This is a genomic window from Streptomyces sp. MGP-P1 (genome assembly GCF_057766565.1).
In genome coordinates this window covers 1,031,712-1,147,054 of the sequence record NZ_JBYMEM010000001.1, presented here as the reverse complement: position 1 = coordinate 1,147,054, position 115,343 = coordinate 1,031,712, and the positions used below count along the sequence as shown (strand labels likewise).

Sequence of the window (115,343 nt, the reverse complement as noted above, 5' to 3'; positions counted from 1 at the left end):
TCGTCAGGTCCCGTCGTACCGAGTGAACGGCGAGCTTCCAGCAGGCGTGCGCCGCTTCCTGCGCCCCACGGACAGCGGGGTGGATTCTTTCGGCGGTCGGCGGCTCTTCCGCGGAAGAGAGCGACACCAGGTCACGTGCCTGACTGCACGGCGAGGCCACGGGAGTCCGTGGCCTCCTCGGCGGTGACGAGGGAGCCTCGGTCGTGAGGGTGGATAACGCGGAAGCCCATCCCGGCTGCCGCGCCGCCCACAAGGTTCGCGAGTAGGTAGACCCAGATAGCGGACCAGTCGAGCAGGCCCGCGAAGGCTCCACCGAGTGCCACAGCCGGGTTGAACACGGCGCCGGATATCCCCCCGACCGTCACCGCGCCCGCCAGTACGGTGAAACCGATGGCGAGCCCGTAGAACGAGTTGTCGGGGTGGCTGGAACTGGTGGCGACGTTCAGCACCACATAGGCGAGTGCGAAAGCGAAGAGCGCTTCGACCACGAGGGCGGCGACGAGCTGGTGGCCGGATAACGAGAGCCGATGCGTGGTCTCGGGAGAAACGATCCACCGAGCGAGAGGCCCGGCAGTGAGGGCAGCCAGCGACTGGGCGCCGATGTACCCGGCCGCGGCCTCCATGCTGATCCGGCCGCGGATGAGCACGGCGAGGGTGACCGCCGGGTTGTAGTGCGCGCCGGAGACGTGACCTCCGGCGTAGACCATGACCATCAGGACCGCTCCGATGGCCAGCGGGGCTAACGGCGCCTCGGAGAGCACTGCTGTGCCCACAGTGAGGACGAGGAAGAAGGTACCGATGAATTCAACTGCGTAGGTGCGCAAGAAGGCTCCTCGGGACGGAGTTCACATGCTGACTCGGCGATCGCATTCCGTCACGGCGCACGCGTGCAACGAAAGCACAGTGCGACGTGAGCGCAAAAACTCGATCGCCCTATGAAAGTAGTCACTTCCGGCCCGGGAGACCCAGGGGTGTGCGTCTTACAGAAGCATGACGTCGATGCGAGGCGAGGGTCGTCGTTCGTCCAGGGCTGATGTATGGCTGGGCGGGGACGCGTGGGATCTCGGTGACGCCGGAGGCGGCCCAGAGCTGTTGCAGCCAGTCCATCATGGCCAGGGCGGTCTCCTCGTCGGCGGCGGTGATGCCGAGGACGACGAGCAGGCGCGCGCAGGAGTCAAGTCAACGGCGCGACCCGACAGGCGGTCGCAGGTCGGGACGGCACGACCGCGGAAATCGCTTCAGTTCTTTTTGGCGACTGCCCCGTACATGGCGATGTCGCGGCCGTCGATGCCGTTCTGTTCCGGGCCGGGGCGCCAGGTGTGCACCTGGGTGACCCCGGGCTCCTGAAGCTCCAGGCCGTCGAAGAGCGAGGTGGAGGTGGCGAGTTCGCGCAGGGCGAAGGGCATGCCTTGCTGGCGGTACTCCTGGGCGACCCGGTTGACCTCTTCGGGCGCGAAGTCCGCGGTGCCGATGGTCATCGCCAGGTAGCTGCCGGGCGGCAGTGGATCCAGCAGCCTGGCGATCAGACGCCGGTCGTCGGGCGGCAGAATGAAGTGCATGATGCCGATCACCATGAGGCCGACGGGCCGGCTCAGGTCGATCAGCTCCCGGAACTCGGGGCTGTCCAGGATGGCGTCGGGGTCGTGCATGTTCGCGTCCACGTAGGCGGTGGCGCCCTCGGGCGAACTGTGCAGCAGGGCGCGGGCGTGGGCGAGGACGATGGGGTCGTTGTCGACGTAGACCACGTGCGATTCCGGAGCCACCTCCTGCGCGATCTCGTGCAGGTTCGGCGACGTCGGCAGGCCGGTTCCGATGTCGAGGAACTGGCGGATGCCCCGTTCCTCTGCCAGGAAGCGCGCGGCGCGGTGCATGAACCGGCGGTTCTCCAGCATGTGCACGGGCAGGGCGGGCCAGTGCCGGGCCATGGCCTCGCCCGCTTCCGCATCCACGGGGTAGTGGTCCTTGCCACCCAGGATGTAGTCGTACACCCGGGCGGAGTGGGCCCGTGAGGTCGCCAGTCCGCCCTGACGGTCGTTCGGCGTGTTCATACAGAGCCTCTTTCGTCCGGGGACGGGCCTTCTCGACGGTATAGAGGCCCTGTTCCGGGCGCAAACGATGAGGTGCTCGGTACGAGCGGTCACGAGTCCGGCCGGGCTTGCAGGGCGATGATGGCGATGTCGTCCCGCCGGTGGTGAAGAGGTGGGAGAAGGCCGCGGACCAGGGAGCGCAGCGGCGGGCTCCGGCGGGCCAGCGCATCGGTGCGAGTCCGCAGCCGCCGGAGGTTGTCACCGATGTCCGTGTCCGGCGTCTCCACCAGCCCGTCGGTGTAGAAGACCAGGGTGTCGCCCGCGTGCAGGTCTGCGTGGAGGGTGGTTCGGGTGAGGTCGTCGGTGACGCACAGGGGCGGGTCCGGGGCCGTGAGGTCGTGCAGATACCGCGACGGCGCGTCCGCCGGGATCAGCAGGGGCGGCGGGTGCCCGGCGTTGGAGAGGGCGACGTGCCAGCCGCCCTGTGTCTGCCGACGCAGGACCGCGTGCACCGCCGTGACCATGGCCGGGCCGTCGAGGGCCTGCACGATGCGGTCGAGGCGGCTCAGGGTGACCGCAGGACTGGCGGCCGGGCCGCTGTCGTACGCGAGCCCTCTCAGGATGCTGTTGACCCGTGCCATCGCCATGGCCGCGTCGAGGTCGTGCCCCGCGATATCGCCGATCGACAGGGCGAGGGCGTCGGCGGAGAGTCGCACGGCGTCGTACCAGTCCCCACCGACCTCCGCCGCCGAGTCCGCCGGATGGTAGAGCGCGGTGATTGTGAGACCGTCGATGGACGGCGGGACCGCCAGGAAGCTCTGCTGCAGTGCGAGCGCCTTGCCACGGATGCTCTGGAGCTCCATCGTCCGGCGCAGTGGCCCGCTCATCTGCTGGAAGACGTCCCGCAGCAGCGAGAGGTCGGCCTCGTCCGGGGGCGGGTTGCCCCGGCAGGTCGCGATGGTCGCCAGCGCGACGGTCCGGCCGTCCACCACCACGGGCACCAACGCCACACCCGTTGCCCCGGCTTCCCGCAGCCACCGCGCGGAAGCGTCCGAGAGCCCCTCGCCGGAAGGCCCGTCGGGCGGGAAGACCAGCAGCCGGGCCTCCTGGCTTTCGACGGCCTGCCGGGCGACCGGGCCGAGCGCGAAATCCGGGTCCAGCGGGGGCAGGGGAGGCAGCCCGGGGGCGAGCCCCACACGCTCCGGCGACGTTGCGGCCGGTGCGTCGGCGGGCCGCACACCGGCCTCGACGCCGTCCACGAGACGGAAGATGGCCACCGCGTCAGCGAGCTCGGGCACAACGGCCGCGGCCGTCGTCAGAAAAGCCTCCGAGAGATCGCGGGCCGCGGGCACCGCCGCCATACGTGCCAGCAACTTCTCCCGCATCCGGCCGCGCCAGTGTTCCTCCGCGTCGGTGGCCGTTCCAACGAACTCCACCTCACCGTCCTCGTCGACAACGGGCGCAGCGATGATCTTGACGTGGCGGAAGCGGTCGAGGGCACCGTCGAGCCGCACCCTGACGATCGTGTCGAGAGGGGACCGCTGCTGCGTGGCCCTGCGCCAGGCCCGCTGGAACCAGTCCCGGTCCTTGGGATGCACGGCGTCCATCCACGAGGTGTCAGTGCCGGGAGTCCACAGCTTCTCGGCGATCCCGCCCTCGGACAACACGGTGACGACACCGCCGGGCGACATCACCCACACCGACTGCGGCACGGCCCCCATGAGCGCCTGGTACCGCCTGAGGAGACGGTCCTCGTTCACGGCCGTCCCCTCCGACGCCGGGCCGACGACCCCGAGGACCAGGCCGGCGGCATGGCGCCGCCTGCGGCCGTCTCCGATCGCCCACGCCCGCCCCGCTCTCCGGACGGCGCCAGTGGATCACCACCACTCATCCTCCGATAATCCCTCGCATCCCGGACATCAGCACACCCAGACGCTCCACGCGACCACCGAGCCTCCAGCGGCCGACGGCGCCGCTGTACGTGCCGTCGGCCCCGGAGTGCGCTCGCGGGGGCAGGCCCTGGCAGCAGGCAGCGAGGACAGGCCCCTGAGTGCGACCGAGGCTCCTCCAGAACACCACTGCGTGCGGGTTCCGTGGGCACAGCCTGACTACGGGACGCCCTTTTGGCCGTGCCGGACCGACTGCCACCGTCAGGACGCGCGGTTGCCGGACGGGTGCGTGGTCCAGGGAGACGGCGAGCCGGCCGATGGACACCTTCTCGTCGTCGTAGCCGAAACTCATGGCCACGGCGAGCGCCCCCTACCGCGCCTGCGTTCGTTGTCGGGCAGCCCGGCAGCCCGGCAGCCCGGCAGCCCGACAAGTCCTCCGGGGCGCCGATCCCGGCCTTGCCGCGGCGGGTCGCGAGGAGCTCGCGGACCAGGCCGGTCAGCGCCGCTCGGGCGCTCGGCTCACCCGACATGCGTCTGACAGATCATCCCCGTGACGGACTGCTGACTTTCCACGCCGTGACCAGCCCGGCGAGGGCGTCCGCGGCCTCCTCGGCGTCGCGGCCTTCTTCCGCGCGGGCGTGCCGGGCCAGTTCGACGTGGACGAAGCCGGCGTGTTCGCGCTGCGCCGAGAGGCCCTGGACGTTGGTCGTACCCTCCAGCGGGCAGCGTGCCGCCCAGGCCCGGCAGACCCGCATCCCGTCGTCGTCCATACGGTCCGCCATGGCAACCACCTCGGCGGGCGCGGACTCGACGGCGCCGGTGGAGACCACGGCGTCGTAGGGGCGGTCGGACGAGTCGGCGAAACCGTGCAGCTGAACGCCGGGCACCCCGCGCTTCTGCAGCTCCACGACGACCGCCTGGAAGGCGCTGTCCTCGCGGTGGGCGACATCGGCCGCGTCGCCGTCGCCGGCCCGACGGTGCGCGCCGGCAAGGACGAGGGCGCCGCCGGGATTCCGCTCCAGGAGCCGGATGCCGAGGGCCTCCGTGTCGCGGTCGGCGACGGGGTGCGGAACCTGGACGTTCCAGCGGACGGTGGAGTCGACGTTCAGGTACAGGCGGCCCCAGCCGGTGCTCTCGCCGGTGCCGGTCGCGGCGATCTCGTCGTAGCGGCGGCCGGTGTCGGTGTCGGTGAGGCGGGTGACGCCGAGGCCGAGCGGGCCGAGCTGCCGTTCCGCCTTCTGGGTATCGCCCGACAGCAGGCTCCCGACGGCCTTCGCGAGCCGCGCGCGCTGTGCCCCGCCGGGAGGGGTGTAGGGGGAGTCGGCCTGGAACTTCGCTGTGTACCCGAGGATGCGGCTGCGCACGTCGACCAGCTCCCGGGCGCGCGGAACGGAGTCCTCCGGGGCCGGGGACGTATCGGCCTGGCAAGCGACCAGGGTCAGGATCAAACCTGCTGGAACACAACCGCGCAGAAAGCGTGACCATCCCGTGATGACGATTTCATGGTCGCCCTTAACGTTCATGCAAGTATGGATCGGTGACATTCCGTAAGTCTTTCGGTATAGGTCGTTCGCTGGCGGTGCTGGCGATAACCGGTGGCCTGACCGTCTCGTGTGGTTCCGAGGCCGCGCCGCCGCAGGCCAAGGGCGACGGCCGCAGTTTCACCGTTGCCGCGGCCGGTGACGTCCTGATCCACCCGGAACTCGTGGATCAGGCCGCCAAGGATGCCAAGAAGAGCGGGCAAGGACAGGCCGGACTGGACTTCGGGCCGCTGCTCGCCGGGGTGAAGCCCGTGATCAGCAAGGCCGACCTTGCGATCTGTCACATGGAGACGCCCGTCGGGAAGCCCAAGGGCCCGTTCCAGGGATACCCGGAGTTCCTGGTTCCGCCGCAGATCCTGACCGCCCTGAAGGACGTGGGGTACGACACCTGCTCGACGGCCTCCAATCACACTTTCGATCACGGACTCAAAGCGGTGCGGCGCACGCTGAACGCCATGGACGAGGTCGGCCTCGGGCACACCGGGTCGGCGCGGACCCCGGAGGAAGCAGAGCAGATCGACATCCGTGACGTCAACGGCGTCAAGGTCGCCCACCTCTCGTACTCCTGGGAGTCCTTCCTCAACCCCACACCCGAGAAGCAGCGTTGGGCCTTCAACCGGTCCAGTACGGACGAGGTGAAGAAGGCCGAGAAGCGGGCCCGCGACAAGGGTGCCGAGGTGGTGCTCCTCTCCCTGCACTGGGGGCTGGAACATTACAACGAGCCGAGCGTCCCGCAGTTGGACATGGGCCGGCGGATCACCGAGGAGACCGGGATCGACCTGGTGATCGGGCACCACGCCCACGTCGTGCAGCCGATCCAGAAGGTCAACGGCACCTGGATCGCGTACGGCCTCGGCAATCAGGTGGCACGGCACTCCTCGCCGACCGGTCTCACCGAGGAGGGGGCCATCGGCTGGTTCGAGTTCCGTGAGACCGACGACGGCTGGGACGTCTCCGCCCGCTACCGCACCACGCAGATGGACATCCCGCCCGAGATCGAGGCCGGGGAGAAGGCGGCCGAGGGTGCGGTCGAGGACCTCAGACTGGTGGACGTCCAGCAGGCGCTGGAGGACCCCGAGGGGCTTTCCGACGACCGGATCGCACGATACCGGCTGGCCGAGGACCGCACGCGCGGCTTCCTCTACAACCGTGGCGCGCCAGGCGGTGACGGCCTGAAGCGGCTGTCACTGGAGAAGTGACCAGGCCCACACATCTCTGCGTGCCGACGGACACAACCATGTCGCCGTTTATCAGTCTTTGCTGTGACGGCGTCTCGAAGCCGCGCGACAGCGGTGCATCCTCCGGGCACTGAGCACCCGCAGCGACCAAGGAAGAAGACCGGTGACATCGACTCCTGCCGCGCCCCTCGTGCCGAGAGGCAGGCGGCGCAGCCGCAGACGCGCGGATATGCCGCTGCTGGGCGGCATCCGGCCCCCGATCGCGCTGCTGTGCGTACTGATCCTCGCCCTGGCCGGCCTCACGGCCAAGGTGCTGGGCCCGGACACCGAGCCGGTCGCGTCGAAGGCGGTGCTCTCCTCCCAGGAGTACTTCGCCCAGGACGGCGCCATCGCCCTGCGCGCCTCGATCGACGAGAGGGTCACCGACCTCGAACGCACCGCCGCCGCGCTGACCATGGGCAGCCCGGCAGATCCCGAGCGCGTGCTGTCGGACCTGAGCAAGGCGTACCAGAAGTGGACCGGCACGATGGTGCTGGACCTGGGCAGCGGCAAGGTGCTCGCGGCTCGTGGAGAGCGCATCCCGCTCGCCTGGCTGGACAAGGACGTCCTCACCGGTGACGAGGCGCTCACCCCGCGCATGGTGCGGCTGGAGACCGGCGACGTGCGCCTGATGACGATGGCCGTGCTGGACGGGAAAGAAGGGGCGCAGCAACTGCTGATCGCCTCGAACAGCCTCTCGGTGCCCTCCATCAACCTGGGCCCGTTCCGCAGCATGGCCGTCGTCGCGCAGGGGGGCGAAATCCTCGCCACCGCCGGCTTCGAGCAGTCCGAGGCGCTCAACTCGGACGCGGAGCGCGAGGAACTCACCTTCCTTCAGAAGCAGATGAGCCGGCTGTCCGACCGGGCCGCCCAGGAGACCGAACAGAACCCCATCAGCGCCCGGGAGCCCGGATCCCGAGGCTACCCCGGCGTCAGCGGGACCCTGCTGGGCGAGGACTACAACGGCCGCACAGCCACCGCGGGATACGCCTCCCTCGCCGCCTCGGACCCGGAGGACGGGGAGAGCGTCGCCGCCGGCCTCGGCCTCACGGTCGTCGCCATGCTCCCCGTGGTCCAGCAGCAGACCGTCGCCGAGGACGGACGGCAGCTCTTCGGCCTGCTCGCGGCGGGCGCCCTGGTCCTGCTGGGGCTCCTCGCGGTCGCCGTGCTGTGGATGACCGTGCAGCGTCCGCTGCTCGGGCTGTTCCTGGAATCCCGCCGGCTCGCCCGCGGCGACCTGATCCGCCCTGTCACGGTGCCCCGCTGGGGGGAGGCCGCCCGCATCGGCGCCGCCCTCGAGCGCACCCGCTGCCAGCTCGGCGTGAGCGCCCCGGACGGCGGTGCCGACGCCCGCCCGGCCGGCAGGTTCCGGGGCGGTGCTCGCGGGCCGCTGGTGTTGACGGCGGTGCTCCTGCTGCTGTGGTGCATCCCCGTCGGATTCCTGCTCAACCGCACGGACGGGACCGTCAGCATCCCCGCCGTCATGGTCAACGACCAGCGCGACCGCACCGACCTGGTCGCCGACCGGGCCCGCCGGGCGCTGAACGAGGCTCAGGCGGACCTCGTCTCCACCTCACGTCTGATCGACCCCGACGACCCCGCCGCCACCCAGGCCGTACTGAAGGACGCCCTGCGCGAGCACACCCGCTACCAGGCGCTGTACGTCGTGGGTGAGGGCGGCGGCATCATCGCCCGGGCCGGCGGCGACCCCCACGACTGGAGCGCGGAGAAGGACCTGTCACTGGTCCGTGTCTCCGGCAGGGGCGAGAAGAAGCCCGTCGTCCAGGCCGGGGCGCCCGTGCCGGAGCACAAGGGCATGACCCTCGTCGGCGAGGTGCGGGTGGAGTTCCTCAACTCGCTGCTGAAGCGGCCCGGCCTCGGCGAGGTCCGGATCGTGAACGCCGACGCGCGGACGCTCGCCGCCAGCGACGGTTTCCTCGCCTTCGAGGGGCTGCCGAACGATGCGCTGCCGGACCTGGTGCGCGCCGCCAATGTGCAGGTGGGCGCCGGGCCCGTGGAGAACGGCCTGCTCATCCGGGACGGTGGTGCCGTCACCGTGGCCGCAGCGGCGCCGTTCACCGGTGGCGGCGTCGCGTCCGACCTCGGCTGGACCATCGTGAGCTGGCAGGACGCCGGCCACTTCGAGATCACCGCCTACGAGCGCGAGGACCGCAGTGTGCTCGCCAGTCTGCTCGGCATCGCCCTGATCGTCGTCTGCCTGGGCTGGATCCACCTCGTCGTCGTACGGCCCCTGCGGGCCTTGGCGACCGGTGCCGAAAAGCTCGCCGATGGCGATCTGAAGACCGTCCACTATCCCCGCTACCAGGACGAGGTCGGCGCTGTCGTGCGGAGCCTCGAACTGATCCGCCAGCAGTTGCAGGCCCGCCGGCAGGACCAGGTGCGCCGGCCCGCGGAGTCCCGGCCCGCCGCCGGAGGAAGGTGACCAAGCGTGCTCTACCTCTACTTCGTCCTGTCCATCGGCAGTCTGTTCCTGCTCGTCGCGGGCATCGTGGAACAGCGTCGGCACTACGCCGCGCTGCACACCATCCCCTCGCGGGTGCTCGTCAACGGCATCCGCGGCAAGTCCTCCATCACCCGGCTCTGTGCGGGTGCGCTGCGGGGCGGTGACCTGATCACCGTCGCCAAGACGACCGGGACGGCGGCCCGCTTCATCCACCCCGACGCCACCGAGGAGCCGGTCTACCGCAAGTTCGGCATCGCCAACGTGGTGGAGCAGATCGGCATCGTCCGCCGGGCCGCCACCTACCGGCCCGACGCGCTCGTCATCGAGTGCATGGCCGTGATGCCGGCGCTCCAGGAGGTCAACCAGAGCAAGCTGATCCGCTCCACCATCGGCGTGCTGTGCAATGTCCGCGAAGACCACCTTGCCGAGATGGGCCCCACCCTCGACGACGTGGCCCGCTCGCTGTGCCGCTCGATGCCTCACGACGGCATCTGCGTCACCGCCGAGAAGGAGCGCTTCGCCATCCTCCAGGAGGAGGCGGACGCCCGGAACTGCCAGTTGGTGTACGCCGACCCGGAGATGGTCAGCGACGACGAGCTGCGCGGCTTCAGCTGGTTCACCTTCAAGGAGAACGTGGCGATCGCCCTGGTCGTCGCCGATCTGCTCGGCGTGGAGCGCGACGTCGCCCTCCAGGGCATGTACGACGCCCCGCCGGACCCGGGCGTGCTCTCCGTGGAGCGCTATGTGGCCCCCGACGGCAACCGGCTCGCCTTCGCCAACGTCTTCGCGGCCAACGACCCCGAGTCGACGCTGATGAACATCAACCAGCTCCTCGACCTCGGTGCCATCCGCCGCCCTCTGAACGTGGTGATCAACTGCCGCCCCGACCGCGTGGAGCGCAACGGGCAGATGGGCGAGATCGTCCCCGACCTCCAGCCCGACCACGTCTTCGTCATCGGCAACCCCTCCAAGAGCGCCATCGACGCCATCCCCGCCGAGTGGCGGGACCGGGCGGTCGACCTGGGCGGCGAGAAGCGGTCCGCCGAGGAGTTCATGCCGACTCTGCTCGGCCGCATGTCCGACGGCGCCTCCCTGGTGGCCATCGGCAACATCCACGGCCAGGGCGAGGAGCTGTTGGAGTACCTCGCCGAACTTCCCGCCGACGAGAGTGACACGAACGAGGAGACACCGGACCCCGCCACCGCGGCGACCCCGGCACAGGCTCCCCGCCTGGACCCGTTCGCCTCGTACCCCCCGGCGTACGAGGAGCGCTACCAGGCCTCGCAGACGCAGGAGATACCTGTGGTCCGCATCCCGCCCCAGGGGTCCGGGCCGTCCTGGCAGCAGCACGAGCCGCAGGAGTGGCACGCGCAACAGGAGCAGTACGCACAGCAGGAGCGGTACGAGCCCTTCGGGCGGAACGCCGACGCGCCGTGGCAGCAGCCGTACGAATCAGCCCAGCAGACCTGGCCGCCCTACGAAGAGCCGCACGACGACGCCCGGAGATCCCGTTGACCACCGCCGCACTGACCCCCGAGATGGCCGCCCTGGGTATCGCCATAGGGCTGTTCTTCTCGCTGGTGTGCTACCTCACCACCAACCTCTCCCCCGGCGGCATGATCACTCCCGGGTGGCTCGCGCTGACACTGATCGAGGACGTCCAGCGCGCGGCCATGGTGGTGGGTGTCACCGCCCTCACCTACGGCGGCACCAAGATCATGCAGCGGCTGATGATCCTCTACGGCAAGCGGCTGTTCGCCTCGGTGGTGCTGCTCGGCGTGCTGCTCCAGAGCACGGTGATGATCCTGCTGTCGCTGGAGTTCCCACTGCTCTATGGCAACCAGACCCTCGGCTTCATCGTGCCCGGCCTGATCGCCTACCAGTTGGTGCGACAGCCCAAGGGTCCCACCCTGCTGGCCACCGGCACGGTCTCGCTCATGGCCTACATCGTCGTCGCCGCCGGGCTGCTGCTCGGCATCATGCCCACTGTCTGACAAGCCGCCCAGAACGACCGAGGAGTAATCGATGGCAGGGAAGAAAAAGTCGCGGCCCGTCGTCTCGGGTCTGGTGGTGCTGGCGCTGGTCGCAACCTCCGGCTACCTCACCTTGGAACTGCGGAAGCACGAGGCGCCCGGGGTGACGGAGGTCCGTAACGTCGGCGTCCTGGACGGCGGCGAGAGCTCCGCCTCCGCCGACAAGAGCGAGGCCAAGTGGTCCCGCCTGGAGAACCCGGCGCGGTCGGTGCTGCGCGGCGCCGACGGTCAGATCAAGGCGGTGTTCACCGACGGGGCTCGCCTGGCCACACTCACCGGCCCGGCCCGCACCTTCGCCGAACCGGCCTCGACCTCGTCCAAGGTCTCCACCACGGACTGGGTGCGGCTGATGCCCGAGTCCTGGGAGAAGGGCGCCGAGAAGGAGAAGTGGTTCACCGAGTGGTACACCGAGTACGGGGACAGCAAGGAGGACGACCTCTTCGCCACCTCCTTCCAGTACGTGACCGGCGCCCCGCAGAAAAAGGACGAGCAGGGCCTCGCCTACGCCGGTGACGCCGACTTCGGACCGCTGAACACCACCGGCGCGGAGGGCGGCGACCTGCGCCTGGAGCAGTCCGACTTCTACGACTACCTCGGCACGCCCTACCCCTTCCGGGACGGCCGGACGGGTACCCCCGAAACCATGCGCGCAAAGTCTCTGGACTGCTCGGGCTTCATACGGATGGTGCTCGGCTACCGCACCCGCTACCCGCTGATGTCCTCGGACACCTCGGGCGACGGACTGCCGCGCACCGCCAACGGCATGGCCCGCTCCGACGAGGGCGTCGACGTGCTCCCGCTGACCGGGGTGACGGCCGACGACCGGCCGTCCGCCATCGACCAGCTCCAGCCCGGCGACCTCGTCTTCTTCAAGCTGGACGCCCGCACCAAGGAACGGCTCGACCACGTCGGCATAGTCCTCGGCTACGACACCGAGGGCCACCTGATCTTCGTCTCCAGCCGCGAGGAGGTCAACGGCCCGACCATCGGCAACGTCGGCGGAGTCTCCCGGCTCGACGGCAACGGCTACTACGCCAAGACGCTGCGCAGCGCCAAGCGGCTGTGACCGTGCCGTGGGCCCGGCGTCACGCCGGGTCCGCGGCACGGGCGGTCGGCAGAGAAGAACCGGGGCCCTCCTTCATGGCTTGATGGGAGGGCCCCGGTCGCATGCTCGAGGAGTGCGCGCGTAGCGCTGCCCCAACGGCTGAAGCCTTCTACGGGTGGAGCACCTCACCGATGCGCGCGGCCGCTGGAGTGCCCAGCTCGGTGAGGCCGTAGAAGACGCCCGAGGTGGTGACGATGCCCGATGTGCTGCTGTTGTCGAACTGGAGGACGGTGCCGTTGCCGGTGTCCTCGCCCTCGGCGCCGATCGCCACGTCCGCCCGGCTGTACCCGGACAGGTCGGTCAGCGAGACCGCCGAACCGAAGCGGTCGTCCGTCTCGGCCGAGCCCGGCACACCCGCGGAGTCCTGCGAGTAGATGGCGCCGCCCGTGCCTGTAGGACCGGTGGCGGTGGAGCGCAGCAGCAGCGTGGAGCCGGCGTTGACGTACGAGATGTCGCTGCGGGTCACGTTCTCGCCGGGCAAGCCGGCCAGGATGTCGGCGTACCCGTCGAGGTCGACGTCACCGATGGAGACGGACGCACCCATGTCGTCGCCGCTCTCGCCGAGGCCGGGGACGCTGGTTGTGTCCTGGTGCACGGTCTTGGTCCCCGTGGAGGTCAGACCCGTCGACGAACCGAAGACCGCGGTGACGGCGCCGCCCACAGCGGTGTGATCCGACTCGGTGGCGGACGGCTGTCCGACGGCGAGGTCGGTGTAGCCGTCGCCGTTGAGGTCGCCCGAGGCCAGCGAACGGCCGCCGGGCGCAGTCAGCATGCCTACCCGCTGCAGACCGGCCGGCGAGCCCTTCAGCCACACCAGGCGGCCCTTGCCCGCCGTGTCACGGAACGAGACCGCCACGTCGGCGTAACCGTCACCGTTGAAGTCGCCGCTCGACGCCGAGGAGTACGAGACACGGCCCGTGTACGACGTGGCCGTGTCCAGATAGTCCCTCGTGCCGACGCCGGTCGCGGAGTCCCAGGCGTACCAGCGGCCCGGCGCGCCCGGTGCGACGGAGAAGACGTCCGCCTTGCCGTCGGCGTTGAAGTCGCCGGCCGCGACGGTCGTGCCGAGCTCCTCGTCCGCGGTCCGGGTGTCCGAGTTGGTCCAGTACAGCTCGCCCGTGGTGAGCGCGGGGCCGTACAGCGCGGTGACGGAACCGGTGTCGGCCTGTCCGGTCACCCCGTTCTCGCCGGGGGCGCCGACGATCAGGTCGGCGAAACCGTCACCGTTCAGGTCGCCGTACGCCGTGGAGGAACCGAACCGGTCGTCGCTCTCGGAGGTGCCGGGCACCCCCGTGCTGCTCTGGTTCAGCGTGCGGCGCGCCGCGGCGACGGGGCCGTCCGTGCCCCCGGGCAGGATGTGGACGCTGCCGTCACTGCTCGCGACCTTCGGCGTACCGACGACCAGGTCGGTGATGCCGTCACGGTTGAGGTCGGCCGTCGGGATCGCGGAGTTGCGGCCCGCGCCGGACGCGAACTCACGGATCGCCGGCAGCTTGCTGTAGAGGTTCGCTCCGGGGCAGAGAGTGGCGAAGCCGTCGCGGTGACCCGAGATGGTGTTCAGCGTGGCCTTCTCGCCGGCCTTGTACTTGCCGGTGTCGGCGGCCGCGGTCAGCGTGACCGTGCCGCTGGGGCTGACACCGTACTGGCCGAGTTTCCAGGCGGCGACGCGCGCGGCCGAGTCCAGGGCGGCCCGGCTGGGCTTGCCCGTCTCGAAGTCGCCGAGCAGCGCGACGCTCGTGGAGTAGGAGTTGAAGCCGTACGTGTGCGCACCGAGGACGGGCAGGTCGGCGCCGCCCTCACGGCCCTCGAAGATCTGGCCGCACTTGTCGACGAGGAAGTTGTAGCCGATGTCCTTCCAGCCCTCATAACCCGGGCGCGGCGTCACGTGGTACGCGTAGAGCGCGCGGACCATCGCGGGGGACTCGGAGCAGCTGTAGTTGTTCGAGTCGACCGTATGGTGGACGAAGACGGCCTGGATTCTGTCGATGTACTCCGGGTCACTGTAGTTCGTGGCCAGTGACTTGTCCGGGCCCCAGCTGGTTCGCAGCGTCATGGGCGGCCGGGTCACCGTGGAAGGCGGCCCGGTCGGTGGGGGCGGCGTCGGGCTGGTCGTGGGCGTGCCCGTCGGCGTGCCGCTCGTGCTCGCCGTCGGCGTGGCCGGATCCGTAGGCGTCGGGGACGCGGTTTCCGTCTCCGTGGCGGCTGCGACCGCCGCAGGCGTCGCGGTCTCGTCGAGGGCGTACGCCGCCGACGGCGCTTCGGCGCCCGGCGCCTTGGCCTCCTCGGCCGTGACACCCGGGTCCACCAGGGTGAGTTCCAGCCCTCTGGGCAGACCGGCGCTCGACGTACCGTCCGCGCGCAGCACGCGTCCCTCAACGGCGTCCGACGGCCCGACCCACAGGGGCTCGGACATGCCGGGCAGATCGGCCTTGGCGTCCCGCTTCTCGGCGAGATGCTGGTCGAGATGCACTTCCAGCCAGTTGCCCCACTCGCCGGTCCCGCGGTTGCGTGTTCGCACCTCCGCCTTGCCGTCGATCTCGGCGTCCGGGTTCGCCCAGGTGACACCGACGAGTGAGAACGGCTCGGTGCCGGTGCGCGGCACGTCGCGCTTCTCACTGCCCGTTCCCTTGAAGTCGAGCGTGTGCACCTCGGCGCTGCGTGGCTTCAGTCCGTCCTGCACCGGATTGGTGCCGGGACTGGCCACAGCGGTTGTGCCGACCCCCGCGCCCCCGCCGAGCACGACTGCCCCGACGGTCAGCCAGGCGCGGTGTTTCAAACTCAGCGGTCTGTAGGCATGCGACTTACGCGGACTCAAATCCCCAACCCCCTGTATGAGTTCAGTTGCGGCCACCCCCGAAAGAGGCGCTCCTGTACACCCAGCGTCCGGCCCTTCCAGAACGTTACGCAGGTGGTCGGGCTGACGGTCGGCCGATGGCTATGCGCGGGTGATCGTCCTGTGTTACCCAGCCTGTGATCCGGTCCATGGTCGAGCGCGGCACGGACGCGCATCCAGCGGTGGGTCACGTGCATCCTGCGGTGGGTCACGTGCTGCTGATGTGGAGAAGGGCGGAATGGGCTGAAGGCGCCTTCACCACTCGTGGAGAATGAGGGCATGGAGCTGCGTGGGGACAAGGTCGTGCTGCGGCCGGTGGCCGATGACGATACCGAGATCCTCGAACGGGTCGTACGAGAACCGGAAGTCGCGGCGTGGTGGTCGCCTCCGGACAGCTATGAGGACATGCTGGCGGTGATTTTCGAGGGTGAGGTCATCGGCGCCGTCCAGTTCGACGAAGAGACCGATCCCGATTTCCGCCATGCCGGCATCGATATCTTCCTGACGGCGGGGTGCCACGGGAAGGGGCTCGGCGCCGACACGGTGCGTACGCTGGCACGGTGGCTGGTCCAGGACCGCGGCCATCACCGGCTGACCATCGATCCCGCCTCGGCCAACACCGCGGCGATCCGCTGTTACCGCAAGATCGGGTTCAAACCCGTGGGGGTCATGCGAGCGTACGAGCGCGACCACTGCACAGGTGCCTGGCGGGACGGCCTGCTGATGGATCTGCTCGCCGACGAACTGACCTGACGCGGCCGCCCCTCGAATCCTTCGGGGCGTCACGTGGCCAGGGCCGCAAGGATTCTTCGGGTGTGAAGACGAAGTGGGCCCGCGCGGCCTCGTCCCATTCTGCCTTCTGTGGCCCCTTCCCCGCCCATCTCGACCGAGACCCAGATTCGCCGCCCGAAAGCCCACCGCCCGGGCCGCTGTCATTTCTGATTTCGCCCTGCCACACGGAGACGGACAAGAACGGGAAACGACGCCAGTGACGCGATGGGTACCGCAACGGGGTTTCCACGGGGAGGCAGCACCAAGGCAGGGTACCGACACAGCCCAGCCGATCGCGCCGACGGCGTCCTCGGCTGTCTGTATGCGAGACAGCGGCATCCATGCGAAATTCCGCACTGAATTCCACCACGTTGACAACGTGGTGGATGCGGAGCTCCCAGACGCGTAAACGTGATTCCTGGGGCGCCCATCCCGCGCGGGAGTCGTGGCCCAGCACCGTGCAGCTCAGTCGACTCGCCGGCCGCCTCGACCCGTTGCCTGAGTGCTGACGCCGGATCCCGTCGTGCCGGGCTCACGTCCTCGTATTGGGCGTACTCGGGCGTGGGCCCGGTGCGGCGAGAGTGCGTGCATGGCGCCGCGGGGCAGACGGGAGTTCGACGACAGGGCCTAGCTCCGGACGGCGCCTCAGACGGGTTTGATGCTGCGGCCCAGCAGGGCCGTGACATCCACCGTCTCGTCAGCCGAGGGAGTGGCCGTGGGCACGGGCCGGTCGAATCCGGAGAAGTCCACGGTCCCCTGCTCGTCGGCGTTGCGCACGGTGATCCGCACCGGGTACGGCGTGCCCTCGGCGGCCACGTAGGCGGTCAGGCGCTCGTTGCCCTCGGCGCGGGTCACCGGAACGACGGGCGCACCGTTCACCTCGGTCCTCTCGCCCTTCGTCAGGGTGCCCCGGGCGGCGGTGTCGGCGTTGTCCGTGACCAGCTCGCGGAAGGTGTCGAGATCGCAGACCTCGGTCACGCTCAGCAGGCGTGGGTTGTCTGCCTCCGCCTTCATGTAGCGGCCGTCGAGGATCGCGTCGAAGGTGGAGCCGCCGATCGGTACGTGCTTCTTCCAGAACGCGGCATCCGGTTTCAGCCAGACGTCGTCGCCGCGCTTCACGATCTCCACCGAGCCGTCGGCGCCCATGTCGACGCCGCCCGTGCAGTTTCCCTCGCGGTCCAGGGTGAGGTCGAGGCTCATGCCCGGGCCGCTCCCGTCGAGACTGCCGCGCGCGCTCAGATGCAGGGAGTCCACGTCGAGCAGGGCGTCGCGCGAGCGGTCGGCGATCTCTGCGGCGGGGAGCGAGTCGATGTCGTCGTCAGCCTGCGCGACCACACCACTCGTCAGGGTGAGGGCAACGGTCGCGGCCCCTGCCGCCGCACGTGCGGCCCAACGGTGTGCGTTCACATCGCCTCCTCGAAAACGCCCCGGTCAGGGGTGCGCTTCATGAGAACCGGCCCCTCGAGCGTACGCCGCGCGCGGGGGAGCCGCCCGGCGCACTCACGGAGCGTGAGACGTGAACGCGTTTCTCATTACGGAGGGTGGGCAGAGCTGCGGTGATCCCGTCCGGGATCGATCACCGTAAGAGCGCATCACGTCACGTACCACGTAGGGAGAACCATGAAGCTGTTCACGGGGAAGAGGCCGTTCACGGGGAGCGACCGGTTCCGGTCGGCCCGGCGCGCCGTCGCCGCTGCCGCCATGGCGGCAGCGCTGGCGGTCCCGGTCACCGCGTCGACCGCGACGGCCGCCCCGGCCGCGATCCCGCCCGGCCTCTCCTGCGACACCGGCAAGCACGCCATCGACGACTACACGGGCTTCGCGCTCTGTCGCAACAACGGCAGCCAGACGCAGGTCTTCTGGGTCCACCTCGTCTGCGGCTGGTCCCCCGACGTCGACGGCGAGCACGTCACCCTCAGGCCCGGTGAGTCCGGCCAGTCCACCGCACACTGCGGGAGCCTGGGCACCGGCATCGGCGAGATCCACGTCCGTCCGTGACCCCGTGGCGATAGACCCGGGCCCCCGGTCCGGCCGGAACGGTTGAGCGTGCCGCCTCCTCTCGTTACCCTCCAGTAAGTACGTGTGCGCGCAGCCGGGACGACCGGTCGGCCCGCACCACGAGGGAGGCGACACGCCCATGTCCTCAGCGGAGCCCACCGAAGCGGAACCCACCGGGCAGACCGGTCCGGCCGTACGGGAACCCGGACGCGGCCCCCGCCCCACCGCCCCCGCTCTGCCGCCGGGGCCCGGACTCGTGGAGAGCGCCCGCCGGCTCGCCGACGCCACCACCACCTCCACCGCACTCGTGGCCGACGCCCTGGCCCGCATCGAGGCCACGCGGTCCACCCTCAACGCCTTCCGCCACCTGCGCACCGAAGCGGCTCTCGCCGAGGCCGCGGAGGCCGACCGGCGGCTCGCGGCGGGGGAGCGGCTGCCGCTCCTCGGCGTGCCGGTCGCCGTCAAGGACGACACCGACGTGGCGGGTCTGCCCACCCACTTCGGCTGCGACGGAGAGCGGCCCCCGGCCGCCTCCGACAGCGAGGCCGTCCGTCGGCTGCGCGCCGCCGGAGCCGTCGTCGTCGGCAAGACCAACTCCTGCGAACTGGGCCAGTGGCCCTTCACCGAAGGCCCCGCCTTCGGCGCCACCCGCAACCCCTGGAACACCGCGCACACCCCGGGCGGCTCCTCCGGCGGATCGGCGGCGGCCGTCGCCGCCGGACTCGTCCCCGCAGCCCTGGGCTCGGACGGCGCCGGATCCGTGCGCATCCCCGCCGCGTGGACGCACCTCGTCGGCATCAAACCGCAGCGCGGGCGCATCTCGGTCCACCCGCACAGCGACGCCTTCCAGGGGCTCACGGTGAACGGCACCCTCGCCCGCACGGTCGCCGACGCGGCGCTGCTCCTGGACGCCGTCGCCGGAGCCCACCCCGAGGACTTCCACCGCCCGCCCGCCGTGCGCGCCGCCGACGCCGCCCGCCGCGACCCGGGCCGCCTCCGCATCGCCCTCGCCTGGCGCCCCCCGCTCACGCTCACCGGCGCCGGACCGGACCCGGAGGTGCGCCGGGCCGTCACCGCGCTCGCCGAGACCCTCGCCCGGCTCGGCCACCACGTCGAGGAGGCCCGCCCCCGGTACGGGCTGATCGGCCTCGCCTTCGTGCCCCGCGCCACCGCGGGCATCGCCGAATTCGCCGCCCGCCACCCCGAACCGGCCCTGCTCGACCCGCGCACCCGCGCCGCCCTGCGGACCGGGACACGGCTGGGCGGGCGGGTAGTGCGGGCCGCCCGCGCCCGTGAAGTGCGCCAGCACCGCAGGATCGGCGCCCTCTTCGACGCCTCCGGATTCGACGTGCTGCTCACCCCGACCACGGCCGCGCCGCCGCCCCGGATCGGTGCCTTCGACCGCCTCAGCGCCTGGCGTACCGACCTCACGATGGCGGCCGCCTGCCCCTACGCCTGGCCGTGGAACGTCCTCGGCTGGCCCGGGGTGAACGTCCCGGCCGGCTTCACCCGGTCCGGGCTCCCCGTCGGCGCCCAGCTCCTGGGCCCCTCCCGCAGCGAGGAGCGGCTGATCGCGCTCGCCGCCCAACTGGAGGACGACCTGCGCTGGTACGAGCACCGCCCCCCGGCCTGACGGTCACCTCTCACCCCTGGGCGGCCAGCCCCGCCTCCACCCGTTCCACCGCCGGCATCGCGCCGAACGCGACCAGGTGGACCAGACAGTGATCGGTGAACGGCGGCACCCGCCAGGCCTTCACGTCCTCGGCCGCGATCCGGTACGGGACCCGCGCCGCATGGTGGCCAGCCCCTTCACCGCCGAGACCCATGTGAGCCGCGCGATGATCAAGCTCGGCGCCCGCGACCGGGCCCGGTTCGTGGTCTTCGCCCAGGAATCCGGGCTGGTGGAGCCCCGGTCGCGGACCGACGGAGGCCCGACCCCGGGACACGGACGCGCCCACGGTGGGTGAAGCCGTGCGGGGGCCTTGTGGAGCCCGGCACGGTGAGGAGATATCTTGATGTCAAGCAATGTTGCAGACGTGGAGCGGAGCACCCGGTGACTGACTCGACCATCATCTATACGCACACCGACGAGGCCCCTGCCCTGGCGACCTACTCGTTCCTGCCCGTCGTCGAGGCCTACGCCTCGACCGCAGGCGTCACGGTCGAGCGCCGTGACATCTCCCTCGCGGGCCGGATCATCGCCAGTTTCCCGGAGCACCTCAAGGCCGAGCAGCGTATCGATGACGCTCTCGCCGAGCTCGGCGAGCTGGCCAGGACGCCCGGCGCGAACATCATCAAGCTGCCGAACATCTCGGCGTCGATCCCGCAGCTCAAGGCGGCCATCGCCGAGCTCCAGGGGCAGGGCTACGCCCTTCCCGACTACCCGGACGACCCCCGGACCGACGAGGCCAAGGACGTTCGCGCCCGGTACGACAAGGTCAAGGGCAGCGCCGTGAACCCGGTGCTGCGCGAGGGCAACTCCGACCGCCGCGCCCCCGCGTCCGTCAAGAACTACGCCAAGGCCCACCCGCACCGCATGGGCGCCTGGAGTGCCGACTCGAAGACGAACGTCGCCACGATGGGCGTCGACGACTTCCGCTCCACCGAGAAGTCCGCGGTCATCGCCGAGGACGGCTCGCTCCGCATCGAACTGCACGGTGACGACGGCGCCACCACCGTGCTCCGCGATTCCGTACCCGTCCTCAAGGGCGAGGTCGTCGACGCGGCCGTCATGCGCGTCGCCGCGCTGCGCGAGTTCTTCACCGCGCAGGTCGCCCGCGCCAAGGCCGAGGGCGTGCTGTTCTCCGTGCACCTCAAGGCCACCATGATGAAGGTCTCCGACCCGATCATCTTCGGCCACGCGGTCCGCGCCTTCTTCCCGAACACCTTCGCCAAGTACGGCGACCAGCTCGCCGCGGCGGGCCTCACCCCGAACGACGGCCTCGGCGGCATCCTCAAGGGCCTGGACTCCCTGCCGGACGTCGGCGCCGAGATCCAGGCGTCCTTCGAGGCCGAGCTCGCCGATGGCCCCGCCCTCGCGATGGTCGACTCCGACAAGGGCATCACCAACCTGCACGTCCCCAGCGACGTCATCGTCGACGCCTCGATGCCCGCCATGATCCGCACCTCGGGTCACATGTGGGGTCCGGACGGCGACGAGGCCGACACCATCGCCGTCCTCCCGGACAGCAGCTACGCCGGTGTCTACCAGGTCGTCATCGACGACTGCCGTGCCAACGGCGCCTTCGACCCGTCGACCATGGGCTCCGTGCCCAACGTCGGTCTGATGGCGCAGAAGGCCGAGGAGTACGGCAGCCACGACAAGACCTTCGAGATCCCCGCCACCGGCACCGTGCGCGTCGTCGACGCGAGCGGCGCGGTCGTGCTGGAGCAGGCCGTCGGCGCCGGCGACATCTTCCGGATGTGCCAGACGAAAGACCTGCCGATCCAGGACTGGGTCAAGCTCGCCGTCACCCGCGCCCGCGCCACCGGCAACCCGGCCGTGTTCTGGCTGGACGAGACCCGCGCGCACGACGCCAACCTGATCGCCAAGGTCACCACGTACCTCGCCGACCACGACACCGACGGCCTGGACATCTCCATCAAGTCCCCGGTCGAGGCCACGGCCTACTCGTTGGAGCGCATCCGCCGCGGCGAGGACACCATCTCCGTCACCGGCAACGTGCTTCGTGACTACCTCACCGACCTCTTCCCGATCCTGGAGCTCGGCACCAGCGCGAAGATGCTCTCCGTCGTCCCGCTGATGAACGGCGGCGGCCTCTTCGAGACCGGCGCGGGCGGCTCGGCCCCCAAGCACGTCCAGCAGCTCGTCAAGGAGAACTACCTGCGCTGGGACAGCCTGGGCGAGTTCCTGGCCCTCGCGGTCAGCTTCGAGCACCTGGCGACCACCACGGACAACGCGCGGGCGCAGGTCCTCGCCGACACCCTGGACCGGGCGACGGGCACCTTCCTCAACGAGGACAAGTCCCCGAGCCGTCGCCTCGGCGGCATCGACAACCGCGGCAGCCACTTCTACCTGGCCCTGTACTGGGCCCAGGAGCTGGCGCGGCAGACCGACGACGCGAAGCTGGCCGAGGCGTTCGCGCCGCTCGCCAAGACGCTGGCCGAGCAGGAGGAGACCATCGTCGCCGAGCTGATCGCGGTGCAGGGCTCCCCGGCCGAGATCGGCGGCTACTTCCAGCCCGACCCGGCCAAGGCCGAGGCCATCATGCGCCCGTCCGCCACGTTCAACCAGGCCATCGCGACCCTCGCCTGACCTGAAGTGAGGCGGAGCCGTCCGCCTCACCGCCCCGCCCCGGCAGGCCCCGCGCCCGCCGGGGCGGTGCGCGTTCGGAGCCCGTACGGGTGAAGGACCAATCCGCCGGGGCCAGGGCTCCGAATGACGACCGTGAGTATCACCCGGAACGCCCTGACCCGCGGCACCCTCGCCGCCCTGAGCGGACTGCTCGCCGGATTCGCCTCGCTGGCCTTCGCCGAGCTCGTCTCGGCGGCCGTCAGGCCCGAGGCGAGCCCCGTGACGGCGGTCGGCGGAGCGGCCATCGACCGGACGCCCGCCGGGGTGAAGGACTGGGCGATCCGGAACTTCGGCGAGGACGACAAGCTCGTCCTGCAACTCGGCATCGTCGTCACGCTCGCCCTCTTCGCCCTGGCCGTCGGCCTGTTGGCGCTGCGGCACCGGCGGGCCGGATCCGCCGCCGTCCTGCTCTTCGGTGTGGTCGGCACGGCGGCCGCCGTCAGCAGGCCGGACTCCACGGGGCTCGTGGACGGCCTGCCGTCCCTGCTGGGGGCGGTCGTCGGGGCCGTACTGCTGTACGTCCTCATCGGCCGGCTCACCCGCCCGCACCGGACCACCGGTGGGGAGCGGGAGCAGGAGATCGAACAGGCCGACGAGCCGGAGCAGGAGACCGGCTGGGACCGGCGGGGCTTCGTGATCGCCGCCACCGCCGCGGCAGCCGCGTCCACGGCCGCCGGCGCCGTCGGCCGCGCGCTGAACAGCCGCAGCAGCCAGAACGCCGTAGCGTCCCGCGAGTCCGTGACACTGCCGAAGCCGGCCTCGCCCGCGAAGCCGATCCCCGCGGGCGCACAGCTGAGGGTCCGCGGCATCAGCCCCTTCACCACCCCGAACGACTCCTTCTACCGCGTGGACACCGCGCTGGTGATTCCCAAGGTCGACGCGGAATCCTGGCGGCTGCGCATCCACGGCAAGGGCGTACGGCGGGACCTGGAGTTCACCTACCAGGACCTGCTGGAACGCCCCTTGATCGAACGCGAGATCACGCTGTGCTGCGTCTCCAACGAGGTCGGCGGACCCTACATCGGTCACGCCAGGTGGATCGGCGTGCGCCTGGCCGACCTGCTGAAGGAGGCCGGTGTCAAGCCGCCGTCCCGAGGCGGCGAGGCCGACCAGATCATCGCCCGATCGGTGGACGGCATGACGCTCGGCACCCCCGTCGAGGACGTCATGGACGGCCGGGACGCGATCCTCGCCGTCGGCATGAACGGCGAACCGCTGCCCTTCGTCAACGGGTTCCCGGTCCGGATGCTCGTCCCCGGCCTGTACGGGTACGTCTCCGCCTGCAAGTGGATCGAGGACATCGAGCTCACCACGTTCGACGACTACGACGCCTACTGGGTGAAGCGCGACTGGGCACGCGAGGCCCCGATCAAGACCCAGTCCCGGATCGACACCCCCAAGCCCTTCGGGCGCCCGGGGGCCGGCACCGTGATGGTGGCCGGAGTGGCCTGGGCCCAGCACCGCGGCATCGAGAAGGTCGAGATCCGGGTCGACGACGGTCCCTGGCGGCCGGCGCAACTCGCCGAACAGGGCACCGTCGACACCTGGCGCCAGTGGTCCTACCCCTGGAAGGCGACCCCCGGCGGCCACACCCTGACCGTCCGCGCCACCGACGGCACCGGCGAGCTGCAGACCGAGGAGCGCACCAAGACCGTCCCCGACGGTGCGAGCGGCTGGCACTCCGTCGTGGTGACCGTCGACTGACCGCTCGGGCCGCACCCGGGCCGGACCCTTCCACGGCACCCCGCGGCACCCTCCTACGGCACCCGGGCGGTCCACTCCGGCGTACCGAACTTGGTGCGTACGAGCTCCTCGGCGCGCGCCAGCTCGGCGTCCGTCACGCTGCCCGCGGTGAGCCCGTGGCGCTTGCGGAACGACTCGATCATGCGCTCGATGACGGTCTGGCGGGGGAGCCCGGTCTGCCGCCGCAGCGGGTCGACGCGCTTCTTCGCGGACCGGGTGCCCTTGTCGGACATCTTCTCCTTGCCGATCCGCAGCACCTCCAGCATCTTGTCGGCGTCGATGTCGTACGCCATGGTCACGTGGTGCAGCACGGCTCCCGGCCCGCCGTCCGGCCCGACCATCCGCTTCTGCGCGGCCCCGGCGATCTTGCCGACCTCCGTGGCGATGTCGTTGAGCGGCTGGTACCAGGCCTTGATGCCCATGTCCGCGAGGGCTTCCAGGACCCAGTCGTCCAGATAGGCGTAGCTGTCGGCGAACGACAGCCCGGAGACCAGGGACTGGGGGACGGCCAGCGAGTAGGTGATGGTGGAGCTGGGCTCGGCGAACATCGCGCCGCCGCCGGAGATCCGGCGTACGACGTTCACGCCGTGCCGCTCGACGCCCGCCGGGTCCACCTCGTTGCGCAGCGACTGGAAGCTGCCGATGATCACGGCGGGGGAGTCCCACTCCCAGACCCGCAGCGTCGGCGGCCGCAGCCCCGCCGCGACCTCGGCGGTGATGACCTCGTCCAGCGCCATGTGCAGCGCGGGCGACTGCGGGGCCTCGTGGATCAGCTGCCAGTCGTAGTCGCTCCACTCCGTGGCCTGCGCGAGCGCCCGGCGCACGGCGACGGCGACGCCCTCCGCGCTCAGCCCGAGCATCACCGTGGAGTCGGGCAGCGCCGCCTCGATCCGCGCCGCGAGCCCGGCCGTGTCGGTGTTGGCCGGGGCGCCCTCCAGGGCCGCGTCGATCGCGAGGATCGCCTCGTCGGGTTCGAGGAAGAAGTCCCCGGCGACGCGGACGTTCCGCAGCGCCCCGCCCGCCACCTCCAGGTCCACCACGACCAGCTTGCCGCCGGGAACCTTGTACTCACCGTGCACAGCCATGCCTCCGCCCTAGGGTCCCGGCCACCGTTGTGAGCCGGGCACGAACGTCTACAACGCATGCGCGGGACCGCTTCATCCCGCCGACCCCTGGCATGATCGGCCGACATGAGCGACGCACCCCGTCACATCCTCGTCATCGGCATGGGCGCCGGCGACCCCGACCATCTGACGCTCGCCGCGGTGAAGGCCATGCGCCGGGCCGACGTCTTCCTCGTGCTGGGAAAGGGCAAGGAGAAGGACGCGCTGACCCGGCTGCGGCGGGACGTCCTCGACGAACACCTGACCGGCCCCTACCGCGTCGTCGAGGCCGAGGACCCGTGGCGGGACCGCACCCAGCAGGACGCCGGGCGCTACACCGCGGCGGTGCACGACTGGCGCCACCGCCGCGCCGACATCTGTGAACGCCTGATCATCCAGGAGCTAGCACCGGGGCAGTGCGGAGCCTTCCTCGTGTGGGGCGACCCGTCCCTGTACGACAGCACCCTCGCGATCCTCGACGACATCCGAGACCGCGGAACGGTGGAATTCAGCCACGAGGTGATCCCCGGCATCAGTAGTGTCTCCGCCCTCGCCGCCCGGCACCGCGTCACCCTGAACCGGGTCGGCCGCCCCGTCCACATCACCCCCGGGCGACGTCTCGCCCAAGGATTCCCCGAGGACTGCGACCTCGTCGTGATGCTCGACGGCCACGAGAGCTTCACGCAGCTGACGGGCAGGGGATGGTGGATCCACTGGGGCGCCTACATCGGGACCCCGGAGGAGATCCTGGTCTCCGGACCGCTCGACGAGGTGGCCGGCCGGATCAGCGGGCTGCGTGCGGAGGCCCGCGAACGGCACGGCTGGATCATGGACACCTACCTGCTGAGCCGACCGTCCGGCGCGGGCGGCGACTGACGGCCGATGACTGCCGGGTCCACGTCGAGGCGCGGGCGGGGGAGGGCCTCCGCACCTCGTCGTCGGACCGACAGCGGTGTCAGGGGTGTTCAGCGCCGGGTCTCGTGCGCCCTGATCACGCCGAGCCCGTGCCCCAGGCTCGGGCATTCGGCGGTGAGGTCGTCGCCCCGCACCAGGTAGTCGTGCACCCGGCCGTCCGCCGGTCGTTCGATCGCGCGATACAGCGTGCCGTTCACGGTGATCGTCCAGTCGTCGCCGTCCTGGGCCCACCCGACTGTCTTCTTCATCTGGCGTTTTCCGTTTCCTCGGTCGGCCTCGCCGCGGGTCGGCGGCCGTGTAGTGGGAAGAAGAACGGCTTGTGACGCTCGGTGGTTCCGCAGTCCCTACGCCATTCGGTTATATCTGTGTCACTGTCACGTCCAGTGGACGCGTCCGAACTGACCAGCGGTCAGCACGCGGCTGACGAACGGCCGAACGAGCGGAGAACGGGCGTGGCCCGGCGTGGTGTCCCGCCGCGACGGAGTCCGGGCTGGAGTCGGGGGAGTTCGCCGACCCGTGTCTCACGTCACCATCCGAAGTGTGAACAACGGTGTGCGCGGGCCGGGAGTCCGCCTAGGCTGATCCGCGCAACTGGTTCGCCCTGTCCGCCAGGCAGGGTGTCGTAAGAGGGAACCCGGTGGGAATCCGGGACTGCCCCGCAGCGGTGAGTGGGAACGACCGCCGTCATACGCACTGGGCCCGGCCGGGTCTGGGAAGCGACGGCCACTAGGTGTCTGCCCCGGCAGACGTGCCCGCGAGTCCGAAGACCTGCCCGTTGCCCGCACGCGACCGTTCGCGTGCGGAGATCTCGGTGACCTCGTGGGCGGGTCGGCGTAACCATCGGCGGACGGACACGGTTCCACGTGTCCCGGTCTCCGCCCGGTGCGTCATCCCTCCGCGTCCGCGTCCCGTCCCGGGGTCTGTCCCGCAGACACGCTCGCGAAGGAGAGTCACGTGACAGCGAAGCCCGCAGCCGCGGCAGCGCAGGCCACCGTGTACGGCTACCCCCGTCAGGGCCGGAACCGTGAACTGAAGAAGGCCATCGAGGGTTACTGGAAGGGCCGCGTCGACGCCGACGCCCTCCGGGAGACCGCCGCCGAGCTGCGCCGGGGAACCTGGCAGCGGCTCGCCGAGGCCGGAGTCCACGAGGTGCCGACCGGTGACTTCTCGTACTACGACCATGTCCTGGACACCAGCGTCATGGTCGGCGCCGTCCCCGAGCGGCACCGCGAGGCCGTCGACGTCGACGCTCTCGACGGCTACTTCGCCATGGCCCGGGGCACGCAGGACGTCGCCCCGCTGGAGATGACGAAGTGGTTCGACACCAACTACCACTACCTGGTCCCTGAGTTGGGGCCGGACACGGCGTTCACCGCCGACTCCGCCAAGCAGGTGGCCGAGTTCCAGGAGGCGTTGGCCCTCGATCTGACGCCCCGGCCGGTGCTGGTCGGACCCGTCACCTATCTCCTGCTCGCCAAGGCGGCCCCCGGGGTGGCGGCGGACTTCGAGCCGCTGACCCTCCTGGACCGGCTGCTTCCCGTGTACGCCGAGGTCCTCGCCGACCTGCGCGCGGCGGGCGCCACCTGGGTGCAGCTCGACGAACCCGCACTCGTCCAGGACCGCACCCCGGCCGAGCTGAACGCCGCCGCCCGCGCCTACCGCGAGCTCGGCGGGCACGCCGACCGGCCCCGACTGCTGGTCGCCTCCTACTTCGGGCGGCTCGGCGAGGCGCTGGCGGTCCTGGCCAAGGCCCCCGTCGACGGGCTGGCCCTGGACTTCACCGAGTCCGGCGCGGGGAACCTCGACGACCTCGCGGCGGCCGGCGGACTGCCCGACAAGCGCCTGGTCGCCGGTGTCGTGAACGGCCGCAACATCTGGATCAACGACTACGAGAAGTCGCTCGCCACCCTCGGCACCCTCCTCGGCCTCGCCGACCGGGTCGACGTCTCCGCCTCCTGTTCCCTCCTCCACGTCCCGCTGGACGCCGACGCCGAGCAGGGCATCGATCCGGAGATCGCCCGCTGGCTGGCCTTCGCCCAGCAGAAGACCGAGGAGATCGTCGTCCTGGCCCGCGGTCTGGCCGGCGGCACGGACACCATCGCGGCCGAACTCGCGGCCAACCGCGCCGACCTGGCCTCCCGCACCGACGCGGCGCTCACCCGCGACCCGGCCGTCCGCGCCCGTACGGCGGCCGTCACCGACGCGGACGGCCGACGCTCCCAGCCGTACCCGGAACGCGCCGCCGCCCAACGCGCCCACCTCGGGCTGCCGCTGCTGCCGACGACCACCATCGGCTCGTTCCCGCAGACCACCGAAGTGCGCACCGCGCGCGCCGACCTGCGGGCGGGGCGGATCGACGAGGCCGGGTACGAGGAGCGCATCAAGGACGAGATCCGCGAGGTCCTCTCCTTCCAGGAGAAGGCCGGACTGGACGTCCTGGTGCACGGCGAGCCCGAACGCAACGACATGGTCCAGTACTTCGCCGAGCAGCTCACCGGCTACCTCGCCACCCAGCACGGCTGGGTGCAGTCCTACGGCACCCGATACGTCCGGCCGCCGGTCCTCGCGGGCGACATCTCGCGCCCCGGGCCGATGACGGTGCGCTGGACGACGTACGCGCAGTCGCTGACCGCACGCCCCGTCAAGGGGATGCTCACCGGCCCGGTCACCATGCTCGCCTGGTCCTTCGTCCGTGACGACCAGCCGCTCGGCGACACCGCCCGCCAGGTGGCCCTCGCCCTGCACGACGAGGTCAACGACCTGGAGGCCAGCGGCACTTCGGTCATCCAGGTCGACGAGCCCGCGCTGCGCGAGACGCTGCCGCTGCGGGCGGCCGAGCACGCCGCGTACCTGGAGTGGGCGACGGAGTCCTTCCGGCTCGCCACCTCCGGGGTGCGGCCGGACACCCAGATCCACACCCACATGTGCTACGCGGAGTTCGGCGACATCGTCCAGGCCATCGACGACCTCGACGCCGACGTCATCAGCCTGGAGGCGGCCCGCTCCCATATGCAGGTCGCCCGCGAACTGGCCGCCCACGGCTACCCCCGTGAGGCGGGCCCGGGCGTCTACGACATCCACTCCCCGCGCATCCCCAGCACCGAGGAGGCGGCGTCCCTGCTGCGCAAGGGGCTTGAGGCCATCCCGGCGACCCGTCTGTGGGTGAACCCGGACTGCGGCCTGAAGACCCGCGGCTGGCCCGAGACCCGTGCCTCCCTGAAGAACCTGGTCGCCGCCGCGCGGAAGATCCGCGCGGAGCTGCCCACCGAAGCGGCGTGATCCGGGCCCGGTGCGGGAGCGGTCACCACCGCCCCCGCACCGGGCCCTGCCCGTACGGCTCCGGAGCGGGCACCCTCGGCCGGGGCCGGGCCCCACACGTCTGCGCAGGCGGGCGGGGTCGCCGCACGGGTGCCCGCATGGGCCGTCGGCTCCGTCCCGACTACGCTCGGGGGAACGGTAGTTCGGACGCCGGTGGGTCACCCCGTACGACGGCAACGCGTTCTTTCGCACGGTCGGAGTTAGGTTAGCCTAACCAGCGAATGCCCGGTTGTGGATCTTTCCGCGACCGGCGCCGCCCCGCGCGCGGGGCGGCACACCCGCACGACCCGCCGCGTACTCCGACCGAAGGACTTCGCCATGTTGCGTGCTCAGGGCCTGCCGTCCTGCGAACTCCCCGTGGAGCGTGGGGTGTGAGCGACGGTACGCAGCCGGCTCCCGGCCCGGAAGGACCGCGGGAAGGTCTCGTCGCGGGCGGTGCGCACGGGCCGGACCGGCTACGGGCCCTCACCGCGATCGTCCTGGACGCGCTGGAGAAGGCCGCCCCGGCCCGGGGCGGCCCGCTGCCCGCCGGAGGGCCCGAGGCCGTGGCCCTGAACACCCTCGCCCTCTGCACCCCGGTCCTGCCGGAGGAGGGCATCGGACCCGAGGCCGCTCTCGGCGACCTGGTCCGCGCGATCGCGGAAGGGGCTGCCGATCCGGCCGACCCCGCCTGCGTCGCCCATCTGCACTGCCCGCCGCTCGCCGTCGCCGTCGCGGCGGACCTGGCCGGGGCGGCCCTCAACCCCTCCATGGACTCCTGGGACCAGGCGCCCGCCGCCGGGGTGATCGAAGAGCTGACCACGGCCGCCCTGGCCCGCCTGGTCCACCCGGCGGCCCCCGCCCCCGACGCACTCATCACCAGCGGCGGCACCGAGTCCAACCTGGTGGCCCTGCTCCTCGCCCGGGAGCGGGCAGCCCCGGGCGCCCTCCGGGTGGTGACCGGAGCCAACGCCCACCACAGCGTCCACCGCGCCGCATGGATGCTCGGTCTGCCCGCCCCCGTGGTCGTCGCCTGCCGCGACGGCCGGATCGACCCGGCCGCCCTCGACGACGAGATGGCCTCCCTCGCCGGGGCACCCCTGCTGGTCGTCGCCACCGCAGGTACCACCGACGAGGGACGCATCGACCCGCTGCCGGAGATCGCCCGTGTCGCCGAGCGGCATGCGGCCCAGCTCCACGTCGATGCCGCCTACGGCGGTCCGCTGCTGTTCAGCGAGCGGCTGGCCCCGCTGCTCGCGGGCCTGCAGCACGCCGCCTCCGTAACGTTCGACCTGCACAAACTCGGCTGGCAGCCGGTCGCCGCCGGAGTGCTGGCCGTCGCGGACGCCGGGATGCTCGCGCCGCTGTCCCTGCGCGCCGACTACCTCAACGCCGACGACGACACCGAGGCCGGACTTCCGGACCTGCTGGGCCGTTCGATCCGCACCACCCGGCGCCCCGACGCCCTGAAGATGGCGGTCACCTTCCGGGCGCTCGGCCGCCGGGGGCTCGGCGAGCTGGTGGAGCACTGCGTGCGTACGGCACAGGAGTTCGGCCGGGCCGTCGACGCCCGTCCCGCGTTGCGCCGCCGCCCCGGCGACATCGGGATCAGCACCGTGCTGTTCCGCCCCGCGGTGGCCGACGCGCTGCCGGACGAGGCGGGCGACGCCGTGGTCGCCGCTGTCCGCCGCGCTCTGCTCGCCGAGGGGCGTGCCGTCCTCGGCCGCGCGGTCGCGGAAGACGGCGACGGCCGGCGCCGCCTGTGGCTGAAGGCCACCCTGCTGCACCCGGACGCGGCCACCGCCGACCTGCTGCCCCTGCTCGACCTCGCCACGGCGGCGGCCGACCGTGCGGTGGCCGAAGCCGAGGCGGCCGAGGACGCCGACGCCCCCGTGGCGGAAGGGCTGTCGACATGACGCGCAGGACGCGCCCGGGACGACCCCCCCGCCGATCCAGCGACCCCCGCCGGAGGAACCCGATGACGCCCGGACAACGCACGCCGCCCCTCGACCTGCTGGGAGTGGGGGCAGGGCCCTTCAACCTCTCTCTCGCCGCGCTCGCCGACGGCGTCCCCGGGCTGCGCACCGTCTTCCACGAACAGCGCGCCGCCTTCCACTGGCACCCGGGGCTGCTGATCGAGGGAGCAACACTCCAAGTACCCTTCCTGGCCGACCTGGTGAGCCTTGTCGAGCCCACCAGCCCCTGGTCCTACCTCAATTACCTCAAGATCCGCCGCAGGCTCTTCCCCTTCTACTTCGCCGAGCAACTCCACATACAACGCTCCGAGTTCGACAGCTATCTGCGCTGGGTGAGTACCGAGCTTCCCGCCACCCGCTTCGGTCACCGGGTCGACACGGTGGCCTGGGACCCCGGACAGGACGCGTTCGCCGTGGAGTTCACCCGGCTGGGACCCGACGGGGAGACGCTCACCACCGGGCTCGCCCATGCCCGCAACCTCGCTCTCGGCGTCGGCACGGCCCCTCACGTCCCCGAACCGCTGCGGGAGCTGGTCCAGGACCCGGCCGCCGTCGTGCTGCACTCCGCCGACTACCTCTCCCAGCGGAACCGGCTGCTGGCCGCCCGCCACATCACCGTCGTCGGCTCGGGCCAGTCGGGCGCCGAGGTCCTGCTGGACCTGCTGCGCTCCCGACCCGAGGGGGCGGAGGGGCTGACCTGGCTGGCCCGTACGCCCGCGTTCGCGCCCATGGAGTACAGCAAGATCGGCCTGGAGCAGTTCACCCCCGACTACACCCGCTACTTCCACGGACTTCCGCAGGCCACCCGGGACCGGCTCCTGCCCCGCCAGTGGCAGCTGTACAAGGGCGTCAGCGGGGAGACGCTCGGGGACATCCACGACGAGCTGTACCGGCGCAGCCTCGGCGGAAACTGGCCCGAGGTGACCCTCACGCCCGGCATCGAGGTCACCGATGCCACCGTCACCGAGGCAGGGCGCATCGAACTCGGTGTCGAACACGGCCAGCAGGAGGCGCGGGGCCGGCTCGTCACGGACGCCGTCGTCCTCGCCACCGGATACCGGGAGCGCCCCGTCGACACGCTGCTCGCCGCTCTGGACCCGTACATCGTCCGCGACGAGGCCGGGCGTCCGCAGGTCGACGCGGCCCAACGGCTCGTCCTGGCACCGGAGACAGCCGGGTCCGTCTTCGTGCAGAACGCCGAACGGCACACGCACGGCGTCGGCGCACCGGACCTGGGCCTGGCCGCCTGGCGTTCCGCCGTCATCGTCAACGCGCTGACGGGCAAGGAGTTCTACCCACTGCCCGAACGCACCGCCTTCACCACGTTCGGCCTCGGCGCACAGGACCGCGACGACCGGGAACCCGCGTCACGTCAGGCCGGGGAACGGCGGTGACGACGGTGCCGGAACGGCCGCGGGCCGCGCGGTGGGGTTCACCGTGCGGCCCGGGGCGGGGTGTTCGTCAGGGGGGTCAGCCCTTGCGGGTGTTGATCTCCTCGGTGAGCTGGGGCACGACGGTGAAGAGGTCGCCGACGACGCCGTAGTCGACGAGCTCGAAGATCGGGGCCTCGGCGTCCTTGTTGATCGCGACGATGGTCTTCGAGGTCTGCATCCCCGCCCGGTGCTGGATCGCGCCGGAGATACCCGAAGCGATGTACAGCTGCGGCGAGACCGACTTGCCCGTCTGCCCGACCTGGGAGGTGTGCGGGTACCAGCCCGCGTCGACCGCGGCACGCGACGCACCCACAGCGGCGCCCAGACTGTCGGCGAGCGCCTCGATGAGGGGGAAGTTCTCCGCGCCGTTGACGCCACGGCCGCCGGAGACCACGATCGCCGCCTCCGTCAGCTCCGGGCGGCCCGTCGACTCACGCGGCGTCCGCGACGTCACCTTCGTACCCGTCGCCGTCCCACCGAACGACACCGACAGGGCCTCCACCGTGCCGGCCGCGGCGGCCGGCTCCACGGGGGCCGAGTTCGGCTTGACCGTGATCACCGGCACACCCCGGGAGACCCGGGACCTGGTCGTGAACGACGCGGCGAACGCGGCCTGCGTCGCCACCACACCCTGGTCACCGGCCTCCACATCGGTGGCGTCGGTGATGATGCCGGAACCGACCCGCAGGGCCAGGCGGGCGGCGATCTCCTTGCCCTCCGCCGAGGACACCACCAGCACCGCCACCGGGCCGACCGCGTCGAACGCCGCCTGCAGCGCATCGACCTTCGGCACCACCAGGTAGTCACCGAACTCCGGGGCATCCGCGGTCAGGACCTTCACCGCACCGTGCTCACCCAGCACGGAGGCGGTCGCCCCGGCACCGGAACCCAGCGCCACCGCGACCGGGTCACCGATACGGCGGGCCAGCGTCAGCAGCTCCAGGGTGGGCTTGCGGACCGCACCGTCCACATGATCGACCAGAACAAGAACTTCAGCCATGACAACGCACTCCAGACGAGAAATGACGAGAGAGAGAAACAGCGGGGAAGGACATACGGCCTAGATGAACTTCTGGCCCACGAGGAACTCGGCGAGCTGACGGCCGCCCTCACCCTCGTCCTTCACGATCGTGCCCGCCGTCCGCGCCGGACGCTCCGTCGCCGAATCGACCGCCGTCCACGCACCCGCCAGACCGACCTCGTCCGCCTCCAGCCCCAGATCATCCAGACCCCAGGACTCCACCGGCTTCTTCTTCGCCGCCATGATCCCCTTGAACGACGGGTAACGGGCCTCACCGGACTGGTCGGTCACCGACACCACCGCCGGGAGCGAGGCCTGAAGCCGCTCGGACGCGGTGTCACCGTCACGCCGCCCCGTCACCACACCCCCGTCCACCGCGACCTCCGACAACAGCGTCACCTGCGGCACACCCAGCCGCTCCGCCAGCAACGCCGGCAGCACACCCATCACACCGTCCGTGGAAGCCATCCCACAGACCACCAGGTCATACCCGGCCTTCTCCACAGCCTTCGCCAGCACCAGCGACGTGCCCATCACATCACTGCCGTGCAGATCGTCGTCCTCGACGTGAACCGCCTTGTCCGCACCCATCGACAACGCCTTGCGCAACGCGTCCCGGGCATCCTCCGGACCCACCGTCACCACGGTGATCTCCGCATCGTCCACCCCGTCAGCGATCTGCAACGCCTGCTCGACCGCGTACTCGTCCAGCTCCGACAACAGACCGTCGACATCCTCACGATCCAACGTCAGGTCATCGGCGAAACGCCGGTCACCGGTCGCGTCGGGCACGTACTTCACACAGACAACGATCCTCAAGCTCACGCCGGCTCTCCTGCCTACCTGGGTGTGGTCCCACCTGGGTGTCATTCGTACTGACGACAGATTATGGCACTCAGTACCCTCTGTAAAGGTACGCAGTGCCAAAACGCTCCTTCCGGTGCTACGTTTCGCCGCATGAGCGAGGCGCGAGGACCCGAGAAGAAGGCACCCATGCGGGAGGCGCTCGCGCAGGCGGCGTTCCAGCTCTTCCTGGAGCGGGGCTTCGAGCGGACGACCGTGGACGACATCGTGGCCCGGGCCGGGGTGGGCCGGCGTTCGTTCTTCCGTTACTTCCCGTCCAAGGAGGACGCGGTCTTCCCGGACCATGAGCGCTGCCTCGTCGAGATGACGGAGTTCCTGGCCGCCGTCGACGACAGCGACCCGGTCGGCGCGGTGTGCGACGCCGCCCGCATCGTGCTGCGGATGTACGCGGCCAACCCGGAGTTCTCCGTGCAGCGTTACCGCCTCACCCGGGAGGTGCCGGGGCTGCGGACGTACGAACTGTCGGTGGTGCGCCGTTACGAGCAGACCCTCGCCGGATATCTGCGCGGCCGGTTCGGTGCGGGCGGGGACGGGGAGTTGAGGGCCGAGGTGATCGCCGCTTCGGTGGTCGCCGCGCACAACAACGGGCTTCGGCTGTGGCTGCGTTCGGGCGGCGAGGGAGACCCCGAGGCGGCCGTCGACCATGCGCTCGCCCTGGTGCGCGAGGTGTGGGGGCGGACCGCGGCGGAGGCGGGCGCGCCGTCGCCGGCGGTTGGGAGCGGGGGAGCGGAAGGGCTTCCGGGTGGTTCCGTGACCGGCTCGAAGGCGACCCTTCCCTCGGCCCCCTCGTCCGCCGGCTCCCTTCCCGCTTTCCCCTTTCCCGTCTCCGGCGACGGCGAGGTGATCGTGATGGTCGCGCGGAAGGGCACCCCGATGTGGCGTGTCGTGCAGCAGATCGAGGCGGCCGTCGGCGAGAACTGAGTACCAATGGGCACTCAGTGCCTTTACGGCCCGGCACTGAGTGCCATATGGTGCGGACGCGCCCGCAGTGCAGGTGCGGCGCGTCCGAGTCGAGCGCAGGGGGTCGAGCCGTGTCCCAGACAACCATGGGCACCGTGACGAGCACCGTCCAGAAGGCGCACGAGGAGTGCGGCCTCTCCTACAACCGCTGCCGCTGGTGCGGCACCGCCTCGTTCCGGCGGCTGCTGTGCCCGGTGTGCGCGTCGAGCGAACTGGAGCCCGAACGCACCACCGGCCACGGAGTGGTCGTCCGGACTGCCGTGGTCCACCGCTACACCGAGGCGGCGCGCAACGAGTCCCTCGTGCGGTTCTCCGAAGGGTTCGTCTTCCGCTGCCGGATCGTGGGGGCTGCTCCGCACCTGGTGACGGTCGGTGCGCGCGTCCGGCCCGTCTCCGGGGACGAGTCGGAGACGGGCGAGGTGGTCCTGGAACTCTGTGACCCGCCCGCACGGCGCGACTGGGTGTGAACGTCCCGGCCGGTCGGCCGGTCGGCGAACCGCCGGTCGGCCGGTCAGCCCAGCCGGTTGAGCATTTCGGCGGCCAACGGCACGGAGGAGGCCGGATTCTGACCGGTGATCAAATTGCGGTCGGTGATGACGAACGGCGCCCAGGGCTCGCCCTCCTGGAAGTCCGCGCCCAGCGCCACCAGCCGGTCCTGGAGCAGCCACTTGGCCTTGTCCGCGAAGCCCGCCTGGGTCTCCTCGGTGTTGGTGAAGCCGGTCAGCCGGTACCCGGCGAACGCGGATCCGCCATCGGGGCCGGTCGCGGCCAGCAGCGCCGCCGGGCCGTGGCAGACCACACCGAGCGGCTTGCCCGAAGCCAGCACCCGGACGAGCAGCCGCCCGGAGACGGGATCGACCGCGAGGTCCTCCATCGGGCCGTGGCCGCCGGGGTAGAAGACGGCGTCGTAGGCGTCCGGGTCCACGTCCTCCAGCGCGACCGGCCGCCGCAGCTCCTCGAACGCCTCAAGACCGGCCGCCACCGCGTCGGCGCCCTCCTGGCCGCCGTTGACCTCGGGCGCCAGGCTGCCGCGGTCCACGGTCGGGACGACGCCGCCCGGGGTGGCGACGACCACCTCGTGCCCGGCGTCGGTGAACGCCCGGTACGGAGCCACGGCCTCCTCGGCCCAGAAGCCCGTGGGGTGGGCCGTGCCGTCCGCCAGGGTCCAGTGGTCCGCGCCGGACACCACGAAAAGGATCTTTGCCATGCTGTACATCTCCGTTGGTCGGGGTGGCTGACCAGGCCGACGGTAGGTCCGGTCGGGCCAGGATCCGCCTCCCGCCCCCGTGTGCCGGAAAGAGGCTTCCGACGGGGCGGCGGCGATCGGCCGTCCGGCGGATCGCCTGCCCGCGGCGGACGGTCCGAATCATCCGGTGCGGCGGAATCGGGTGGACGGCTCATCCGGTGCGGGGGACTCGGGGGACCGAGCGCAACGCCGCCGGGATCCCCGATCACGGCGTCTCGGCGAGCTTGCGCAGGTGGGCCCGGTGACGTCCGGATCGCCCCGTCACCCCGTCGGAGATGTCCGCATTCACCCGGGGAACGCGTGCTCGTACGGCCGTGCTTAGCTGGAGCCATGATCGATGACTTCCTGTACGGGACCGCCGGGCACACCGGACCGCCGGCCGAGGTCGAGGCCGCCGTGCGCGCCGCCGCCGCGGCCGAGATCATGCCGCGGCACCGGAAGCTCGCCGCTCACGAGATCATCGAGAAGAGCGGCCCCCACGACCTGGTCACCGCCGCCGACCGGCTGGCCGAGGAACACCTCACCGCCGCCCTCACCAAGCTGCTGCCCGGCTCGGTCGTCGTCGGCGAGGAGTCCGTGCACGCCGACCCGGCGGTCTACGACGCCCTCGGCGGCGACGCCCCGGTCTGGATCGTCGACCCGGTCGACGGCACCCGCCAGTTCGTCCGGGGCGAGGCCGGCTTCTGCACCCTGGTCGCCCTCGCCCTCCACGGCGAGGTGCACGCCTCCTGGACGTACGCACCGGTCCGGGACGAGATGGCCATCGCCGTACGCGGCCGGGGCGCCACGCTCAACGGGGTGCCGATACGCTCCGGGGCGCCCGCGCCCGGCGCCGTGCTGGACGTGGCGATGTCGCACCCCGACCACACCAACGAGGCCCAGAAGCGGGCCCTGCTCGGCCTGCGCACCGAAGGCATCGCGGCCCGCCCCTGCGGCTCGGCCGGACTCGAATACCTCGCCGTCGCCCGCGGGGCCCTGGACGCCACCGCCTTCAACTGGGAGTACGCCTGGGACCACGCCGCGGGCCTGCTCCTGGTCACCGAGGCGGGCGGCGTCCAGTCGACCCTGTCCGGCGCCCCTTTCCGTATCGCGGGCGGCAACGACCTGCCGTTCACGGCGGCCCGCGACGAGGCCACCGCCCAGCGCGTCCTGGCAGCCCTGCGCACGGACGGCTGACCCCGCCCGGCCGGGCACCCGGGGTACCCGCGTCCGCACGGTCCGTGGCGGCGAATATCCTGGGGGTCCGCCTGCCGGCCGACGAAGGAGTCCCAAGGTGCCGTCGATGCTCGATGCGGTCGTGGTGGGCGCGGGTCCCAACGGGCTGACCGCCGCGGCCGAACTGGCCCGCCGGGGCCTCGCGGTGGAGGTCCACGAGGCGCACGACACCGTCGGTGGGGGAGCCCGCACCGAGGAGCTGACCCTTCCGGGGTTCCGGCACGACACCTGTTCCGCCGTGCACCCCCTGGCGATCGGCTCACCCGCGTTCCGGGCGATGCCCCTGGCCCGGCACGGCCTGGAGTGGCTGCACTCCGAGATCGACCTCGCCCACCCCTTCCCGGACGGCACCGCCGCCGTGCTCACCCGCTCGGTGGGCGAGAGCGCGATGTCGCTGGGGGCCGCCGACGCCGGTGCCTACCGCCGCCTCATGGCCCCCTTCCTCGGCCGCTGGGACACCCTGGCCCCCGACTTCCTGCGCACCCCCTGGGACGGCCTGCCCCGGGACCCCTATTGGCTGGCCCGCTTCGGCCTGCTCGGCCTCCAGCCCGCCACCTGGGTCTCCCGCCGCTTCGCCGGTGAGAAGGCCCGCGGTCTCTTCGCCGGGCTCGCCGCCCACGCCATAGCTCCCACCAGCGGATTCGCCACCTCGGCCATCGCCCTCGTCTTCGCGCTCGCCGCCCACGAGAACGGCTGGCCGGTGCCGCGCGGCGGCTCCCAGGCCATCTCCGACGCCCTCGCCTCCTACCTCCGGGAACAGGGCGGCACGATCCGTACCGGCAGCGAGGTCAGGCGCCTGGACGAACTCCCGCCCGCCCGCGCCTACGTCTTCGACACCTCGCCCTCCGCGCTCGCCCGGATCGCGGGCCTCGGCTCCGCCTACCACCGCTACCGCTACGGCGCCTCGGCCTTCAAGATCGACTACGCGCTGTCGGGCCCCGTCCCCTGGACCGCCTCCGAGGCCCGCCGCGCGGGCACCGTCCACATCGGCCCCGACGCCGGGACCATCGACACCGCGCTGAAGGCGGCCGTCGAGGGCCGCGACCCGAGCGTCCCCTTCCTCATCACCGCCCAGCCCAGCCTGACCGACCCCTCCCGGGCCCCCGAAGGACGCCACGTCTTCTGGGTGTACGGGCACGTCCCGGCGGGCTGGGAGGGCGACGCCACCGACGTCATCGAACGCCAACTGGAGCGCTTCGCCCCGGGATTCCGCGACCTGGTGCTCGCCCGTGCCCTCGCGGGCCCGCCCCAACTCGCCGCGCGCAACGCCAACTATGTCGGCGGCGACATCGCGTGCGGAGCCTTCGCCGGCCTCCAGACGCTGATCCGCCCCAAGCTCGCCCGCGTCCCCTACGCCACCGCGCACCCCGCGGTCTTCCTCTGCTCCTCGGCCACCCCGCCCGGCCCCGGGGTCCACGGCATGTCCGGCCACCACGCCGCCAAGGCCGTATGGCGCAGGCTGCGGGCCTCCTGAACGGACCGGGCGGCGAAGGCTCCCGGCGCGCGGCATGATGTCCGCATGAGCACCTCTGTCTCCCCCGCCGTACGTCTGGTCCGCGGCGACATCACCGACCAGTCCGTCGACGTCATCGTCAACGCGGCGAACTCCTCGCTGCTCGGCGGCGGCGGAGTCGACGGCGCCATTCACCGGCGCGGCGGGCCCGACATCCTCGCCGCCTGCCGTGAACTGCGCGCCTCGCACTACGGAAAGGGACTGCCCACCGGGCAGGCCGTCGCCACCACCGCCGGACGCCTCGACGCCCGATGGATCGTGCACACCGTCGGCCCCGTCTTCTCCGGCGCCCAGGACCGCTCCGCCCTGCTCGCCTCCTGCTACCGCGAATCCCTGCGCCTGGCAGCCGAGTTGGGGGCCAGGTCCATCGCGTTCCCGGCGATCTCCACCGGCATCTACGGCTGGCCGATGGATGACGGGGCCAAGATCGCCGTGCGTACGGTCCTGGCGGAGACCGTGGAGCCGGTGGAAGAGGTGCGCTTCGTCCTCTTCGACGCCCACGCGTACGTGGAGTTCGAGGAAGTCCTCGCGATGCGCTGAGGCCGCGCCCCCGACCATCGAAAGGGCTCGGACACCTGTCGGATTTCCGCGCGAGGACCCTGTCGGATTTCCGCCAGCCAAGCCGCTGACCGGTACACCATCCTGGAACCATGCACACCGACACCGAGCGCTGCGTGCGGGCCGTCCAGTCCAAGGACGCCCGCTTCGACGGCTGGTTCTTCACCGCGGTCCTGACCACCCGGATCTACTGCCGCCCCAGCTGCCCCGTCGTGCCGCCCAAGGTCCGTAACATGACCTTCTACCCCAGCGCCGCCGCCTGCCAGCAGGCCGGATTCCGGGCCTGCAAGCGGTGCCGCCCCGACACCAGCCCCGGCTCCCCCGAGTGGAACGCCCGCGCCGACTCGGTCGCCCGCGCCATGCGCCTGATCCGGGACGGGGTCGTCGACCGCGAGGGCGTATCCGGGCTCGCCTCCCGGCTCGGCTACTCCGCACGACAGATCGAACGCCAACTGCTGGCCGAGCTGGGGGCCGGCCCGCTGGCTCTGGCCCGCGCCCAGCGGGCGCAGACCGCCCGCCTCCTCATCGAGACGACCGCGCTGCCCATGGCCGAGGTCGCCTTCGCCGCCGGCTTCTCCTCGATCCGCACCTTCAACGAGACGGTCCGCGAGGTCTTCGGCCTGGCCCCCGGCGAACTGCGCACCCGAGCCGCCCGGGGCCCCCGGCCGGCCGCCGTACCGGGCGTCATCGCGCTCCGCCTCCCGTACCGGGCCCCGCTCAACCCCAGCAACCTCTTCGGCCACCTCGCCGCGACCGCAGTCCCCGGCGTCGAGGAGTGGCGGGACGGCGCGTACCGGCGCACCCTCACCCTCCCGTACGGGCACGGCGTCGTCGCCCTGGCCCCGAAGCCCGACCACATCGCCTGCCGCCTCTCCCTCACCGACCCCCGCGACCTCACCCGGGCCATCAGCCGCTGCCGCTGGCTCCTCGACCTGGACGCGGACCCAGTCGCCGTCGACGCGCAACTGCGCACCGATCCGCTGCTCGCCCCGCTGGTCGACGCGGGCCCCGGCCGCCGGGTGCCCCGCACCGTGGACGGGGCGGAGTTCGCCGTACGCGCGGTGCTCGGCCAGCAGGTCTCCACCGCCGCCGCCCGCACCCACGCCGCCCGGCTGGTCACCGCCCACGGCGTCCCGGTCGAGGACCCCGAGGGCGGGCTGACGCACCTCTTCCCGACCCCGGAGGCGCTGGCGGGACTCGATCCGGAGGCCCTGGCCCTGCCGCGCACCCGCCGCACCACCCTCACCACGCTCGTCGCCGCCCTCGCCAAGGACCGGCTGCGGCTCGACAGCGACACCGACTGGGAGCGGGCCCGCGCCGAACTGGCCGCCCTGCCCGGCTTCGGCCCCTGGACGGTCGAGTCCATCGCCATGCGGGCCCTCGGCGACCCCGATGCCTTCCTCCCCACCGACCTCGGCATCCGCCGGGCGGCCGGGCGACTGGGCCTGCCGACCACCCCCGCCGCCCTCACCGCACGGGCCGTCGACTGGCGCCCCTGGCGGGCGTACGCCGTGCAGTACCTCTGGACGGTGGACGACCACCCCATCAACCACCTGCCCGTCTGACGCCCGACGTTGACAAGGACACGGTTCCCATGACCACGACCAGCACCACCTCCACCTCACCGGTGACCAAGCAGCACACGGTCCTCGACAGCCCCTACGGCCTGCTCACGCTCGTCGCCACCGACGGAGTCCTCTCCGCCCTCTACATGACCGACCAGCGCCACCGCCCGCCCCAGGAGACCTTCGGCGACCCGGATCCGGAGCCCTTCACCGAGACGATCCGGCAGCTCGCGGAGTACTTCGCCGGTGAGCGCACTGCCTTCGACCTCCCGTTGAACCTTGCGGGCACGCCGTTCCAGCGGAGCGTGTGGAAGGAGCTGCTGAAGATCCCGTACGGCGAGACCCGTACGTACGGCGCACTGGCCGAGGAGCTCGGAAAGCCGGGCGCCTCGCGGGCGGTGGGACTGGCCAACGGCAAGAATCCCGTCGGGATCATCGTGCCGTGCCACCGGGTGATCGGAGCCTCCGGCAGCCTCACCGGCTACGGCGGCGGCCTGGACCGCAAGCAGCGGCTGCTCGCCTTCGAGAGCGGCGGGACGGACGACGGGGTGCAGGCACTGTTCTGAGAGCGGGCGGGGGCGTGCCGAAGCCGGCACGCCCCCGCCCGGGACGACAGGACCTGCCTGGCGCTCCTCAGCCGGTGAAGATCTCCACGGTCGTCCAGACGGCGAGGCCCAGCATGCAGATCCCGCCGACGCGCTGCACGGTCTTCAGCGGTACGCGCTTCGCGATGAACTTCCCCGCGAGCAGCGCCAGCGCCGAGACCGACATCAGGGCGGCGGCCGCACCGATCGCCGTGGACCAGGTGCCGTTGCTCGCCGCCAGGTTGGCGGTGGTGATCTGCGTCAGATCGCCCCACTCGCTGATGAAGACCGCCATGAACGCGGTCGTGTAGACCGGCCAGAACCCGGTCACGGTCTTCACCTCGGCGTCCTCGTCGTCGTCCCCGCCGCTGCCGCGCAGCAGCATGAACGCGCCGAACGCGAAGAGCGACGCCGAGACGAGCTTGACGGTCCAGTCGGGCAGCAGCCCGATGAGACTGCCCGCGCCGACGGCGATGGCGACGTGCACGACGAACGCGGACGAGGTGCCGAACCACACGTAGAGCGGCCGCATCCGCGTGCCCATGGCCAGCGAGGCGAACATCGTCTTGTCGGGGAGCTCCGCGAGGAAGATCAGCCCGAAGGCGGTGAGGATCGCCAGAGGGTCGAGGTGCATTCGGGGTGGCTTTCTGTTCGAGCCGGGCCCCGGATCTTCGCGAAGCGCCGCTCGGGCTTTTCGGAGGACCACTCGGCCCGGCATGACGGCTCCGCCCACAGGACGTGGACGTGTCATACAGGACCGAAGGTCTCGCCCGCCCGTGGCCGTCCCTCGCAGGACACACGAGCCCGGCCACCGGGAACCCGAAGGCTCCAGTATGTCGACGACCGGTTTGCGGGGCTACTCCCCTTCGCAGCCGTCAACATTACCCCACCCTGATTACCCCACCCTGCCGGAGACGGGGCCTGCTGTTCGAATCGTGAGGGCCTCGGTAGCATCGTGACGATCACCTGACCGGTGGTGGTCCGCCGCCATCCGACTCCACCCCACCGCGACGGGAAGTGCCCCCATGAGCCGCCGCACCCGCAAGGACGTGCCCGCCCAGGGCGCCACCCGGCCCACCGTCAGCGTCTGCCGGGGATGCTGCTGCGGCACGGAGAAGATCCCGGGCGTCGACCACGCGGCCCAGCTGACCCGGCTGCGCACCGGCCTGGAGGGCGCCGCCACCGTACGGGCGGTCGCCTGCCTGGACGCCTGCGAGCAGGGCAACGTGATCGTCGTGCAGCCCTCCGCCGAGGGCCGCCGCGCCGGGGGCCGGCCGGTCTGGCTGGGCCTGGTCAACGACGAGCACGCCGAGCAGGACATCGTGGCCTGGGCGGCGGCGGGCGGCCCGGGGCTCGCGGACGCCCCGGACATCCTCGACCTCTACGCCTTCCAGCCCTCGCGCCGGGTCCGGGCGGGTCTGGACGACTGAGGCCGTCCAGCGGGGCACGGCTCTTCCCGTCACAGGCCCTGCGTCAGGCGATGCAGCCGTAGGGCCAGCTGGATCTCCAGGGTGCGGGCAGGCGTGTTCCAGTCCTCGCCGAGGAGCCGGCCGATGCGCTCCAGCCGCTGCACCACCGTGTTCACATGGACGTGGAGCAGGTCCTTGGTCCGGGTGAGGCTCGCCCCCTGGGCGAAGTAGGCGTCCAGCGTGGTGACGAGGTCGGTGCCGCGCCGGCTGTCGTAGTCGAGCACGGGCCCCAGGGTCCGGTGCACGTAGCCGCCCAGGTCCGCCTGGTCGCCCAGCAGCACCCCGATGAATCCGAGGTCCCCGACGGCCCCGCCGCTCCCGGTGTGCCCGAGGGCGCGCAGCGCGGAGAGGCAGCGGTCGGCCTCGCCGTGCGCGTGCGGCAGCTCGGCCGGACCGGTGGCGGGGCCCGCCGAGCCGACCGTGACGGGGAAGCCGACCGCCTGGCCCAGTTCGGCGGCGAGCGCCCGGGCGGCCGGCCCCGGTGCGTCGGACGGCGCCACCAGGACGATGTGGTCGTGGTGCAGCCCGGCCAGACCGTCGCGGGCCTGCGCGCTCCGGGCGGTCGCGGCCAGCAGCCGGTGGCGCGGGGCCACCTCGCTGTGCGCGACGAACACACTGTGCCGCCCGCCCAGGTCGACGCCCAGCCGGCGTGCGCGGGCCGTCAGGGTGCCCGGGTCGCCGGTGCGCGAGAGCAGATCGCCCAGCAGCTCTCCCCGTACCCGGTCCTCCGTCTCGGCGACCGAGCGGCGCAACAGCATGAGCAGCGCGGTGACGACACTGGCACGCTCGAACAGGAGCCGGTCGGCGTCCGCAAGCCCCGCCCGGCCGGTCAGCGCGATGGAGCCGAGGAGCTCGGGCCCCGCGAGGACGGCGCAGACCCAGGTGCCGCCCAGCGGAACGGCCCGGCCCCTGGCCCGGGACGCGGACACCGCCGGGATCGGCTGCGGCAGCGGCGCGGTGCGGGCGCGGGCCAGTTCGGCGCCGTCCGCGTCATGGATGAGGATCCCGCCGTCCAGGATGTCGGCGAGGGCCGCCGCCACGTCGTCGGCGCCGCCGCCCTGGAGGACGAGGTCGGTGAGCTGGTCGTGGGCCTCCTCGGCCCGGCGCATCGCCTCGCTGTGCGTGCGGATGGTCTCCGACGCGGCGTTGAGGTCGACCAGCGCGGCCCGGGTCTCCTCCAGGAGCCGCGCCCCGTCGATGGCGATGGCGGCGTGGTCGGCCAGGGACGAGAGCAGCGCCACCTCGGTGGCGGTGAACTCGCGGGGCGCCCGGTCGGCCGCGTACAGCACCCCGATGATGCGGGCGCCGAGGCGCAGCGGCACACCGAGGATCGCCCGCAGGCCCTCGTCCAGCACGGCGCTGTCGATGGTGGTGGTGTGGTGGAACCGGGTGTCGGCCTGGTAGTCCCCGGTGGCGTACGGGCGGGCGGTCTGGGCCACCAGTCCGCCCAGGCCCTCGCCCATGCCGAGCCGCACCCGCTGGAAGGCCTCGGCCACCGAACCGTCCGTGACCCGCATGTACGTGTCACCCGCGGCGTCGTCGTTGAGCGAGAGGTAGGTGACGTCCGTGCCGAGCAGCAGTTTCGCCCGGTGGACGATGGCCCGCAGGACGGCGTCCAGGTCGCGCAGGGCCGCCAGGTCGCTGGCCGTGTCGAACAGGGCGGTGAGCTGCGCCTCGCGCACCCGGTGCTGGCCGAGCGTGCGCCGGATGCGCAGGGCCACGGCGGCGGCCTCGGCGATCTCGGCCAGCTCGGCCGCGGTCGCTCCCGCCCGCCGGGCTGCGGCGGCCGGCCGGTCGAACTCCTCGGCCGCCGCACCCTGTGCCAGCAGGTCCAGGAGCCGGCGCAGGGCCGGAGCGGAGTGCTGGGAGGCCGGTGGTGTCACGCCGGTGAGCATACGGTGATCGCCTCCCGGGAGGGGCCGAGCGGACAACGGGGACAGCACTCCCGCGCACCGCGCGGAGCGGTGCGCGGGGGGCGTGGGATCAGTGGCCGAGGGAGACCGCGTCCGCGCGGTTCCCGGCCGGCGCCGCCGGGACGGAGTCGTCGAGGCCGTCCTTGGTGAGGTCGCGGCCGCGGGTCTCCTTGGCCACCCAGACCGTCACCGCGGTGACCAGGGAGGCGAAACAGAGATAGACGGAGATCGGGACGGAGGACCCGTAGTCCTTGAGCAGCTCCACCGCGATGAGCGGGGCGAGGGCCCCGCCGATGATCGAGGCGAGCTGGGAGCCCATCGAGGCGCCCGAGTAGCGGACCTTCGTGTCGAACATCTCCGAGATGAACGCCGCCTGCGGACCGTACATCGCACCGTGCAGCAGCAGGCCGAGGGTGACCGCGAGGACGATGACGGGGAAGGACCTGGTGTTCAGGAGCGCGAAGAAGCCGAACGCCCAGAACGCCATGCCGACCGCGCCGATCAGCGTGACCGGGCGGCGTCCCAGCCGGTCCGAGAGGGCGCCCCACAGCGGGATGGTGACGAAGTGCACCGCGGAGCCGATGAGGACGGCGTTGAGGGCGTCGCTCTTGGACATCTCCAGGTGCACGGTCACGTAGACCAGCAGGAAGGCGGTGAGGATGTAGTACGAGATGTTCTCGCCGAAGCGCGTGCCGATCGCGAGGAGCACCTCGCGCCAGCTCCTGCGGAACACCTGGACGACCGGGGCCTGCTCCTTGACGCCCCGCTCGGCCGCGGCGGCCGACTTCCGCTGTGCCTCCAGGAAGACCGGGGACTCCTCGACCGAGATCCTGATCCACAGACCGATCATGACGAGGACACCGGACAGCAGGAACGGTATGCGCCAGCCCCAGGCGAGGAACGCCTCGTCGGACTGGACGGCGGCCAGCAGCGCCAGGACGCCGGTCGCCAGCAGATTGCCGCCGGGCGCACCGGACTGCGGCCACGAGGCCCAGAAGCCGCGGCGTTCGTCGCCGCCGTGTTCGGAGACGAGCAGCACCGCTCCGCCCCACTCCCCGCCGAGGGCGAAGCCCTGGACCAAGCGCAGGACGGTGAGCAGGATCGGCGCCCAGACGCCGATGCCGGCATGGGTGGGGAGCAGACCCATCGCGAAGGTCGCGCCGCCCATCATGAGCAGGCTGAGCACGAGGAGCTTCTTGCGGCCGATCTTGTCGCCGTAGTGCCCGAAGACGACGCCGCCGAGCGGACGGGCGGCGAAGCCGACCGCGTACGTCAGGAAGGCCAGCAGCGTGCCTACCAGCGGATCGCTGCTGGGGAAGAAGAGGGTGTTGAACACGAGCGCGGCAGCCGAGCCGTAGAGGAAGAAGTCGTACCACTCGATGGTGGTGCCGACGAGGCTGGCCGCGACGATGCGGCCGATCTTGCCCCTGGGGGGCTGGACGGAGCCTTCGGGGGGCTGGACGGAACTGGGGGAACCCATGGTGGAGTCACCGCGTTTCATTGGCAGGGCTGTCAGGGACGGGGGTGCGGGTCGGGGCGGAGTCGCGAGCGGTGCCAGTGGCAGGAGCGGGTGGAGCGGTACGAGCGGGTGGAGCCGACGCCGACGGTGGGGGACCGTGGCGGATGTGGTGTCAGTGGGCGCCCCAGCCTCCGTCGACGGGGAGCGAGACGCCGGTGATGTAGCCGGTGTGGGGGCCGCAGAGCCAGCGGCAGACCGCGGCGACCTCTTCGGGCTCGATCAGCCGCTTGATCGCGGAACGGTCCAGGAGGACGTCGGTGACGACCTCGTCCGGGGAGATCCCGTGCGCGGCGGCCTGGCCCGCGATCTGGCCCTCCACCAGCGGGGTGCGCACATAGCCGGGGTTGACGCAGTTGCTGGTCACCCCGTGCGGGGCGCCCTCCAGCGCGGCCACCTTGCTCAGCCCCTCCAGGCCGTGCTTGGCCGCGACGTAGGCGGACTTGAAGGCGCTGGCCCGCAGCCCGTGCATGCTGGAGACGTTGACGATCCGGCCCCACCCCCCGGCGTACATGTGCGGAAGGCAGTGCCGCATCAACAGGAACGGGGCGGTCACCATCACTTTCTGGATCAGCTCGAACGTGTCCGGCGGGAAGTCCTCGATGGCGGCCACGTGTTGCAGCCCGGCGTTGTTGACCAGGACGTCCACACCGGTCGGCAGCGTCGCGATCGCCTCCGGTTCGGCCAGGTCCACGACGTGGGCCACGCCGCCGATCGCGGCGGCGACGGACTTGGCGCTCCCGGCGTCACGGTCGACCACGTGAACGAGGGCGCCGGCGTCGGCGAGCGCCTCGGCGGTGGCCCGCCCGATGCCGCTGCCGCCGCCGGTGACCAGGGCGGTACGCCCCCTGAGGTCCACGGCCCCTGCGCCCGGCGCGGAGGAACCGGAAGCTGCGTGAAATTGGCTCGTCATGGCCGGAAACGCTAGAGACACCTGGCCGGACATCCCATGGTGCGGATCTCCACAGCGGGCGGGCGGGGAGTGGCGGACATCGCTACGTGTGTGCGAGGGTGCGGCTGCCCCGGGCCTCCGCCGGGTGAGCGGTGTCAGGGGCAGGTGGAGTCGGCGAGGACGTAGTGGCCCGCCGGTGACTCCTTGAGGGTGTGGGTCACGAAGGTGTTGTAGAGCCCCAGGTGCTGGCCTGAGCCCTTCGCGTACACGTGTCCGCCGGTGGTGGTGGCCCGTGCGGCGCGTACGTGCTCGTAGTTGCTCGCCGTCCAGCAGGCGGCGGGCTCGGTGGGCGGGTCCACGGGCGGCTCGGGGTCCGTGTCGCCGTCCAGGCCGAAGAAGCGGGTGATCCAGTGGCTGGAGCAGATCGAGTCGATGAAGTGCTGGGTGCCGGTGGCTCCGCACTGCTCGCCGCCGCCGCCCGGATCGACCGGGGTGCCGTGGGCGATGCGCGGCACCCGGTTGACCTCGACGACGCTCTCGCCGCCCGCCGACAGGTACGCGTCCCTGCGGGTGCCGTTGGGGCCGACGGTGGAGGTCCGGTCCGGCGACTGGTCGAGCCCGTGCACCGCCGTCCACTGGTCCCGCAGCTCATCGGCGTTCCTCGGGACGACGGTCGTGTCGTTGTCCCCGTGCCAGACGCTCACCCGGGGCCAGGGGCCCGTGTATCCCGGGTACGCGTCCCGCACCGCCCGCGCCCACGCCGCCGGGGTCCGGTCCACGCCGGGACTCATGCAGCCATACGCCGACACCACGTCGACTCCGCAGCCGTGGGGGAGGCCCGCGACGACCGCGCCCGCCGCGAACACGTCCGGGTAGGCGGCCAGCACGGCCGAGGTCATCGCTCCGCCCGCAGAGAGGCCCGTGACCCGGGCCCGGCCGTCCGCCCCGTAGGCGGACGCGGCATGGGCGACCATCTGCCGGATCGACGCGGCCTCGCCCTGCCCCCGCCGGGTGTCGCCCGGCTGGAACCAGTTGAAGCACTTGTTGGCGTTGTTGGCGGTGGTGGTCTCGGCGTAGACGACCAGGAATCCGTGGCGGTCGGCGAAGGCGTCGAGCCCGGCGTTGGCGGCGTACACCTGCGCGCTCTGGGTGCAGCCGTGCAGGGCGACGACCACGGGCGCGTCCGCAGGCAGGGCCGCGGGCCGGTACACGTACATGGTCAGGTTGCCGGGGTTGGCCCCGAAGGCGGTGACGCGCTCCAGGGAGGCGGCCGCGGCCTGCGGCTCGGTGGCCACCGCCGGGCCGGCGGCGTGCGCCGCTCCCGCGGCCAGGGCGACCACGACGGTGAGCCGGGCGAGGACGGCGGCGAGTCGGCCGACGGCACGGCGCCGGTGCCCGCCGCGTCCCGCTCGCGGCGGCAAAGGCGGTGGTGCGGTCTCGGACACGTCCGGTGGCGACGGTACGACGTACGACATGGTGACCTCCCGTAGGACGGCGCACGGGATCGCCCGTGATCCCGTGACCCCGGCCGCGCACCGTCGCCGGGAGAGCGGCGCCGGTGCGCGGCCGGGGTGCGGTCACCGTAGGGAGCGGGCGGGCGGCCCGGAAATGGCGGCGCCCTCCACAGCCCGCCGGGGATCCGGGGGCCGCCACCTCTTGTGGGGCGCGCGCCCCTGCTGCTACGTGACAGCCCCGAGGGGTGGCCGGGACAGCGCTCCGGGCATCGACGCGAGCTTGTCCGCCACGGTCAGCTCCGCACCGGTCGCGGCACGGACCTGATCCGCCGTCACCCCGTCGGCCAGTTCCCGCAGCAGGAAGCCGCGGGGGGTGACGTCGAGCACCGCGAGATCGGTGATGATCCGGTGCACCACGCCCCGGCCGGTGAGCGGCAGGGTGCACTCCCCGAGCAGCTTGGGGGAACCGTCGCGCGCCGTGTGCTCCGTCAACACGATGACGCGCCGGGCGCCGTGGACGAGATCCATGGCACCGCCCATCCCCTTGATCATTTTTCCGGGAACCACCCAGTTCGCGAGGTCGCCGCAGGCGGACACCTGCATCGCCCCCAGGACCGCGACGTCGATGTGCCCGCCCCGGATCATCGCGAAGGAGAGAGCGGAGTCGACGCAGGACGCCCCGGGCAGCAGGGTCACCGTCTCCTTGCCCGCGTTGATCAGGTCGGGCCGGACCTCGGACGGGACGGGGTAGGGGCCGACGCCGAGGAGGCCGTTCTCCGAGTGGAACACCACCTCGACGCCGTCCGGAAGCTGGTCGGGGATCAGCGTCGGCAGGCCGATGCCGAGGTTGACGTAGGCGCCGTCCTCCAGCTCCCGGGCGGCGCGGGCCGCCATCCGCGTACGCGTCAGCGGCATCTCAGCTGGTCCCTTCGGGGGCGGTGCGGACGGTACGGCGCTCGACGCGCTTCTCGGCGCGCGGGTCGGCGGTCCCGACGAGGACGACCCGCTGCACGAAGATCCCGGGCAGGTGGACGTCGTCGGGGGCGAGTTCGCCGGGCTCGACCAGCTCCTCCACCTCCGCCACGGTGATGCGTCCGGCCATCGCGGCGAGCGGGTTGAAGTTACGGGCGGAGGTGTCGAAGCGGAGGTTCCCGTGCCGGTCGCCCACGGCCGCGCGCACCAGCGCGAAATCGGTGGTGATGCCCTCCTCCAGGAGGTGCTCGCGCCCGCCGAAGGTCCTTGTCTCTTTGGGCGGCGAGGCCACCGCCACGGAGCCGTCGGCGCCGTGGCGCCAGGCCAGACCGCCCTCCGCGATCACGGTGCCCGCCCCGGCCGCCGGGATGCCCGATCCGCCGGCCCGCAACCGTTCCGCGAGAGTGCCCTGCGGGACGAGCTCCACCTCCAGCTCACCTTCGAGGTACTGGCGCGCGAACTCCTTGTTCTCCCCCACATAGGAGCTGGTCATCCGCGAGATCAGCCCCGCCCGCAGCAGGAGGCCCAGGCCCCAGTCGTCCACCCCGCAGTTGTTGGACACCACCCTCAGCTCACCCGCGCCCCGCTCCAGCAGCGCGTGGATCAGCACACTGGGTATGCCGCACAGCCCGAATCCGCCCACGGCCAGCGATGCCCCGCGCCCGACGTCCGCGACCGCGTCCGCCGGGTCGGCGACCACCTTGTCCCTGCTCATCCGTCCACCTCTCGCCTCGTCGACTGCGCACGAGACTAGGAACCGGTGACGGCCCGCGGCGATGGCGGCCGACCCCATAGCGGGGCCGGACCGGATGGTGGTCACGACGGTCCGGCGCGATGCACCTCGGGGAAACCGGCCCGCGCGCGGAGCACACCGGTATAGGGTCCGCGCATGGCCAAGGTGACCGTCAGTCTGGATGCCGAACTCGTCGTCGAAGTCATGGTGCTCGCGGGGGTCGGCAACCCCCAGGACGCCGTCGAGCTCGTGGTGCGCGACTACATCGCGCGCGGCCACCGCACGGAGGCCCTGGTCGCCGACCGCGAGGGCGCGGTGCGCGACGTGGAGATCAAGCCCGAGGCACAGCAGGGCTGATCGCCTGGTGGGGGACCGGGCCCCGCACGGCTGATCGCCCGTACGGGCCGGGCCCGGGCAGGACCGATCCCCCTCGCGTTCTACGCGACCGGCTCGCCGTCCTCCAGCTCCACGGTCCCGGCGCCGGACACCAGGACCTTCAGCGCCGCCCGGACCCTGCCCCCGAGCGTGCCGAGCAGAAAGCCGTCCAGATCGGCGGGCGCCACCAGCCGCCAGGACAGCAGCTCATCCTCCTGGATCCTGACCGCAGCCAACTGGTCCGCGGTGAGCACCCCGCCGTCGTACAGATACGCCACGATCGGCGGTCGGCCGGGGCCCCGCACCCAGTCCACGGCGAGCAGCCGCCCCGGCGCCACGTCGAGACCGATCTCCTCCGCCGTCTCGCGCCGCGCGGCCTGCCGGGGCCCCTCACCCGTCTGGGACTCGACGGTCCCGCCGGGCAGCGCCCAGCCCTCGCGGTAGTTCGGCTCGACGAGGAGGAGCCGTCCCTCCGCGTCACGGAAGAGGGAGGCGGCGCCGGACAGGACCCGGGGGAGCCCGGCGATGTACACGGCGTAGTCGGCATCAGGAGTCGTCACGGCCGACAGCGTAGCGGCGCGGGCAGAACCGCACGGCCGTGGACGGCCATGGGCAGATCAGGGGGCGTGCGGATAAGGTCGGGGCGGCGCGACTGCCTGTTCGAAAGCAAGGGATGCAAGGTGACGGACGGAGCAGATATGCAGACCGCCCGCGTGCTCGTGGCGGCGGACAAGTTCAAGGGCTCGCTCACGGCCGTGCAGGTCGCGGAGCGGGTGACGGCCGGGCTGCGGCGCGTCGTCCCCGACGTGCGGGTGGAGACCCTGCCGGTCGCGGACGGCGGCGACGGCACGGTCGCGGCGGCGGTGGCCGCCGGATTCGACCGCCGCGAGGCGCGGGTGACCGGACCTCTCGGGGACCCGGTGACGGCGGCGTACGCGCTGCGCGGGTCCACCGCCGTGGTGGAGATGGCCGAGGCCTCGGGCCTCCAGCACCTGCCCGACGGGGTGTTCGCCCCGCTCACGGCCACCACGTACGGCTCGGGCGAGCTGCTGCTGGCCGCTCTGGAGGCGGGGGCGACGACGATCGTGTTCGGGGTCGGCGGCAGCGCCACCACGGACGGCGGCGCGGGCATGCTCGCCGCGCTCGGCGCACGCTTCCTGGACGCGGACGGGAAGCCCGTCGGCCCCGGTGGCGGCCCTCTCGCGGAGCTGGCCGAGGCCGACCTCACCGGGCTCGACCCCCGGCTGGCGGACATCGACCTGGTCCTGGCCAGCGACGTGGACAACCCGCTGACGGGGCCCAAGGGCGCGCCCGAGGTGTACGGCCGCCAGAAGGGCGCGAGCGAGGAGGACATCGCGGTCCTCGACGCGGCCCTGGCGCACTACGCCTCGATCCTGGGCCCGGACACGGCGGCCCTGCCCGGCGCGGGCGCGGCCGGCGGCATCGGCTACGGGGCGCTCGTCGCCCTCGGCGCCCGCTTCCGCCCCGGCATCGAGGTGATGCTCGACGTGCTCGGCTTCGCCCCCGCGCTCGCCCGGGCCACCCTGGTCATCACGGGCGAGGGCTCGCTCGACGAGCAGACGCTGCACGGCAAGGCCCCGGCCGGGGTCGCCGCCGCCGCGCGCGCGGCCGGGATCGAGGTCGTCGCGGTCTGCGGCCGGCTCGCCCTGCCCCCGGAGGCCCTGGAGAAGGCGGGCATCCGCCGCGCCTACGCCCTGGCCGAGCTGGAACCGGACCCGGCGGTGTCCATGGCCCAGGCCGGGCCGCTGCTGGAGCGGGCGGCGGAGTCGATCGCCCGGGACTTCCTGCTGCGCTGACGCGGAGCGGTCGTCCGCGGATCGCGGTACGCGGCTCAGGCGTACGGGGCTCAGGCGTACGGGGGCGTCCGCGGGTCAGGCGTACGGGCAGAGCACGGGAAGGGACCCGGGGACAGACGCCGGGCCCCTTTCCGTACGCCGGGTTCTCGGACCTCGCCCACGCCCCCCGCCTCACGGTGGCGCCGACGACAGCCTCAGCACGTCCAGCGCCAGCACCAGGTCGACCAGCTCACGCGGCCGGGACAGCGAGCGCGCGGTCAACCGCTCCAGCCGCCGCAGCCGGTTGAACACCGTGTTGCGATGGCACCGCAGCCGTACCGCGGCACGCCCCACCGAACCCTCGCACTCCAGCCACACCTCCAGCGTCCCCACCAGCACCGCGCGCTCCGCCGGAACCAGCGCCAGCAGCGGACCGAACACCTCCGCGAGGAGCCTCGCCGACAGCTCCGGGCCGCTCACCAGCAGGGCCGTCGGCAGCCGCTCGTCGAGCCGTACGACCTCCCGGCTGCCGGGCGCGCACGTCAGCAGCGCCGTGCCCGCGAGCCGCCGTGCCGAGCCCAGCCGCGCCGGCGAGCCCACCACCGGACTCATGCCTCCCGGCCCCGCACCGTGCTCACCGAGCCGCGCCACCGCCCCGGCCGGCCCCGCCGCACCCAGCAGCACCACCGCGACGTCCCCGTCCCCCGCGCCGCACCACCACCAGCGCGCCCCGTCCGCGTCCGCGCCCTCCGCCACCGCTGCCTCCGGTACGGGCGCGCCCAGCACCACCACCGCGTAACGCCCCCGGTCCGGCAGCCCGAGGCCGCGCGCCGCACGCTCCACCAGGTCCGGCGGCGCCCCGCCCGCCAGCAGCGGGCCGAGCAGCGCCCCGTACCGCGTCCCACACCGCATCCGCCGCTCCGTCCCCCGGTCCGGGCGTTCCTGATGACCGATGAGGATGCCAGCGGCCGGACGGGCGGGCGCCCGCCCGTCACCGCCTCTGTGCGCGTGCACAACGAGGCCCTTCGTTCGCTGGTCGCCCGCATCGAGTCGGCCCCGCGCCGTGGACGCACGTCCCGCCCGGTGCTGGTCTGTGGCATCACCCCCACCAACCAGACGACAGACGAGCACGACACGACAAGGCGGAAGGAGGAGGACGCATGGCAACGCTAGAGATCCGCGGGCTGTCCGTCGGCTACGGCCCGGTCCGGGCGCTGCGCGACATCTCCGTCGATGTGCCGGACGGCGGGATCACCGCCGTACTCGGCGGCAACGGCGCGGGCAAGACCACGCTGCTGCGGGCCGTTTCGCGGACCCTCGGCTTCCACCGCGGGACGGGCACCGGAACCATCCGGTTCGACGGCCGCCCCCTGGAAGGGCTGCGGCCCGCCCAGGTGGTGGCCGCCGGAGTGGTCCAGGTGCCGGAGGGCCGACAGGTCTTCGCCCGGATGACGGTGGCCGACAACCTGCGAGCGGGGGCCCTCGGGGCACGTGGCGGACGCAAGGAAGCGAGCGCCGCGCTGGCCCGGGTCCACGAGCTGTTCCCGGTGCTCGCCGACCGAGCGCACCAGCGGGCCGGGCTGCTGTCCGGCGGCGAGCAACAGATGCTGGCGATGGGCCGCGCCCTGATGGCGGGGCCCCGCATGCTGCTGCTGGACGAGCCCTCGCTCGGCCTCGCCCCGCTGATGGCGGCCAGGATCGCCGAGACCGTGCGAGAGATCAACGCGGCCGGCACCTCCGTCATGCTCGTCGAGCAGAACGCGGCGATCGCGCTGCGGCTCGCCTCCACGGCGTACGTCCTCGACGTCGGCGAGGTCGCCCTGTCCGGGCCCGCCGACGAACTCGCCGCGTCCGACGAGGTCCGCCGCCGCTACCTCGGCGTCGTCGACGAGGACGCGGCGGCGGACGCCGACCCGGCCGCCCGGAACCGCCGCACCCTGAGCAGGTGGTCCGCGTGACCACCACTGCCACGGCCTCCGCGCGCAGCACGACGGCCGCACTCGCCGTCGAGGACGTCACCGTCCGCTTCTCGGGGCTCACCGCCCTGGACGGCGTCTCCTTCACCGTCGAACCCGGCAGTGTGCACGCCCTCATCGGGCCCAACGGCGCGGGCAAGTCCACCTGCTTCAACGTCCTGTCCGGCGTCTACCGCGCCACCTCCGGACACGTCCGCCTCGGCGACACCGAACTCACCGGACTCCCGCCGCACACCATCGCGGGCCTCGGGGTCGCGCGCACCTTCCAGAACCTGGCGCTGCCCCCGCACGCGACCGTCGCCGACAGCCTCCTGCTCGGCCGCCACCGGCTGACCCGCTCCGGGTTCGTCGCCACCGGCCTGCGGCTGCCCTCCGCCGCCCGGGAGGAACGACGCCACCGCGACCGGGTCCGCGAGATCGCCGAATTCATCGGCCTCGACGCGGAGTTGGAGCGCCCGGCGGGCTCACTGCCGTACGGGCAGCAGAAACTCGTCGAGCTGGGCCGCGCCCTGTGCATGGAGCCGAAGGTCCTGCTGCTGGACGAACCGATCGCAGGGATGACCGCGACCGAGCGCCGGCGCACCGCGGCCGTGGTGGCCGACGTACGCGACAGCCTCGGCATCTCCATCGTGCTGGTCGAGCACGACATGGGGGTGGTGATGCGGCTCGCGGACGCGGTGACCGTACTCGACTTCGGACGACGGATCGCCGGGGCGCCCCGCCGAGGTCCAGAGGGACCCGGCCGTCGTCCAGGCCTACTTGGGAGCACCTCAATGAGCACGTTCCTCGAACTCCTCCTCGGCGGCCTGTCGATCGGCTCGGTCTACGCACTCATCGCGCTCGGGTTCGTCGTCATCTTCAAGGCCACCGAGGTCGTCAACTTCGCCCACGCGTCACTGCTGTTGGCGGGCGGCTACGTCACCGCCGTGCTCCACGACGACATCGGGTTCTGGCCCGCGCTGCTCGTCGGGATCGCGGGGGCGGCGACCGTCGGGGCGGGCATCGAGTTCTTCGTGATGCGCCGCTACCGGGGCAGCGACCACAGTGTCCTGGCCATCGTCACCATCGGCGTCGACATCCTCCTGATCACCGAACTCACCCGCCGGATGGGCACGGACGTGCTCGCCCTCGGAGACCCCTGGGGCAACGAGGTCGTCACGGTCGGCGGCATCACCCTCGCCCAGACCCGGATCGCCGCGTTCCTCGCCGCCGGGCTGCTGATCACGGTGTTCCTGCTCGCCTTCCGCTACACCTCGTGGGGCGTGTCGATGCGGGCCGCCGCCGAGAACCCGCAGACGGCGGCGCTCATGGGCATCAAGCTGGGGCGGGTCTCGCTCGCCGCGTGGGCGGTCGCCGGGGCACTCGCCGCCGTCGCCGCCCTCTTCCTCACCGTGTTCCCGACCCCGGGCCTGGAGCGCGCCACCTCGCTCGCCGCGCTCAAGGCGTTCCCCGCCGCGATCCTCGGCGGGCTCGACTCCACCACCGGGGCGCTCGCCGGGGGACTCATCGTCGGCGTCACCGAGTCGCTCGCCACCGGCTACCAGAGCGACCTCGCCTTCCTCGGCCGGGGCATCGGCGACCTGGCGCCCTACCTCGTGATGGTGGCGGTCCTGCTCATCCGGCCCGCGGGCCTCTTCGGCACGAAGGAGCTGGCCCGTGTCTGACACCACCGCCGCAGCCGCCCCCGCTCCCGGGGCCCCTGCCGCACCGGCCCGCGCCCCCGTCCGCGCCGAGGGCCGCGCCGACCGGCTGCGCCGGCCCCGTACGTACGCCGTCCTCATCGGCTCCCTCCTGCTCCTCGTCCTCCCCTTCTACCTGGACCGCTTCTGGCTCCAGGCCGGGCTGTTCGCGATGGCGGCGGCGATCGGCGCCATCGGGCTCAACATGCTCACCGGCGCCACCGGGCAGCTCTCCATGGGCCACGCGTTCTTCCTCGCCGTCGGCGCGTACGGCTACTGCGTCCTGGCGGGCGAGCGCGGCACGGAGAACGGACACACGCTGACCGGACTGGGGCTGCCCACCTGGCTGGCCGCGATCCTCGCCGTGCTGCTCGCCGGAGCGGCGGGCGGTCTCTTCAGCCCCATCGCCGGCCGGCTCCGAGGCGCGTACCTCGGCATCGCGACCCTCGCGCTGATCTTCATCGGGCAGCACGTCCTGTTCAACGCGGGCTCGCTGACCGGCGGTTACAACGGCCGGGCCGTACCGCCGCTGTCCGTCTTCGGGTTCACCTTCGACGACACCGAACTCGTCGTCGCCGCCGTCCCGTTCGGCTCCTCGGAGAAGCTCTGGTACGCGGGACTGCTCGCGCTCCTGCTGAGCGCGCTGTTCGCCCGCGGCGTGCTGCGCGGCCGGCCCGGACGGGCCATGAACGCCATCCGCGACCACCGGATCGCGGCCGGGGTGATGGGCGTGCCCGTGGCCCGCTACCGGGCCGGGGTCTTCGTCCTGTCCTCGATGTACGCGGGTCTGGCGGGCGTCCTGCTGGCCCTGGTCTTCCAGCGGACCGTGCCCGAGTACTTCGGCATGATCCTGTCCCTCGAATACCTCGCCATGATCGTCATCGGCGGGCTCGGCAGCGTCGGCGGAGCCGTGATCGGCGCGGCCTTCGTCACCCTGCTGCCGCAGGTGTTCACGCACTACAGCGACTCCCTGCCGCTGGTCTCCGCCCCCGGCACGGGCGGGCTGGCACCCGGTGAGGCGTCCCGCTATCTGTACGGTGCCGCGGTGGTCGCGGTGGTCCTGTTCCTGCCCGGCGGCCTGGCCCGGCTCGGCCTCGCCCGCAAGAAGCCGGCGGCTCCGAAGAAGCCAGGGGCTCCGAAGAAGCCAAGGGCTCCGAAGAATCTAGGGGCTCCGAATCCAGGGGCTTCGAATCCAGGGGAGAAGTCATGAAACTCAGAGTGCTCACGGCCGTGGTCGCGACCCTCGCCGTCACCCTCGTCGGGTGCAGTGGCAAGGCGACCGACGGCAAGGCCAGCGAGGAGGGCGAGGGCGGGATCAAGACGGGCCCCGGGGTCTCCTCCTCGACGATCTCCCTCGGCGTGCTGACCGACATGACCGGCGTCTACGCCTCCCTGGGCAAGAGCGTCACCCAGGCGCAGCAGCTGTGGGTCGAGCAGACGAACAAGGAGGGCGGCATCTGCGACCGGAAGATCGAACTGGCGGTCCGCGACCACGGCTACGACCCGCAGAAGGCGATCGCCGCGTACACCGAGCTGGAGCCGGAGGTGGTGGGCTTCGCCCAGTTCATCGGCTCCCCGTTCGTCGCCGCCGTCGAGCAGCGCGTCGACGGCCAGGACAAGGGCCTCGTGCTGCCGCAGGCCTGGTCGGCGAATCTGCTGGGCTCCCCGTACATCCGGGTCATCGGCGCCACCTACGACGTGGAGACGATCAACCTCATCCACTATCTCCTCGCCGAGAAGCGCATCGCCGAGGGCGACAAGATCGGTCATGTGTACTTCGAGGGCGACTACGGCGAGAACGCGCTCGTCGGTTCGAAGCACGCGGCGAAGGAGGCGGGTCTCACCGTCGTCGAGCAGAAGATCAAGCCGACCGACAACGACATGACGGCCCAGGTCGCCGCCCTCAAGCAGGCCGGGGTCAAGGCCGTGATCGTCAGCGCGGGCCCGCGCCAGGCGGCCTCGCTCGTCGGCGTCGCGGCGGCCACCGGCTTCGAAGTCCCGGTCGTCGGCAACAACTCGGCTTTCGCCCCCCAGCTGTTGAAGACCCAGGCGGCCCCCGCACTGCTCAAGGACTACTACGTCGCCGCCTCCACGCTCCCCATCGGGGACCCGGGCGACGGCCCCGCCAAGCTCGCGAAGGAGTACGCCGCCCAGTACCCGAAGGACGTGCTCGACAACGGCGTCGTCGCCGGTTACACGGCGGCCTCCCTGTTCGGCGAGGCCCTGTCGAAGGCGTGCGACGACAAGGACCTCACCCGAGAGGGCATCGGCAAGGCGCTGCTCACGATCAAGGGGTACGGGAGCGAGTTCGGGGTCTCGCACGACTTCTCGGACCCGAAGGCCCCGTCCACCCGGGAGAGCGTCATCATGAAGCCGGACGCGAGCGCCGTCGGCGGGCTGAAGGTGGTCCGGCCGGCCGAGGTCGCCCCGGCGGCGGAGTCCTTCACCGCCGGTTCCTGACCGGATCTCCGGCCCCGCGAGGCGTACGGGTGCTCCTCACCCGTACGCCTCCTTGGCGCGCTCGGCGCGGGCGGCCGTTCAGTTCCCGGAGCCGACGATCGCGGTGACGCGGATCTCCACGCGCATGGCGGCCAGGCCGAGGACCGTGACGCCGGTCTCGGTCCAGATCGGCGCACGGCCGTCGAGGCGGCGGCGGAACTGCTCGGCCATGACCCTGTTGTGGTCGTCGCCGATGACGTCGTCCCCCGGTGCGACCTTGTGGTACGAGTTCACGTGGATGACGTCCTTCCAGGTCGCTCCGACCGTGGCGAGCGTGCGTTCGACATTGTCGAACGCCTGGACGATCTCGTCCTCCAGTGAGTCGGGGATGGCCAGGTCGTCGTCCACCCCGGCCTGGCCGGAGATCTCGACCCGGTCGTCGACGCGGACGGCCCCGCTGTAGCCGAGGGCCGCGTGCAGCTTTTCGCCGAAGCCCGGAGTGACGCCGAAGGTGACTGTGCTCATGATGCTTCCTCTTCCTGTCCGTCGGAGGCGCTTCCCGGGCTGCGTGCGGAGGCGTGCCAGGATGCGCGTATCCTCTCGTATGAGTTCACGCGTGAAGTGATACTAGCGAGCAATGACTTCAAGCGCAAAGTGATGGCAGATGTCGCCGAAGGAGCGGGAAGATCCATGAGCAGCACGGAAGGGCCCATGAGCGGTACGGGAGAACACCAGGACGACGAGGACCCGCGCTGGCTCGACGAGCAGGAGAAGGCGGCCTGGACGGGACTGATCTCCCTGGTCCTGCTGCTGCCCGGCAAGCTGGAGTCGCCGCTGCGCCAGGAGCACGGCCTCACCCTGTTCGAGTACCTCGTGCTCAGTCATCTCTCCGAGGCCCCGGGGCGCAAGCTGCGGATGGGAGAGCTCGCCTTTCTCGCCAGCGGGTCGCTCTCCCGGCTGTCCAACGTCGTCAAACGCTGTGAACATCGCGGCTGGGTCGTACGGACCCCCGACCCGGCCGACGGCCGGTACACCCTCGCCGAACTCACCGAAGCCGGCTTCGACATCGTGCGCCTGGCCGCCCCCACGCACCTGCGCGCCGTTCGCGCCGTCGTCCTCGACTCGCTCAACGCGACCGACCAGAAGGCACTCACCCGGATCGCCGAGAAGCTCCGCATCGTCCCCGACGACTTCGGCTGACGGGCGGGGAGGGCGGGCGGCCCGGCCCTCGGCGCAGACGGCGATCAGCCCGACCGCGTCGTACGCCTCCGCCCCGAACGACGGCCGCGCACCGGGGAAGCGTTCGCGATGGTGAGCGACATGCAGGCCGACCGCGGATGGCCGGATCTCCACCGTCGGGCGTGAGCGGGAATCCGGTTCCGGCGCGGCGCCAGTGGGGGGCTCCGGCCTCGGGCGGCCGCTCTTCCGGGCTTCATGATCGGCGGAAAATTGGTCTGGACCACATGGATGTGCCGGTGATTAGCTCGTTCCGGACCCCGCGCCTTCGGGCCGGGTTCGCCAGCTTTTGACCATGTCCTGTCGAGTCCTGCTGAGGGGATCCATCCGTGATCGACATCGTGGCGGTACTCAGGGCCGAGGACGCGGCTCTGGACTTCCTCTCCGTGATCGGTGGCCAGGAGGCCGAGGTCCACGTCCTGTGCGGCGACACCGGCGAGCGACTGGTGCTCCCGGCGGGCCGGCCGCTCGCCGAACGGCTCGACGCCCTGGCCCCGCTGGTCGGGCCGGTCGACGAGCACGCCGCCTCTCCCGGTCCCGAGGCGCTGGCCGCCCTCGTCGAGGCCTCGGCCCAGGGCGGCCCGGCCCGTCTCTGGACCCACTCGCCCGCCGACACCCGGCGCAGCCGCGGCCGTCTCGGTCGGGACGCCGCCGACGCCGCCGGGGAACGGCCCGTCCTGCACGCCGTCGGCCACTCGCCCTACCTCCAGTTCATCAGCGACCTGGACCGCCCCCTGGACCGGGCCGCGGTCGCAGCCAAGCTCGGCTTCGTCAACCGGCACTGCGGTCACCTGCTGCGCACCGCCTCGGAGGAGCACGTCGTCCGGACCGGACGGGTCCACGCCACCGAACGCTTCTTCGCTGCGGGACCCGACGAACGCGAGCGGCTGTTCGCGCTCCTGGCCAGCCTCGACGAGGACGCCGCCTCGGTGCCCGATCCCTGGGAGTTCGCCACGTCCGCCTACGAGGCGGAGCGGCTGGACAGCACCGTCGCGTGGATCGCCGGACACCGTCCACCCGGCAGCGGCCCCCTCGTCGAGGTCGGGGCCTGCGAAGGGGCCCTCACCGCCCGGCTCGTGGACAAGGGCTTCACCGTCCACGCGACCGAACCCAACCCGGTCTTCCGCCACCGGCTGTCCGCCCACGCCGGGGACACCGCCCACATTCACGCGGAGTCCCTGGAGGACCTGGCCGCCCGCCCGGCACTCCCGGGCGCGGCCTACCTCCTGGTCGAGATGCTCTACTACGGCCAGGACCTCGCCCTGCTCGACCGCCTCCCCACCGACCTGGTCTTCGTCGCCCTGGAACCGGAGACGCTCGCAGCCCGGCTGACCCCGTGGCTGGAGCACACCCCGCACTGGGAGAAGGCCGACGAGACGCCGCTCGTCGCCCCGGCGCTGGAAGCCGTCTGCGGCGGCCGCGCGTATCTGAGCAAGCGCGGCAGCATCGGCGTCCTGCTGCGGCGCACCGGCGTCTGACGGAGTCCGCGATGTACGACGTCTGCGTCGGGCTCGGCTACCACTGCGAGTCGACCTACCAGCTCCGCCGGATCACCGGCGTCGAGCGGGCCCACTTCTTCGACTGGCTCGACCTCGATCTCGTCGCCGTGCAGGAGACCATCGAGGCCGACTTCGCCAACGTCCTCCGTCCCGGCCTCGGCGAACCGTTCAGCGACGGCGCCTGCGTGCGGGACCGGGGCTCCAACATCCGCTTCTTCCACGAGTTCCACGCCCCGGAGGGCGCCCCGCTGACCCCGGCCCTCATCGCCGAGCAGCATCCGGCGGTCCGGGCCAAGTTCACCCACCTCGCCGACCGCTGGCGGGCCCTGACCGCGTCCCGGTCCCGCGTCCTGTACGTCCACCACGACGCGTTCGACGAGAGCGGCGCCCCCGAACTGGCCGACCTGCACCGGTTGCTGCGTACCCGTTACCCGGACCACGACTTCGACCTGCTGTGGCTGCGCCGTACGCCCCCGACGGACCCCGCCGCCCTCCCGCCCGGCGTCCTGTGGGGCACGGCCGCCCTCAGCCCGGGCCGCTGGGAGGGCGACGACGCCGCGTGGGACGCCGCCCTGGCCCCGCTGGACATCCCCCGTCGCGCCCCGGGGCCCTGACCACCGCACCCGGCGCCCTCACCGCCCGCCCGCCGAGCCGCCCGCAACCCCTCCGGAGGAACCGTGCCCACCGCCGTACCCCCGCCCTGGCGCACCGTCGTCGTCTCGCCGCACTTCGACGACGCCGCCCTCTCCCTCGCGGGACTGCTGCCCACCCTGCCCGGCCCCCTCGCGGTGGTCACCGTCCACGGCGGCTCCCCGGCCCCCGGCCTCCCGGTCTCGGGGTGGGACGCCCTCTGCGGCTTCAGCTCCGCCGTCGAGGCGTACCGGGCGCGGCGCGCCGAGGACGCCCGCTCCTGCGAGCTGCTGGGGGCAGAGCAGGTCCTCGTCGACCACCCCGACGGCCCGTACGTCGGCGAGGGCGACGAGCCCGCCGGCCTCGACCCTCTGCTGCGCTCGCTGGCCCCCGGCACCCGGGTGCTCGTACCACTCGGTACCAACCAGTCCGACCACGAGGCCGTCCGGCTGCGCACCCAGCGCGTCCTCGCCGCGGCCGGGGCCCCCGAGCCCTGGGTGTACGCCGACCTGCCCTACACCGGACACCTCCCCGAATGGGGCACCCCCGGGGCGGGCGAGGCACTGGCCGCGAGCGAGGACTGGGGGCCGGCCTACCAGGAGCTGAACCGCACCCGCCGGCTCACCGTCCGCCATGAGCTGGTGCTCTCCGACGAGCAGTGGGCGGCCAAGCGCGAGGCGGTCCTGTGCCATGCCTCCCAGCTCGCCGCGCTGGCCCCCGTCCACGGAGCGGTCCTGTCCCGGACGGGCCCGCTGCGCGCCGAGCTGATCTGGAGCCCGGACCCCCGCGACGACGGCTGACGCGGCGCCGGGGAACGCACGAGGGCCCCGGATGCCGGGGAGCATCCGGGGCCCTCGCCCTGTTTCACGTATCCACCGCTACGGCAGCTGTGCCGCCCGCGCCTCGCGCCGGTTGTCACGGAACGTGTTCACCCGTCGCGCCGTGGCGAACAGCGGGATCACCGCGCCGAGCACCACCTGGAGCGCGCAGCCGGTCTGGAGCAGCAGCTGACCGCCGGGCGCGTCGAACGCCCACGCGGCGAGCAGCCCCATCGCGGCCACGATCCAGCCGAGCATCGCCACCGCGAGGACGCCCCGCGGCTTGGGGTACTCCACCCGGCTCACCATCAGCCACGCCACACCGACGATGGCGAGCAGCGTCGGGATGAAGGGCAGCTCCAGGAGCACGATGGAGACGACCGTCAGCGCTCCGAAGGGGCTCGGCATGCCCTGGAACATGCCGTCCTTCAGCGTCACGCAGGAGAATCTCGCCAGCCTGAGCACCACCGCCAGCAAGACGACGATCGCCGCCAGTGCCGACACCCGCTGATGGGCGTCGTCGGCGACCATGCCGTACACGAGCACGAAGTAGGCCGGTGCGAGCCCGAAGCTGATGAGGTCCGAGAGGTTGTCCAGCTCGGCGCCCATCGGCGAGGAGCGCAGCTTGCGCGCCACGAGGCCGTCGAACAGGTCGAAGATCGCGGCCATCAGCATGAGGATCACGGCGGTGGCGGCCGAATGCCGGGCCATGCCCGTCTCGTCGCTGCCCGTGAGGTGCGGGATCAGAATGCCCGTGGTGGTGAAGTACACCGCCATGAAACCGCACGTCGCGTTACCGAGCGTGAGCGTGTCCGCTATCGACAGCCGCATGGAGAGCGGCATGTCCTCCGCGCCGTCGACGTCGTTCTCGTCGTCGGCCTCCGGCACCCAGCCGGCCTTGGTATCAGGATCAATCACGGTCAATTCGAGTCACCCCCGCGGTGGTGGCCTGACCGACCTCGACCGCGACATCGATACCCTCCGGGAGGTAGATGTCCACGCGCGAGCCGAAGCGGATCAGGCCGATGCGCTCGCCCTGCTCCACCTTCGTGCCCTCGGGGAGGTACGGCACGATCCGACGGGCGACCGCTCCCGCGATCTGCACCATCTCGATGTCGCCGAGCTCGGTGTCGAAGTGCCAGACAACGCGCTCGTTGTTCTCGCTCTCCTTGTTGAACGCCGGAACGAAGCCGCCCGGGATGTGCTCGACCGACGTCACGGTGCCCGCCAGCGGAGCGCGGTTGACGTGAACGTTGAGCGGGCTCATGAAGATCGCGACGCGGGTGCGCCCGTCCTTCCACGGCATGATGCTCTGCACCACACCGTCGGCCGGGGAGATGACCCGGCCGTCAGTGATCTCGCGCTCGGGGTCACGGAAGAACCACAGCATGCCCGCCGCGAGCGCGGTGGTGGGCACAGCCACTGCTGCCCAGCGCCCCGACTTGCGGGCGCGGGCCAGGCTGAGGGCTGCGGTGGCGACGGTCGGCAGGAGCCACGGCGATGCTCCGCGGGCGATGCGGACCCCGCCGCGGGATGCGGAGGAAGTGCTGTCGGGCATGAATGACCTTCGTAGCGGATGATGCCGCGCTGGCAACGGGGGACGGCGGCTTTCCGGCGATGGTATCGGTTGCCGGGCGCAACTGGGCAAGCCAGCAGCCGAGTCGGACGGCGGAAAGGCACCCGTCGAGGGTGACCCGGTGTGATGTTCTTCGCCACCAAATCACCCCGAAAGGGACAATCAGCCCTGGAATCGGTACTCCTCCAAGAGGCGTCGGCCAATGATCATTTTCTGGATCTCGGCGGTACCTTCACCGATCAGCAGCATCGGTGCCTCGCGGTAGAGGCGCTCGATCTCGTACTCCTTGGAGAAGCCGTAACCGCCGTGGATACGGAAGGCGTCCTCGACGACTTCCTTGCAGTACTCGGAGGCGAGGTACTTCGCCATCCCTGCCTCCAGGTCGTTTCGTTCCCCGGAGTCCTTTTTGCGTGCCGCATTCACCATCATCGCATGAGCGGCTTCGACCTTGGTGGCCATTTCGGCCAGTTTGAACTGGATCGCCTGGTGCTGGGCGATCGGTTTGCCGAAGGTGTGACGCTGCTGCGCGTACGAAACACCCAGCTCGAATGCACGTTGTGCGACACCGCAACCACGCGCGGCGACATTCACCCGGCCGACCTCGACGCCGTCCATCATTTGGTAAAACCCCCGGCCGGTCGTGCCCCCGAGGACGCGATTGGCCGGAATGCGCAGGTCGTCCATGATGAGCTCGGTCGTGTCGACGCCCTTGTAGCCCATCTTGTCGATCTTTCCGGGGATGGTCAGGCCGGGCCGGACCTCTCCGAAGCCGGGCTCCTTCTCGATGAGGAAGGTGGTCATCGACTTGTGGGGCGCGGTGCCCTCCGGGTGGCCTTCGTCACTTCGGCAGAGTACGGCCACCAGATTCGATGTTCCGCCGTTCGTCAGCCACATCTTCTGGCCGTTGAGAACGTACTCGTCGCCGTCCTTCACACCCTTCGACGTGATCGCCGAAACATCCGAGCCGAGCGCCGGCTCCGACATCGAGAAGGCCCCGCGCACCTCTCCCAGCGCCATCCGCGGCAGGAAGGTGTCCTTCTGTTCCTGGGTGCCGTGCTGCTTGAGCATGTAGGCCACGATGAAATGCGTGTTGATGATGCCCGAGACGCTCATCCAGCCGCGCGCGATCTCCTCCACGCACAGCGCGTAGGTGAGCAGCGACTCGCCCAGCCCCCCGTACTCCTCGGGGATCATCAGCCCGAACAGGCCGAGTTCCTTCAGCCCTTCGACGATCTCCGTGGGGTACTCGTCGCGGTGCTCCAGCCGGGTAGCGACCGGAATGATCTCCTTGTCGACGAAATCCCGGACCGTGGCAAGGATTTCCCACTGGATGTCGTTCAGACCGGCGGTCTGGGCGAGTCGCGTCATGGCTGCTTCTCCTGTGGCTTCACGCGGATGGCCTTAAGGCTGCACACGGTTACTTGGCGGGCGTCGGGCGGCCGGGCTGCTCGCCGCCGCGCTCCTTGATGTACGTCTCGGTGGGGACCAGCACCTTGCGCCGGAACACGCAGACGACGGTGCCGTCCTGCTTGTAGCCCTTGGTCTCCACGTACACGATGCCGCGGTCGTTCTTGGACTTCGACGGCGTCTTGTCCAGCACGGTGCTCTCGCCGTAGATCGTGTCGCCGTGGAAGGTCGGCGCGATGTGCTTCAGCGATTCGACCTCCAGGTTGGCGATGGCCTTTCCGGAGACGTCCGGCACCGACATGCCGAGCAGCAGTGAGTAGACGTAGTTGCCGACGACGACGTTCTTCCCGAAGTCGGTCGTCTTCTCCGCGTAATTGCTGTCCATGTGCAGCGGGTGGTGATTCATGGTCAGCAGACAGAAGAGGTGGTCGTCGTATTCCGTGACCGTCTTTCCTGGCCAGTGCTTGTAGACGGCACCGACCTCGAACTCTTCAAAGGTGCGTCCGAACTGCATGATCAGGCCTCCGGGGCTTCGAACTCGGTGGTGCGCCGCATTCCGGCGGCCCGGCCCTTGCCCGCGATCACCAGCGCCATCTTGCGGCTGGCCTCGTCGATCATCTCGTCGCCGAGCATCGCGGAGCCCTTCTTGCCGCCCTCCTCGGAGGTGCACCAGTCGTAGGCGTCGAGGATCATCTCGGCGTGGTCGTAGTCCTCCTGCGAGGGCGAGAACACCTCGTTCGCCGCGTCGACCTGACCCGGGTGCAGCACCCACTTGCCGTCGAAGCCGAGGGCGGCGGCGCGGCCGGCCACCTCGCGGTAGGCGTCCACGTCACGGATCTGGAGGAACGGCCCGTCGATCGCCTGGAGGTCGTGCGTACGGGCCGCCATCAGGATGCGCATCAGGATGTAGTGGTAGGCGTCCGCCGGGTAGCCGGGCGGCTGCTGGCCGACGACCAGGGTCTTCATGTTGATCGAGGCCATGAAGTCTGCCGGGCCGAAGATCAGCGTCTCCAGGCGGGGCGAGGCGGCGGCGATGTCGTCGATGTTCACCAGGCCCTTGGCGTTCTCGATCTGCGCCTCGATGCCGATCCTCCCGACCTCGAAACCCATCGTCTTCTCGATCTGCGTCAGCAGCAGGTCCAGCGCCACGACCTGCTGGGCGTCCTGGACCTTCGGCAGCATGATGCAGTCGAGGTTCGGCCCCGCGCCCTCGACGACCGTGATGACGTCCCGGTACGTCCAGTGCGTCGTCCAGTCGTTGACCCGCACGACCCGGGTCTTGCCGCTCCAGTCACCGTTGTTCAGCGCGTCCACGATGGTGTGGCGCGCGCCCTCCTTCGCGAGCGGCGCGCACGCGTCCTCCAGGTCCAGAAAGACCTGGTCGGCCGGGAGGCCCTGGGCCTTCTCCAGGAAGCGCGGGTTCGAGCCCGGCACGGCCAGACACGAACGGCGGGGGCGCAGCCGGTTGACCGAGGAGCGCGCGGCGGAGCCGCTTGCTGCCGGGGCGGTGGCGGGCGACGGATGGGCGGGCGTGGTCATGCGGGGACCTCCAGAGGGTCGAGCTTGTTCGCTTTCCGGATCTCGTCGACGATACGGCCGATGATCTCGGTGATGCCGAAGTCCTTCGGGGTGAAGACGGCGGCCACACCGGCTTCGATGAGTGCGGCGGCGTCGGCCGGCGGGATGATGCCGCCCGCGATCACCGGGATGTCCGGGGCCCCGGCCTCGCGGAGCCGGTGCAGGACGTCGGGGACGAGCTCGGCGTGCGACCCGGACAGGATGGAGAGCCCCACGCAGTGCACGTCCTCGGCGATCGCCGCGTCGGTGATCTGCTCGGGGGTCAGCCGGATGCCCTGGTAGACGACCTCGAACCCGGCGTCCCTGGCCCGTACGGCGATCTGCTCGGCCCCGTTGGAGTGCCCGTCCAGGCCCGGCTTGCCGACCAGCAGCCGCAGCCGCCCCACGCCCAGGTCGGCGGAGGTGCGGGTGACCTTCTCGCGGACCAGGGCCAGCGTGCTGCCCGGTTCGGCGGTGACCGCCACCGGGGCCGAGGAGACCCCGGTGGGCGCGCGGAACTCGCCGAAGACGTCCCGCAGCGCCCAGGACCACTCGCCGGTCGTGACGCCCGCGCGGGCGCACTCGACGGTGGCCTCCATCATGTTCTCGGTGCCCGCGGCGGCCTTCTTCAGCGCGGCCAGCGCCTCGGAGGCGCGCGTCTCGTCGCGGTTGTCCCGCCACTCGTGCAGGGCGGCCACGACGCGGGCCTCGTTCTCGGGGTCGACCGTCATGATCGCGCCGTCGAGGTCGGCGGTGAGCGGGTTGGGCTCGGTGGACTCGTAGATGTTGACGCCGACGATCTTCTCCTCGCCGCTCTCGATCCGGGCCCGCCGCGCCGCGTGCGAGGAGACCAGCTCCGACTTGAGGTAGCCGGACTCCACGGCCGCCATCGCGCCGCCCATCTGCTGGATCCGGTCGATCTCCGCCAGCGACTCCTCGACCAGCGAGTCCACCTTGGCCTCGATGACGTGCGAACCGGCGAAGATGTCCTCGTACTCCAGCAGATCGCTCTCGTGCGCCAGCACCTGCTGGATCCGCAGCGACCACTGCTGGTCCCAGGGCCGCGGCAGCCCCAGCGCCTCGTTCCAGGCCGGCAGCTGTACGGCGCGGGCGCGGGCGTCCTTGGAGAGGGTGACGGCCAGCATCTCCAGGACGATGCGCTGGACGTTGTTCTCCGGCTGGGCCTCGGTCAGGCCGAGGGAGTTGACCTGGACGCCGTAGCGGAAACGGCGCTGCTTGGGGTCGGCGATGCCGTACCGCTCGCGGGTGACGCGGTCCCAGATGCGGCCGAAGGCGCGCATCTTGCACATCTCCTCGATGAAGCGGACGCCCGCGTTCACGAAGAACGAGATCCGGGCGACCACGTCACCGAACTTCTCCTCGGGCACCTGGCCCGACGCGCGGACCGCGTCGAGCACCGCGATGGCGGTGGACATGGCGTACGCGATCTCCTGGACCGGGGTGGCCCCCGCCTCCTGGAGGTGGTAGCTGCAGATGTTGATCGGGTTCCACTTGGGGATACGGTCGACCGTGTACGTGATCATGTCCGTGGTCAGCCGCAGCGAGGGCACCGGCGGGAAGACGTGCGTCCCGCGTGAGAGGTACTCCTTCACGATGTCGTTCTGCGTGGTCCCCTGGAGCTTGTCGGGATCGGCCCCCTGCTCCTGGGCGACCACCTGGTAGAGCGCCAGCAGCCACATGGCGGTCGCGTTGATCGTCATCGAGGTGTTCATCTGCTCCAGGGGGATGTCCTGGAACAGCCGCCGCATGTCACCGAGGTGCGAGACGGGAACACCGACACGGCCCACCTCGCCGCGGGCGAGAATGTGGTCCGGGTCGTATCCGGTCTGCGTGGGCAGATCGAAGGCGACCGAGAGCCCCGTCTGGCCCTTGGCGAGGTTGCGGCGGTACAGCTCGTTGGACGCCTCGGCGGTCGAGTGGCCGGCGTACGTCCGCATGAGCCAGGGCCGGTCCTTCCGACGTTCGTTCATCGCAGAACCTCAGACGTTGCGGAAGCGGTTGATGGCGTCGATGTGCTGCTCGCGCATGTCCCGGTCGCGCACGCCCAGGCCCTCGCGGGGGGCCAGGGCGAGGACGCCGACTTTGCCCTGGTGCAGATTGCGGTGGACGTCGTACGCGGCCTGGCCGGTGTCCTCCAGGGAGTAGACCTTGGAGAGCGTGGGGTGGATCTTGCCCTTGGCGATCAGCCGGTTCGCCTCCCACGCCTCGCGGTAGTTGGCGAAGTGGGAGCCGATGATCCGCTTGAGCGACATCCACAGGTAGCGGTTGTCGTACTCGTGCATGTAGCCCGAGGTGGAGGCGCAGGTCGTGATGGTGCCGCCCTTGCGGGTGACGTAGACCGATGCGCCGAAGGTCTCGCGGCCCGGGTGCTCGAAGACGATGTCGATGTCCTCGCCGCCCGTGTACTCGCGGATGCGCTTGCCGAAGCGCTTCCACTCCTTGGGGTCCTGGGTGTGCTCGTCCTTCCAGAACTTGTAGCCCTCGGCGTTGCGGTCGATGACCGCCTCGGCGCCCATGGCCCGGCAGATGTCGGCCTTCTCCGGGCTGGAGACGACACAGATCGGGTTGGCGCCGCCGGCCAGCGCGAACTGGGTGGCGTAGGAGCCGAGTCCGCCGCTGGCGCCCCAGATCAGCACGTTGTCGCCCTGCTTCATGCCCGCGCCGTTGCGCGAGACGAGCTGGCGGTACGCGGTGGAGTTGACCAGGCCCGGGGACGCGGCCTCCTCCCAGCTGAGGTGCTGGGGCTTGGGCATCAGCTGGTTGGACTTGACGAGGGCGATCTCGGCGAGTCCGCCGAAGTTCGTCTCGAAGCCCCAGATGCGCTGCTCCGGGTCGAGCATCGTGTCGTTGTGACCGTCGGAGGACTCCAGCTCGACCGAGAGGCAGTGCGCGACGACCTCGTCACCCGGGTTCCAGGCGTTCACGCCGGGCCCGGTGCGCAGGACGACGCCCGCCAGGTCGGAGCCGATGACGTGGTACGGCAGGTCGTGGCGCTTGGTCAGCTCGCTGAGCCTGCCGTAGCGCTCCAGGAAGCTGAACGTCGAGACCGGCTCGAAGATCGAGGTCCAGACGGAGTTGTAGTTCACCGAACTGGCCATCACGGCGACGAGGGCCTCGCCGGGGCCGAGTTCGGGGACCGGGACGTCGTCCAGGTGGATCGACTTGCGCGGGTCCTTGTCGCGGGTTTCGAGCCCCGCGAACATCTCCGCCTCGTCCTTGTGCACGGTGATCGCGCGGTAGGACTCGGGGAGGGACAGGGCCGCGAAGTCCGCGGCGGTGCTGTCCTCGGATTGGATCGCGTCCAGGATTTCCTTCACGGTGTTGCCTCCGGTGATGCGGCGTCGAGGGAACGCTTGAGGGGCCCTGCTGGCAGGGGGGTGCGGTGTGGAGGTGTTTGCCGTCGGTTCGGCGGGGTGGAGCTCGGCTCTGCCCGGTGGAGCAGAAGGGTGCCTGTGACGCAGGCGTCCGGGCGCGCAGCACGGTGGTTGCGGGGACAGCCGGCGTACGTGTGAGGTCTCAGCACGCCGGCCGCCCGGACACCTTCAACGTATGGCACTCCGTGACACCTGACAAGGCACCCAGTGCCAACAATTTCTCTCACTTGTCATCCCATGGGCACGCATGAGCAACACGATGGGTGTTACGGGACGTTCTGTCCTGCTGGCAGGCGGCTACTGGGTCCGGCGGTACACATACGGCGTCGTCGTGCCGAGCGCCGTGAAGCCGAGCCGGACCAGGATCGGGGCCGACATGTCCGTCGCGTCGACCTGGAGGTAGCGGTAGCCGCGCCCGGCGGCCTCGGCGGCCCGGTGGGCGACCAGGGCCCGGTACAGGCCCCTGCCGCGCCACTCGGCGACCGTTCCGCCGCCCCAGAGCCCGGCGAAACCCGTGCCCGGGTACAGCTCCATGCGGGCCGAGCTGACCGGCTCCCCGTCGGCCATCGCCACCAGCGCCACGAAGTCGTCCGGAGCCCGCTCCAGTCGCGTCAGCACCTGGTGGCGCAGCCGGCCCGCGTCCGTGCCGAACGCCCGCTCGTGGGCCAGCGCCATCAGCTCCGCCCCGGCCGCGTCGGTCACCGGGCGCAGGGTGACGCCCTCGGGCAGCCCCGCTCCGGGCAGGGCGGTCAGCCCTTCGACGGGGGCGACCAGCAGGGTCTCCGGCGGTTCCGGTACGAAACCGGCCGCCCGCAGCCGGTCGCCCAGGTCGGCCGGCCGGTCATGGGAGTAGAGCTTCCACTCGAACTCCCCGTGGCCGAGCGCGGTGTAGTGCCCGATCTGGGCCCTGATCGCCGCGTCGGCCCCCGCGGCGTCCAGCTCCGGGTCCGACCAGACGACGCCGTTCCAGTCGTCGGGGCCGCCGACCTGCCGGACGACGGGCCCGGCGCGCTCCACGTGTACGCCGGGCCCGTCCGGGCGGGCGTGCTCGCGCATCGCGCGGTCGTACAGGTCGCGTACTTCGTCGGTTCGCATCCGCGCACCTCAGCACGGCGACGACCGGCGGACCAGCGAATTTCGGCCGTGTCCGTGCGGAACGGCTCCGGTTCGACGCGTCGGAAGCCCGGCCCGGGGCAGGTGGTCCAGGTAAGTGATCTTGAATGGGCCGCAGAAGCAGACAGGGGTGGGGAACCGATGGCGATACCGATCCGCAGACGGAGCGTCCGGGAGCGGCGCACTCCCTTCGACCTCAGGCGCACCACCTTCGGATTCGCGCTGATCGCACTGATCGTCGCGGGCGGCGGGATGGGCCTGCGGGCCGCCTGGCGCAGCACCGGGCGCCACCCGGCCGTCGCCGTGCTGCTGGTCCTCCTGGCCCTCGTCGTGGCCGTCCTGGTGCTGCGCCGCCGACGACGGGCCCGGCGGGTCGCCGAGACCGTCACGGAAGCGGCGTACGGGATCGTCGACGCGGGCCTCGCGGAGCTGGACGCCGCCGAAGAGGCCCGCGTCGAGGCCCGCGTCGAGGCCCGCGTCGCCCCTCCGGAGACCGCCCACCCCGTCGACTACGCGCAGCTGGACCCGTACGTCTTCGAGGAGGCCGTGGCCGAACTCTGCCGCCGCGACGGCTGCGTGGACGCCGAGGTGGTGGGCGGCGCGGGCGACCTGGGCGCGGACGTCCTGGCGACCACCCCGGACGGCCGCCGCCTGGTCGTCCAGTGCAAGCGCTACGGGCCGGACAACCGGGTCGGCTCCCAGGACCTCCAGCGGTTCGGCGGCACCTGCTACGCGGTCCACGAGGCGGATGTCGCGCTCGTCGTGTCCACCGGAGGCTTCACCGGGCCCGCGCTCGACTACGCGGAGCAGTGCGCCATCCTCTGTTACGGCCCCGAGGAACTGGCCGCCTGGAGCGAGGGCGCCGCACCTCCGCCCTGGGAGGCGGCGGTGGCGGCCCCGGCCGAGCAGGACGCCTGACTCAGCGGTCCTTGAGCGCCTGCTGGATCGTCCGCATGACCTCGTCGAGAGGGGCGTCGGTGCGCGCCACCGCGACGAGCACCTCGCCGTCCGCGGCCACCGTCGCGGCCGGGGCGCGCTCGGGATCGGCCCCGGCGGTCCGGCCCGCGCCGATTCCCGTGCCGAAGGTGTCGCGCACGATGGCGAAGGCACGATCGAGCTGGGCCTCCACATCGCCCTGCCCGCCCGCCCGCAGCCAGCGGCGCAGCACATGGTTGTGCGCGGTGACCACGGCGGACGCGGCGACCTCCGCGAGCAGCGGGTCGTCGTTGCCCACGTGGTGGTCGCGCTCGTCGAAGTGGCCCAGGAGATAGCGGGTGAACAGCCGCTCGTAGCGGGCCACCGACGCGATCTCGGCCTCCCTGAGGGTCGGTACCTCACGGGTCAGTTTGTAACGGGCCACGGAGACGGCGGGCTTGGCCGCGTACATCTTCATGACCTCTTTGATGCCGCGGCAGACGGTGTCGAGCGGGTGCTCGTGCGCGGGGGCGGCGTTGAGGACGGCCTCGGCCCTGACGAGGGTGTCGTCGTGGTCCGGGAAGATCGCCTCTTCCTTGGAGCGGAAGTGGCGGAAAAAGGTCCGCCGGGCGACGCCCGCGGCACCCGCGATCTCGTCGACGGTGGTCGCCTCGTAGCCCTTCGTCGCGAAGAGCTCCATCGCGGCGGCGGCCAGTTCACGGCGCATCTTGAGCCGTTGGGCGGCGGCGCGCGTCCCCGCGGTGGTGGTCTCCGGGGCGTCGGTCGCGGCGGTGGCACGGGGTGACTTGGCGGGCTGGGACATGGCATGAACGTAACGCATCGGTGCGGGAGGGCGCGCCTGCGGGGGCGGACCGCCGGAGGCTCCCAGCAGCCCGCCCCATCCGGCTCCCGGGTCAGCGACGGGCATATTCGCGGAAGCCGCGCCCCGTCTTGCGGCCGAGGCACCCCGCGGCGACCAGGTGCTCCAGCAGAGGGGCGGGGGCCAGGCCCGGGTCGCGGAACTCCTTGTGCAGCACCTTCTCGATGGCCAGCGAGACGTCCAGGCCGACCACGTCGAGCAGTTCGAACGGACCCATCGGGTAGCCGCCGCCCAGCTTCATCGCCGCGTCGATGTCGTCCAGCGTGGCGTAGTGCTGCTCGACCATCTTGATCGCGTTGTTGAGGTACGGGAACAGCAGCGCGTTCACGATGAAACCGGCCCGGTCCCCGCAGTCCACCGGGTGCTTGCGGATCTTCGCGCACACGGCCCGGACCGTGGCGTGCACGTCGTCGGCGGTCAGGACGGTGCGGACCACCTCGACCAGCTTCATCGCGGGCGCCGGGTTGAAGAAGTGCATCCCGATCACGTCCTCGGGGCGGGCGGTCGCCCGGGCGATGGCGACGACCGGCAGCGAGGAGGTGGTGGTGGCCAGCACCGCGCCCGGCCGGCAGACCTTGTCCAGCGCGGCGAACAGCTGCCGCTTGATCTCCAGGTCCTCGGCGACGGCCTCGACGGCGAGGTCGACCTCGGCGAACGCGTCCAGCGAACCGGCGGCCGTGATCCGCGCCAGCGTCTCGTCCCGGGCCTCGGCGGTGAGCCGCCCCTTGGCCACCGAACGCTCCAGCGACTTCGCGACGCGGCCCCTGGCGGCGTCGGCCTTCTCCTGGGACCTGGCGGCCAGCACCACGTCGTATCCGGCCTTCGCGAAGACCTCCGCGATCCCGGAGGCCATCGTCCCGGAGCCCGCGACGCCGACGGACGCCACATCGCGCCCGGCTCCGCGGACGGCGTCCGCCGCCGGGGTCAACGCGTCGGGCACCACGTCCTGACCGCCCGGGGCGTCGTAGGTGTAGAAGCCGCGCCCGGCCTTGCGGCCGGTCAGGCCCGCGCTGCCGAGCTGGCCGAGGACGGGCGCCGGGGCGTGCAACCGGTCGTGGGACTCGGCGTACATGGCCTCCAGGACGGTGCGGGCGGTGTCGATGCCGATCAGGTCCAGCAGGGCGAGGGGCCCCATCGGCAGCCCGCAGCCCAGCTTCATCGCGGCGTCGATGTCCTCGCGGGAGGCGTAGTTCGCCTCGTACATCGCGGCGGCCTGGTTGAGGTAGCCGAAGAGCAGCCCGTCCGCGACGAACCCGGGCCGGTCGCCGACCGCGACGGGCTCCTTGCCCAGCTCCCGGGCGAGCGCGGTGACGGCCTCGACGGCGGGCGGCGCGGTCAGCACCGAGGAGACCACCTCGACCAGCTTCATCGCGGGCGCCGGGTTGAAGAAGTGCAGGCCGAGGACGCGCTCGGGGTGCTGGGACTCGGCGGCCAGCCGGGTCACCGACAGGGCGTTGGTGCCGGTGGCGAGGATCGCGGTGGGGGAGACGATCGCGTCGAGCTCCCGGAACACCTGCTGCTTGATCTCGTACGTCTCGGGCACCACCTCGATGACCAGTTCGGCATCGGCGGCGGTGCGCAGATCGTCGGACGTACGGAACCGGGCCAGCGCGTCGGTCCGCTCCTGCTCGGTGATCCGGCCACGGCGCACGGCCCGCGCGGTGGACGCTTCGAGGGAGGCGACGGCCCCCAGGGCGGCCGCCTCGCTGACGTCGATGCCGATGACCTCGCGGCCCGCCAGGGCCAGGACCTCGGCGATGCCGGTGCCCATGGTGCCGAGGCCGACGACGGCGATGGTGGAGAGAGAGGTGTCCATGAGGGGACTCCAGGGTGAGTGACGACTGGGGGAGCACGGAACGCGCGGCGATGAGGGAGCGGCGCGTGGCGTACGGAAGCTGCGTGTCGTGGAGCACGGGGCCGTCGCGTGGTGAGCGCGCCCGGCCGTGGGGTGACGGACCCTGTCCCGGGGTCACGTCGCACGGAGAAGCCGAACCGACTAGCTCTCCGGATGGCTGCGTCACCAGGCCACCGGAGCCTGCGGGGAGTGTGTCCCGCTCAGATGAGAGTAACTGGCGAGTAACGAGCGCGCCACCCCTGGATCCTTGTGCGCTGGACCACACGAACTCCCCGGTGCCGACCCGCACGGAACGTGTCCGTCGATACGCTGAGCGTCATGGATGAGGAGTTCCGTTCACTCATGGACCGGCTGGAACCCGAGGCGGCCGGATCGCCGCAGTACGCCCGGCTCGTCGCCGCCGAGGACCCCGAGGAGCTGGCCCGGGTCCTCGTGGAGCCGCACCGCCCCCTCTGGGCCCGCGAGATGGCCGCCTTCCGGCTCGGCTGCGCGGGCGACCGGCGGGCCTTCGAGGCGCTGGTGCTCCTGCTCAACCACCGCGACCCCGAACGCTGCGTCTCCGCCGCCCACGCCCTGGCCAGGCTGGGCGACCCCCGCACCCCGAGAGCGGCCGCCGCTCTGGCCACCAACGCCCTGCGCACCGCCTACGCCCTGCACCCGGTGCGCCTGCTGACCGACCTGCGGGCCCCCGAATCGGTCCCCGCCCTGGTCTCCACCCTCCGGCGCCTGCTGGCCCCCGGCGATCCGCACTGGCGCGTCGCCCTCGCCTGCGTCGAGGGCCTCGGCCGCCTCGCCGACGAACAGGCCCGCCCGGTCCTCACGGCGGCCCTGCCGCACCCGCGCCTGGGCACGGCCGCGGCGGCGGCGCTCCGGCGGTTGCCGGGGGAGTGAGCGGGCGGGCCCGTACCGCTCAGCGGCGGAAGCCCAGCAGGCCGTGCAGTCGGCTGCCGTCGCTGTTGTCCACCGACTGGGCCGCCGCCTTCTCGGCCGGCAGCGGCTTCGGGTCCGGGAGGGCGGCGCAGACCGCGTCCGCCTCGCCCCGGCCGCGCGGGACGGTGCCGTCGGTGAGGTACGCCGCCAGGTGCTCGTCCAGGCAGTCGTTGCCGCTCAGCGTGATGCCGTGGTTGCCGCCGCCCTCCTCCACCACGAGGCTGGAGCCCCTGAGTTTGCGGTGCATGCTGACCGCACCGCCGTACGGGGTCGCCGCGTCGTCCGTGGCCTGGAGGATGAGCGCCGGGGGCAGCTGACGGTTGTTCACCTGGACCGGCTCCAGCGGCGCCACCGGCCAGCTCGCGCACGGCGCGTTGTACCAGGTGTTGTTCCAGGTCATGAAGGGCGCCTTCTTGTGGATCCGGCGGCTGTCGTTGCGCCAGGTGCTCCAGTGCTCGGGCCAGCCGGCGTCGCGGCACTGGACGGCCGTGTAGACCGAGTAGCCGTTTTCGCCGCTCGCGTCGACCGCGCCGAAGTTCTCGTACACCTCGACCAGCGCCTCGGCGTCCCGCCTCTTCGCGTACGCGGCGAACGCCTCGGCGAGGTAGGGCCAGTAGCCGTTGTAGTAGCCGCCGGGGAGGAAGGTGTCCTCCAGCTCGCTCGCGCCCACCGTGCCGCCCGCCGGTTCCCGCGCCACGTCCGCCCGCATCCGGTACCAGGCGGCCTCGACCTCGGCCGGGTCGCCGCCCAGGCCGTACGCGGCGTCGTTCTTCGCGACCCAGGCGGCGAAAGCCTTGTGGCGGTCGTCGAACGCGTGGTTCTGGCCGAGGTTGCCCTCGTACCAGACGTCGTCCGGGTCGACGACCGAGTCCAGGGCCAGACGGCGCACCCGCTCCGGGTACAGCTTGGCGTAGACCGCGCCGAGGTAGGTGCCGTAGGAGTAGCCGAAGTAGTTGATCTGCCGGGAGCCGAGAGCCCGGCGGATCACGTCGAGGTCCTTGGCGGCGCTGACCGTGTCCATGTACGGCAGCACGTCGCCGTGCTTGTCGCCGCAGGCCCGCGCGAAGGACTGCGCCCGGTCGCGGTTGATCCGCTCCGAGCGGGCGGAGTCCGGCACCGTGCCGGGGCGCACCGGATCGAAGTGCCCCGGCAGGCAGTTCAGCGCCGGGGTGCTCCTGCCGACCCCGCGCGGGTCAAAACCGATCACGTCGTACTGGGCCGCGACCTTCTTCGGCAGCGAGGACGCCACGAACCCGGCCATCGACAGGCCGCTGCCGCCGGGGCCGCCCGGGTTGACCAGCAGGGGGCCCTGGAAGGTCTTCGCGGTGTGCGGGACGCGGGACAGGGCGAGCGTGATCTGACGGCCCGACGGGCGTCGGTGGTCCAGCGGGGCTCTGACCTTCGCGCACTGGAGCGTCGGATAGCTATCGGTCGGACAGTCCGTCCACTTAGGTCGCGGGGCGGGCGGCGTGCTCGCCGCGGTGGCGGCGGCCGGCGCGGGCGCGGCGGTCAGCAGACCGGCGACGGTCGCGCCGACGGCGACCAGAATTCCTGCACGTTTCGTCATGGGGCCTCCCGGGGTGACGGGACGCGGCGCCGGATCACCGGTCCCCGCCGCATGCTCCCCGAATACCCCTGCGGAAGGGCCCGTTCCGCGCGGAGTCGCCCCGTACGGTCACGCCATCGGCCCTGCGGGCGGTCGCCCGGGCTCCCCCTCGGACCTCACAGCAGGGTCAGCTGGGTGGGGCCCGGTTCCGGTGCGTCGGCCGGCGCCGGAGCCGGGCCGATCCGCCGGGCCTCGCCCCGGTGGGCCGGGCCGATCCCGAACTCGTCCGCCAGCTCGTGCACCTGACGCGTGATCCGGCGCTGGTACCAGGTGGGGGCGTACGCCCCGTCCGCGTACATCCGCTCGTAGCGCTCCACCAGCTGCGGATGGTGCTGCCCCAGCCAGTGCAGGTACCACTCGCGCGCGCCGGGGCGCAGATGCAGCACCAGCGGTGTCACCGAGGCCGCCCCCGCGTCCGCGATGGCGGCGACGGTGGCGCGCAGCTGCTCCGGGCGGTCGCCCAGGAAGGGGATGACCGGGGCCATCAGGACCGAGCAGCCGATCCCCGCGTGGGTGAGCGCGCGCACCACGTCCAGCCGGCGTTCGGGGGAGGGGGTGCCCGGTTCGACCGTCCGCCACAACTCCCGGTCGGTGAAGCCCACCGAGACCGACACACCTACCTCGGCGACCTCCGCGGCCTGCCGCAGCAGCTCCAGGTCCCGCAGGATCAGCGTGCCCTTGGTGAGGATCGAGAAGGGGTTCGCCCGGTCGCGCAGGGCGGCGATGACGCCCGGCATGAGTCGGTATCTACCCTCCGCCCGCTGGTAGCAGTCGACGTTCGTGCCCATGGCGACGTGCTCCCCCCGCCAGTGCCGGGAGGCCAGCTCCCGCTGGAGCAGTTCGGCGGCGTTGACCTTGACGACGATCTGGGAGTCGAAGCCGATGCCGGTGTCCAGGTCCAGATAGCTGTGGGTCTTGCGGGCGAAGCAGTACACACAGGCGTGCGTACAGCCCCGGTAGGGGTTCACCGTCCATTCGAACGGCATCCGCGAGGCGCCGGGCACCCGGTTCAGGATCGAACGGGCCCGGATCTCGTGGAAGGTGATGCCCCGGAACTCTGGGGTGTCGAACGTGCGCGTGGTCACCGCGTCCGCGGCGAAGAGCGCGCTGTTCCCGGCCGTCGGGTTCTTCTCGACCAGATTGTCCCAGCGCATGGACGCCTCCTCGGTAGCACTCACCGCAGAATAGAACATTTGTTCCCTTGATCGTGCGAGGCGCCGCCCGCGGCGCCCCACGGCTACCGTTCGCCCCTGGCAGACCCGCTGTATCCGACCGACCGGGAGGTCCCGACCATGGCCAGTAAGTTCACCGAGCTCGCGATCGACTGCGCGGATCCCGTCGGCCTCGCCCGGTTCTGGTGCTCGGTCCTCGACTACGAGGTACGGGACGGGGACGCGGAGGAAGGCGTCGTCACCATCGGCCCGCCCGCGACGCGTGGGGGAGCGGACCGACCCGGTCCCGTACCGCCGGCGCTGACCTTCGCACGGGTGCCCGAGGGCAAGAGCGCCAAGAACCGGCTCCACATCGACGTCAGTCCCAGCGACCGGGAACAGGACGACGAGGTCCGCCGGCTGATCGGCCTGGGCGCCCACCGCGCCGACGTCGGCCAGGGTGACGCGAGCTGGGTCGTGCTCGCCGACCCGGAGGGCAACGAGTTCTGCGTCCTCGGGGACCGCCGCCCCTGAACCCGGACGGCCCCGATTTTGAGCGGCTGCGCCCGAGGTGGTTGGCTCAGCTCACCCACCGAACAACCGACTGCTGGAGGAACAGCCATGGCGCAGGTCGAGGCCACGACGGAGCGGATCATCGCGGCGGACGCAGACGCGGTGTTCGACGCGCTGGCCGACTACAAGGACGTCCGCGGGAAGGTGCTGACCGGGCACTTCAGCGAGTACGAGGTCCGGGAGGGCGGCGACGGCGAGGGCAGCCTCGTGCACTGGAAGCTCCAGGCGACCAGCAAGCGCGTCCGCGACTGCCTGCTGGAGGTCAGCGAGCCGACCGACGGGCAGCTCGTCGAGAAGGACCGCAACTCCTCCATGGTCACCACGTGGACCGTCACCCCGGCCGGTGAGGGAAAGTCCAAGGCCGTCGTGACCTCGGTCTGGGACGGCGCGGGCGGCATCGGCGGGTTCTTCGAGCGGACCTTCGCACCCAAGGGCCTCGGCCGGATCTACGACGAACTGCTCCAGAACCTCGCCACCGAGGTCGAGAAGTAGGACCGACGAGCAGGGAGCGTCCCGACTCCCCTCGCCGCACCGGAGGCCGGGCGAGGTCCGGCCTCCGCGGGACGTTCGGCCTCACCGGAACGGGTGGTCTTCCGGTGAGGCCGGTTGTGCGCCGTAGCACCTCCCACCGGCGCATAAGCCCTTCGTGCGCGCCGCGTACGCCCCTCGCCACGTTTGCCCCGCCTCACCGCGCGATGCGAGAAATGGGCGGCGCAGGTGCGACGAGGGGAGCGTTACGTGGTGGGTGGTATCACGCTGGTGAAGGACGAGCCGGACGGCCCGGGACCGGGCGGCCCGACGCCGCGGGACGGCGCGGCGGCCACGGTCGAGCTGCCCGCCGCACCGCCCCCGCCGCCCCCTCCGGCGGGGCCCGGCCCGGACGCGGCGGAGATCAGCCCCCGCAAGGTCCGCATGGTCTTCCTCGGGCTGATGCTCACCCTGCTGCTCGCGGCGCTCGACCAGATGATCGTCGCCACCGCCCTGCCGAGAATCGTCGGTGAGCTGCACGGCCTGGAAAAGATGTCCTGGGCCGTCACCGCCTACCTCCTCGCCTCCACCATCGTCCTGCCGCTCTACGGCAAGCTCGGCGACCTCTTCGGCCGCAAGGGCGTCTTCCAGTTCGCCATCGTGGTCTTCATCATCGGCTCCGCCCTCGCGGGCTGGTCGCGCACCATGGACGAGCTGATCGCCTTCCGCGCCCTCCAGGGCATCGGCGGCGGAGGTCTCATGATCGGCGTCCAGGCGATCATCGCCGACATCGTCCCGGCCCGGGAACGCGGCCGCTACATGGGCCTCATCGGCGCGGTGTTCGGTCTCGCCTCGGTCGCCGGCCCGCTGCTGGGCGGGTTCTTCACCGACCACGTCTCCTGGCGCTGGTGCTTCTACATCAACATCCCCTTCGGCCTGGTCACCCTGGCCGTCATCGCCGTCGTCCTCAAACTGCCCAAACCCGCCGTCCGGCCCCGGCTCGACGTCCTGGGCGCGGTGCTCCTGGCCGTAGCCTCCACCTGTCTGGTGCTGGTCACCAGCTGGGGCGGCACCGAGTACGCCTGGGGCTCGCGCACCATCCTGGGGCTCGCGGTCGGCGCGGTCGTCACGACGGTGCTCTTCGTCGCCGCCGAACACCGGGCCGCAGAACCGATCATTCCGCTGCGGCTGTTCCGCGACTCCGTCTTCAACGTCACCGGTCTGGTCGGCGCGGTCGTCGGCGTCGCGCTGTTCGGGGCGGCGAGCTACCTCCCGACCTACCTCCAGATGGTCGACGGGGTCAGCGCCACCGAGTCCGGGCTGCTGATGCTCCCGATGATGATGGGCATCGTGGGGGGTTCCATCGTCTCCGGCCAGCTCATCACCCGCACCGGCCGCTACCGGATCTACCCGATCGTCGGCAGCGCCGTCTCGGTGGTCGGCATGGGGCTGCTGTCCCTGCTGGAGGCGGACACCTCCCCCCTGGCGTACAGCTTCTACCAGGCCGTCCTCGGCACCGGCATCGGACTGGTCATGTCCGTCCTCGTGCTCGCCGTGCAGAACTCCGTACGCCCCTCGGACCTCGGCACCGCGACCAGTGCCAACAACTACTTCCGGCAGATCGGCGGCAGCGTCGGGGCGGCGATCTTCGGCACGCTGTTCGCCGGGCGGCTCTCCGACGCGCTCGGGGTGCGCCTGCCCGCCGGTGCGGAGCTGCCCGACCCCGAGTCGATCACCCCGCAGATCGTCCACGCGATGGAGCCGGCGCTGCGCGACGCCTACATCCAGGCGTACGTCGACGCGATGCCGCGCATCTTCCTGTACCTCGTGCCGGTGCTCGTGCTCGGCCTGATCCTCGCCTTCTTCCTCAAGGAGAAACCGCTGGTGTCCCACCACAGCCCCGAAGCCGCCGCCGAGGCCATGACCTCCCCGATTCCCGCCGCCCGCGCCGACTCGGGCCGGCCCGCCTCCGGCTACCTCTCCGGCATCCCGGTCCACGGGGGCGTCCAGCACCCCGACGGCACCACCGTCCCCCGCGCCGCCCTCACCCTCATCGACGTCCAGGGGCGGCAGATCGGACGCGGGGCCAGCGGCGAGGACGGGCGGTACGCGCTGAGCGTCCCCGGCGCCGGCTCCTACGTCCTGATCGCCGCCGCGGGCGGACACCAGCCGCAGGCCGTCAGCGTCACCGTGGGCGAGCGTCCCGTCGAGCTGGACGTGGTGCTCGGCGGCGCCGGACGCCTCGCCGGATCCGTCCTCACCCCCGACGGGGCCCCCGTACGGGACGCCGCCGTCACCCTGACCGACGTACGCGGCGAGGTCGTCGCCTCCACCCGCAGCGGTCACGAGGGCGGCTACGTCATCGGCGAACTGGTCGCCGGCGAGTACACCCTGGCCGCCAGCGCCCCCGCCTTCCGCCCGGCCGCCCTCCCGGTCAGCGTGCAGGCCGCCCGGGAGACCCGGCAGGACATCGAGCTGGCGGGCGGGGCCGTCCTGCGCGGCGTCGTCCGGGCCACCGGCGGACGCCCCGTCGAGGACGCCCGGGTCACCCTGCTCGACGCGGCGGGCAACGTGGTGGACACCCTCACCACCGGACCCGACGGGTCGTTCCGGTTCGTCGACCTGTCGTCCGGCGAGTACACCGTGATCGCCGCCGGATACCCCCCGGTCGCCACCGTCCTCCAGGTCGCGGGCGGCGGCCGCACCGAACGCGATCTCCAACTCGGCCACGAGGACTGAGCCGTACGGGAGTGAGCCGTACGGGACCGAGACGTACGGGAACGGGAAGGGCCCCCGCAGCCGGTCCGGTGCGGCTTCGGGACTCAGCTCGGCGTCGGCCCCGCGGGAGCCGGCCCCGGCTCCCGCAGCGGGTCCTCCCGCACCAGCCGCAGCAGCGCCCGGGCCCCCGGGCTCAGGCTCCGCGCCGCCGGAAGCACCACCACGCTCTCGTACACCGGCCGGAGGGCGCCCGTCAGCTCCACGGCGACCAGCCGGGCCGCCTCCGGCTTGCGGGAGAAGTGGTGCGGCACCACCGCGATCCCCAGCCCCTCCTGCACCAGCTCCAGCAGGCTGTGCACGTCGTTGACCTCCAGACCCACCGTCCGGCGCACCCCCGCCGCCGCGAACGCCTCGTCGGCGGCCCGCCGGGGACCCCAGTCCGGATGGAAGTCGATGAACGACGACCCCGGCAGCTCCTCCCACCCCACCTCCGGCCGTCCGGCGAACGCGTGCCCCGCCGCACACAGCAGCACCATCGGCTCCCGGGCCAGCGGCACCAGCTCCCCGCGCCACTCCGCCGGGCTCACCGTCGCGGCGAACGCCAGGTCGAGGCGCCCGCCGGCCACGCCCTCCAGCAGGCTGCTGGTGCCCTCCTGCCGCAGCCTCAGCTCCAGCTGCGGATGTTCCCGGTGGAACGCCGCCAGCAGCCGCGCCGGGCTCACCCCCGCCACGCACTGCTCGACCCCGACCGTCAGCGTCCCGCGCAGCAGCCCCCGTACGGCGTCGACCGCGTCCCGCGCCGCCCGCGCGCCCGCCAGTGTGCGCTCCGCCTCCACCAGGAGCGCCCGCCCGGCCTCGGTGAGCCGGACCGTGCGCGTGGTGCGGCTGAACAAGGGGGTCCGCAACTCCTGCTCCAGCGCCCGTACGGAGGCGGAGAGCCCGGACTGCGACACGGCGAGCCGCTCGGCCGCGCGGGTGAAGTGCTGCTCCTCGGCGACGGCGACGAAATGCTCCAGCTGACGCAGTTCCATGATTGAGCAATCTAGGCGATGAATGCGAGCAGAATCTCCTGTTGGACTGCTGGATCCATCTGCGGAAGCCTGGGCCGGGTGCGCGCCGGTCCCGGCGCGCCACCCCCGTACCCCTCGCGGAGTCCGTATGTACCTCCCGTCCGCCGACCGCTACTCCGCCATGCCCTACCGGCGCACCGGACGCAGCGGTCTGAAGCTGCCCGCGCTCTCCCTCGGCCTCTGGCACAACTTCGGAGGCGACCGGACGCCCGAGACGCAGGGCGCCATCCTGCGCCGCGCCTTCGACCTCGGCGTCACCCACTTCGACCTGGCCAACAACTACGGCCCGCCGCCCGGCTCCGCCGAACTCACCCTGGGCCGGGCCCTGGCGACCGACTTCGCCCATCTGCGCGACGAGATCGTCATCTCCACCAAGGCCGGCTACCACATGTGGGACGGGCCGTACGGGGAGTGGGGGTCGCGCAAGTACCTGCGCTCCTCGCTCGACCAGAGCCTCGAGCGCCTCGGTGTCGAGTACGTCGACATCTTCTACTCCCACCGGCCGGACCCCGAGACCCCGCTCGAAGAGACCATGGGCGCGCTCGACTCCGCCGTACGGCAGGGGAAGGCGCTGTACGTCGGGCTGTCCAACTACTCCGCCGCGCAGACCCGTGAGGCCGCCGCCATCCTCAAGGACCTCGGCACCCCGCTCCTCATCCACCAGCCCCGCTACTCGATGCTCGACCGCCGGATCGAGGACGACGGGCTGCCGGACGTCCTGGACGAGCTGGGCGCCGGGTCCATCGCCTACTCGCCGCTGGAGCAGGGCATCCTGACCGACCGCTATCTGAACGGCATTCCGGCCGGGTCCCGGGCGGCGGGCGCCAGCCCCTTCCTGTCCGCCGACGCCGTCACCCCGCAGCTGGTGGAGCGGCTGCGCGCGCTGGACGCGCTGGCGAAGGAGCGCGGTCAGTCGCTCGCGCAGCTGGCCCTGGCCTGGGTGTTGCGCGGCGGCCGGCTCACCTCCGCCGTCGTCGGCGCGAGCAGCGTCGCCCAGCTGGAGAACAGCGTCGAGGCCGTCCGGAACCTGGACTTCACCGAGGACGAGCTGTCCCGGATCGAGGAGCTGCTGCGGGACGCGAAGACGGCCTGACGCCGGTCAGGCGCGCGAGGGCGGTACGGCCGGGGAGGGCTGTACCGCCGGCGAGGCCGGCAGGACGTGCTCGCCGGCCTTGTCCGTGCTCAGGCACAGCGAGCAGACCATGGCCTCGTGCGCCGGGCAGGCCGCCAGGTCGGGCCGCTCGTACGACTGGCGGCAGACGTGGCAGTCGTAGGTGACCGCGCTCGGATTGCCCTCGGCGTCCAGCAGCGGCGCCGGGATGCCGTCGTCGCTCCGGCGCAGGTAGTACCTGCCCCGGGTGACGACCGCCATGACCGGGGTGAGGACGAAGGCGATCACGACGGCGGCGACCGGGGAGTACGGCTGGAGCGTGTCCCCGAAGGCGTGGAAGTACATCGCGATGGACAGCCCGGAGGCGGCGAGGAACGCGGTCACGCCGACCGGGTTGACCGCGTAGAGCATGCCCCGGCGGAACTCGGGCGCGTGCGGGGACAGCTTCAGCAGGTACTTGTTGATCCCGATGTCGGTGGCGACGGTGACCACCCAGGCGATGGCGCAGTTCGAGTAGAAGCCCAGGACGCCGTTGAGGAAGCTGAACATGTCGGCCTCCATCAGCACCAGCGCGAACGCCAGGTTGACCAGGACGAAGACCATGCGGCCCGGGTAGTGCTTGGTGACGCGGGTGAAGGAGTTCGTCCACGCCAGCGAACCGGAGTACGCGTTCGTCACGTTGATCTTGATCTGGCTGATGACGACCAGGATCACGGCCAGCGGGACCACCAGCCAGGACGGCATCATCGCGTCGAACGCCCCGCGGAACTGCTGGATCGGCTCGGTCGCCGCGGCCGGTCCCACCTCGGAGAGGATGTAGACGGCGAGAAAGACGCCGATGGCCTGCTTGAGCGCGCCGAGCACCACCCAGCCGGGACCGGCCATGACCACCGCCGTCCACCAACTACGCCTGTTCGCGCCGGTCTTCGGTGGCATGAAGCGCAGGTAGTCGATCTGTTCACCGATCTGCGCGATGAGGGAGAGGCAGACGCCAGCCCCCAGGAGCACGGACGCGGTGTTGACCCCGCCCTCGCCGTCCGTGCCCGCGTAGGCGAGGAAGCTGTCGACGGTGCCCGGTTCGGTGGCGACCAGATAGACCAGCGGGCCGACCATCAGCAGCAGCCAGATCGGGGTGGTCCACACCTGGAGCTTGCTGAGCGCCTTCATGCCGTAGACGACGAGCGGGATGACCATGAGCGTGGAGACGGCGTAGCCCAGCCACAGCGGCAGCCCGAAGCCGAGCTTGAGGCCCTGGGCCATGATCGCGCCCTCGAGGGCGAAGAAGATGACGGTGAAGCTGGCGAAGATGACGCCGGTGAGGACCGAGCCGTAGTAGCCGAAGCCGGAGCCCCGGGTGATCAGGTCCAGGTCGATGTTGTAGCGGGCGGCGTAGTAGGCGAGCGGGAAGCCGGTGACGAAGATGAGGGCCGCGGCGACGGTGATCGCGACCAGCGCGTTGCCGGTGCCGTGGGCCATCGCGATGCCGGCGCCGATGGAGAAGTCGGCCATGTACGCGATGCCGCCCAGCGCGGTGGTCGCCACGACCATCGGGGTCCAGCGCCGGTAACTGCGCGGCGCGAAGCGGAGGGTGTAGTCCTCCAGGGTCTCCCGCACCGCCTGACCGGTGTCCGGTGCGGCGGGCGGTGCGGGGTCCGGTGGGGCCGGTTCGGCGAGCTGTATGCGGGTGTCCATGGCGGGCGACGCTAGGCAGCCGCCGTTACCCTCGCGTACGGCCGGTGTGACGGGGGGGTTTCGGCGCGCTCACGCGGCACCAGCGGTCGGCCAAGGTCCCGGCTGCTCAGGTGGTGGCCACGGTGGGCCCGGCGTGCGGGGGTGCCGTTCTGACCGCGATCAGGGCGACGTCGTCCGAACCGCCTCCGGCCATCCCTTCCAGGATCTCGTCGCAGAACGTCGTGAGCGGCTCGCGGGCCAGGGCCGCCGCGTGCTGCCGCAGGCGCGCCAGACCCCGGCCCAGGTCCTCCTCGCGCCGCTCGACGAGGCCGTCCGTGTAGAGCAGCACGGTCGAGTTGGGCGGCAGCGTGTCGGTCGTGGCGGGGCGATGGACCTCGGGCTCCACCCCGAGCATGAGGCTGCGGCCACCGGTGAGGAAGCGGGTCTCCCCGTCGTGCGTCACGAGCAAGGGGGCGGGATGACCCGCGACCGCGTAGTGCAGCAGCCACGGCTCGTCCGCGCTCAGCCGTTCGACCAGCGCGTAGATGCAGGTCAGCGTCTGATGGGGATAGAGGATGTGATGGGCCGCGTCCAGCCGGGCGAGGATCTTGCCGGGCGGTTCCTTGCGGTCGCAGGCGATGCCGCGCAGCATGTTGCGGGTCTGGCTCATCATGACCGCGGCCCGCAGGTCGTGCCCCGCGATGTCACCGATGATCAGTGTCATCGCCCCGTCCGGCAGCACGAAGGCGTCGTACCAGTCGCCGCCGACGCGCGCGGTGGTGCTCGCGGGCTGGTAGCGGGCGGCCACTTCGAGCGGCCCGTCCGTGGGCAGCTCGGGCAGCAGGGAGCGCTGCAACCGCTCGGCCGTGTGCTGGGCCTCGGCGTGCAGGCGCGCGTTGTCGACAGCCAGCGCCACGCGGTGGGCGAGGTCCTCGACGAGGGAGAGGGTGTCCTCGGTCAGCCGGACTTCCCGGCGGGTACGGGCCAGCGTCAGCACGCCGAGCACCTGTCGCCGGGCCCTCAGCGGGGCGACGACCGCCGTATCGGCCGCGAGCCGCTCGAAAAGCTGCTTCTCCCGGAGGCACAGCGGGTCGTCCCCGTCCTTCGGCGGGGGAAAGTCCGTGAGGAGTACGGGACCCACACCGAGCAGCGCTCGGGCGACCGAGGCGGCCGACCCCTCGGCCGGAGGCAGCAGCCCCTCGTCCAGGCCCGGGGACGTCACATCGGCGTCCCGGTGCTCGACGACGACCCTGCGCAGCCGTCCGTGGTCGTCCAGGAGGTCGACCGCGCACCAGTCGGCGAGGCCGGGGACGAGCGTGCGGCAGAGTCGACGGAGCCCCTGGTCCACTTCGAGCGTGCTGGAAAGGGCCTCCGCCGCGTTGATGAGCAGCGTGAGCCGGTCCAGGGCGTGCTGGACCTCCTCGTCGACCTCGAAGCGGTCCGAGCGGTCCGTGTCCCGTTCCGTGCCGGACCCGTGGTGAGGCGGGGCACCCGCGTCGTCCTGCTGCGCGCACATACTGGTTCCTCGCCTTTCTGGCCTTTCCTGCACGTGACGCCGGGGACGTGAGTCGTCGGGCCCCTTCCAGTCTTCAGCACGCGGGGGCTACGGGCATGCGGGGCACCGGCGGGACCTTCGGCGGGCTGGACCTCTGACGGGCCGCCCCTCCCTGGCCCGCGCCGCTCGGGGCGCGTACGGTGTGGCGGCATGAAGATCCTCATCAGCGCGGACATGGAAGGCGCCACCGGAGTGACCTGGCCGGCCGACGTGCTGCCGGGGACGCCGCAGTGGGAGCGCTGCCGATCGATGTTCACCTCCGACGTGAACGCGGCCGCGCTCGGCTTCTACGACGGCGGCGCCGACGAGGTCCTGGTCAACGAAGCCCACTGGTCGATGCGCAACCTGCTGCTGGAGCACATGGACGAACGCGTCCAGATGCTCACCGGGAAGCACAAGTCGCTGTCCATGGTCGAGGGCATCCAGCACGGCGACGTGGACGCGGTGGCCTTCGTCGGCTACCACACCGGAGCCGGCACGGAGGGCGTCCTCGCCCACACCTACCTCGCCAACTCCATCACCGGCGTCTGGATCAACGACGTCCGCGCGAGCGAGGGGCTGCTCAACGCGCAGGTCGCCGCCGAGTACGGCGTGCCCGTCGTCCTCGTCACCGGCGACGACCTGACCTGCGTGGACGCCGAGGGATACGCACCCGACGCCCGGAAGGTCGCCGTCAAGGACTACGTCTCCCGTTACGCCGCGGTGTGCCGCACCCCCGCCCGTACCGCCGCCGACATCAGGGCGGCGGCGAAAACGGCCACCGAGCTCGCGGGGCGGCGGGATCCCGTCACCGGGAAGACGTTCACCATCGAGCTGGAGTTCGACGCCGAACATCTGGCGGCCGCCGCGACCGTGGTCCCCGGGGTGGGGGCGAGCGGTGAGAGGCGGGTCGCGTACACCAGCGCGACGATGTACGAAGGAATTCGCACGTTCAAGGCGGTGACGACGATCGTGTCGGCCGCTGTGGAGGAACAGTATGGCTGAGGCCCCCGACCTGCTCGGACCCGTGGACCGGCAGGCGCTCGACGAGGTGGTGACGTTCACCTCCGAACTCATCCGCATCGACACCACCAACCGGGGCGGCGGCGACTGCCGGGAGCGGCCGGCCGCCGAGTACGTCGCGGAACGGCTCTCCGGCGCCGGGATCGAGCCGACGCTGCTGGAGCGGACCCCCGGCCGGACCAACGTGGTCGCCCGGATTCCCGGCACCGACCCGTCGGCCGACGCGCTGCTCGTCCACGGCCACCTCGACGTGGTGCCCGCCGAGCCCGCCGACTGGAGCGTGCACCCCTTCTCCGGCGAGGTGAGCGACGGGGTCGTGTGGGGGAGGGGCGCCGTCGACATGAAGAACATGGACGCGATGGTCCTCTCCGTCGTACGGGGCTGGGCCCGCGAGGGCTTCCGCCCCCGGCGCGACATCGTCATCGCGTACACCGCCGACGAGGAGGACAGCGCCGCCGACGGCTCCGGCTTCCTCACCGATCAGCATCCGGAGCTGTTCGAGGGCTGCACGGAGGGCATCAGCGAGTCGGGGGCGTTCACCTTCCACGCGGGCCACGGTCTCTCGCTGTACCCGATCGCCGCGGGCGAGCGCGGCACCGGCTGGCTGAAGCTGACCGCCGAGGGCCGGGCCGGACACGGCTCCAAGGTCAACCGGGAGAACGCGGTGAGCACCCTGGCCGCCGCCGTCGCCCGGATCGGCGAGCACGAGTGGCCCATCCGCCTCACCCCGACCGTCCGCGCCGCGATCATCGAGATCGCCGCCCTGCACGGCATCACCGCCGATCTGGACGACCCCGGCTTCGACGTCGCCCAACTCCTCGGCAAGCTCGGACCGGCCGCGTCCCTGGTCGAGAACACCGTCCGCAACAGCAGCAACCCGACGATGCTGGACGCCGGTTACAAGGTCAACGTCATCCCCGGCCATGCCGCCGCCTTCGTCGACGGGCGCATGGTCCCCGGCGGCGACGACGAGTTCCACGCGACCCTGGACCGGCTCACCGGCCCGTCGGTCTCCTGGGAGTTCTACCACCGCGAGACGGCCCTTCAGGCCCCGGTGGACTCCCCGACGTACGCCAAGCTTCGCGCCGCCGTCGAGCGGTTCGACCCGGACGCGCACACCGTCCCGTACTGCATGTCGGGCGGCACCGACGCCAAGCAGTTCTCCCGCCTCGGCATCACCGGCTACGGCTTCACCCCGCTGAAGCTGCCCGTCGGCTTCGACTACCAGCGGCTCTTCCACGGCGTCGACGAGCGCGTCCCCGTCGACGCCCTCCACTTCGGCGTCCGCGTGCTCGACCACTACCTGCGCACCGCCTGACCGCCTGCCGACCCGATCCGCGCCCCGGGGGGACCGTCCTACGTGAACACCGTGCCAGCAGCCCCGTACGGAACCTGGCCGTCGCCGGTCGACGCGGCACTCGCCGCCTCGCACGACGGCCGCCCCGACCACCTCGGCACCATCGGGGACGAGGTGTGGTGGACCGAGCCGCGCCCCGCCGAGGACGGTCGGCGCGCCCTGATGCGCCGCCGCGCCGACGGCACCACCGCCCCCGCGCTGCCCGCCCCCTGGAACACCCGCAGCCGGGTGATCGAGTACGGCGGACAGCCCTGGGCGGGCACCGTGCGCGAGGACGGCGAACTCCTCGTGGTGTTCGTCCACTTCACCGACCAGCGGCTGTACGCCTACGCCCCGGACGGGCCCGACGAGCCGTGGCCGCTCACCCCCGTCTCCGACGTCGGCGGCGGGCTGCGCTGGGTGGACCCGCAGGTCCGCCCGGAGCACGGGGCGGCGGGCGAGGTCTGGTGCGTGCTGGAGGAGTTCACCGGCCCCGCCCCCACCGACGTACGGCGTGTCGTCGCCGCCGTGCCGCTCGACGGCTCGGCGGCCGGCGACCGGGCGGCGGTCCGTGAACTCTCCGACGACCGACACCGGTTCGTCACCGGCCCCAAGGTCTCCCACGACGGACGCCGGGCGGCCTGGATCGCCTGGGACCACCCCCGGATGCCGTGGGACGGCACGGTGGTCATGCTGGCGGACATCGACGACGCGGGCGGGTTCAACGGCGTACGGCCCCTCGTCGGCGACCACGACGAATCGGTCTGCCAGGTGGAGTGGGACCGCGACGGCAGCCTCCTGTTCGTCTCCGACCTCGCCGACTGGTGGGAGCTCCAGCGCATCCGCCCCGACGCGCCTCCCGGCGGCGCGGTCCCCAGCAGCCGCCTCCTGCCGCCCCGGGGCGAGGAGTTCGGCGGACCCCTCTGGAAGATCGGGCTGCGCTGGTTCCATCCGCTGGACAACGGACTCATCGCCGTCCTGCACGGCAGGGGCGGCATGCGGCTCGGCATCCTCGACCCGGAGACCGGTGAACTCGCCGACGTGCCGGGCCCCTGGACCGCCTGGGCCGACACGCTCGCCGTCCACGGCAGCCGGGTCGTCGGCGTCGCGGCGAGTCCCCGCGGCGGCCCCGAGATCGTCGAGCTGGACACCGCGACCGGGCACACCCGCGTCATCGGCGCACCCCACCGGGACGCGGTCGACCCCGCGTACTACCCGGTGCCCGAGGACCGCACCTTCACCGGCCCCGACGGCCGCGAGATCCACGCCCACATCTACCCGCCCCGCAGCCCCGACCGCACCGGCCCCGAGGGCGAGAAACCCCCGTACGTCGTCTGGGCGCACGGCGGGCCCACCGGCCACGCCCCGCTCGTCCTCGACCTGGAGATCGCCTACTTCACCTCGCGCGGCATCGGGGTGGCCGAGGTCAACTACGGCGGCTCGACCGGCTACGGCCGCGCCTACCGCGAACTCCTGCGCGGCCAGTGGGGCGTGGTCGACGTGGCCGACTGCGCGGCCGTCGCCTCGGCCCTCGTCGAGGAGGGCGCCGCCCACCCGGACAAGCTCGCCGTCCGGGGCGGCAGCGCGGGCGGCTGGACCACCGCCGCATCGCTGACCAGCACCGACCTCTACGCCTGCGGGACGATCCTCTACCCGGTCCTGGATCTCGAAGGGTGGGCCACCGACGGGACCCACGACTTCGAGTCGCAGTACCTGGAATCCCTCGTCGGCCCGTTCGCCGAGGTGCCCGAGCGTTACCGGGAACGCTCGCCGCTCCACCGCGCCGACCGGCTGAACACCCCCTTCCTGCTGCTCCAGGGCCTGGACGACGTGATCTGCCCGCCCGCTCAGAGCGAGCGGTTCCTCGCCGCCCTCGCCGGCCGGGGCGTCGCCCACGCCTACATCGCCTTCGAGGGGGAGGGCCACGGCTTCCGGCGCGTGGAGACCCTGGTCCGCGCGCTGGAGGCCGAACTCTCCCTCTACGCGCAGACGTTCGGTATCGACCGCCCCGACGTGCCGCCCCTGGAGCTGACCACGTGACCCGTGCGGCCCACGGCCCGGCGATGCCCCTCGCCCGGCCTCCCCGGCTGCGCCGCGGCTCCCGGGTCGCCGTCGTCGCGCCCAGCGGCCCCGTCCCCGCCGACCGGCTGGAGGAGGGCATCGCCGTCCTGCGCGACTGGGGACTCGAACCCGTCGTCGGCACCCATGTCCGCACCACGCACCCGGAGCTGGACTACCTCGCCGGGTCGGACGCGGGTCGTGCGGAGGACCTCGAACAGGCGTGGTGCGACCCCACCGTGGAGGCCGTGCTCTGCGCCCGGGGAGGGTACGGCGCCCACCGGATGGTCGACCTCGTCGACTGGGCGGCGGTCCGGGCCGCCGGGCCCAAGGTGTTCGTCGGCTACAGCGACATCACGGTGCTGCACGAGGCGTTCGCCCTGCGCGCCGGGTTCGCGACCCTGCACGGGCCGATGATCGCCACCGAGACGTTCCTCCAGGACGCGGCGACCCGCGAGCACCTGCGCGCCACGCTCTTCGCCCCGGAGACCGTCACCACCCTCGGCCTGGAGTCGGCCGGGGCCCTGGTCCCCGGCCGGGCGCGGGGCGTCCTGTACGGCGGTTGCGTCAGCCTGCTCGCCGCCGGAGCCGGCACCCCGGGCGGCCGGGCCCACGCCCGGGGCGGACTGCTGGTGATCGAGGACACCGGGGAGGAGCCCTACCGGCTGGACGGCATCCTCACACGGCTCCTGCGGTCCGGAGCCCTCGACGGAGTCGCCGGGGTGGTGTGCGGCTCCTGGCAGGAGTGCGGCCCGTACGAGAAGATCCGCGCCGTCCTCGCCGACCGGCTCGGTCCGCTGGGCATACCCGTGGTCGAGGAGCTGGGATTTGGTCATGGTCCCACCGCGCTGACGATCCCCCTGGGCGTTCTGGCGGTGCTCGACGCCCCGGCGGACGGCGGTCGCTGCACGCTGACGGTCGAGACCCCCGCCCTGCGCTGAACCTCCTCGGCCCCTCCGCCGCCGTCCGCGCCCGCGCCGCCGTCCGCGCGGGCGCGAGGATGTGCGTGTCCTCCCGCGGAACGTGAACATCCGTCAAGAACCGCTGACCGATACGTTGACACGGCCATGAGCTGTGTCACGGCATGAGCGCGGCCCAATACTTACCGGCCGGTAAGGTGTCCTCGGTGTGGAGGTCTTCGTGTCAGGTGCTGTTTCCAGAGTGCGCGGCCCGCTCGTGGCGGTCGCCGGGGCGGCCCTCGTCGCCCCCCTCGTCCTCGCCGGCCCGGTCCACGCCGAGGCCGGCCCGTACACCGTCACCCCGCTGGAGTTCACCGTGGAGGCGGGCGACCGCACCTGCACGGTGGACGCCGACCTCTACCGGCCCGCCGGGGCCGACGCGGACAGTCCCGCCCCCGCGGTCCTCGCCACCAACGGCTTCGGCGGCAGCAAGTCGGACGGCTCCACCGACACCATCGGGAAGGCCTTCGCCGAGCGCGGCTACGTCGGGCTCGTCTACTCGGGCCTCGGCTTCGGCGAGTCCGGCTGCCTGATCACCCTCGACGACCCCGCCATCGACGGAAAGGCGGCGAGCGAACTCCTGGACTTCCTCGGGGGAGTCCGGGCGGCCGACGACGGAACCGAGGCCGACTTCGTCACCAGGGACGCCGACGGCGACCCGCGGGTCGGGATGATCGGCGGCTCCTACGGCGGCGCGATCCAGCTGGCGACCGCGGCGGTCGACCCCCGGGTCGACGCCCTCGTCCCGCTGATCACCTGGAACGACCTCGGCTACGCACTGGCCCCCAACAACACCGGGGCGCGCACCGGCGTCACCTCCGACACCCCCGGCGTCTTCAAGTGGCAGTGGACCAACGGCTTCTACCTGATCGGCGAGGGCCAGCCGCTCCTCAACCCGAGCCTGGACCCCTCCCGCGTCAACCGGCTGGACTGCCTGCACTTCGCCACCCGCGCCTGCGAGACCATCCGGCTGCTCAACTCCGGCCGCTACCCCGCCGACCGCACCGCTCGGATGCTCGCCTACGCGCGCAGCGTCTCGCCCGTCTCCTACCTCGACCGGGTCAAGGCCCCCACGCTCATCGTCCAGGGCCAGGCCGACAGCCTCTTCAACCTCAACGAGGCTACCGCCAGCTACCGGACGCTCAAGGCGCAGGGCACCGAGACCAAGATGATCTGGCAGTCCTGGGGACACAGTGGCGGTCAGGCCCCCGGCGAACTCGACCTGAGCCAGGGCAATCTGGAGACCAGCCACGTCGGCCGGCGGGTACTGGCCTGGTTCGACCGCTACCTCCACCAGAAGACGGACACCGACACCGGTCCCGCCTTCTCCTACTACCGCGACTGGCGGAGCGGCTACGGCACCGCCGACGGCGTCCCCGCCCTCTCCCGGTCCCTGTATCTCTCCGGCGACGGCAAACTCGTCGACAACCGCTCCAAGGTCGCGCGCGGCAGCCGTCAGTACACCAACTGGCTCGTGCCGACGAGCCACTCCGAGAGCTCCATCGCCCCGCTGATCGGACTGCCCGATCCGAAGCCGTACGACACCAAGGGCACCTACCTCGGCTGGCGCGGCGAACCGCTCACCGAGCCCCTCGACGTCGTCGGCTCGCCGCGGGCCACCCTGAAGGTTCTCTCGCCGAAGGCGGAACAGGTCCAGAACAGCGGTGACGCCTCCGACAAGCTCGTCCTGTTCGCCAAGGTCTACGACGTCGCGCCCGACGGCAGCCGTACGCTGGTGAACCGGCTCGTCTCCCCGGTCCGGGTCCCCGACGTCACCCGGCCCTTCACGGTGGAACTGCCCGGCATCGTCCACCGGTACGAGAAGGGGCACCGCCTGGAGTTCGTGATCGCCGCCAGCGACACCGCCTACTTCGGCAACCGGGGCGTCAAGCCCGTCACCGTCGTCCACGCCCCCGAGGACACCGGCGTACTGGAACTCCCGGTGGTCCCGGCCGGCTGACGCCCGCCCGCCACCTCGTTCACCCGAACGGCCGTACAGCACCGCCCCCCGAACCCGACAGCCGGACATGCTGGGACCCCGGGGGGCGGTCGCGTGCACGACGGGCGGGCCGGAAGGCGAGAAGCGAGCGGAAGGGCCGGAACATGAGCCCCAAGGACGTATCGAGCGGCAGCGGGCGCGGCACGGGGTGGCTCACTCCGGGGCGCATCGTGGTCGCCGTGGTGGTCGTGCTCGTCATCGTGTTCATTTGCGTGAACACGAACGACGTCACCATCCGGGTGCTGATCCCCGAGGTGACGATGCCCCTCTGGTTCGCGCTGCTGGCCATGTTCCTGATCGGCCTCGGCTGCGGCGGCTACCTCTTCCGCCGCAAGGGCAAGTGACAGCGGCCCCGCGCCGGTCTACTCCCGCACGGTGAAACCGCTTGAGGGCCCCGGGCCGTTGCGGCGAGGATGGGCCGTATGCGCGCGATCGTGGTCCTCGACGCCCCCTCCAATCTCGGGCTGCGCCCGCCGGCGCCCGGCACCGTCCCGGGCTGCTACAAACTGGCCGGCGCCCTGCGCGAACAACGGATCGTGCGCCGCCTCGGAGCGCTGGAGGGCGGTGTCGTCGTCCCGCCGCGCTACGACCTGGGCGACTGGCAGGAGGGCGACGGGGTGTTCAACGCCGCCGCCATCGCCCGCTACACCCGCACCCTCGCCGACCGTATCGAAGGCCACGTACGGGCCGGGGAGTTCGCCCTGGTCCTCGGCGGGGACTGCTCCATCCAGCTCGGCGCGGCCCTCGCCCTGCGCCGCCTCGGCCGGTACGGACTCGCCGCCGTCGACGGATCCGCGGACTTCCGGCACTCCGGCAACAGCGGCCGGATCGGCGCGGCCGGCGGCGAGGAGCTGGCCATCGCCACCGGCCGGGGCCAGGCGGACCTCAGCGACCTCGAAGGGCTCGGCCCCTACCTCAGGGACGAGGACGTCCGCCTCTTCGGCATGCGGGACGAGGACGAGGACCAGGCCGAGCTGACCGCGCTGAAGATCCCCCACGCGACCGTCGGGCAGATCCGCGAGTGGGGCGCGGACGTCCTCGCGCGGGCCGCCGTGGAGAGCCTGGAGACCCCCGCACTCGACGGCTACTGGGTCCACCTGGACGCCGACGTCCTCGACCCGACCGTCATGCCCGCCGTCGACAGCCCCGACGACGGCGGACTCCTCCCGCACGAACTCGCCCCGCTGCTGCGCACGCTCGTCTCCTCCCCGCGCTGCGTCGGGCTGAACGTCACCATCTACGACCCCGATCTCGACCCGGACGGCACGGCGGGCGCGCTGCTCGCCGACCTCGTCGTCGACGCGTTCACGGACACCGCCCCGGACGCCTGACGGCCCGGCCCCGGCCGTGCGGGCCCCGGGCCCGCGAAAATCCGGCCGACGGGCCTCTGGCCCACGCGGCCACCTGCGTGTTCCATGGTCACCGGGGGCGCCCGGACCTGCGGCGGCCCGCCGCGAGGGAACGAGGGTGCCTTGGCCACGACCGTACGACGTGCCGTACTGAACCTGCCCGCAGCGCCGCTCGGGCCGGAGAACCCGCTCCCGCCGCTGCGGACGCCCGCCCCGCCGCCCGTGCTCGACCCCCGGGAAAGGGCGGGCCTGCCCCGCGACATGGCCCGGCAACTGGGCCACCGGCCGCTGCGCACCGTACTGCCCACCCGGCTGCTCGACGGTTACGGGCGTGAGCGCACCCCCACCGACATCGACGCCGTCGTCATCGAGAACGCCCGGCTACGCGTCACCGTGCTGCCGGGGCTCGGCGGCCGGATCCACTCCCTGCACCACAAGCCCACCGGGCGCGAACTGCTCCACCGTAACCCGGTCCTCCAGCCCGCCGCCTTCGCCCTCAACGGGGCCTGGTTCTCCGGCGGGATCGAGTGGAACATCGGCGCCACCGGCCACACCACCCTGTCCTGCGCACCGCTCCACGCCGCTCTGGTGCCCGCACCCGACGGCGGGACGATGGTCCGGCTCTGGGAATGGGAGCGACTGCGCGACCTGCCCTTCCAGGTAGACCTCTGGCTCCCCGACGACTCGGACTTCCTCCACGTCGGCGTGCGGATACGCAACCCGCACGAACAGCCCGCTCCGGTCTACTGGTGGTCCAACATCGCCGTCCCGGAGACCCCGGACACCCGCGTACTGGCCCCGGCCGACGAGGCCTGGCACTTCGGCTACGACCACACCCTCACCCGGGTCGGCGTCCCGGAGTCGGGCGGCCTCGACCACACCTATCCGCTGCGCTCCGAGTACCCCGCCGACCACTTCTACGAGCTGCCCGACGGCGCCCGGCGCTGGATCGCCGCGCTCGACGAGGACGGCCACGGGCTCGCCCAGACCTCCACCGACCTGCTGCGCGGCCGCAAACTGTTCCGCTGGGGCCACGGGCGGGGCGGCCGCCGCTGGCAGGAGTGGCTGAACGGACCCGGGGACGGCGGCTACGCGGAGATCCAGGCCGGGCTGTCCCGCACCCAGCTGGAGCACGTCCCGCTGGAGGCGGGCGCCGCGTTCAGCTGGCTGGAGTCCTACGGCCCGCTCTCCGCCGACCCGGCTGCCGTGCACGGCCGGGACTGGGCCGCGGCCACCGAGGAGGCCGCCGCACGGCTGGAGGAGGCTCTCCCACGGGGCGCGGTGGACGAGGCGTACGCGGCCTGGCTGCCGCACGCCGACGCCGAACCGGGCGAGGTGCTCGCCACCGGCTCCGGCTGGGGCGCGCTGGAGGTGCTGCGGGGCGGCCACCGGCTGCCCGGCACCCCGTTCCCCGCCGCCGCCATCGGCGCCCAGCAGGACCCATGGCGGGAGTTGCTGGAGCACGGAACCCTGCCGAAGCCGGGCCCGGACGGCATACCCGGCCCGACACCGGTCTCGCGGCCCTGGCGGGACATGCTGGAGACCGCCGACGCCGACCCGCACACCGAATACCACCTCGGCGTCGCGCAGTGGCACGCGGATGACCGGGCCCAGGCCGTCCGCAGCTGGGAACGCGGCCTGGAGTGCGCCCCCGCCCCGCGCTGGCCCCTGCTGCGCTGCCTCGCCGTTGCCGCGGAGGAGAGCGGCAGGCCGGACCACGCCGCCGAGCTGTACGCCGAGGCCTTCGCGGACCTCGGGGCCGCCGGAGCGGAGGACCTCACGGCGGCGGAGGAGAACACCGCCCTCCTCGTCGCCCTGGCCCGCGAGACCGTCGAGGCACACCTGTCGGCCGACCGGCCGGGGGCGGCCCGGGCGCTGCTGGCCGGGCTGCCGGGGGAGATCCGTGCGCGCGGACGCTTCCGGCTGCTCCTCGCCCGGATCCTGGTCGCCGAGGGCGACACCGGGGCGGCCCGGGAGGTCTTCGACGCCGGATTCGAGGTCGCCGACCTGCGCGAAGGGGCCGGCATCCTCGGCGAGCTGTGGGCGTCCGTCAGCGACGAACCGCTGCCGGACGCCTACGACTTCCGCATGCGCCCGCCCCAGGAGTGACCAACGCGCCCCGGGCGGCCGGTCAGACGGTGACGTTGCGGTCCACGTACTCGAAGACCGAGCCGTCCGGGTGCAGCGCGATGAGGTTACGGCCCGCCGGGGTCGGCACCGGTCCCGCGATGACCCGCGCGCCCGCCCGGGTCAGCGCCGCGTTCGCCTCGTCGACGTCCTTGACGGCGATGGTCGCGCCCACCTTGCGCAGCACCTCCAGCTCCGATTCGGGCCCGCTCATCAACAGGAAGCAGCCGATCGCGGCCACCGACACCCCACCGCGCTCGAAGCGCAGGGCCGACGTGCCCGTCAGCCCCTCGTAGAAGGCCACCGAGGGCTCCAGGTCGTCGACGCAGATACGCAGCGTGGTTCCGAGGATCTCCATGCCCACGAGGGTAGTTGGCGCCCGCCACCGGTGTGATCGGTTCCGGACGGGCCGGATCCCCCTCTTCGCCCCGTACCGCACCGCCTCACCCCGTGCCGGCCGCTCCTCACCTCACGCCCGGCAGAGCACCTCGCCGTGCGGGACCATGAACCAGCCGTCGCCCTCCTCGCCCCAGGAGCGCCACGCCCCGGCGATGGCCGTGAGCTGCTCGGCGCTCGCGTGCCCGCCCCGTACCGCCAGCTCGGCGTAGACCGAGTCCGTCGTACGGTCCGCCCACAGGCCGCTCCACCAGGCGCGGCTCTCCGGAGTGGCGAAGCACCAGGCGGCCGCCGTGGGGGTGATGTCGGTGAACCCCGCCCGCCGCGCCCAGGAGAGGAGCCTGCGGCCGGCGTCGGGCTCGCCGCCGTTGCCGCGGGCCACCCGACCGTACACCTCCAGCCACTCGCCGAGACCGGGAGCCTCCGGATACCAGGTCATCGCCGCGTAGTCGCTGTCCCGCGCCGCGACCACCCCGCCGGGGCGGCAGACGCGCCGCATCTCACGCAGCGCCTGGACGGGGTCGCCCACGTGCTGGAGCACCTGATGGGCGTGGACCACGTCGAACGAGTCGTCGGGGAAGTCCAGGGCGTGGACGTCGGCCACCGCGAACCCGACGTTGTCCAGGCCCCGTTCGGCGACCACCGCGGCGGCCTGGCCGAGGACGTCCTCGGCGGTGTCCACCGCGGTGACCCGGCCCGGGGCGACCAGTGCGGCCAGATCGGCGGTGATGGTCCCGGGGCCGCAGCCGACGTCCAGCACGGCCAGACCGGGGCGGAGTTCGTCGAGGAGGTACGCCGCCGAGTTGGCGGCGGTCCGCCAGCGGTGCGAGCGCAGGACCGACTCGTGGTGGCCGTGCGTGTACACGGCGGTCTCCTTCGGCATGGCGTTGCTTCCTCTCCCGAAACCCCGCGCCGACGGGCGCGGCGACAGGGACCACCGTACGCCGCCATGTCGGATGGTGAGATAGCTGTCTTGCTATGCGGACGATCGAGGTGTCCCCGCGCGGTCGGGACCGGGAGATGGAGACCGGGAGATGGAGACCGGGAGGTCAGGTCGACATCGGGCAGTAGACGGTCAGCGCCTCCGGCAGCTTGTCGATCGTCAGTTCCGTTCCGGAGTGGGCCACTTCACCGTCGTACGCGTACGGAGTCCCCGGAACGAGGCCGCCGATCCGTACCCGGCGCCGCCGCACGGCGGCATGCGCGGGGGAGCGGGTCAGCGGGCCCGCCACCGCCGCCGCCAGCAGACGCAGCGCGGGCGTCCGGCCGCCGTGCACCACCCGGACGTCCAGCAGCCCGTCCGCCAGGTTGTGGCGGCGCCCGGGGCGGGGCCCACCCGCTGGAAGAGTCCGTTGCCGACGAAGAGCAGCCACAACCGCCGCCTGCGTCCCTGGAGTTCGGCCTCCAGCGGGCGCCGGCCGCGCAGCACGTGGAAGGCCGCCAGCACACCGGCCGGCCAGCCGCCGATCCGCGGCGACCAGTGTTCCCGGGTCCGCACCAGTTCCGGATAGACGCCCAGCGAGAAGGCGTTGAGGAAATACCCGTCCGCCCCGTCCGCACCCCTGGGCCCCGGCCGGAAGCGGCCGAGGTCCACCTTGATGGCATCGCCCGCGGTGAGGGCGGCGGCGGTGTCGTGGACGGTCTCGATGCCCAGGTCGTAGGCGAAGTGGTTCAGCGTGCCGCCGGGGAAGACCGCCAGCGGCAACCCGTGCGTCGCCGCAACGGAGGCCGCCAGATTCACCGTGCCGTCGCCTCCGCAGACACCCAGCGCCCGTCCCCGCCCCGCCGCCTTCTCCATCGCGGCCGACAGCTCCTTGGGCGGCACCTCCACCACCTCCGCCGCGGGCAGCGCCTCGCGCACCAGCGACGCGGTCGCGGTGGCCGTGCCCGACTCCTGGTTCACCACCACGACGAGGTCCTTGCCGGCGGGCAGCGCCGGGGCCTCGCCCGGCGGGCGGCCGGGAGCGGGCAGCTGGCCCCGGGTGGGCACGACCCCGCGCAGCGCGAACGCGGCCCCCACGCCGAGCGCCGCACCCGCCAGCACATCGCTCGGATAGTGCACCCCGGTGTAGACACGGGAGGCGGCCACGGCCAGCGCGACCGGGGCCACGACCGCGCCCCAGCCCTTGGACTCCAGGGCCACCCCCGTGGCGAAGGCCGCCGCCGACGCCGCGTGGCCCGAGGGGAAGGAGGTGGTGATCGGCTGCCGCTTGAGCTGCCGCACCACCGGCACCAGGTCCGCTATCGGCCGCTCGCGGCGCACCGCGCCCTTGCCGACCGTGTTGATCGCCACCGAGGCCACGGCGAGGGACGCCACCCCGCGAAGCGCGGCCCGGCGTGAGCGCGCACTGCTGCCGAGGGCCGCGATCCCGGCCGCCGCCCCGAACCAGAGCAGACCGTGGTTGGCGCTCCGGCTCAGCCTCGGCAGCAGCGGATCGGCGCCCGGCCAGTGCCGGTCCGCGACGCTCCGGAAGACGGCCAGGTCCCGCTCCTGCAGCCAGTCGCGCACCCGGGCGACGGCGGGAGCCGTGGTGTGGACGGTGGCGGGTGAGGTTCTCGGTGAGGACATGGAGGACATGGGTCAGCGAATACCCGGCCGGGCCACGCTGAACCAGCAGGCGCGCTGAGACCCCGGCCACGTGCCGCCACCGGGCGGCGGAACGGCCATCCCGGCGACGGCCCCCGGGAGCGGGTGCGCGACTGGGCGGGCGGGCCGTCCGGAACCTCCGTATAAAGAAACCAGAGGCCGTCGACCCGTCGACCCGGAGAACGAGAAGCGAAACCGGAGCACCCGGGCCTGGGCCTGGACCCGGGCCTGGACCTGGACCCGGGCCTGGAGCCGGACCCGGAGCCGGACCCGGACCCGGATCCGGGCCTGGAGCCGGACCCGGGCCTGGAGCCGGACCTGGACCCGGGCCTGGAGCCGGACCTGGACCCGGGCCTGGAGCCGGACCTGGACCCGGGCCTGGAGCCGGACCCGGGCCTGGAGCCGGACCCGGGCCTGGAGCCGGACCCGGACCCGGACCCGGACCCGGACCCGGGCCCGATGTTTCGGACGGTGCGGCGGAGACGCCGGAGACTCCGCAGACGCGGGGCGAAGAAGCTAAGAGCGGCGGAGGAGGGCCGGATGCACGGGACCGAGGGCCACGCACCCGCGCACGAGGACCACGGCCCCGTCCGCTACGGCCCGCCCGCCCCCGACCCCGGCCTCCCGGTCCTCCCGGAACTGGCCGCCGTCCTCGCCGCCGCCTCCGCCCGGACCCGCCCCGAACCCCCCGGCGGAGGGGTCCAGCTGCGCGAGGCGGCCCGCGGCTACTGGGACCGGCGGGGGCTGCACGGAACGGTGGGCGGCATCGCCGCCGCCCCCGGCGCCCAGCCGCTCCTCCTGGCCCTGATCGGCGCCCACGGCGGTGACGTCCTCATGCCGCGCCCCTGCCCGGCCGCCTGGATGCCGCAGGCCCGCCTGCTGGGCCGTCCCGCCTACCACGTGCCGACCCCGGCAGAATGCGGCGGCGTGCCCGACCCGTACGCCCTGCTGGAGACCGTCCGCCGGGTCCGTGCGGAGGGCGGCCGGCCGAAACTGCTGCTGCTCTCCTTCGTGGACGACCCCACGGCCACCGTCGCCCCGCCCGAGCTGGTCCACGAGGCGTGCGAGGCGGCGGTCGGCGAAGGGCTGCACATCATCAGCGACGAGACCTGGCGCGACACCGTGCACCGGCCCCGCGACACCGTCCTGCTCAGCCCCGCCGAGATGTGCCCGGACGACGTCACGGTGATCGCCGACCTGTCCGGAGCCCTCGTGCCGGCCGCCTGGCCGGTCGCCGTCGCCCGTTTCCCGGACACCGCCCGGGCCGCCGTTTGGCACGCCCGCACCCTGGACATCCTCACCGCGCTCGGCGCCCTCGTCGCGGCTCCGGTCGCCCGAGCGGCCGCCCACGCCCTGGGGGAGCCGGAGTACGTGCGCGAGCGGATCCGGAGCGCCGCGGCGCTCCAGGCCCAGGTCGCCGCCGCCGCCCACCGTGCGGTCCTCGGCGCCGGCGCCCTGGCCCGCCCCCCGCAGGCGGGCCGCCACCTCTACGCCGACCTCGGGCCGCTGCGCTCGCGGCTCGCGGACGTGGGCGTGACGGACTCCATGGAGCTGGAGGAGTACCTCACCGACCGGCTCGGCGCACCGGCCCCGGGCGGACACCGCTTCGGGGACGAGCTGGGCGCCCTGCGCGTACGCCTGGGCACCGGACCGCTGCTGGGCGCCACGCCACAGCAGCAGACGGAGTCCCTCACCGCGGCCGAGCCCCTGGAGCTCGCACACGTGGCGCGGGCGCTGGACGGCTTCGCGGCGGTGTTCGGCGCGCTGCGCTGAGCGCGGCCAGGCCCTGTCGTCGAAGTCCCGTCGTCGCCCGGAGGGCAGCCGGGAGTCTGACGACAGGGCCTACGACGGCTCGGGGCCGAACCGCGACCGCAGTCTGCGCCACACCGCCGGAGCCCCGCTGATCAGCAACGTCAGGGCGACCGCCGCGACCACTCCCTGCCACGGTTCCGGGAACAGCGAACCGCCCAGGATGCCGATCAACTGGTACGTCGCCGCCCAGGCGAGGCAGGCCGGAACATCGCCCCGGGCGAACCGCCGCAACGGCATCCTGCCCAGCAGGCACGCCAGCATCACGGGGATCCGCCCGGCGGGAACGAGACGGGACAGCACCAGCACGGTCCCCCCGTGCCGCGCCAGCTTCTCCTGCGCCTGGGCCAGCCGCTCCGGCGCCGCCCGGCGGGTGATCGCCTCCAGCCACTTCGAGCCGTTCCTCGACCGGACCCCGCGCTGCCCCAGCCAGTACAGGCAGACGTCCCCGAGGAACGCGGCGGTCGACGCCGTCAGGAACACGAAGAGCAGAGTGAGCGGCGACGTCTGGTGGAAGGCCACCACCGCCGCCGAACTCACCAGTGCCCCCGTCGGCACCACGGGCACCAAGGACCCCAGCGCCACCAGGGCGAACAGCGTCGGATAGCCGACCGCCTGCTGGGCCGACCCGGTGGGCAGTTCCCGCACCACCTGCTGGATCTCCTCGATCACGGGCCGGCCTCCGGTCTGACGCGTTCGCCGTGCCCCAGCAGATGCACGGTCACCTCGGGCGCACGCTTCGCCGCCTGCCGCACGAACTCGTCGCCCGGCGCGTGGAACTCGTGCGGGCGCACTCCGTCCAGACCGATCGGCCAGTACGTGCCGTAGTGCACCGGCACCGCTGACCTCGGCGCCAGACGGGTCAGCGCCTCGGCGGCGCGGGCCGGGTCCAGATGGCTGTGCCCCAGGTAGGGGCCCCAGCCGCCCACCGGCAGCAGCGCCACGTCCACCGGCCCCACCGCCTCGGCCATCCCGTCGAAGAGCCCGGTGTCCCCGGCGAAGTACGTCCGTGCCTCGCCCTCGACCACATAGCCGAGCGCCGGCGCGCGGTGCGGCCCGACCGGCAGCCGCCGCCCGTCGTGCAGGGCGGGGACCGCCCGCACCCGCACCTCGCCGACGCGTACCGTCTCGCCCGGGCTCACCTCGGTGACGTGCAACTGCCGCATCCGCCGCAGCGCCCGCAGACCCGGCACGGCCGCGATCGCCCCGCTCGGCACGACCAGCCGGCTGCCGGGAGCCAACCGGGCCAGCGACGGCAGATGCAGATGGTCGGAGTGCAGGTGGGAGACCAGCACCACCTCGGCGACCGCGGCCCGCGGGGGCGGTACCTCGCCCCGGCGGCGACGCAGATGCGCGAAGCGCCGTACGAACAAGGGGTCGGTCAGCACCCGCACCCCCGAGTCCTCGATCGTGCAGGTGGCATGACCCCACCAGGTGATCTCCACCGGCACCTCGGCCTCCTCGCTCGATCCTCGTGATCAGTGATCAGTGATCAGTCATCTGGGATCAGTGATCTGTGATTTGTGATCTGTGATCCGTGCATTCCTGATCCCGGCGCGGCGCGCGCGGCCGTTCCCGCCCGCGCTGCCGGTACGAGCCTATGCGCCCCCCGTACCGTCCCGCCGGGCCTCGGCCGCTCCCACCGAAGCAGCCGACCGGCGTCGCCGCTGTGAAAAGCTGAAGGTCAGGCTTCGGACGACCGGGGCCCGGCGCGGAGGGGCATGAGGTGGACCGGCGTGGGTGACGGGAAGTGGCGTACGGCGGGCAGAGCCCTGATGCGGGTGATCGCGGTCTGGGCGGTGTCCACCCTCACCATGCTCGTGCTGGCCGGAGCCCTGCCCGACTTCCAGCTGGAGGCCGACGACGGCGACACCACCACCAAGACGGCCTTCACCGCCGCCTGGGGCGCGGGAGCCTTCGGCCTCCTGTCCGCCCTGGTCTGGCCCGTCCTCGTACGGGCCCTGCTCATCGTGCCCGCGCTCGTCCTGGGCGCCCTGGTCTTCTTCCTCAACGGCTCGCTGCTGCTGGTAGCGCTGCGCCTCATCCCGGACGGGCGCGGCGACGCCGACCCGGAGACGGCGGTCGTCGTCGCCGCCGTGATGTCCGCCGTCGCCTCCGCCACCTCCACCGCCCTCGCCGTCCGCGACGACGAGGCCTACCGCCGCCGGCTGTCCCGGCTCGCCGACCGGCGCCGTCGACGCGGCCGGTCCCCGGGCCCGCCGGAACCGGGCCGCGACGGACCGCCCGGCACCGTCTTCCTCCAGCTCGACGGTGTCGGCCACGACGTTCTGGTGAAGGCCGCGGCCGACGGGCTCATGCCCACCGTCGCCGACTGGCTCGACGACTCGTCCGGACACCGGCTCACCCCCTGGCGCACCGACTGGTCCAGCCAGACCGGCGCCAGCCAGCTCGCCATCCTGCACGGCAGCAACCACGACGTGCCCGCGTTCCGCTGGTACGAGAAGGAGACCCGCACCGTCATGGTCTCCAGCCGTCCCGCGAGCGCCCTCGAAATGCAGCGCCGGGCCATCGAGCGCACCCGCGACGGCGGTCTGCTCACCGTCGACGGCGCGAGCCGGGGCAACCTCTTCAGCGGCGGAGCCGGACAGCTCGCCCTGGTGCTCTCGATGGCCGCCCGGCGCGGCAAGGGCCGCCGCTCCCGCGCCGGATACTTCGCCTACTTCTCCGACCCGGCCAACGCCACCCGTACGGCCCTGTCCTTCGTCGCCGAGGTCCTGCGCGAGATCGGCCAGTCGACCCGGGCCCGCGCCCGGAAGGTCACACCGCGGATCAAGCGCGGCGGGCTCTACCCCTTCATCCGCGCGTTCGCGACCGTCGTGGAGCGCGACGTGGTCGCCGCCGCCGTCCTCGGCGACATGTTCGCCGGACGCACCGCCGTCTACGCCGACCTCGTCGCCTATGACGAGGTCGCCCACCACTCGGGACCCCACAGCCGCGACGCGGAGAAGGTCCTCGTACGCCTCGACCGGTCCCTCGCGCTGATAGCCAAGATCGCCGACCACACCCCGCGCGCCTACCGGATCGTGCTTCTCTCCGACCACGGCCAGAGCCCCGGCGAGACGTTCGCGGGAAAGTACGGGCTCACGCTCAAGGACCTCGTCCGGGCGGGCTGCGGGCTGCCCGTGCCCCGCCGGGCCCAGCGCACCCTCAGCGCCTCCGAGGCCCGCGACGCGGTGCGGATCGCCCTGCACCGCCCCGTCGAGGGGCAGGAGGCCGAGCACCCGGCCAAGCTCTCCGACCCGATCGTGCTGGCCTCCGGCAACCTCGGGCTGATCTCCTTCCCCGACATCGAGGGCCGCGCCTCCCGCGAACAGATCGAGCGCCGCCACCCGGCGCTGCTCTCCACGCTCGCCAACCATCCGGGGATCGGGTTCCTCCTCGTCCGCACCGGGGAACACGGTTCCGTGGTCCTCGGGCCCGGCGGGGCCGAAGTACCCATCGCCGAACTGACCGACGGTGAGGGGCCGCTCGCGGTCTTCGGCGTCGGGGCGGCCGCCGCCGTACGGCGCACCGACACCTTTCCGCACGTCGCCGACGTGATGGTCAACTCCATGTACGACCCCGCCACCGGAACCGTGCACGCTTTCGAGGAGCAGGTCGGCTCGCACGGCGGCCTCGGCGGCGAACAGTCCCGGCCGTTCCTGCTCTGGCCGCGCGCGCTGACGGATCCGCTCGACATCGTGGCCGCCGAGACCGCGGAGGGCGCACCGGCACCGCCGGGCGGCGGGCTGGTGGGCGCCGAGGCGGTGCACCGGGTGCTGACCCGCTGGCTCCAGGAGTCCTCCGGGCCCCAGGTACCGGTGCGGGCCGAGGGCTTCGGCGGGAGGGGCCTGGCGGACGAGCCCTTCCCGGGCGACGCCCCGGTGCCGGAAGCGCCGGGCACGACGGCCTGACCGGCGGGCCGTCCTCCGACAGGCCGCTTCCCCGGCAGGGGCGTCGCTCTTCGATGATGCGCTCTCCTGCGAGCCGCCCGAGCCGCCCGAGCCGTCCGAGCGGTCCGCGGAGTCCGAGCCCGCAAGCCGTCCGCCGCCCGATCAGCCGCCTGTCGCCGGATCAGGCCGACTGCCGGCGTACCAGCGTCGGCGGGAAGAGCACGGAGGGTGAGGGGCCGCGCGGTTCGCCGATCTGCTTCAGCAGCAGCCGGGCCATCTCCGCGGCCATCTCCTCCACCGGCTGCCGCACCGTGGTCAGGGGCGGGTCGCAGGCGGCCGCCGCGCTGCTGTCGTCGAAGCCGACCACGGCCACGTCGGACGGCACGTCGCGCCCGGCCCGGAGCAGGACCGGGAGCGCGCCCAGGGCCATCAGGTCGGAGGCGATGAACACCCCGTCGAGGTCGGGGCGGTCCGCCAGCAGCCGCCGCATCGCCGCGGCCCCGCCCAGATGCGTGAAGTCCCCCTCGGCGCAGGTCACGTCGTCGATGCCGTGGGCGGCGGCGGCCTCCAGGAAACCGGTCAGCCGCACCTGCCCCGCGGGCATGTCCTGGGGTCCCGAGATGGTCCCGATGCGGCGTCGCCCCAGCGCGGCCAGGTGGTCGGCCGCCAGCCGCGCCCCGGCGTGCTGGTCCACCTCCACATAGGCCAGCGGGGACGGACGGTGGGGACGGCCCGCGAGGACGGCGGGCATCCTGGTGTCCTGGAGCAGCCCGAGAAGCGGGTCGTCGGCGTGCGTGGTGATCAGCACGACCCCGTCGACATGGCCGTGGCGCAGATAGGAGAGCAACTGGCCCCGGGACGCCTCGTCGTCGGCCAGCATCACGACCATCTGGATGCCCGCGGGGCGCAGCACCTCCAGCAGCCCGCTGACGACCCGTCCGAAGTACGGGTCCGAGAACATCCGGCCGACGAACGGCTCGGACATCGGCCGACGTTCACGCTCCGAGACGACCAGGGCCACCGAGTCGGTGCGCCGCGTCACCAGCGAGCGGGCGGCGCGGTTGGGCACGTAACCGGTGGTCGCCACCGCCTCCTCGACCACCGTGCGCAGGGCGGGGTCCACCGTGGTCGCTCCGTTGATCACCCGGGACACCGTCGCCCGTGACACACCGGCCACGGCCGCCACGTCCTCCAAGGTCGCGGGGCGTACGGGCTGCGGCACTTCGGCTGTCATGCAGCCCTTTATACCCGCAGGCCGGCCGCCCCGTTCAGCCGAGGGCCCGCACCGCGCCCGGCGGCCGTTCCAGCTCGGCGAGGAAGGTCTCGCGCGCCGTCACGAGGGCGTCGGCCCCGGCACCGGGGCCCCGGAACCGGGTCGGTGGACGCCCGCTCCAGGGAGGCCGGAGCGATCTTTCGGGATCGGGGCGGGGAGAGGGGGCGGGGGCGTTGTCAGTGGTGGGCGGAAGAATGGTGGCCATGACGAACTCAGCTGCTGTGCTCGCCGATGCCGCCGCCTATGCCGCCGCGGTGGAGGAGGCCTCCGTCGCCGCCGCGGCGTACTACGCCACGGGCGAGAGCGCGCTGGACGACGACGCCTACGACCGGCTGGCGCGCGGAATAGCCGCGTACGAGGCGGACCACCCGGAGGAGGTGCTCGCCGACTCGCCGACGGGCAAGGTCGCGGGCGGGGCCGCCGTCGGCGACGTGCCGCACACGGTGCCCATGCTCTCGCTGGACAACGTGTTCTCCGCCGAGCAGTTCGTGACCTGGACCGCGTCGCTGGAGCGGCGGATCGGCAGACCGGTGACCGCGTGGAGCGTGGAGCCGAAGCTCGACGGCCTGGCGGTCGCCGCGCGCTACCGGGACGGCCGGTTCGAGCGCCTCATCACCCGGGGCGACGGCACGGCGGGCGAGGACGTCTCGCACGCGGCCGGCGCCGTCGTCGGCCTGCCGGAGCGGCTGGCAGCCCCGGTCACCGTCGAGGTGCGCGGCGAGATCCTCATGACGAACGAGCAGTTCGAACAGGGCAACGCGATCCGTACGGAACACGGCGAGCGCCCCCTTCGCCAACCCGCGCAACGGAGCCGCGGGCACCCTGCGCGCCAAGGACCGCGCCTACCGGGTGGAGACGACCTTCTTCGCCTACGGCGCGCTGCCGCTGCCCGATTCCGGAGAGGTCGCCGAGGCCCTCGCCGAACTGCCCCACAGCGAGATCCTGGCGTACGTCGCCGATCTCGGCGTGCACACGGCCGCGGGCACCGACGTCGCCCCGCTCCGGGCCACCACGGTCGAGGAGGTCCAGGCTCGGGTGGACGCGATAGGCGCCCTGCGCGCCTCGCTGCCGTTCGGCATCGACGGGATCGTGATCAAGGCCGATCTCGCGGCCGACCAGCGCGAGGCCGGCTCAGGCACCCGCGCGCCCCGCTGGGCCATCGCCTACAAGCTGCCCGCCGTGGAGAAGATCACCCGCCTGCTGGCCGTCGAGTGGAACGTCGGGCGCACGGGCATCATCGCGCCGCGCGCCGTCCTGGAGCCCGTGGAGATCGACGGCTCCACCGTCGGTTACGCCACCCTGCACAACCCGGCCGACATCACCCGCCGCGACCTGCGGCTGGGGGACCAGGTCATGGTCTACAAGGCCGGCGACATCATCCCGCGCATCGAGGCCCCCGTGGTGCACCTGCGCACCGGCGACGAGACGCCCATCGCCTTCCCCGAGTGCTGCCCGCAGTGCGGCTCCGACATCGACACGAGCGAGCAGCGCTGGCGCTGCACCCGGGGCCGTAACTGCCGTCTGGTCGCCTCCGTCTCGTATGCGGCGGGGCGCGATCAGCTCGACATCGAGGGCCTCGGCTCCACACGGGTCGTCCAGCTCGTCGACGCGGGCCTCGTCGCGGACTTCGCGGACCTGTTCACCCTGGAGCGGGATCAGCTGCTCGCCCTTGACCGGATGGGCGAGACCTCCACGGACAACCTCCTGGCGGCCATCGAAACCGCCCGGAGCAGGCCGCTGTCCCGGGTCTTCTGCGCCCTGGGCGTACGGGGCACGGGGCGCTCGATGTCGCGTCGCATCGCACGCTATTTCGCCTCGATGGACCGGATCATCGCCGCCGACGCGGAGACGCTCCAGCGGGTCGACGGCATCGGCAAGGAGAAGGCGGCCGCGGTGGTCGCCGAGCTGGTGGAGCTGACGCCGCTGATCGACAAGCTCGTCGCGGCCGGGGTGTCCATGACGGAGCCGGGGGCCACCCCGCCTCCGGAGCCGGGCACGGAGGAGGAGGCCGCGGCGACGGGCGGGGGCGCGGAGACCGGTGGCGACACCGGAACGGGCTCCGCGCTGCCCCTGGCGGGGATGACCGTGGTGGTCACGGGCGCGATGTCCGGAGCGCTGGAGAAGCTGTCGCGCAACCAGGTGAACGAGCTGATCGAGCGGGCCGGCGGCAAGTCGTCCTCCAGCGTCTCCAAACGCACGAGTCTGCTGGTGGCCGGGGAGAAGGCCGGATCCAAGCGGACCAAGGCGGAGGACCTGGGGGTCCGGATCGCGGTGCCGGAGGAGTTCGCGGAGCTGGTCGGCGCCTTCCTGGCGACGGGGGAGGAGGCCTGAGCCGGTCGGCTGCCGTGCGCGCCGCGCTGGTGCGCCTGTGAATCAGTGAGGAAGTGGCGTTCCACCACCCCGTATTGCATAGTGAGGGCTCGGTCGTGCCTCGCTATCAGTGGGGTCGACGGGTGCGTGGGCGGCTGCGACGGGCGGCCGGGGGTGAGGGACGATGCGTTCTGTGCACGACGGACAGCGACCGGGTCGCGCCGTCCCGCCGTCGTCCGAGGACGCCGGTACGGGCCGAAGGCCTCCCGTCCCCGGCGGACCTGGAGCACCCGAGGGGCTTCACGGACTTCACGAGTCCCACGGACTACACGGACTTCACGGGCTCTACGCACCTGACCGGGTGGCACCTGCCCGGACCGCCCCCGCCCCGGCCGCCCCCGCCCCGACCATTGCTCTCCCGACGACTCCGGTCCCGGCCGTTCGCGGCCCGCTCACTTCCGCGCCCGGCGAGTGGCGAGGGCCGCTCCGCCCGGGTGCGGGCCCATGGGGGAAGGGCCCCGGACCGCTTCGTGACGGGAGCGGTGCCGGGGCATTCGGGGCGGGCCGTTCCCACGGGGGGCTCCGGACGCGCCACCAGCAGCTGCGCGTCCCGGGCACCCAGGGCGCACCGGGCGTGCCCCCGGCCGCCCGGGGGCTGGCCCTGGACCTGGGCAGCTCCCGCACCCGGGCCTGGGTGCCCGGCCGGGGACTGGTTCTCGACGCGTTCCCCGGCTCCGGTTCCCACGGGGGCGACGAGCGGCCGGTGCGACGCGGGCGCATCGTCGACCCCGAGTCCTGCGGCCGTCTGCTCGGCCGCATCGCCGACATGGCCCTGGGGCCCGACCGCAGCGACAGCGTGATCGTGCTCAGCCACCCCGTGCTCGCCGGGGCCGAACACCGCACCGCCGCGCGCGCCCTGCTCGCCGGGCTCGGGACGTCGCGCGTCCTGGTCCTCAGCAGCGCACGGGCCGCCGCCGCGTACGCCGGACCGAGGGAGACGGGCCCCCTTCTCGTCGTCGACATGGGAGCCGAGCTGACCGAGGTCACGCTCCTCGTCAACGGCCTGGTGGCCGACGCCCGGCAGACCGAGAGCGGACTCGACGACCTCGACCGCCTCGATCCGGCGAAGCTGCCGGCCGTCCTCGTCCGCACGGTGCTCGACATGATCACGTCCATGTGGCGGCACGACCGACACGGCGCGATCCGCGGAGCCCTGCGCAAGGGCCCCGTGCTCGCGGGCGGCGGCGCGCTACGAGCCGACGTCACCGATCGCATCGCCCGCTGCCTCGGCACCCGGGTGCGCCTGGCCGACGACCCGTCGACCACGGTCGTCCGCGGCGCCGGACAGATCCTCAGCTCCGTGCTCCGCCACCCGACGGTGTCGTCCGAGCGACTCGGCCGACCGAGGTGACGCGGCACCCGGGACCGTCCCGGCCGAACGCGTCCCAGGTGCGGTCCCTGCTGGCCACGCTGGTCCTCACCGTCCTCACCCTGGTCGGCGCCGCCTCGGCCCCCGGTGCCGCGCTCGCCCCACCGACCTCCCGGAGCCTCGCGCCCGTCGTCACCGCCGTCCCCGCCGCCTCGGCACCCACCGCACCGCAGCCCCGGCACGCCGGGCACGTCTTCCAGCACCTCGGCGGGCACCACGCCGTGCACGTCTCCCGGCACCTCGGCGGATCCGACCGCTGGGGGCCGGAGCGCGCGAGCGGCGTCGTGGCCGAGGCGTACACGGGTGCGGGTGCGGGTGCGGGTGCGGTGGCGCAGGCCGGTCACGAGCAGCCCAGCGCGGCGGCCGATCCGGCGCAGGCCCCCCGGGCGGGCACCGGCCGGGCGTACCTGCTTCTTCACGCGCCACCGCCGCCGCACGACGCGCTGACGCCCGCTCCACCTGGGGCGGCCGAGCCCCGCGCCGGCGTACAGCACGTCGTCGCGGATTCCTCCGACGTACCCGGCGGTCGCAGGGGCGCGCTCCCCGACGTCCGGGGACCTCCGGGCAGGACCACCGGTCCCACGACCGCTCATCCGTCCTGTTCTGCCGCTCCGGCGCCGCGTCCTCACTGAGGTGAGGGCGCTCGGCGCCCCACCGGAGGATTTCCATGACTCGCGCCACCATGGTGCGAGCGGTTCTGGCTGTCGCCGTGCTGCTCGTCTCCGTCTACATCAGCCTGACCATGTCGCCCAGACTCGGCCTCGATCTCCAGGGCGGCACCCGTATCGTGCTCCAGGCCCGGGACACCGCCACCGTCGAGGCGGACCGGGAGACCACCGACCGCACCCTGGAGGTGCTGCGGCAGCGCATCGACTCGCTGGGCGTCTCCGAGCCGACCCTGACCCGGTCCGGCGAGGACCGGATCATCGTCGAACTGCCCGACGTCCAGGATCCGCGCCAGGCCGCCGAAGTGATCGGCCGGACGGCCCAGCTCACCTTCCACGCGGTCGAGGGGCCGGCGGCCGGGAAACCGGACGAGAAGCCCCCGGGCTCCGACCCCACCGCCGCCCCGAGTCCCACCGCCGACCCCGGCTCCGCCGCCGACCCCGACGGGCTGACCCTCTCCGACGAGCAGGGCCGCGCCCTCGCACTCGGCCCCGCCCGGCTCTCCGGCGCGGGCGTCGAGGACGCCACCGCGGGCTTCGACGCGCAGGGCGGTGCCGGCTGGAGCGTCTCGCTCGAATTCCGCAAGGACGCCGGTCAGGACTGGAAGCGGCTGACCGGCGAGGCCGCCTGCCATCCCGCCGGGGACGACCGCCGGAGGGTCGCCATCGTCCTCGACGAGAAGGTCATCTCCTCGCCGCAGGTCGACCCCTCCGTCGGCTGCCGGGCCGGACTGCCGTCCGGGGCCACCCAGATCACCGGCTCGTTCAGCGCGGACGAGGCGCGTGACCTGGCGCTGCTCATCAAGGGCGGGGCGCTGCCCGTGCCCGTCGAGATCGTCGAGCAGCGGACCGTCGGCCCGACGCTCGGAGCGGCGGCCATCGACGCGAGCGCCCGGGCGGCGCTCATCGGCGCAGCCGCCACCGCTCTCTTCATCACGCTCGTCTACCGACTCTTCGGCGCGCTCGCCGCCGTGGCGCTGGCCGCGTACGGGGTGATCTCCTACGCCGCGCTCGTCG

93 protein-coding genes, 5 pseudogenes and 1 riboswitch (1 of these 99 only partly in view) are annotated in these 115,343 nt (G+C 72.3%); of the genes and pseudogenes, 54 read left to right on the top strand and 44 right to left on the bottom strand.

What is annotated here, in order from left to right; translation table 11 throughout:
• Positions 1–131 precede the first annotated feature (131 nt).
• From AC3CH1_RS05155 to AC3CH1_RS05135, 5 genes are all read right to left on the bottom strand, one after another.
• Positions 132–824 carry an MIP/aquaporin family protein gene (locus AC3CH1_RS05155; RefSeq protein WP_488461759.1) on the bottom strand — a complete coding sequence of 231 codons (693 nt, stop codon included), beginning with the start codon at positions 822–824 and terminating at the stop codon, positions 132–134.
• A gap of 121 nt (positions 825–945) precedes the next feature.
• Positions 946–1,161: a DUF6207 family protein gene (locus tag AC3CH1_RS05150; protein WP_488462153.1), complete on the bottom strand. Its 216-nt coding sequence runs from the start codon at positions 1,159–1,161 to the stop codon at positions 946–948.
• A 77-nt stretch (positions 1,162–1,238) separates the two neighbouring features.
• Positions 1,239–2,048 carry an SAM-dependent methyltransferase gene (locus AC3CH1_RS05145; protein WP_488461758.1) on the bottom strand — a complete coding sequence of 270 codons (810 nt, stop codon included), beginning with the start codon at positions 2,046–2,048 and terminating at the stop codon, positions 1,239–1,241.
• An 89-nt stretch (positions 2,049–2,137) separates the two neighbouring features.
• Positions 2,138–3,787 carry a SpoIIE family protein phosphatase gene (locus AC3CH1_RS05140; RefSeq protein WP_488461757.1) on the bottom strand — a complete coding sequence of 550 codons (1,650 nt, stop codon included), beginning with the start codon at positions 3,785–3,787 and terminating at the stop codon, positions 2,138–2,140.
• 671 nt (positions 3,788–4,458) lie between these two features.
• Positions 4,459–5,460: a hypothetical protein gene (locus AC3CH1_RS05135; RefSeq protein ID WP_488461756.1), complete on the bottom strand. Its 1,002-nt coding sequence runs from the start codon at positions 5,458–5,460 to the stop codon at positions 4,459–4,461.
• A 29-nt stretch (positions 5,461–5,489) separates the two neighbouring features.
• Between AC3CH1_RS05135 and AC3CH1_RS05130 the strand changes: the two genes are divergently transcribed.
• The 5 genes from AC3CH1_RS05130 (at position 5,490) to AC3CH1_RS05110 (ending at position 12,237) form a co-directional block, all read left to right on the top strand.
• Complete coding sequence (locus AC3CH1_RS05130) at positions 5,490–6,656, top strand: CapA family protein (protein ID WP_488462152.1); 1,167 nt, start codon at positions 5,490–5,492, stop codon at positions 6,654–6,656.
• 208 nt (positions 6,657–6,864) lie between these two features.
• Positions 6,865–9,117: a HAMP domain-containing protein gene (locus AC3CH1_RS05125; protein WP_488462151.1), complete on the top strand. Its 2,253-nt coding sequence runs from the start codon at positions 6,865–6,867 to the stop codon at positions 9,115–9,117.
• 6 nt (positions 9,118–9,123) lie between these two features.
• Positions 9,124–10,653: a poly-gamma-glutamate synthase PgsB gene (gene pgsB, locus AC3CH1_RS05120; RefSeq protein ID WP_488461755.1), complete on the top strand. Its 1,530-nt coding sequence runs from the start codon at positions 9,124–9,126 to the stop codon at positions 10,651–10,653.
• A complete protein-coding gene (locus AC3CH1_RS05115) occupies positions 10,650–11,132 on the top strand; it encodes a poly-gamma-glutamate biosynthesis protein PgsC/CapC (protein ID WP_488461754.1) in 483 nt (160 codons plus the stop codon). The genes pgsB and AC3CH1_RS05115 overlap by 4 nt, the downstream gene beginning before the upstream one ends.
• 31 nt (positions 11,133–11,163) lie before the next feature.
• Positions 11,164–12,237 carry a C40 family peptidase gene (locus AC3CH1_RS05110; RefSeq protein ID WP_488461753.1) on the top strand — a complete coding sequence of 358 codons (1,074 nt, stop codon included), beginning with the start codon at positions 11,164–11,166 and terminating at the stop codon, positions 12,235–12,237.
• 148 nt (positions 12,238–12,385) lie between these two features.
• Here AC3CH1_RS05110 and AC3CH1_RS05105 read toward each other — a convergent pair whose 3' ends face one another.
• Positions 12,386–15,052, bottom strand: a complete 2,667-nt coding sequence (locus tag AC3CH1_RS05105) for an FG-GAP-like repeat-containing protein (protein WP_488461752.1) — start codon at positions 15,050–15,052, stop codon at positions 12,386–12,388.
• Between the two features lie 336 nt (positions 15,053–15,388).
• Here AC3CH1_RS05105 and aac(6') point away from each other — a divergent pair, with 336 nt between their 5' ends.
• Positions 15,389–15,862, top strand: a complete 474-nt coding sequence (gene aac(6'), locus AC3CH1_RS05100; protein ID WP_488461751.1) for an aminoglycoside 6'-N-acetyltransferase — start codon at positions 15,389–15,391, stop codon at positions 15,860–15,862.
• Between the two features lie 663 nt (positions 15,863–16,525).
• On the opposite strand, the gene AC3CH1_RS05095 is transcribed toward aac(6'), so the two are convergent.
• Complete coding sequence (locus AC3CH1_RS05095; RefSeq protein ID WP_488461750.1) at positions 16,526–17,287, bottom strand: LolA-like protein; 762 nt, start codon at positions 17,285–17,287, stop codon at positions 16,526–16,528.
• Positions 17,288–17,500: 213 nt separating this feature from the next.
• Between AC3CH1_RS05095 and AC3CH1_RS05090 the strand changes: the two genes are divergently transcribed.
• Together AC3CH1_RS05090 and AC3CH1_RS05085 are read left to right on the top strand one after the other, a co-directional pair.
• Positions 17,501–17,878 (top strand): hypothetical protein, encoded by a 378-nt coding sequence (locus AC3CH1_RS05090; protein ID WP_488461749.1) that lies wholly within the window; start codon positions 17,501–17,503, stop codon positions 17,876–17,878.
• A 139-nt stretch (positions 17,879–18,017) separates the two neighbouring features.
• Entirely contained in the window at positions 18,018–19,511 is a 1,494-nt protein-coding gene (locus tag AC3CH1_RS05085; protein ID WP_488461748.1) for an amidase, read from the top strand.
• Positions 19,512–19,521: 10 nt separating this feature from the next.
• Here AC3CH1_RS05085 and AC3CH1_RS05080 read toward each other — a convergent pair.
• Positions 19,522–19,671, bottom strand: a pseudogene (locus AC3CH1_RS05080) (carboxymuconolactone decarboxylase family protein); the annotation flags it as partial.
• Between AC3CH1_RS05080 and AC3CH1_RS05075 the strand changes: the two are divergent.
• From AC3CH1_RS05075 to AC3CH1_RS05065, 3 genes and pseudogenes are all read left to right on the top strand, one after another.
• A pseudogene (locus AC3CH1_RS05075) lies at positions 19,672–19,845 on the top strand (hypothetical protein); the annotation flags it as partial.
• Positions 19,846–19,931: 86 nt separating this feature from the next.
• A complete protein-coding gene (locus AC3CH1_RS05070; RefSeq protein WP_488461747.1) occupies positions 19,932–22,154 on the top strand; it encodes an NADP-dependent isocitrate dehydrogenase in 2,223 nt (740 codons plus the stop codon).
• A gap of 123 nt (positions 22,155–22,277) precedes the next feature.
• On the top strand, positions 22,278–23,897 hold the full coding sequence (locus tag AC3CH1_RS05065) for a molybdopterin-dependent oxidoreductase (RefSeq protein ID WP_488461746.1): 1,620 nt from the start codon (positions 22,278–22,280) through the stop codon (positions 23,895–23,897).
• 53 nt (positions 23,898–23,950) lie between these two features.
• On the opposite strand, the gene lplAB is transcribed toward AC3CH1_RS05065, so the two are convergent.
• Positions 23,951–25,015 (bottom strand): lipoate-protein ligase LplAB, encoded by a 1,065-nt coding sequence (lplAB, locus tag AC3CH1_RS05060; RefSeq protein WP_361881938.1) that lies wholly within the window; start codon positions 25,013–25,015, stop codon positions 23,951–23,953.
• A gap of 111 nt (positions 25,016–25,126) precedes the next feature.
• Here lplAB and cobF point away from each other — a divergent pair, with 111 nt between their 5' ends.
• The gene (cobF, locus tag AC3CH1_RS05055; RefSeq protein WP_488461745.1) at positions 25,127–25,915 is read left to right on the top strand and encodes a precorrin-6A synthase (deacetylating); all 789 of its coding nucleotides are present in this window, start codon (positions 25,127–25,129) and stop codon (positions 25,913–25,915) included.
• A gap of 89 nt (positions 25,916–26,004) precedes the next feature.
• Here the strand turns inward: cobF and AC3CH1_RS05050 are convergent, their stop codons facing one another.
• Positions 26,005–26,202, bottom strand: a complete 198-nt coding sequence (locus tag AC3CH1_RS05050) for a hypothetical protein (RefSeq protein ID WP_018961481.1) — start codon at positions 26,200–26,202, stop codon at positions 26,005–26,007.
• A gap of 327 nt (positions 26,203–26,529) precedes the next feature.
• Positions 26,530–26,744: riboswitch (cobalamin riboswitch) on the top strand.
• 164 nt (positions 26,745–26,908) lie between these two features.
• Here AC3CH1_RS05050 and metE point away from each other — a divergent pair.
• The 3 genes from metE (at position 26,909) to AC3CH1_RS05035 (ending at position 32,621) form a co-directional block, all read left to right on the top strand.
• A complete protein-coding gene (gene metE, locus AC3CH1_RS05045) occupies positions 26,909–29,233 on the top strand; it encodes a 5-methyltetrahydropteroyltriglutamate--homocysteine S-methyltransferase (protein WP_488461744.1) in 2,325 nt (774 codons plus the stop codon).
• Positions 29,234–29,643: 410 nt separating this feature from the next.
• On the top strand, positions 29,644–31,167 hold the full coding sequence (locus tag AC3CH1_RS05040; RefSeq protein ID WP_488461743.1) for a pyridoxal phosphate-dependent decarboxylase family protein: 1,524 nt from the start codon (positions 29,644–29,646) through the stop codon (positions 31,165–31,167).
• A 62-nt stretch (positions 31,168–31,229) separates the two neighbouring features.
• On the top strand, positions 31,230–32,621 hold the full coding sequence (locus AC3CH1_RS05035; RefSeq protein ID WP_488461742.1) for a lysine N(6)-hydroxylase/L-ornithine N(5)-oxygenase family protein: 1,392 nt from the start codon (positions 31,230–31,232) through the stop codon (positions 32,619–32,621).
• 76 nt (positions 32,622–32,697) lie between these two features.
• On the opposite strand, the gene AC3CH1_RS05030 is transcribed toward AC3CH1_RS05035, so the two are convergent.
• Both AC3CH1_RS05030 and AC3CH1_RS05025 read right to left on the bottom strand, forming a co-directional pair.
• Positions 32,698–33,660 (bottom strand): electron transfer flavoprotein subunit alpha/FixB family protein, encoded by a 963-nt coding sequence (locus AC3CH1_RS05030; protein WP_488461741.1) that lies wholly within the window; start codon positions 33,658–33,660, stop codon positions 32,698–32,700.
• Positions 33,661–33,720: 60 nt separating this feature from the next.
• On the bottom strand, positions 33,721–34,506 hold the full coding sequence (locus tag AC3CH1_RS05025; protein ID WP_488462150.1) for an electron transfer flavoprotein subunit beta/FixA family protein: 786 nt from the start codon (positions 34,504–34,506) through the stop codon (positions 33,721–33,723).
• Between the two features lie 168 nt (positions 34,507–34,674).
• Here AC3CH1_RS05025 and AC3CH1_RS05020 point away from each other — a divergent pair, with 168 nt between their 5' ends.
• Together AC3CH1_RS05020 and AC3CH1_RS05015 are read left to right on the top strand one after the other, a co-directional pair.
• On the top strand, positions 34,675–35,466 hold the full coding sequence (locus AC3CH1_RS05020; RefSeq protein ID WP_488462149.1) for a TetR family transcriptional regulator: 792 nt from the start codon (positions 34,675–34,677) through the stop codon (positions 35,464–35,466).
• A gap of 125 nt (positions 35,467–35,591) precedes the next feature.
• On the top strand, positions 35,592–35,972 hold the full coding sequence (locus AC3CH1_RS05015) for a Zn-ribbon domain-containing OB-fold protein (protein WP_488462148.1): 381 nt from the start codon (positions 35,592–35,594) through the stop codon (positions 35,970–35,972).
• Between the two features lie 44 nt (positions 35,973–36,016).
• Here the strand turns inward: AC3CH1_RS05015 and AC3CH1_RS05010 are convergent, their stop codons facing one another.
• Positions 36,017–36,712: a type 1 glutamine amidotransferase domain-containing protein gene (locus AC3CH1_RS05010; RefSeq protein ID WP_488461740.1), complete on the bottom strand. Its 696-nt coding sequence runs from the start codon at positions 36,710–36,712 to the stop codon at positions 36,017–36,019.
• 369 nt (positions 36,713–37,081) lie between these two features.
• Between AC3CH1_RS05010 and AC3CH1_RS05005 the strand changes: the two genes are divergently transcribed.
• The 5 genes from AC3CH1_RS05005 to AC3CH1_RS04985 all read left to right on the top strand — a co-directional run bounded on the left by AC3CH1_RS05005 (position 37,082) and on the right by AC3CH1_RS04985 (position 42,168).
• The gene (locus tag AC3CH1_RS05005) at positions 37,082–37,927 is read left to right on the top strand and encodes an inositol monophosphatase family protein (RefSeq protein WP_488461739.1); all 846 of its coding nucleotides are present in this window, start codon (positions 37,082–37,084) and stop codon (positions 37,925–37,927) included.
• Between the two features lie 97 nt (positions 37,928–38,024).
• Positions 38,025–39,440, top strand: coding sequence for a phytoene desaturase family protein (locus AC3CH1_RS05000; protein ID WP_488461738.1), 1,416 nt, complete (start codon positions 38,025–38,027; stop codon positions 39,438–39,440).
• A 45-nt stretch (positions 39,441–39,485) separates the two neighbouring features.
• Positions 39,486–40,019: an O-acetyl-ADP-ribose deacetylase gene (locus AC3CH1_RS04995; RefSeq protein WP_018955169.1), complete on the top strand. Its 534-nt coding sequence runs from the start codon at positions 39,486–39,488 to the stop codon at positions 40,017–40,019.
• Between the two features lie 110 nt (positions 40,020–40,129).
• Complete coding sequence (locus tag AC3CH1_RS04990) at positions 40,130–41,602, top strand: AlkA N-terminal domain-containing protein (protein WP_488461737.1); 1,473 nt, start codon at positions 40,130–40,132, stop codon at positions 41,600–41,602.
• Between the two features lie 29 nt (positions 41,603–41,631).
• On the top strand, positions 41,632–42,168 hold the full coding sequence (locus AC3CH1_RS04985) for a methylated-DNA--[protein]-cysteine S-methyltransferase (RefSeq protein ID WP_488461736.1): 537 nt from the start codon (positions 41,632–41,634) through the stop codon (positions 42,166–42,168).
• Positions 42,169–42,235: 67 nt separating this feature from the next.
• Here the strand turns inward: AC3CH1_RS04985 and AC3CH1_RS04980 are convergent, their stop codons facing one another.
• On the bottom strand, positions 42,236–42,820 hold the full coding sequence (locus AC3CH1_RS04980; protein WP_018955172.1) for a TMEM165/GDT1 family protein: 585 nt from the start codon (positions 42,818–42,820) through the stop codon (positions 42,236–42,238).
• A 391-nt stretch (positions 42,821–43,211) separates the two neighbouring features.
• Between AC3CH1_RS04980 and AC3CH1_RS04975 the strand changes: the two genes are divergently transcribed.
• Entirely contained in the window at positions 43,212–43,616 is a 405-nt protein-coding gene (locus AC3CH1_RS04975; protein ID WP_488461735.1) for a (2Fe-2S) ferredoxin domain-containing protein, read from the top strand.
• A 29-nt stretch (positions 43,617–43,645) separates the two neighbouring features.
• On the opposite strand, the gene AC3CH1_RS04970 is transcribed toward AC3CH1_RS04975, so the two are convergent.
• The 6 genes from AC3CH1_RS04970 to AC3CH1_RS04945 form a co-directional block, all read right to left on the bottom strand.
• Positions 43,646–45,550, bottom strand: a complete 1,905-nt coding sequence (locus AC3CH1_RS04970; RefSeq protein ID WP_488461734.1) for a helix-turn-helix domain-containing protein — start codon at positions 45,548–45,550, stop codon at positions 43,646–43,648.
• Between the two features lie 88 nt (positions 45,551–45,638).
• On the bottom strand, positions 45,639–47,048 hold the full coding sequence (locus AC3CH1_RS04965) for an MFS transporter (RefSeq protein WP_488461733.1): 1,410 nt from the start codon (positions 47,046–47,048) through the stop codon (positions 45,639–45,641).
• Between the two features lie 151 nt (positions 47,049–47,199).
• Positions 47,200–47,997, bottom strand: a complete 798-nt coding sequence (locus AC3CH1_RS04960) for a 3-hydroxybutyrate dehydrogenase (RefSeq protein WP_488461732.1) — start codon at positions 47,995–47,997, stop codon at positions 47,200–47,202.
• Between the two features lie 134 nt (positions 47,998–48,131).
• On the bottom strand, positions 48,132–49,451 hold the full coding sequence (locus tag AC3CH1_RS04955) for an extracellular catalytic domain type 1 short-chain-length polyhydroxyalkanoate depolymerase (RefSeq protein ID WP_488461731.1): 1,320 nt from the start codon (positions 49,449–49,451) through the stop codon (positions 48,132–48,134).
• A gap of 204 nt (positions 49,452–49,655) precedes the next feature.
• Positions 49,656–50,345: a 3-oxoacid CoA-transferase subunit B gene (locus tag AC3CH1_RS04950; RefSeq protein ID WP_488461730.1), complete on the bottom strand. Its 690-nt coding sequence runs from the start codon at positions 50,343–50,345 to the stop codon at positions 49,656–49,658.
• 1 nt (position 50,346) lies between these two features.
• On the bottom strand, positions 50,347–51,117 hold the full coding sequence (locus tag AC3CH1_RS04945; RefSeq protein WP_488461729.1) for a CoA transferase subunit A: 771 nt from the start codon (positions 51,115–51,117) through the stop codon (positions 50,347–50,349).
• Between the two features lie 174 nt (positions 51,118–51,291).
• Here AC3CH1_RS04945 and AC3CH1_RS04940 point away from each other — a divergent pair, with 174 nt between their 5' ends.
• Complete coding sequence (locus AC3CH1_RS04940; RefSeq protein ID WP_488461728.1) at positions 51,292–51,492, top strand: DUF2191 domain-containing protein; 201 nt, start codon at positions 51,292–51,294, stop codon at positions 51,490–51,492.
• A gap of 80 nt (positions 51,493–51,572) precedes the next feature.
• Here the strand turns inward: AC3CH1_RS04940 and AC3CH1_RS04935 are convergent, their stop codons facing one another.
• A complete protein-coding gene (locus AC3CH1_RS04935) occupies positions 51,573–52,070 on the bottom strand; it encodes an NUDIX domain-containing protein (RefSeq protein ID WP_488461727.1) in 498 nt (165 codons plus the stop codon).
• A 138-nt stretch (positions 52,071–52,208) separates the two neighbouring features.
• Here AC3CH1_RS04935 and AC3CH1_RS04930 point away from each other — a divergent pair, with 138 nt between their 5' ends.
• Positions 52,209–53,327, top strand: a complete 1,119-nt coding sequence (locus AC3CH1_RS04930) for a glycerate kinase (RefSeq protein WP_488461726.1) — start codon at positions 52,209–52,211, stop codon at positions 53,325–53,327.
• 171 nt (positions 53,328–53,498) lie between these two features.
• Here AC3CH1_RS04930 and AC3CH1_RS04925 read toward each other — a convergent pair whose 3' ends face one another.
• Complete coding sequence (locus AC3CH1_RS04925) at positions 53,499–54,218, bottom strand: PucR family transcriptional regulator (protein WP_488461725.1); 720 nt, start codon at positions 54,216–54,218, stop codon at positions 53,499–53,501.
• Between the two features lie 248 nt (positions 54,219–54,466).
• Between AC3CH1_RS04925 and AC3CH1_RS04920 the strand changes: the two genes are divergently transcribed.
• The 5 genes and pseudogenes from AC3CH1_RS04920 (at position 54,467) to AC3CH1_RS04900 (ending at position 59,421) form a co-directional block, all read left to right on the top strand.
• Positions 54,467–55,264: an ABC transporter ATP-binding protein gene (locus tag AC3CH1_RS04920; protein WP_488461724.1), complete on the top strand. Its 798-nt coding sequence runs from the start codon at positions 54,467–54,469 to the stop codon at positions 55,262–55,264.
• Positions 55,261–56,059: pseudogene (locus AC3CH1_RS04915) on the top strand (ABC transporter ATP-binding protein). The gene AC3CH1_RS04920 and the pseudogene AC3CH1_RS04915 overlap by 4 nt, the downstream one beginning before the upstream one ends.
• Positions 56,056–56,946: a branched-chain amino acid ABC transporter permease gene (locus AC3CH1_RS04910; protein ID WP_488461723.1), complete on the top strand. Its 891-nt coding sequence runs from the start codon at positions 56,056–56,058 to the stop codon at positions 56,944–56,946. The pseudogene AC3CH1_RS04915 and the gene AC3CH1_RS04910 overlap by 4 nt, the downstream one beginning before the upstream one ends.
• Positions 56,939–58,171 carry a branched-chain amino acid ABC transporter permease gene (locus AC3CH1_RS04905; protein ID WP_488461722.1) on the top strand — a complete coding sequence of 411 codons (1,233 nt, stop codon included), beginning with the start codon at positions 56,939–56,941 and terminating at the stop codon, positions 58,169–58,171. The genes AC3CH1_RS04910 and AC3CH1_RS04905 overlap by 8 nt, the downstream gene beginning before the upstream one ends.
• The gene (locus AC3CH1_RS04900; protein ID WP_488461721.1) at positions 58,168–59,421 is read left to right on the top strand and encodes an ABC transporter substrate-binding protein; all 1,254 of its coding nucleotides are present in this window, start codon (positions 58,168–58,170) and stop codon (positions 59,419–59,421) included. The genes AC3CH1_RS04905 and AC3CH1_RS04900 overlap by 4 nt, the downstream gene beginning before the upstream one ends.
• A 78-nt stretch (positions 59,422–59,499) precedes the next feature.
• Here the strand turns inward: AC3CH1_RS04900 and AC3CH1_RS04895 are convergent, their stop codons facing one another.
• Positions 59,500–59,925: a Rid family hydrolase gene (locus AC3CH1_RS04895; RefSeq protein ID WP_279569510.1), complete on the bottom strand. Its 426-nt coding sequence runs from the start codon at positions 59,923–59,925 to the stop codon at positions 59,500–59,502.
• Positions 59,926–60,090: 165 nt separating this feature from the next.
• Here AC3CH1_RS04895 and AC3CH1_RS04890 point away from each other — a divergent pair, with 165 nt between their 5' ends.
• The 4 genes from AC3CH1_RS04890 to AC3CH1_RS04875 all read left to right on the top strand — a co-directional run bounded on the left by AC3CH1_RS04890 (position 60,091) and on the right by AC3CH1_RS04875 (position 63,565).
• Positions 60,091–60,600 (top strand): MarR family winged helix-turn-helix transcriptional regulator, encoded by a 510-nt coding sequence (locus AC3CH1_RS04890; RefSeq protein ID WP_488461720.1) that lies wholly within the window; start codon positions 60,091–60,093, stop codon positions 60,598–60,600.
• 365 nt (positions 60,601–60,965) lie between these two features.
• Positions 60,966–62,114, top strand: coding sequence for a class I SAM-dependent methyltransferase (locus tag AC3CH1_RS04885; RefSeq protein WP_488461719.1), 1,149 nt, complete (start codon positions 60,966–60,968; stop codon positions 62,112–62,114).
• Positions 62,115–62,125: 11 nt separating this feature from the next.
• Positions 62,126–62,749 (top strand): DUF1796 family putative cysteine peptidase, encoded by a 624-nt coding sequence (locus tag AC3CH1_RS04880; protein WP_488461718.1) that lies wholly within the window; start codon positions 62,126–62,128, stop codon positions 62,747–62,749.
• Positions 62,750–62,812: 63 nt separating this feature from the next.
• Positions 62,813–63,565 carry a PIG-L deacetylase family protein gene (locus tag AC3CH1_RS04875; RefSeq protein WP_488461717.1) on the top strand — a complete coding sequence of 251 codons (753 nt, stop codon included), beginning with the start codon at positions 62,813–62,815 and terminating at the stop codon, positions 63,563–63,565.
• A gap of 78 nt (positions 63,566–63,643) precedes the next feature.
• Here AC3CH1_RS04875 and pssA read toward each other — a convergent pair whose 3' ends face one another.
• From pssA to AC3CH1_RS04835, 8 genes are all read right to left on the bottom strand, one after another.
• Complete coding sequence (pssA, locus tag AC3CH1_RS04870; protein WP_403769487.1) at positions 63,644–64,471, bottom strand: CDP-diacylglycerol--serine O-phosphatidyltransferase; 828 nt, start codon at positions 64,469–64,471, stop codon at positions 63,644–63,646.
• Between the two features lie 22 nt (positions 64,472–64,493).
• Positions 64,494–65,141 carry a phosphatidylserine decarboxylase gene (locus AC3CH1_RS04865; RefSeq protein ID WP_003965076.1) on the bottom strand — a complete coding sequence of 216 codons (648 nt, stop codon included), beginning with the start codon at positions 65,139–65,141 and terminating at the stop codon, positions 64,494–64,496.
• Positions 65,142–65,321: 180 nt separating this feature from the next.
• Positions 65,322–66,527 (bottom strand): acyl-CoA dehydrogenase family protein, encoded by a 1,206-nt coding sequence (locus AC3CH1_RS04860; RefSeq protein WP_488461716.1) that lies wholly within the window; start codon positions 66,525–66,527, stop codon positions 65,322–65,324.
• Positions 66,528–66,576: 49 nt separating this feature from the next.
• Positions 66,577–67,080: a MaoC family dehydratase gene (locus AC3CH1_RS04855; RefSeq protein WP_488461715.1), complete on the bottom strand. Its 504-nt coding sequence runs from the start codon at positions 67,078–67,080 to the stop codon at positions 66,577–66,579.
• A 2-nt stretch (positions 67,081–67,082) separates the two neighbouring features.
• The gene (locus AC3CH1_RS04850; RefSeq protein ID WP_488461714.1) at positions 67,083–68,105 is read right to left on the bottom strand and encodes an HpcH/HpaI aldolase/citrate lyase family protein; all 1,023 of its coding nucleotides are present in this window, start codon (positions 68,103–68,105) and stop codon (positions 67,083–67,085) included.
• A complete protein-coding gene (locus tag AC3CH1_RS04845; protein ID WP_488461713.1) occupies positions 68,102–70,114 on the bottom strand; it encodes a protein meaA in 2,013 nt (670 codons plus the stop codon). The genes AC3CH1_RS04850 and AC3CH1_RS04845 overlap by 4 nt, the downstream gene beginning before the upstream one ends.
• 9 nt (positions 70,115–70,123) lie before the next feature.
• Complete coding sequence (gene ccrA / locus AC3CH1_RS04840) at positions 70,124–71,461, bottom strand: crotonyl-CoA carboxylase/reductase (protein ID WP_488461712.1); 1,338 nt, start codon at positions 71,459–71,461, stop codon at positions 70,124–70,126.
• Positions 71,462–71,815: 354 nt separating this feature from the next.
• On the bottom strand, positions 71,816–72,613 hold the full coding sequence (locus AC3CH1_RS04835) for a GNAT family N-acetyltransferase (RefSeq protein WP_488461711.1): 798 nt from the start codon (positions 72,611–72,613) through the stop codon (positions 71,816–71,818).
• 159 nt (positions 72,614–72,772) lie between these two features.
• Between AC3CH1_RS04835 and AC3CH1_RS04830 the strand changes: the two genes are divergently transcribed.
• Complete coding sequence (locus AC3CH1_RS04830) at positions 72,773–73,549, top strand: restriction endonuclease (RefSeq protein WP_488461710.1); 777 nt, start codon at positions 72,773–72,775, stop codon at positions 73,547–73,549.
• Between the two features lies 1 nt (position 73,550).
• Here the strand turns inward: AC3CH1_RS04830 and AC3CH1_RS04825 are convergent, their stop codons facing one another.
• Together AC3CH1_RS04825 and AC3CH1_RS04820 are read right to left on the bottom strand one after the other, a co-directional pair.
• Positions 73,551–74,369: a TetR family transcriptional regulator gene (locus AC3CH1_RS04825; RefSeq protein WP_488461709.1), complete on the bottom strand. Its 819-nt coding sequence runs from the start codon at positions 74,367–74,369 to the stop codon at positions 73,551–73,553.
• A gap of 91 nt (positions 74,370–74,460) precedes the next feature.
• Positions 74,461–76,242 (bottom strand): 3-hydroxyacyl-CoA dehydrogenase family protein, encoded by a 1,782-nt coding sequence (locus AC3CH1_RS04820; protein ID WP_488461708.1) that lies wholly within the window; start codon positions 76,240–76,242, stop codon positions 74,461–74,463.
• A 357-nt stretch (positions 76,243–76,599) separates the two neighbouring features.
• Here AC3CH1_RS04820 and AC3CH1_RS04815 point away from each other — a divergent pair, with 357 nt between their 5' ends.
• Complete coding sequence (locus AC3CH1_RS04815) at positions 76,600–77,172, top strand: adenylosuccinate lyase (RefSeq protein WP_488461707.1); 573 nt, start codon at positions 76,600–76,602, stop codon at positions 77,170–77,172.
• Positions 77,173–77,191: 19 nt separating this feature from the next.
• Here AC3CH1_RS04815 and AC3CH1_RS04810 read toward each other — a convergent pair whose 3' ends face one another.
• Both AC3CH1_RS04810 and AC3CH1_RS04805 read right to left on the bottom strand, forming a co-directional pair.
• Positions 77,192–78,778 (bottom strand): alpha/beta hydrolase, encoded by a 1,587-nt coding sequence (locus AC3CH1_RS04810; protein WP_488461706.1) that lies wholly within the window; start codon positions 78,776–78,778, stop codon positions 77,192–77,194.
• Positions 78,779–78,933: 155 nt separating this feature from the next.
• Positions 78,934–79,971 carry an Rv2578c family radical SAM protein gene (locus AC3CH1_RS04805; protein WP_488461705.1) on the bottom strand — a complete coding sequence of 346 codons (1,038 nt, stop codon included), beginning with the start codon at positions 79,969–79,971 and terminating at the stop codon, positions 78,934–78,936.
• Between the two features lie 138 nt (positions 79,972–80,109).
• Here AC3CH1_RS04805 and AC3CH1_RS04800 point away from each other — a divergent pair, with 138 nt between their 5' ends.
• The 3 genes from AC3CH1_RS04800 (at position 80,110) to AC3CH1_RS04790 (ending at position 83,748) form a co-directional block, all read left to right on the top strand.
• The gene (locus AC3CH1_RS04800) at positions 80,110–80,502 is read left to right on the top strand and encodes a VOC family protein (RefSeq protein ID WP_488461704.1); all 393 of its coding nucleotides are present in this window, start codon (positions 80,110–80,112) and stop codon (positions 80,500–80,502) included.
• An 87-nt stretch (positions 80,503–80,589) separates the two neighbouring features.
• Positions 80,590–81,033 carry an SRPBCC family protein gene (locus AC3CH1_RS04795; protein WP_488461703.1) on the top strand — a complete coding sequence of 148 codons (444 nt, stop codon included), beginning with the start codon at positions 80,590–80,592 and terminating at the stop codon, positions 81,031–81,033.
• 246 nt (positions 81,034–81,279) lie between these two features.
• The gene (locus AC3CH1_RS04790; RefSeq protein WP_488461702.1) at positions 81,280–83,748 is read left to right on the top strand and encodes an MFS transporter; all 2,469 of its coding nucleotides are present in this window, start codon (positions 81,280–81,282) and stop codon (positions 83,746–83,748) included.
• Positions 83,749–83,831: 83 nt separating this feature from the next.
• Here the strand turns inward: AC3CH1_RS04790 and AC3CH1_RS04785 are convergent, their stop codons facing one another.
• On the bottom strand, positions 83,832–84,758 hold the full coding sequence (locus AC3CH1_RS04785; RefSeq protein ID WP_488461701.1) for a LysR family transcriptional regulator: 927 nt from the start codon (positions 84,756–84,758) through the stop codon (positions 83,832–83,834).
• A 127-nt stretch (positions 84,759–84,885) separates the two neighbouring features.
• Here AC3CH1_RS04785 and AC3CH1_RS04780 point away from each other — a divergent pair, with 127 nt between their 5' ends.
• Complete coding sequence (locus AC3CH1_RS04780; RefSeq protein ID WP_488461700.1) at positions 84,886–85,890, top strand: aldo/keto reductase; 1,005 nt, start codon at positions 84,886–84,888, stop codon at positions 85,888–85,890.
• A gap of 6 nt (positions 85,891–85,896) precedes the next feature.
• Here the strand turns inward: AC3CH1_RS04780 and AC3CH1_RS04775 are convergent, their stop codons facing one another.
• Positions 85,897–87,600 carry a purine-cytosine permease family protein gene (locus tag AC3CH1_RS04775; RefSeq protein WP_488461699.1) on the bottom strand — a complete coding sequence of 568 codons (1,704 nt, stop codon included), beginning with the start codon at positions 87,598–87,600 and terminating at the stop codon, positions 85,897–85,899.
• Positions 87,601–87,706: 106 nt separating this feature from the next.
• Positions 87,707–89,095: a PP2C family protein-serine/threonine phosphatase gene (locus tag AC3CH1_RS04770; RefSeq protein WP_488461698.1), complete on the bottom strand. Its 1,389-nt coding sequence runs from the start codon at positions 89,093–89,095 to the stop codon at positions 87,707–87,709.
• A 189-nt stretch (positions 89,096–89,284) separates the two neighbouring features.
• Here AC3CH1_RS04770 and AC3CH1_RS04765 point away from each other — a divergent pair, with 189 nt between their 5' ends.
• The 8 genes from AC3CH1_RS04765 (at position 89,285) to AC3CH1_RS04730 (ending at position 99,946) form a co-directional block, all read left to right on the top strand.
• Positions 89,285–90,118 carry a M55 family metallopeptidase gene (locus AC3CH1_RS04765; protein ID WP_488461697.1) on the top strand — a complete coding sequence of 278 codons (834 nt, stop codon included), beginning with the start codon at positions 89,285–89,287 and terminating at the stop codon, positions 90,116–90,118.
• A complete protein-coding gene (locus AC3CH1_RS04760; protein ID WP_488461696.1) occupies positions 90,111–91,454 on the top strand; it encodes a M20/M25/M40 family metallo-hydrolase in 1,344 nt (447 codons plus the stop codon). Before AC3CH1_RS04765 ends, AC3CH1_RS04760 begins: the two co-directional genes overlap by 8 nt.
• A 42-nt stretch (positions 91,455–91,496) precedes the next feature.
• Entirely contained in the window at positions 91,497–93,512 is a 2,016-nt protein-coding gene (locus AC3CH1_RS04755) for a S9 family peptidase (RefSeq protein ID WP_488461695.1), read from the top strand.
• Positions 93,513–93,535: 23 nt separating this feature from the next.
• Positions 93,536–94,471 (top strand): S66 peptidase family protein, encoded by a 936-nt coding sequence (locus AC3CH1_RS04750; RefSeq protein ID WP_488462147.1) that lies wholly within the window; start codon positions 93,536–93,538, stop codon positions 94,469–94,471.
• Positions 94,472–94,691: 220 nt separating this feature from the next.
• A complete protein-coding gene (locus AC3CH1_RS04745) occupies positions 94,692–96,449 on the top strand; it encodes a CocE/NonD family hydrolase (RefSeq protein WP_488462146.1) in 1,758 nt (585 codons plus the stop codon).
• A gap of 143 nt (positions 96,450–96,592) precedes the next feature.
• On the top strand, positions 96,593–96,832 hold the full coding sequence (locus AC3CH1_RS04740) for a LapA family protein (RefSeq protein WP_018955215.1): 240 nt from the start codon (positions 96,593–96,595) through the stop codon (positions 96,830–96,832).
• A gap of 78 nt (positions 96,833–96,910) precedes the next feature.
• Positions 96,911–97,819, top strand: a complete 909-nt coding sequence (locus AC3CH1_RS04735; protein ID WP_488461694.1) for an arginase family protein — start codon at positions 96,911–96,913, stop codon at positions 97,817–97,819.
• A 141-nt stretch (positions 97,820–97,960) separates the two neighbouring features.
• Positions 97,961–99,946, top strand: a complete 1,986-nt coding sequence (locus AC3CH1_RS04730) for a DUF5107 domain-containing protein (protein ID WP_488461693.1) — start codon at positions 97,961–97,963, stop codon at positions 99,944–99,946.
• A gap of 22 nt (positions 99,947–99,968) precedes the next feature.
• Here AC3CH1_RS04730 and AC3CH1_RS04725 read toward each other — a convergent pair whose 3' ends face one another.
• The 3 genes and pseudogenes from AC3CH1_RS04725 to AC3CH1_RS04715 all read right to left on the bottom strand — a co-directional run bounded on the left by AC3CH1_RS04725 (position 99,969) and on the right by AC3CH1_RS04715 (position 102,929).
• Entirely contained in the window at positions 99,969–100,322 is a 354-nt protein-coding gene (locus AC3CH1_RS04725; protein ID WP_488461692.1) for a VOC family protein, read from the bottom strand.
• Positions 100,323–100,433: 111 nt separating this feature from the next.
• Positions 100,434–101,243: a class I SAM-dependent methyltransferase gene (locus AC3CH1_RS04720; protein WP_488461691.1), complete on the bottom strand. Its 810-nt coding sequence runs from the start codon at positions 101,241–101,243 to the stop codon at positions 100,434–100,436.
• Between the two features lie 166 nt (positions 101,244–101,409).
• A pseudogene (locus tag AC3CH1_RS04715) lies at positions 101,410–102,929 on the bottom strand (phosphatase PAP2 family protein).
• 558 nt (positions 102,930–103,487) lie between these two features.
• On the opposite strand from AC3CH1_RS04715, the gene AC3CH1_RS04710 reads away from it, so the two are divergent.
• Complete coding sequence (locus tag AC3CH1_RS04710; protein WP_488461690.1) at positions 103,488–104,720, top strand: aminotransferase class I/II-fold pyridoxal phosphate-dependent enzyme; 1,233 nt, start codon at positions 103,488–103,490, stop codon at positions 104,718–104,720.
• A 69-nt stretch (positions 104,721–104,789) separates the two neighbouring features.
• Here the strand turns inward: AC3CH1_RS04710 and AC3CH1_RS04705 are convergent, their stop codons facing one another.
• Both AC3CH1_RS04705 and AC3CH1_RS04700 read right to left on the bottom strand, forming a co-directional pair.
• On the bottom strand, positions 104,790–105,428 hold the full coding sequence (locus AC3CH1_RS04705) for a DedA family protein (RefSeq protein WP_488461689.1): 639 nt from the start codon (positions 105,426–105,428) through the stop codon (positions 104,790–104,792).
• Positions 105,425–106,207, bottom strand: a complete 783-nt coding sequence (locus AC3CH1_RS04700; RefSeq protein WP_488461688.1) for an MBL fold metallo-hydrolase — start codon at positions 106,205–106,207, stop codon at positions 105,425–105,427. The genes AC3CH1_RS04705 and AC3CH1_RS04700 overlap by 4 nt, the downstream gene beginning before the upstream one ends.
• Before the next feature lie 285 nt (positions 106,208–106,492).
• Between AC3CH1_RS04700 and AC3CH1_RS04695 the strand changes: the two genes are divergently transcribed.
• Complete coding sequence (locus AC3CH1_RS04695) at positions 106,493–108,670, top strand: phage holin family protein (protein ID WP_488461687.1); 2,178 nt, start codon at positions 106,493–106,495, stop codon at positions 108,668–108,670.
• 160 nt (positions 108,671–108,830) lie between these two features.
• Here AC3CH1_RS04695 and AC3CH1_RS04690 read toward each other — a convergent pair whose 3' ends face one another.
• The gene (locus AC3CH1_RS04690; protein WP_488461686.1) at positions 108,831–109,883 is read right to left on the bottom strand and encodes a LacI family DNA-binding transcriptional regulator; all 1,053 of its coding nucleotides are present in this window, start codon (positions 109,881–109,883) and stop codon (positions 108,831–108,833) included.
• Positions 109,884–110,116: 233 nt separating this feature from the next.
• On the opposite strand from AC3CH1_RS04690, the pseudogene ligA reads away from it, so the two are divergent.
• The 4 genes and pseudogenes from ligA to secD form a co-directional block, all read left to right on the top strand.
• A pseudogene (gene ligA / locus AC3CH1_RS04685) lies at positions 110,117–112,253 on the top strand (NAD-dependent DNA ligase LigA).
• A gap of 673 nt (positions 112,254–112,926) precedes the next feature.
• A complete protein-coding gene (locus AC3CH1_RS04680; protein WP_488462145.1) occupies positions 112,927–113,643 on the top strand; it encodes a rod shape-determining protein in 717 nt (238 codons plus the stop codon).
• Positions 113,644–113,681: 38 nt separating this feature from the next.
• On the top strand, positions 113,682–114,293 hold the full coding sequence (locus AC3CH1_RS04675) for a hypothetical protein (protein WP_488461685.1): 612 nt from the start codon (positions 113,682–113,684) through the stop codon (positions 114,291–114,293).
• Positions 114,294–114,328: 35 nt separating this feature from the next.
• On the top strand, positions 114,329–115,343 hold the beginning of the coding sequence (gene secD / locus AC3CH1_RS04670; protein WP_488461684.1) for a protein translocase subunit SecD. It continues 1,355 nt past the right edge of the window; 1,015 of the gene's 2,370 nt are visible here — the first part of the coding sequence; it begins with the start codon at positions 114,329–114,331; its stop codon lies beyond the right edge, outside the window.

Bases quoted from the DNA above. Each gene is read 5' to 3' on its own strand.
- AC3CH1_RS05145 (WP_488461758.1), bottom strand. From the start codon at position 2,048: ATGAACACGCCGAACGACCGTCAGGGCGGACTGGCGACCTCACGGGCC.
- AC3CH1_RS05135 (WP_488461756.1), bottom strand. From the start codon at position 5,460: ATGTCACCGATCCATACTTGCATGAACGTTAAGGGCGACCATGAAATC.
- AC3CH1_RS05125 (WP_488462151.1), top strand. From the start codon at position 6,865: ATGCCGCTGCTGGGCGGCATCCGGCCCCCGATCGCGCTGCTGTGCGTA.
- AC3CH1_RS05110 (WP_488461753.1), top strand. From the start codon at position 11,164: ATGGCAGGGAAGAAAAAGTCGCGGCCCGTCGTCTCGGGTCTGGTGGTG.
- AC3CH1_RS05090 (WP_488461749.1), top strand. From the start codon at position 17,501: ATGAAGCTGTTCACGGGGAAGAGGCCGTTCACGGGGAGCGACCGGTTC.
- AC3CH1_RS05085 (WP_488461748.1), top strand. From the start codon at position 18,018: ATGTCCTCAGCGGAGCCCACCGAAGCGGAACCCACCGGGCAGACCGGT.
- AC3CH1_RS05065 (WP_488461746.1), top strand. From the start codon at position 22,278: ATGACGACCGTGAGTATCACCCGGAACGCCCTGACCCGCGGCACCCTC.
- cobF (WP_488461745.1), top strand. From the start codon at position 25,127: ATGAGCGACGCACCCCGTCACATCCTCGTCATCGGCATGGGCGCCGGC.
- AC3CH1_RS05050 (WP_018961481.1), bottom strand. From the start codon at position 26,202: ATGAAGAAGACAGTCGGGTGGGCCCAGGACGGCGACGACTGGACGATC.
- AC3CH1_RS05035 (WP_488461742.1), top strand. From the start codon at position 31,230: ATGACGCCCGGACAACGCACGCCGCCCCTCGACCTGCTGGGAGTGGGG.
- AC3CH1_RS05030 (WP_488461741.1), bottom strand. From the start codon at position 33,660: ATGGCTGAAGTTCTTGTTCTGGTCGATCATGTGGACGGTGCGGTCCGC.
- AC3CH1_RS05020 (WP_488462149.1), top strand. From the start codon at position 34,675: ATGCGGGAGGCGCTCGCGCAGGCGGCGTTCCAGCTCTTCCTGGAGCGG.
- AC3CH1_RS05015 (WP_488462148.1), top strand. From the start codon at position 35,592: ATGGGCACCGTGACGAGCACCGTCCAGAAGGCGCACGAGGAGTGCGGC.
- AC3CH1_RS05010 (WP_488461740.1), bottom strand. From the start codon at position 36,712: ATGGCAAAGATCCTTTTCGTGGTGTCCGGCGCGGACCACTGGACCCTG.
- AC3CH1_RS05005 (WP_488461739.1), top strand. From the start codon at position 37,082: ATGATCGATGACTTCCTGTACGGGACCGCCGGGCACACCGGACCGCCG.
- AC3CH1_RS04995 (WP_018955169.1), top strand. From the start codon at position 39,486: ATGAGCACCTCTGTCTCCCCCGCCGTACGTCTGGTCCGCGGCGACATC.
- AC3CH1_RS04990 (WP_488461737.1), top strand. From the start codon at position 40,130: ATGCACACCGACACCGAGCGCTGCGTGCGGGCCGTCCAGTCCAAGGAC.
- AC3CH1_RS04985 (WP_488461736.1), top strand. From the start codon at position 41,632: ATGACCACGACCAGCACCACCTCCACCTCACCGGTGACCAAGCAGCAC.
- AC3CH1_RS04980 (WP_018955172.1), bottom strand. From the start codon at position 42,820: ATGCACCTCGACCCTCTGGCGATCCTCACCGCCTTCGGGCTGATCTTC.
- AC3CH1_RS04975 (WP_488461735.1), top strand. From the start codon at position 43,212: ATGAGCCGCCGCACCCGCAAGGACGTGCCCGCCCAGGGCGCCACCCGG.
- AC3CH1_RS04970 (WP_488461734.1), bottom strand. From the start codon at position 45,550: ATGCTCACCGGCGTGACACCACCGGCCTCCCAGCACTCCGCTCCGGCC.
- AC3CH1_RS04965 (WP_488461733.1), bottom strand. From the start codon at position 47,048: ATGGGTTCCCCCAGTTCCGTCCAGCCCCCCGAAGGCTCCGTCCAGCCC.
- AC3CH1_RS04960 (WP_488461732.1), bottom strand. From the start codon at position 47,997: ATGACGAGCCAATTTCACGCAGCTTCCGGTTCCTCCGCGCCGGGCGCA.
- AC3CH1_RS04955 (WP_488461731.1), bottom strand. From the start codon at position 49,451: ATGTCGTACGTCGTACCGTCGCCACCGGACGTGTCCGAGACCGCACCA.
- AC3CH1_RS04950 (WP_488461730.1), bottom strand. From the start codon at position 50,345: ATGCCGCTGACGCGTACGCGGATGGCGGCCCGCGCCGCCCGGGAGCTG.
- AC3CH1_RS04945 (WP_488461729.1), bottom strand. From the start codon at position 51,117: ATGAGCAGGGACAAGGTGGTCGCCGACCCGGCGGACGCGGTCGCGGAC.
- AC3CH1_RS04940 (WP_488461728.1), top strand. From the start codon at position 51,292: ATGGCCAAGGTGACCGTCAGTCTGGATGCCGAACTCGTCGTCGAAGTC.
- AC3CH1_RS04930 (WP_488461726.1), top strand. From the start codon at position 52,209: ATGCAGACCGCCCGCGTGCTCGTGGCGGCGGACAAGTTCAAGGGCTCG.
- AC3CH1_RS04925 (WP_488461725.1), bottom strand. From the start codon at position 54,218: ATGCGGTGTGGGACGCGGTACGGGGCGCTGCTCGGCCCGCTGCTGGCG.
- AC3CH1_RS04920 (WP_488461724.1), top strand. From the start codon at position 54,467: ATGGCAACGCTAGAGATCCGCGGGCTGTCCGTCGGCTACGGCCCGGTC.
- AC3CH1_RS04910 (WP_488461723.1), top strand. From the start codon at position 56,056: ATGAGCACGTTCCTCGAACTCCTCCTCGGCGGCCTGTCGATCGGCTCG.
- AC3CH1_RS04900 (WP_488461721.1), top strand. From the start codon at position 58,168: ATGAAACTCAGAGTGCTCACGGCCGTGGTCGCGACCCTCGCCGTCACC.
- AC3CH1_RS04895 (WP_279569510.1), bottom strand. From the start codon at position 59,925: ATGAGCACAGTCACCTTCGGCGTCACTCCGGGCTTCGGCGAAAAGCTG.
- AC3CH1_RS04890 (WP_488461720.1), top strand. From the start codon at position 60,091: ATGAGCAGCACGGAAGGGCCCATGAGCGGTACGGGAGAACACCAGGAC.
- AC3CH1_RS04880 (WP_488461718.1), top strand. From the start codon at position 62,126: ATGTACGACGTCTGCGTCGGGCTCGGCTACCACTGCGAGTCGACCTAC.
- AC3CH1_RS04865 (WP_003965076.1), bottom strand. From the start codon at position 65,141: ATGCCCGACAGCACTTCCTCCGCATCCCGCGGCGGGGTCCGCATCGCC.
- AC3CH1_RS04860 (WP_488461716.1), bottom strand. From the start codon at position 66,527: ATGACGCGACTCGCCCAGACCGCCGGTCTGAACGACATCCAGTGGGAA.
- AC3CH1_RS04855 (WP_488461715.1), bottom strand. From the start codon at position 67,080: ATGCAGTTCGGACGCACCTTTGAAGAGTTCGAGGTCGGTGCCGTCTAC.
- AC3CH1_RS04850 (WP_488461714.1), bottom strand. From the start codon at position 68,105: ATGACCACGCCCGCCCATCCGTCGCCCGCCACCGCCCCGGCAGCAAGC.
- AC3CH1_RS04845 (WP_488461713.1), bottom strand. From the start codon at position 70,114: ATGAACGAACGTCGGAAGGACCGGCCCTGGCTCATGCGGACGTACGCC.
- AC3CH1_RS04835 (WP_488461711.1), bottom strand. From the start codon at position 72,613: ATGCGAACCGACGAAGTACGCGACCTGTACGACCGCGCGATGCGCGAG.
- AC3CH1_RS04830 (WP_488461710.1), top strand. From the start codon at position 72,773: ATGGCGATACCGATCCGCAGACGGAGCGTCCGGGAGCGGCGCACTCCC.
- AC3CH1_RS04825 (WP_488461709.1), bottom strand. From the start codon at position 74,369: ATGTCCCAGCCCGCCAAGTCACCCCGTGCCACCGCCGCGACCGACGCC.
- AC3CH1_RS04820 (WP_488461708.1), bottom strand. From the start codon at position 76,242: ATGGACACCTCTCTCTCCACCATCGCCGTCGTCGGCCTCGGCACCATG.
- AC3CH1_RS04815 (WP_488461707.1), top strand. From the start codon at position 76,600: ATGGATGAGGAGTTCCGTTCACTCATGGACCGGCTGGAACCCGAGGCG.
- AC3CH1_RS04810 (WP_488461706.1), bottom strand. From the start codon at position 78,778: ATGACGAAACGTGCAGGAATTCTGGTCGCCGTCGGCGCGACCGTCGCC.
- AC3CH1_RS04805 (WP_488461705.1), bottom strand. From the start codon at position 79,971: ATGCGCTGGGACAATCTGGTCGAGAAGAACCCGACGGCCGGGAACAGC.
- AC3CH1_RS04800 (WP_488461704.1), top strand. From the start codon at position 80,110: ATGGCCAGTAAGTTCACCGAGCTCGCGATCGACTGCGCGGATCCCGTC.
- AC3CH1_RS04795 (WP_488461703.1), top strand. From the start codon at position 80,590: ATGGCGCAGGTCGAGGCCACGACGGAGCGGATCATCGCGGCGGACGCA.
- AC3CH1_RS04785 (WP_488461701.1), bottom strand. From the start codon at position 84,758: ATGGAACTGCGTCAGCTGGAGCATTTCGTCGCCGTCGCCGAGGAGCAG.
- AC3CH1_RS04780 (WP_488461700.1), top strand. From the start codon at position 84,886: ATGTACCTCCCGTCCGCCGACCGCTACTCCGCCATGCCCTACCGGCGC.
- AC3CH1_RS04775 (WP_488461699.1), bottom strand. From the start codon at position 87,600: ATGGACACCCGCATACAGCTCGCCGAACCGGCCCCACCGGACCCCGCA.
- AC3CH1_RS04770 (WP_488461698.1), bottom strand. From the start codon at position 89,095: ATGTGCGCGCAGCAGGACGACGCGGGTGCCCCGCCTCACCACGGGTCC.
- AC3CH1_RS04765 (WP_488461697.1), top strand. From the start codon at position 89,285: ATGAAGATCCTCATCAGCGCGGACATGGAAGGCGCCACCGGAGTGACC.
- AC3CH1_RS04760 (WP_488461696.1), top strand. From the start codon at position 90,111: ATGGCTGAGGCCCCCGACCTGCTCGGACCCGTGGACCGGCAGGCGCTC.
- AC3CH1_RS04750 (WP_488462147.1), top strand. From the start codon at position 93,536: ATGCCCCTCGCCCGGCCTCCCCGGCTGCGCCGCGGCTCCCGGGTCGCC.
- AC3CH1_RS04740 (WP_018955215.1), top strand. From the start codon at position 96,593: ATGAGCCCCAAGGACGTATCGAGCGGCAGCGGGCGCGGCACGGGGTGG.
- AC3CH1_RS04735 (WP_488461694.1), top strand. From the start codon at position 96,911: ATGCGCGCGATCGTGGTCCTCGACGCCCCCTCCAATCTCGGGCTGCGC.
- AC3CH1_RS04725 (WP_488461692.1), bottom strand. From the start codon at position 100,322: ATGGAGATCCTCGGAACCACGCTGCGTATCTGCGTCGACGACCTGGAG.
- AC3CH1_RS04720 (WP_488461691.1), bottom strand. From the start codon at position 101,243: ATGCCGAAGGAGACCGCCGTGTACACGCACGGCCACCACGAGTCGGTC.
- AC3CH1_RS04710 (WP_488461690.1), top strand. From the start codon at position 103,488: ATGCACGGGACCGAGGGCCACGCACCCGCGCACGAGGACCACGGCCCC.
- AC3CH1_RS04690 (WP_488461686.1), bottom strand. From the start codon at position 109,883: ATGACAGCCGAAGTGCCGCAGCCCGTACGCCCCGCGACCTTGGAGGAC.